At 62.5% G+C, this 111597-nt stretch carries 110 protein-coding genes and 2 tRNA genes; 66 read left to right on the forward strand and 46 right to left on the reverse strand.

The genetic code is table 11. From position 1 onward, the window contains the following. Positions 1–123: 123 nt before the first annotated feature. A tRNA-Leu gene (locus tag KZO25_RS06235) sits at positions 124–210 on the reverse strand. 233 nt (positions 211–443) lie between these two features. Here KZO25_RS06235 and rnr point away from each other — a divergent pair. The 11 genes from rnr (at position 444) to hemH (ending at position 11284) form a co-directional block, all read left to right on the forward strand. Further along, entirely contained in the window at positions 444–2864 is a 2421-nt protein-coding gene (rnr, locus tag KZO25_RS06240) for a ribonuclease R (protein WP_223136298.1), read from the forward strand. Beyond that, positions 2864–3703 carry a 23S rRNA (guanosine(2251)-2'-O)-methyltransferase RlmB gene (gene rlmB / locus KZO25_RS06245; RefSeq protein ID WP_223136299.1) on the forward strand — a complete coding sequence of 280 codons (840 nt, stop codon included), beginning with the start codon at positions 2864–2866 and terminating at the stop codon, positions 3701–3703. Before rnr ends, rlmB begins: the two co-directional genes overlap by 1 nt. Before the next feature lie 162 nt (positions 3704–3865). Then, positions 3866–4249 (forward strand): 30S ribosomal protein S6, encoded by a 384-nt coding sequence (gene rpsF / locus KZO25_RS06250; RefSeq protein WP_066448932.1) that lies wholly within the window; start codon positions 3866–3868, stop codon positions 4247–4249. 26 nt (positions 4250–4275) lie between these two features. Beyond that, the gene (gene rpsR / locus KZO25_RS06255; RefSeq protein ID WP_043512856.1) at positions 4276–4503 is read left to right on the forward strand and encodes a 30S ribosomal protein S18; all 228 of its coding nucleotides are present in this window, start codon (positions 4276–4278) and stop codon (positions 4501–4503) included. 12 nt (positions 4504–4515) lie between these two features. After that, positions 4516–5370, forward strand: coding sequence for a hypothetical protein (locus KZO25_RS06260; RefSeq protein ID WP_223136300.1), 855 nt, complete (start codon positions 4516–4518; stop codon positions 5368–5370). A 15-nt stretch (positions 5371–5385) separates the two neighbouring features. Then, positions 5386–5832: a 50S ribosomal protein L9 gene (gene rplI / locus KZO25_RS06265; protein WP_066448923.1), complete on the forward strand. Its 447-nt coding sequence runs from the start codon at positions 5386–5388 to the stop codon at positions 5830–5832. A gap of 296 nt (positions 5833–6128) precedes the next feature. After that, entirely contained in the window at positions 6129–7622 is a 1494-nt protein-coding gene (locus tag KZO25_RS06270) for a carbohydrate porin (protein WP_223136301.1), read from the forward strand. Between the two features lie 154 nt (positions 7623–7776). After that, positions 7777–9165 carry a replicative DNA helicase gene (gene dnaB / locus KZO25_RS06275; protein WP_066448917.1) on the forward strand — a complete coding sequence of 463 codons (1389 nt, stop codon included), beginning with the start codon at positions 7777–7779 and terminating at the stop codon, positions 9163–9165. Positions 9166–9240: 75 nt separating this feature from the next. After that, positions 9241–9534 (forward strand): hypothetical protein, encoded by a 294-nt coding sequence (locus KZO25_RS06280; RefSeq protein WP_223136302.1) that lies wholly within the window; start codon positions 9241–9243, stop codon positions 9532–9534. Between the two features lie 214 nt (positions 9535–9748). After that, complete coding sequence (locus KZO25_RS06285) at positions 9749–10051, forward strand: DUF6482 family protein (protein WP_066448911.1); 303 nt, start codon at positions 9749–9751, stop codon at positions 10049–10051. Between the two features lie 159 nt (positions 10052–10210). Then, on the forward strand, positions 10211–11284 hold the full coding sequence (hemH, locus tag KZO25_RS06290; RefSeq protein WP_223136303.1) for a ferrochelatase: 1074 nt from the start codon (positions 10211–10213) through the stop codon (positions 11282–11284). A gap of 99 nt (positions 11285–11383) precedes the next feature. Here hemH and KZO25_RS06295 read toward each other — a convergent pair whose 3' ends face one another. From KZO25_RS06295 to KZO25_RS06320, 6 genes are read right to left on the reverse strand one after another with little or no spacing between them, the layout of a single operon-like run. Continuing rightward, a complete protein-coding gene (locus KZO25_RS06295) occupies positions 11384–11818 on the reverse strand; it encodes a Na+/H+ antiporter subunit G (RefSeq protein ID WP_066448900.1) in 435 nt (144 codons plus the stop codon). 10 nt (positions 11819–11828) lie between these two features. Next, positions 11829–12098: a K+/H+ antiporter subunit F gene (locus tag KZO25_RS06300; RefSeq protein WP_066448897.1), complete on the reverse strand. Its 270-nt coding sequence runs from the start codon at positions 12096–12098 to the stop codon at positions 11829–11831. Then, positions 12092–12589 carry a Na+/H+ antiporter subunit E gene (locus KZO25_RS06305; RefSeq protein WP_066448894.1) on the reverse strand — a complete coding sequence of 166 codons (498 nt, stop codon included), beginning with the start codon at positions 12587–12589 and terminating at the stop codon, positions 12092–12094. Before KZO25_RS06305 ends, KZO25_RS06300 begins: the two co-directional genes overlap by 7 nt. Next, on the reverse strand, positions 12586–14124 hold the full coding sequence (locus KZO25_RS06310; protein ID WP_223136304.1) for a monovalent cation/H+ antiporter subunit D: 1539 nt from the start codon (positions 14122–14124) through the stop codon (positions 12586–12588). Before KZO25_RS06310 ends, KZO25_RS06305 begins: the two co-directional genes overlap by 4 nt. After that, a complete protein-coding gene (locus KZO25_RS06315) occupies positions 14121–14465 on the reverse strand; it encodes a Na+/H+ antiporter subunit C (protein WP_066448891.1) in 345 nt (114 codons plus the stop codon). Before KZO25_RS06315 ends, KZO25_RS06310 begins: the two co-directional genes overlap by 4 nt. Then, positions 14465–17275, reverse strand: coding sequence for a monovalent cation/H+ antiporter subunit A (locus KZO25_RS06320; protein ID WP_223136305.1), 2811 nt, complete (start codon positions 17273–17275; stop codon positions 14465–14467). Before KZO25_RS06320 ends, KZO25_RS06315 begins: the two co-directional genes overlap by 1 nt. A 505-nt stretch (positions 17276–17780) precedes the next feature. Between KZO25_RS06320 and KZO25_RS06325 the strand changes: the two genes are divergently transcribed. The 8 genes from KZO25_RS06325 to KZO25_RS06360 all read left to right on the forward strand — a co-directional run bounded on the left by KZO25_RS06325 (position 17781) and on the right by KZO25_RS06360 (position 25092). Continuing rightward, positions 17781–20111, forward strand: a complete 2331-nt coding sequence (locus KZO25_RS06325) for a putative monovalent cation/H+ antiporter subunit A (RefSeq protein ID WP_066452325.1) — start codon at positions 17781–17783, stop codon at positions 20109–20111. Continuing rightward, positions 20104–20535, forward strand: coding sequence for a Na+/H+ antiporter subunit B (locus tag KZO25_RS06330; protein ID WP_043512876.1), 432 nt, complete (start codon positions 20104–20106; stop codon positions 20533–20535). The genes KZO25_RS06325 and KZO25_RS06330 overlap by 8 nt, the downstream gene beginning before the upstream one ends. A 51-nt stretch (positions 20536–20586) precedes the next feature. Then, complete coding sequence (locus KZO25_RS06335; protein ID WP_066448887.1) at positions 20587–20934, forward strand: Na+/H+ antiporter subunit C; 348 nt, start codon at positions 20587–20589, stop codon at positions 20932–20934. Next, positions 20931–22505 (forward strand): Na+/H+ antiporter subunit D, encoded by a 1575-nt coding sequence (locus tag KZO25_RS06340; RefSeq protein WP_223136306.1) that lies wholly within the window; start codon positions 20931–20933, stop codon positions 22503–22505. The genes KZO25_RS06335 and KZO25_RS06340 overlap by 4 nt, the downstream gene beginning before the upstream one ends. Then, complete coding sequence (locus tag KZO25_RS06345) at positions 22502–22975, forward strand: Na+/H+ antiporter subunit E (RefSeq protein ID WP_066448881.1); 474 nt, start codon at positions 22502–22504, stop codon at positions 22973–22975. Before KZO25_RS06340 ends, KZO25_RS06345 begins: the two co-directional genes overlap by 4 nt. 24 nt (positions 22976–22999) lie before the next feature. Continuing rightward, the gene (locus KZO25_RS06350; RefSeq protein WP_066448879.1) at positions 23000–23269 is read left to right on the forward strand and encodes a monovalent cation/H+ antiporter complex subunit F; all 270 of its coding nucleotides are present in this window, start codon (positions 23000–23002) and stop codon (positions 23267–23269) included. After that, a complete protein-coding gene (mnhG, locus tag KZO25_RS06355; RefSeq protein ID WP_066448877.1) occupies positions 23262–23666 on the forward strand; it encodes a monovalent cation/H(+) antiporter subunit G in 405 nt (134 codons plus the stop codon). The genes KZO25_RS06350 and mnhG overlap by 8 nt, the downstream gene beginning before the upstream one ends. 118 nt (positions 23667–23784) lie before the next feature. Next, positions 23785–25092 carry a lytic murein transglycosylase gene (locus tag KZO25_RS06360; protein ID WP_223136307.1) on the forward strand — a complete coding sequence of 436 codons (1308 nt, stop codon included), beginning with the start codon at positions 23785–23787 and terminating at the stop codon, positions 25090–25092. Positions 25093–25236: 144 nt separating this feature from the next. Here the strand turns inward: KZO25_RS06360 and KZO25_RS06365 are convergent, their stop codons facing one another. Then, on the reverse strand, positions 25237–25827 hold the full coding sequence (locus tag KZO25_RS06365) for a hypothetical protein (protein ID WP_066448875.1): 591 nt from the start codon (positions 25825–25827) through the stop codon (positions 25237–25239). Positions 25828–26083: 256 nt separating this feature from the next. Here KZO25_RS06365 and KZO25_RS06370 point away from each other — a divergent pair, with 256 nt between their 5' ends. Continuing rightward, positions 26084–26587 (forward strand): ATP-dependent zinc protease, encoded by a 504-nt coding sequence (locus KZO25_RS06370; RefSeq protein ID WP_262488886.1) that lies wholly within the window; start codon positions 26084–26086, stop codon positions 26585–26587. Between the two features lie 4 nt (positions 26588–26591). On the opposite strand, the gene KZO25_RS06375 is transcribed toward KZO25_RS06370, so the two are convergent. After that, positions 26592–27305: a 16S rRNA (uracil(1498)-N(3))-methyltransferase gene (locus KZO25_RS06375; RefSeq protein WP_223136309.1), complete on the reverse strand. Its 714-nt coding sequence runs from the start codon at positions 27303–27305 to the stop codon at positions 26592–26594. Between the two features lie 97 nt (positions 27306–27402). Here KZO25_RS06375 and phaR point away from each other — a divergent pair, with 97 nt between their 5' ends. The 6 genes from phaR (at position 27403) to coq7 (ending at position 31880) form a co-directional block, all read left to right on the forward strand. Next, positions 27403–27882 (forward strand): polyhydroxyalkanoate synthesis repressor PhaR, encoded by a 480-nt coding sequence (gene phaR, locus KZO25_RS06380; protein ID WP_066448871.1) that lies wholly within the window; start codon positions 27403–27405, stop codon positions 27880–27882. Positions 27883–28022: 140 nt separating this feature from the next. Next, entirely contained in the window at positions 28023–29318 is a 1296-nt protein-coding gene (gene purD, locus KZO25_RS06385) for a phosphoribosylamine--glycine ligase (RefSeq protein WP_223136310.1), read from the forward strand. Between the two features lie 47 nt (positions 29319–29365). After that, complete coding sequence (locus KZO25_RS06390; RefSeq protein ID WP_223136311.1) at positions 29366–29806, forward strand: acyl-CoA thioesterase; 441 nt, start codon at positions 29366–29368, stop codon at positions 29804–29806. After that, complete coding sequence (locus tag KZO25_RS06395; RefSeq protein ID WP_066448865.1) at positions 29806–30678, forward strand: phosphoribulokinase; 873 nt, start codon at positions 29806–29808, stop codon at positions 30676–30678. The genes KZO25_RS06390 and KZO25_RS06395 overlap by 1 nt, the downstream gene beginning before the upstream one ends. A 45-nt stretch (positions 30679–30723) precedes the next feature. Further along, positions 30724–31065 (forward strand): histidine triad nucleotide-binding protein, encoded by a 342-nt coding sequence (locus KZO25_RS06400; RefSeq protein WP_066448862.1) that lies wholly within the window; start codon positions 30724–30726, stop codon positions 31063–31065. A 170-nt stretch (positions 31066–31235) separates the two neighbouring features. After that, positions 31236–31880, forward strand: a complete 645-nt coding sequence (gene coq7, locus KZO25_RS06405; RefSeq protein WP_066448859.1) for a 2-polyprenyl-3-methyl-6-methoxy-1,4-benzoquinone monooxygenase — start codon at positions 31236–31238, stop codon at positions 31878–31880. 53 nt (positions 31881–31933) lie between these two features. On the opposite strand, the gene KZO25_RS06410 is transcribed toward coq7, so the two are convergent. The 3 genes from KZO25_RS06410 to KZO25_RS06420 form a co-directional block, all read right to left on the reverse strand. Then, positions 31934–32353: an OsmC family protein gene (locus tag KZO25_RS06410; protein ID WP_066448857.1), complete on the reverse strand. Its 420-nt coding sequence runs from the start codon at positions 32351–32353 to the stop codon at positions 31934–31936. 199 nt (positions 32354–32552) lie between these two features. Continuing rightward, a complete protein-coding gene (gene murU, locus KZO25_RS06415) occupies positions 32553–33218 on the reverse strand; it encodes an N-acetylmuramate alpha-1-phosphate uridylyltransferase MurU (protein ID WP_223136312.1) in 666 nt (221 codons plus the stop codon). Further along, complete coding sequence (locus KZO25_RS06420; RefSeq protein WP_223136313.1) at positions 33215–34264, reverse strand: aminoglycoside phosphotransferase family protein; 1050 nt, start codon at positions 34262–34264, stop codon at positions 33215–33217. Before KZO25_RS06420 ends, murU begins: the two co-directional genes overlap by 4 nt. A 134-nt stretch (positions 34265–34398) precedes the next feature. Here KZO25_RS06420 and KZO25_RS06425 point away from each other — a divergent pair, with 134 nt between their 5' ends. The 8 genes from KZO25_RS06425 to KZO25_RS06460 are packed head-to-tail and all read left to right on the forward strand — an operon-like array spanning position 34399 to position 42209. Further along, on the forward strand, positions 34399–36834 hold the full coding sequence (locus KZO25_RS06425) for an LPS-assembly protein LptD (protein ID WP_223136314.1): 2436 nt from the start codon (positions 34399–34401) through the stop codon (positions 36832–36834). Positions 36835–36885: 51 nt separating this feature from the next. Further along, positions 36886–37551: a SurA N-terminal domain-containing protein gene (locus KZO25_RS06430; protein ID WP_223136315.1), complete on the forward strand. Its 666-nt coding sequence runs from the start codon at positions 36886–36888 to the stop codon at positions 37549–37551. Further along, positions 37551–38612, forward strand: a complete 1062-nt coding sequence (gene pdxA / locus KZO25_RS06435) for a 4-hydroxythreonine-4-phosphate dehydrogenase PdxA (protein ID WP_223136316.1) — start codon at positions 37551–37553, stop codon at positions 38610–38612. Before KZO25_RS06430 ends, pdxA begins: the two co-directional genes overlap by 1 nt. Positions 38613–38637: 25 nt before the next feature. Then, positions 38638–39450: a 16S rRNA (adenine(1518)-N(6)/adenine(1519)-N(6))-dimethyltransferase RsmA gene (gene rsmA, locus KZO25_RS06440; protein WP_066448840.1), complete on the forward strand. Its 813-nt coding sequence runs from the start codon at positions 38638–38640 to the stop codon at positions 39448–39450. Next, positions 39447–39845, forward strand: coding sequence for a Co2+/Mg2+ efflux protein ApaG (gene apaG, locus KZO25_RS06445; protein ID WP_066448838.1), 399 nt, complete (start codon positions 39447–39449; stop codon positions 39843–39845). The genes rsmA and apaG overlap by 4 nt, the downstream gene beginning before the upstream one ends. Positions 39846–39872: 27 nt before the next feature. Then, the gene (locus KZO25_RS06450; RefSeq protein WP_066448835.1) at positions 39873–40700 is read left to right on the forward strand and encodes a symmetrical bis(5'-nucleosyl)-tetraphosphatase; all 828 of its coding nucleotides are present in this window, start codon (positions 39873–39875) and stop codon (positions 40698–40700) included. A gap of 27 nt (positions 40701–40727) precedes the next feature. Continuing rightward, positions 40728–41057, forward strand: a complete 330-nt coding sequence (glpE, locus tag KZO25_RS06455; protein WP_066448832.1) for a thiosulfate sulfurtransferase GlpE — start codon at positions 40728–40730, stop codon at positions 41055–41057. Between the two features lie 3 nt (positions 41058–41060). After that, on the forward strand, positions 41061–42209 hold the full coding sequence (locus KZO25_RS06460) for a polynucleotide adenylyltransferase (RefSeq protein WP_223136317.1): 1149 nt from the start codon (positions 41061–41063) through the stop codon (positions 42207–42209). 13 nt (positions 42210–42222) lie between these two features. On the opposite strand, the gene KZO25_RS06465 is transcribed toward KZO25_RS06460, so the two are convergent. The 3 genes from KZO25_RS06465 to folB are packed head-to-tail and all read right to left on the reverse strand — an operon-like array spanning position 42223 to position 44081. After that, complete coding sequence (locus KZO25_RS06465) at positions 42223–43155, reverse strand: exopolyphosphatase (protein ID WP_223136318.1); 933 nt, start codon at positions 43153–43155, stop codon at positions 42223–42225. A gap of 51 nt (positions 43156–43206) precedes the next feature. Next, positions 43207–43716: a 2-amino-4-hydroxy-6-hydroxymethyldihydropteridine diphosphokinase gene (gene folK / locus KZO25_RS06470; RefSeq protein WP_223136319.1), complete on the reverse strand. Its 510-nt coding sequence runs from the start codon at positions 43714–43716 to the stop codon at positions 43207–43209. Then, positions 43716–44081 carry a dihydroneopterin aldolase gene (gene folB, locus KZO25_RS06475; RefSeq protein WP_066448819.1) on the reverse strand — a complete coding sequence of 122 codons (366 nt, stop codon included), beginning with the start codon at positions 44079–44081 and terminating at the stop codon, positions 43716–43718. Before folB ends, folK begins: the two co-directional genes overlap by 1 nt. 151 nt (positions 44082–44232) lie before the next feature. Here folB and plsY point away from each other — a divergent pair, with 151 nt between their 5' ends. Then, positions 44233–44817 carry a glycerol-3-phosphate 1-O-acyltransferase PlsY gene (gene plsY, locus KZO25_RS06480; protein ID WP_201025314.1) on the forward strand — a complete coding sequence of 195 codons (585 nt, stop codon included), beginning with the start codon at positions 44233–44235 and terminating at the stop codon, positions 44815–44817. A 46-nt stretch (positions 44818–44863) separates the two neighbouring features. Here the strand turns inward: plsY and tsaD are convergent, their stop codons facing one another. Both tsaD and KZO25_RS06490 read right to left on the reverse strand, forming a co-directional pair. Continuing rightward, positions 44864–45901 (reverse strand): tRNA (adenosine(37)-N6)-threonylcarbamoyltransferase complex transferase subunit TsaD, encoded by a 1038-nt coding sequence (tsaD, locus tag KZO25_RS06485; protein ID WP_223136320.1) that lies wholly within the window; start codon positions 45899–45901, stop codon positions 44864–44866. Positions 45902–46095: 194 nt separating this feature from the next. After that, positions 46096–49791, reverse strand: a complete 3696-nt coding sequence (locus KZO25_RS06490) for an EAL domain-containing protein (protein ID WP_223136321.1) — start codon at positions 49789–49791, stop codon at positions 46096–46098. Between the two features lie 386 nt (positions 49792–50177). Between KZO25_RS06490 and rpsU the strand changes: the two genes are divergently transcribed. The 3 genes from rpsU to rpoD all read left to right on the forward strand — a co-directional run bounded on the left by rpsU (position 50178) and on the right by rpoD (position 54509). Beyond that, the gene (gene rpsU, locus KZO25_RS06495; RefSeq protein WP_010629611.1) at positions 50178–50393 is read left to right on the forward strand and encodes a 30S ribosomal protein S21; all 216 of its coding nucleotides are present in this window, start codon (positions 50178–50180) and stop codon (positions 50391–50393) included. A gap of 144 nt (positions 50394–50537) precedes the next feature. Next, the gene (gene dnaG, locus KZO25_RS06500) at positions 50538–52364 is read left to right on the forward strand and encodes a DNA primase (protein WP_223136322.1); all 1827 of its coding nucleotides are present in this window, start codon (positions 50538–50540) and stop codon (positions 52362–52364) included. 303 nt (positions 52365–52667) lie between these two features. Beyond that, entirely contained in the window at positions 52668–54509 is a 1842-nt protein-coding gene (gene rpoD / locus KZO25_RS06505; RefSeq protein ID WP_223136323.1) for an RNA polymerase sigma factor RpoD, read from the forward strand. A gap of 94 nt (positions 54510–54603) precedes the next feature. On the opposite strand, the gene KZO25_RS06510 is transcribed toward rpoD, so the two are convergent. Then, entirely contained in the window at positions 54604–55530 is a 927-nt protein-coding gene (locus KZO25_RS06510) for a LysR substrate-binding domain-containing protein (protein ID WP_223136324.1), read from the reverse strand. A gap of 174 nt (positions 55531–55704) precedes the next feature. Between KZO25_RS06510 and KZO25_RS06515 the strand changes: the two genes are divergently transcribed. The 6 genes from KZO25_RS06515 to KZO25_RS06540 all read left to right on the forward strand — a co-directional run bounded on the left by KZO25_RS06515 (position 55705) and on the right by KZO25_RS06540 (position 62175). Next, positions 55705–57084: an L-serine ammonia-lyase gene (locus KZO25_RS06515; RefSeq protein ID WP_223136325.1), complete on the forward strand. Its 1380-nt coding sequence runs from the start codon at positions 55705–55707 to the stop codon at positions 57082–57084. 273 nt (positions 57085–57357) lie between these two features. Further along, positions 57358–58131: an ABC transporter ATP-binding protein gene (locus KZO25_RS06520; protein ID WP_066448788.1), complete on the forward strand. Its 774-nt coding sequence runs from the start codon at positions 57358–57360 to the stop codon at positions 58129–58131. Beyond that, entirely contained in the window at positions 58128–58880 is a 753-nt protein-coding gene (locus KZO25_RS06525) for an ABC transporter ATP-binding protein (RefSeq protein WP_066448786.1), read from the forward strand. Before KZO25_RS06520 ends, KZO25_RS06525 begins: the two co-directional genes overlap by 4 nt. A gap of 133 nt (positions 58881–59013) precedes the next feature. Further along, the gene (locus KZO25_RS06530) at positions 59014–60237 is read left to right on the forward strand and encodes an ABC transporter substrate-binding protein (protein WP_223136326.1); all 1224 of its coding nucleotides are present in this window, start codon (positions 59014–59016) and stop codon (positions 60235–60237) included. 62 nt (positions 60238–60299) lie between these two features. Next, positions 60300–61187 (forward strand): branched-chain amino acid ABC transporter permease, encoded by an 888-nt coding sequence (locus tag KZO25_RS06535; protein ID WP_223136327.1) that lies wholly within the window; start codon positions 60300–60302, stop codon positions 61185–61187. Between the two features lie 4 nt (positions 61188–61191). Beyond that, positions 61192–62175, forward strand: a complete 984-nt coding sequence (locus KZO25_RS06540; protein ID WP_066448772.1) for a branched-chain amino acid ABC transporter permease — start codon at positions 61192–61194, stop codon at positions 62173–62175. Between the two features lie 82 nt (positions 62176–62257). Here KZO25_RS06540 and gfa read toward each other — a convergent pair whose 3' ends face one another. From gfa to pqqA, 8 genes are all read right to left on the reverse strand, one after another. Then, the gene (gene gfa / locus KZO25_RS06545; protein WP_223136328.1) at positions 62258–62824 is read right to left on the reverse strand and encodes an S-(hydroxymethyl)glutathione synthase; all 567 of its coding nucleotides are present in this window, start codon (positions 62822–62824) and stop codon (positions 62258–62260) included. Positions 62825–63115: 291 nt separating this feature from the next. Then, the gene (locus KZO25_RS06550; RefSeq protein WP_223136329.1) at positions 63116–64225 is read right to left on the reverse strand and encodes an S-(hydroxymethyl)glutathione dehydrogenase/class III alcohol dehydrogenase; all 1110 of its coding nucleotides are present in this window, start codon (positions 64223–64225) and stop codon (positions 63116–63118) included. Positions 64226–64397: 172 nt separating this feature from the next. Then, a complete protein-coding gene (locus tag KZO25_RS06555) occupies positions 64398–66977 on the reverse strand; it encodes an insulinase family protein (protein WP_223136330.1) in 2580 nt (859 codons plus the stop codon). After that, entirely contained in the window at positions 66974–68137 is a 1164-nt protein-coding gene (pqqE, locus tag KZO25_RS06560; RefSeq protein WP_223136331.1) for a pyrroloquinoline quinone biosynthesis protein PqqE, read from the reverse strand. The genes KZO25_RS06555 and pqqE overlap by 4 nt, the downstream gene beginning before the upstream one ends. Next, entirely contained in the window at positions 68130–68438 is a 309-nt protein-coding gene (pqqD, locus tag KZO25_RS06565) for a pyrroloquinoline quinone biosynthesis peptide chaperone PqqD (RefSeq protein WP_262488869.1), read from the reverse strand. Before pqqD ends, pqqE begins: the two co-directional genes overlap by 8 nt. Then, complete coding sequence (gene pqqC, locus KZO25_RS06570) at positions 68435–69226, reverse strand: pyrroloquinoline-quinone synthase PqqC (protein ID WP_223136332.1); 792 nt, start codon at positions 69224–69226, stop codon at positions 68435–68437. Before pqqC ends, pqqD begins: the two co-directional genes overlap by 4 nt. 67 nt (positions 69227–69293) lie before the next feature. Continuing rightward, positions 69294–70223: a pyrroloquinoline quinone biosynthesis protein PqqB gene (gene pqqB, locus KZO25_RS06575; protein ID WP_223136333.1), complete on the reverse strand. Its 930-nt coding sequence runs from the start codon at positions 70221–70223 to the stop codon at positions 69294–69296. Positions 70224–70351: 128 nt separating this feature from the next. Then, complete coding sequence (gene pqqA, locus KZO25_RS06580) at positions 70352–70423, reverse strand: pyrroloquinoline quinone precursor peptide PqqA (protein ID WP_140162547.1); 72 nt, start codon at positions 70421–70423, stop codon at positions 70352–70354. Between the two features lie 359 nt (positions 70424–70782). On the opposite strand from pqqA, the gene KZO25_RS06585 reads away from it, so the two are divergent. The 8 genes from KZO25_RS06585 (at position 70783) to KZO25_RS06620 (ending at position 78627) form a co-directional block, all read left to right on the forward strand. Next, positions 70783–72606, forward strand: coding sequence for a methanol/ethanol family PQQ-dependent dehydrogenase (locus tag KZO25_RS06585; RefSeq protein WP_223136334.1), 1824 nt, complete (start codon positions 70783–70785; stop codon positions 72604–72606). Between the two features lie 121 nt (positions 72607–72727). Continuing rightward, positions 72728–73291, forward strand: a complete 564-nt coding sequence (locus KZO25_RS06590) for a c-type cytochrome (RefSeq protein ID WP_223136335.1) — start codon at positions 72728–72730, stop codon at positions 73289–73291. Between the two features lie 34 nt (positions 73292–73325). Further along, positions 73326–74159, forward strand: a complete 834-nt coding sequence (locus tag KZO25_RS06595) for a quinoprotein dehydrogenase-associated putative ABC transporter substrate-binding protein (protein WP_223136336.1) — start codon at positions 73326–73328, stop codon at positions 74157–74159. Beyond that, positions 74156–74809 carry a hypothetical protein gene (locus tag KZO25_RS06600; protein WP_223136337.1) on the forward strand — a complete coding sequence of 218 codons (654 nt, stop codon included), beginning with the start codon at positions 74156–74158 and terminating at the stop codon, positions 74807–74809. Before KZO25_RS06595 ends, KZO25_RS06600 begins: the two co-directional genes overlap by 4 nt. Before the next feature lie 65 nt (positions 74810–74874). Next, on the forward strand, positions 74875–76086 hold the full coding sequence (locus tag KZO25_RS06605; protein WP_223136338.1) for an ABC transporter substrate-binding protein: 1212 nt from the start codon (positions 74875–74877) through the stop codon (positions 76084–76086). After that, positions 76074–77066 carry a PQQ-dependent catabolism-associated beta-propeller protein gene (locus KZO25_RS06610; protein WP_223136339.1) on the forward strand — a complete coding sequence of 331 codons (993 nt, stop codon included), beginning with the start codon at positions 76074–76076 and terminating at the stop codon, positions 77064–77066. The genes KZO25_RS06605 and KZO25_RS06610 overlap by 13 nt, the downstream gene beginning before the upstream one ends. After that, a complete protein-coding gene (locus KZO25_RS06615) occupies positions 77063–77836 on the forward strand; it encodes an ABC transporter ATP-binding protein (protein ID WP_223136340.1) in 774 nt (257 codons plus the stop codon). The genes KZO25_RS06610 and KZO25_RS06615 overlap by 4 nt, the downstream gene beginning before the upstream one ends. Beyond that, positions 77827–78627 carry an ABC transporter permease gene (locus KZO25_RS06620; protein ID WP_410505375.1) on the forward strand — a complete coding sequence of 267 codons (801 nt, stop codon included), beginning with the start codon at positions 77827–77829 and terminating at the stop codon, positions 78625–78627. The genes KZO25_RS06615 and KZO25_RS06620 overlap by 10 nt, the downstream gene beginning before the upstream one ends. Before the next feature lie 30 nt (positions 78628–78657). On the opposite strand, the gene KZO25_RS06625 is transcribed toward KZO25_RS06620, so the two are convergent. The 3 genes from KZO25_RS06625 to KZO25_RS06635 all read right to left on the reverse strand — a co-directional run bounded on the left by KZO25_RS06625 (position 78658) and on the right by KZO25_RS06635 (position 80524). Then, entirely contained in the window at positions 78658–79077 is a 420-nt protein-coding gene (locus tag KZO25_RS06625) for a c-type cytochrome (RefSeq protein ID WP_223136341.1), read from the reverse strand. After that, a complete protein-coding gene (locus tag KZO25_RS06630; RefSeq protein ID WP_223136342.1) occupies positions 79077–79397 on the reverse strand; it encodes a hypothetical protein in 321 nt (106 codons plus the stop codon). Before KZO25_RS06630 ends, KZO25_RS06625 begins: the two co-directional genes overlap by 1 nt. 224 nt (positions 79398–79621) lie before the next feature. Next, positions 79622–80524, reverse strand: coding sequence for a LysR family transcriptional regulator (locus tag KZO25_RS06635; protein ID WP_223136343.1), 903 nt, complete (start codon positions 80522–80524; stop codon positions 79622–79624). 122 nt (positions 80525–80646) lie between these two features. On the opposite strand from KZO25_RS06635, the gene KZO25_RS06640 reads away from it, so the two are divergent. The 3 genes from KZO25_RS06640 (at position 80647) to mtgA (ending at position 83468) form a co-directional block, all read left to right on the forward strand. Further along, positions 80647–81756 carry an S-(hydroxymethyl)glutathione dehydrogenase/class III alcohol dehydrogenase gene (locus KZO25_RS06640; RefSeq protein ID WP_223136344.1) on the forward strand — a complete coding sequence of 370 codons (1110 nt, stop codon included), beginning with the start codon at positions 80647–80649 and terminating at the stop codon, positions 81754–81756. A 119-nt stretch (positions 81757–81875) separates the two neighbouring features. Further along, a complete protein-coding gene (fghA, locus tag KZO25_RS06645) occupies positions 81876–82730 on the forward strand; it encodes an S-formylglutathione hydrolase (RefSeq protein ID WP_066449615.1) in 855 nt (284 codons plus the stop codon). Positions 82731–82754: 24 nt separating this feature from the next. Continuing rightward, positions 82755–83468 carry a monofunctional biosynthetic peptidoglycan transglycosylase gene (gene mtgA / locus KZO25_RS06650; RefSeq protein WP_066449613.1) on the forward strand — a complete coding sequence of 238 codons (714 nt, stop codon included), beginning with the start codon at positions 82755–82757 and terminating at the stop codon, positions 83466–83468. 13 nt (positions 83469–83481) lie between these two features. Here mtgA and KZO25_RS06655 read toward each other — a convergent pair whose 3' ends face one another. Beyond that, positions 83482–84402 (reverse strand): DMT family transporter, encoded by a 921-nt coding sequence (locus KZO25_RS06655; protein WP_223136345.1) that lies wholly within the window; start codon positions 84400–84402, stop codon positions 83482–83484. Positions 84403–84610: 208 nt separating this feature from the next. Here KZO25_RS06655 and KZO25_RS06660 point away from each other — a divergent pair, with 208 nt between their 5' ends. The 3 genes from KZO25_RS06660 to KZO25_RS06670 all read left to right on the forward strand — a co-directional run bounded on the left by KZO25_RS06660 (position 84611) and on the right by KZO25_RS06670 (position 87801). Next, a complete protein-coding gene (locus KZO25_RS06660) occupies positions 84611–85009 on the forward strand; it encodes a DUF4168 domain-containing protein (RefSeq protein ID WP_223136346.1) in 399 nt (132 codons plus the stop codon). A 149-nt stretch (positions 85010–85158) separates the two neighbouring features. Continuing rightward, positions 85159–87072 carry a DUF294 nucleotidyltransferase-like domain-containing protein gene (locus tag KZO25_RS06665; RefSeq protein WP_066449603.1) on the forward strand — a complete coding sequence of 638 codons (1914 nt, stop codon included), beginning with the start codon at positions 85159–85161 and terminating at the stop codon, positions 87070–87072. Between the two features lie 3 nt (positions 87073–87075). Next, complete coding sequence (locus tag KZO25_RS06670) at positions 87076–87801, forward strand: 3'-5' exonuclease (protein WP_223136347.1); 726 nt, start codon at positions 87076–87078, stop codon at positions 87799–87801. A gap of 25 nt (positions 87802–87826) precedes the next feature. Here the strand turns inward: KZO25_RS06670 and KZO25_RS06675 are convergent, their stop codons facing one another. From KZO25_RS06675 to KZO25_RS06690, 4 genes are all read right to left on the reverse strand, one after another. Beyond that, a complete protein-coding gene (locus KZO25_RS06675; protein WP_223136348.1) occupies positions 87827–89611 on the reverse strand; it encodes a sensor domain-containing phosphodiesterase in 1785 nt (594 codons plus the stop codon). Between the two features lie 309 nt (positions 89612–89920). Continuing rightward, positions 89921–91573: a BCCT family transporter gene (locus KZO25_RS06680; protein ID WP_223136349.1), complete on the reverse strand. Its 1653-nt coding sequence runs from the start codon at positions 91571–91573 to the stop codon at positions 89921–89923. 57 nt (positions 91574–91630) lie between these two features. Further along, positions 91631–92056, reverse strand: coding sequence for a universal stress protein (locus tag KZO25_RS06685; RefSeq protein ID WP_223136350.1), 426 nt, complete (start codon positions 92054–92056; stop codon positions 91631–91633). Positions 92057–92271: 215 nt separating this feature from the next. Continuing rightward, the gene (locus tag KZO25_RS06690; RefSeq protein ID WP_223136351.1) at positions 92272–93537 is read right to left on the reverse strand and encodes an NAD(P)/FAD-dependent oxidoreductase; all 1266 of its coding nucleotides are present in this window, start codon (positions 93535–93537) and stop codon (positions 92272–92274) included. Between the two features lie 252 nt (positions 93538–93789). Here KZO25_RS06690 and KZO25_RS06695 point away from each other — a divergent pair, with 252 nt between their 5' ends. The 6 genes from KZO25_RS06695 to KZO25_RS06720 all read left to right on the forward strand — a co-directional run bounded on the left by KZO25_RS06695 (position 93790) and on the right by KZO25_RS06720 (position 99681). Continuing rightward, positions 93790–94923: an ABC transporter ATP-binding protein gene (locus KZO25_RS06695; protein WP_223136352.1), complete on the forward strand. Its 1134-nt coding sequence runs from the start codon at positions 93790–93792 to the stop codon at positions 94921–94923. A gap of 122 nt (positions 94924–95045) precedes the next feature. Continuing rightward, positions 95046–96164: an extracellular solute-binding protein gene (locus KZO25_RS06700; RefSeq protein ID WP_223136353.1), complete on the forward strand. Its 1119-nt coding sequence runs from the start codon at positions 95046–95048 to the stop codon at positions 96162–96164. 88 nt (positions 96165–96252) lie between these two features. Further along, positions 96253–97506, forward strand: coding sequence for an ABC transporter permease (locus tag KZO25_RS06705; RefSeq protein ID WP_316935535.1), 1254 nt, complete (start codon positions 96253–96255; stop codon positions 97504–97506). A gap of 4 nt (positions 97507–97510) precedes the next feature. Beyond that, entirely contained in the window at positions 97511–98362 is an 852-nt protein-coding gene (locus KZO25_RS06710; RefSeq protein WP_066449569.1) for an ABC transporter permease, read from the forward strand. Between the two features lie 262 nt (positions 98363–98624). Beyond that, complete coding sequence (locus KZO25_RS06715) at positions 98625–99017, forward strand: hypothetical protein (protein ID WP_223136354.1); 393 nt, start codon at positions 98625–98627, stop codon at positions 99015–99017. A 133-nt stretch (positions 99018–99150) separates the two neighbouring features. After that, on the forward strand, positions 99151–99681 hold the full coding sequence (locus tag KZO25_RS06720) for a hypothetical protein (RefSeq protein ID WP_223136355.1): 531 nt from the start codon (positions 99151–99153) through the stop codon (positions 99679–99681). 216 nt (positions 99682–99897) lie between these two features. On the opposite strand, the gene KZO25_RS06725 is transcribed toward KZO25_RS06720, so the two are convergent. The 5 genes from KZO25_RS06725 to KZO25_RS06745 form a co-directional block, all read right to left on the reverse strand. Beyond that, positions 99898–101289: a sigma-54-dependent transcriptional regulator gene (locus tag KZO25_RS06725; RefSeq protein WP_223136356.1), complete on the reverse strand. Its 1392-nt coding sequence runs from the start codon at positions 101287–101289 to the stop codon at positions 99898–99900. After that, the gene (locus KZO25_RS06730) at positions 101286–102749 is read right to left on the reverse strand and encodes a sensor histidine kinase (protein ID WP_223136357.1); all 1464 of its coding nucleotides are present in this window, start codon (positions 102747–102749) and stop codon (positions 101286–101288) included. Before KZO25_RS06730 ends, KZO25_RS06725 begins: the two co-directional genes overlap by 4 nt. 72 nt (positions 102750–102821) lie before the next feature. Continuing rightward, entirely contained in the window at positions 102822–103961 is a 1140-nt protein-coding gene (locus KZO25_RS06735) for a PQQ-dependent sugar dehydrogenase (protein ID WP_223136358.1), read from the reverse strand. A gap of 102 nt (positions 103962–104063) precedes the next feature. Then, positions 104064–104591, reverse strand: coding sequence for a gamma carbonic anhydrase family protein (locus tag KZO25_RS06740; protein ID WP_223136359.1), 528 nt, complete (start codon positions 104589–104591; stop codon positions 104064–104066). 152 nt (positions 104592–104743) lie between these two features. Further along, entirely contained in the window at positions 104744–105619 is an 876-nt protein-coding gene (locus KZO25_RS06745; protein WP_223136360.1) for an AEC family transporter, read from the reverse strand. Positions 105620–105768: 149 nt separating this feature from the next. Between KZO25_RS06745 and KZO25_RS06750 the strand changes: the two genes are divergently transcribed. Further along, entirely contained in the window at positions 105769–107568 is a 1800-nt protein-coding gene (locus KZO25_RS06750) for an ABC transporter ATP-binding protein (protein ID WP_223136361.1), read from the forward strand. A 20-nt stretch (positions 107569–107588) separates the two neighbouring features. Here KZO25_RS06750 and KZO25_RS06755 read toward each other — a convergent pair whose 3' ends face one another. Continuing rightward, complete coding sequence (locus KZO25_RS06755; RefSeq protein ID WP_223136362.1) at positions 107589–108209, reverse strand: hypothetical protein; 621 nt, start codon at positions 108207–108209, stop codon at positions 107589–107591. Between the two features lie 288 nt (positions 108210–108497). Here KZO25_RS06755 and KZO25_RS06760 point away from each other — a divergent pair. Continuing rightward, positions 108498–108574, forward strand: a tRNA-Ile gene (locus KZO25_RS06760). An 89-nt stretch (positions 108575–108663) separates the two neighbouring features. On the opposite strand, the gene KZO25_RS06765 is transcribed toward KZO25_RS06760, so the two are convergent. From KZO25_RS06765 to KZO25_RS06790, 6 genes are all read right to left on the reverse strand, one after another. Continuing rightward, on the reverse strand, positions 108664–109062 hold the full coding sequence (locus KZO25_RS06765; protein ID WP_223136363.1) for a hypothetical protein: 399 nt from the start codon (positions 109060–109062) through the stop codon (positions 108664–108666). A gap of 262 nt (positions 109063–109324) precedes the next feature. Beyond that, complete coding sequence (locus KZO25_RS06770) at positions 109325–109588, reverse strand: hypothetical protein (RefSeq protein WP_223136364.1); 264 nt, start codon at positions 109586–109588, stop codon at positions 109325–109327. 4 nt (positions 109589–109592) lie between these two features. Continuing rightward, entirely contained in the window at positions 109593–109919 is a 327-nt protein-coding gene (locus KZO25_RS06775) for a hypothetical protein (RefSeq protein ID WP_223136365.1), read from the reverse strand. Then, positions 109919–110311 carry a hypothetical protein gene (locus tag KZO25_RS06780; RefSeq protein ID WP_223136366.1) on the reverse strand — a complete coding sequence of 131 codons (393 nt, stop codon included), beginning with the start codon at positions 110309–110311 and terminating at the stop codon, positions 109919–109921. Before KZO25_RS06780 ends, KZO25_RS06775 begins: the two co-directional genes overlap by 1 nt. After that, entirely contained in the window at positions 110308–110760 is a 453-nt protein-coding gene (locus KZO25_RS06785; RefSeq protein WP_223136367.1) for a DUF5681 domain-containing protein, read from the reverse strand. Before KZO25_RS06785 ends, KZO25_RS06780 begins: the two co-directional genes overlap by 4 nt. A gap of 28 nt (positions 110761–110788) precedes the next feature. Further along, positions 110789–111505 (reverse strand): hypothetical protein, encoded by a 717-nt coding sequence (locus KZO25_RS06790; protein ID WP_223136368.1) that lies wholly within the window; start codon positions 111503–111505, stop codon positions 110789–110791. Positions 111506–111597: the final 92 nt, after the last annotated feature.

Here is a 111597-nt window from a genome sequence, read left to right on the forward strand (position 1 = left end):
GATACTAGCACCTGAAGCTAGCGCGTCTACCAATTCCGCCACCTGGGCGAACACGAACGACTGAACTGATAAAGAGCAGGGGAGCGAACTCCCTGATAGCCGGCCTTTTACGGCAGGTATCGATGGTGCCCAGAAGAGGACTTGAACCTCCACGTCCTTACGGACACTAGCACCTGAAGCTAGCGCGTCTACCAATTCCGCCATCTGGGCAGGCGACGCGTATCTTACCCAATTTCGGGCTCATTGCAAGGCCGGGAAGAGGGCGGCAGGATAATTTTGTCATGCCAAGGGGGCATGTAACCGGCGATGGTTGGGTAGTTTCCCCGCCGGCGCTATACTGCGCCCATGACAATAGAGCCTAATAGCAAGAACCTACGCCCGCGGCGCACTGCCTGCGCCCTCCCGAGAACGCTGTCCCCGACGTTGCCAAGGATGCCCTACGCATGACCCACTGGACGCTCAGCGACGACCCGCACGCCAGCCGCGAGGCCCATAAGTACGACAAGCCCGCCCCCAGCCGCGAATACCTGCTGTCTAGAATGGAAGAGCACGGCAAGCCGGTTTCCCATGAGAACATGAGCCGTATGCTGGGCCTCGACGACGAGGAGCTCCAGGAGGCGGTGCGCCGTCGGCTTGCGGCCATGGAGCGTGACGGCCAGGTGCTGCGCAACCGCGCCGGTGCCTACGCGTTGATCGACAAGCTGGACCTGATCAAGGGCAAGGTGCTTGGCCATCGCGATGGATTCGGCTTCCTGCTTCGTGACGATGGCAAGAAGCCTGACCTGGTCCTGCCGCCACGCCAGATGCGCCGTGTCTTCCATGGCGATGCCGTGCTGGCCAGGGTCAGCGGTCGCGACCGGCGAGGACGCGACGAGGCGACGATAGCCGAGGTGCTGTCCCGTAATACGCAGACCATCGTCGGCGTCTACCGCGCCAATACTTCTGAGTTCGGCGTGCTGATTCCGGAGAATCCGCGCATTACCCAGGAAGTGATCATTCCCCACAGTGCCTGTGGCGGCGCCAAGGATGGTCAGGTGATTTCGGCGAAGATCGTCCAGCAGCCGGAGACCCGGGTGCAGCCGGTCGGTGAGGTGGTCGAGGTGCTCGGCGAGCGCATGGATCCGGGGATGGAGATCGATATCGCCATCCGTAGCTACGAGATCCCCTCGGAGTTCCCGCCGGATGTACAGGATGAGATCGCCGGAATGTCGGCCGAGGTGGTGGATGCCGACAAGCAGCATCGCATCGAACTGCGCGATGTTCCCTTCGTCACCATCGACGATGAGTCGGCCAAGGATTTCGACGATGCCGTCTGTGCCTGGAAGACGAAGTCGGGTAGTTGGAAGCTGCTGGTGGCCATTGCCGACGTCTCTCACTATGTGAGACCCGGCAGCGCCCTCGACGAGGAGGCGATCACCCGCGGCAATTCGGTCTATTTCCCCGGCCAGGTCGTGCCCATGCTGCCGGAGCTGCTCTCCAACGGGCTCTGCTCGCTGAACCCCAGCGTCGACCGACTGGCGCTGGTCTGCGAGATGAATATCTCCCAGTCCGGTGCCATCAGTCGCTATCGCTTCTACGAGGCGGTATTCCAGTCGCATGCGCGGCTGACCTATAACAAGGTCGCCGCCATCCTCGACGAGGAGAGCGCGGAGGGGGATGCGCTGCGCGAGGAGTATCGCGCCCTGGTGCCTTCGCTGCAGAACCTGCATTCGCTCTATCGGCTGCTGCGCGAGGCCCGCGTGGCCCGTGGCGCCATCGATTTCGAGACCACCGAGACGGCGATTCTCTTCAACGAGGAGCGCAAGATCGAGAAGATCGTGCCGCGCTCGCGCAACGATGCCCACAAGATCATCGAGGAGTGCATGCTGGCGGCCAACGTGGCCACCGCCCGCTTCCTCGACAAGCACGATCTGCCGGCGTTGTATCGTATCCACGAGAAGCCCTCGCCGGAGCGCCTGGACAAGCTGCGCCTGTTCCTCAACGAGCTGGGGCTGTCGCTGGGCGGTGGTGACGACCCGAGCCCGGAGGATTATCGTGACCTGGCCGAGGTGATCAAGGATCGTCCCGATTCCGACGTGATCCAGACCGTGATGCTGCGCTCCATGAGCCGGGCGGTCTATTCGCCGCACAATGAAGGCCACTTTGGCCTGGCCTATCCGGCCTATGCCCACTTCACTTCGCCGATCCGCCGCTATCCCGACCTGCTGGTACACCGGGCCATCCGCTCGGTCATTCGTGGGCCGCGCCAGACCGCCACGGTGCTGCGCGCTGAAGGCGGCAAGGTGGAGCCGCCCAGCAAGTGGTGTCCCTATACCTTCGAGCAGATGCTCGAGCTGGGGGAACACTGCTCCATGACCGAGCGTCGCGCCGATGACGCCACCCGGGACGTCGAGGACTGGCTGAAGTGCGAATTCATGTCCGACAAGCTCGGCGAGGTCTACGAGGGCACCATCGCCTCGGTGACCCAGTTCGGCATCTTCGTACGCCTCGATGAGGTCTATGTGGAAGGGCTGGTGCATGTTACCTCGCTGCCCTCGGACTATTACCACTACGAACCGGAAAAGCACCGCCTCAAGGGCGAGCGTACCGGCATGAGCTACCGTCTGGGCGACGGTGTCACCGTTCAGGTGGCGCGTGTCGACCTTGATGACCGCAAGATCGATTTTGCCCTGGAGGACGAGAAGCCACGCCCCAAGCGACAGCCTCGCAAACGCCGAGGTGCCGGCGAGTCGAGCAACGCCACGCCGCCGGCGGCCGGCAGTGGTAAAGGTGATGCCAAGGTCGGCAAGGATGATGCCAAGGGCGGCAAGGGCAAGGGCGGCAAGCGTCGTCGCGGCCCGCGCAAGCCCAAGGCACGCAGCTGATGGGAGCCGGACGCAGGGAGCGCCCCGATACCCGGGAGCGGCAGCGGGGTGGCAAGCGCCGCGCCCAGAGTACGGGCGGAGTGCCGGGTGGCCTCGATGCCGTCTTTGGCGTACATGCCGTGCGCGCGCTGCTCGATCGCGGTGAGACGCCCAGAGAACTCTGGATTCAAGAGGGTGACGCCGAGCAGCGTCTGGCCGAGCTGATCGGAGTGGCTCGTCGCGGTGGTGTTCGTGTACTGGTGCGCTCTCGCGACGACCTCGAACGCCTGGCCTCGGGCGCCTCGCACCAAGGGGTCGTGGCGTTCTGTCCTCCGCTGAGCGCCGAGAGCGAGGCTTCGCTCTGGTTCAAGCTGGAAGCCTGGCCGCTCGATGTGCCGCCGCTACTGTTGGTGCTGGATGGGGTAACCGATGTACACAACTTCGGCGCCTGTCTGCGCAGCGCCGATGCCGCCGGCGCCCATGGCGTGATCGTGCCCAAGGACAAGTCGGCGCCGCTCAATGCCATGGTGCGCAAGGTGGCCAGCGGGGCGGCGGAGAACGTTCCGGTCTACCAGGTCACCAACCTGGCCCGCGCCCTGGCTCGGCTCAAGACGCTTGGCGTCTGGGTGCTGGGCACGGCCGGAGAGGCCGATACGGCGCTGTTCGATGCCGATTTCACCGGCCCGGTCGCGCTGGTCATGGGCGCTGAGGGCAAGGGCATGCGCCGGCTGACCCGTGAGGCCTGCGACACCTTGATCAAGCTGCCCATGGTCGGCAGCGTTTCGAGCCTGAATGTCTCCGTGGCGGCGGGTATCGGCCTGTTCGAAGCCGTGCGCCAGCGGCGTGGCGTCCAGCACTGAGCGCATACCGCGAGCACTGTCCTTGCAAGTGGCGCTCCAGCTCTCTAGAATGCATGCGCCCGTTCCTGTGTGAGCGGGCGCTTCCATTTGACTATCACTCCTTGCTTCCCCTGATGGCCCGAGCGGCCTCACGCGGAAGCTGACAACCCGCAAGGAGACCCCATGCGTCATTACGAAATCGTATTTATGGTCCATCCGGACCAGAGCGAGCAAGTACCGTCCATGGTCGAGCGTTACTCCAGCATCGTCACCGAAAGTGGTGGCACCGTGCATCGTCTGGAGGACTGGGGCCGTCGTCACCTGGCCTACCCGATCAACAAGATTCACAAGGCTCACTACGTGCTGATGAACGTCGAGTGCAGCGGCGAGACTCTCGATGAGATCGAGAACATCTTCCGTTTCAACGACGCCATCATTCGCAGCCTGGTGGTGCGCTGCAAGGAAGCCATCACTGAAGCTTCGCCAATGATGAAGCCGGCAGACGAAAAGCGTGTGCGTCGTGACGACAGGTCACGTGACACCGAAGAAACTGCCGAAGCCAACTGATCCGCACCGCCTGAAGGAGTCTTTCCATGGCACGTTTTTTCCGCCGTCGCAAGTTTTGCCGTTTCACCGCCGAAGGTGTGAAGCAGATCGATTACAAGGATCTGGACACGCTCAAGGCCTATGTCACCGAGACCGGCAAGATCGTTCCCAGCCGGATCACGGGAACCAAGGCCCGCTATCAGCGCCAGTTGGCGACTGCCATCAAGCGCTCGCGCTTCCTGGCACTGCTGCCCTACACCGATAGCCACCAGTAAGCCACGTAACCGATGTTACCCATTGCCCGCTGGTTGATGCGCGGCACGCCCTATGCCGCTGGCGGGGCTGCCTTGGCCGCCATCATTCCCTGGCTGTTCTGGTTCAGTGCTGCCATCGTGGCGCTGGCGACCCTGCGGCGGGGGCTCGCTCCGGCGCTGCCCGTGCTCGTGGCGGCTGCCGTCCCTGCCGGGTGGTGGTGGACTCAGGGTGATGCCATACCGCTTGCCAGCGTATTGCTGGTTACGCTGATGGCGGTGGTGCTGCGAGAGCGCATGCGATGGGGCGAGGCGCTGATCGTCGGAACCCTTGCCGGGGCGATGATGATCCAGTTGGGAATCTTCGTTCCACCGGGTGGCACCGAGCAACTGCTTGAGCAGCTACGGCAGGGTTCTGCCGAGATCGACCGTATGCTCACCGAGCTGGCCCGCCATGGGTACGACACCCAGCAGCTGGCTACCTTGCTGATCGGTGGTATCACCGGTCTGGTGGTGCTGGTGGCCGCTATCGGCTGTTTGGCACTGGCGCGGGCCTGGCAGGCAGGACTCTACAACCCCGGTGGTTTCCGGGAGGAGTTCCACGCCCTGCGGCTCACGCTGCGAGAGCTGGTCGTGCTGGTCGTGCTGGGCGTGGTGGGCATGGTGCTGGGCATTCCATCACTGAGCATGCTGGCCTGGGTGCCACTGCTTGTGGCCGGTATTGCGCTGGTACATGGTTTCATCGGTATTAAAGGCATGAACGGGCTGTGGTTGATCGCTTTCTATCTGCTGCTGATCACCACCTGGCCCATGATTCTGATCGTGCTGCTGGCGGCCTTTATCGATGTGTTCGCGGATTTCCGCGGCCGTCTGGCCCCACGTAGCGACTGACAAGAGGTTGACGAGATGGAAGTCATTCTGCTCGATAATATTGGCAAGCTGGGTGGCCTGGGCGACAAGGTCGCCGTCAAGCCTGGCTATGGCCGCAACTACCTGGTTCCCTATGGACTGGCCGTGCCGGCTACCAAGGACAATGTGGAAGCCTTCAATGCGCAGCGCGCCGAGCTCGAGGCCCAGGCCGCCGAGCGCAAGGCCGAAGCCGAAGCCCGTGCCGCCCAGCTCAACGAGATCGAGCTGTCGCTGGTGTCCAAGGCCGGTGACGAGGGCAAGCTGTTCGGTTCCATCGGGCCGCGTGACCTGGCTGAAGCGCTGGGTCAGGCTGGCATCGACGTCGCCAAGAGCGAAGTTCGCATGCCGCAGGGTCCGATCCGCCAGACCGGCGAGTACGACATCGAGCTGCACCTGCACGCCGAGGTCGATGCGACCGTGCGTGTCGTGGTGGTAGCCGAGTAAGGCCCACCTCGTCACGTCGTACGCCAAGGGGCGCGGGGAAAATATCCCCGCGCCCCTTGTTTTTGGTGACATCGAAGGGGCGCCCTTTTCGACTTTGGTAGCAAGTTGGCTTTTTTTCTTTGCGTCGGACGGCTTAAACGATTAAGTTTTTCGCGACATATCCGACGTCATGCGACACGTCGGGCCTGTATGGCGAGGTTGGTCGGTGTTTTTTTGCCCAAAGACTTAAACGATTAAGATGCTTGGGGATGGCCTTGCCTGCTTTCTTGTAAAACAACCATAAAAGGACTCATTGCATGAAGACTGCCATGCTCAGAACGCCTCTCGCTGCCGCCGTGGCTGTGGCCAGTATCGCTATCAGTGGCCTTGCCAGCGCCGATAGCCTGGAGCAGCGCCTGCTCGATCTGGAGAATCGTATCGCAGCGGCGGAGCAGCGTGCCTCAGCCGCCGAGCAGCGAGCCGAGCTTGCCGAAGCCCAGGCCGAGGGTCGGCTCTCCACGGCAGAGGTCGAGGAGCGGCTCGCCAAGGTAGAGCGGCAGGCCAGCGGCGAGGAGGGTTTTTCTTTCAACGTCTACGCCCGCTCGGGTCTGCTGCTGGGCGAGGATCGCAAGAGCATCGAGGGTGGCCCCTACGTGACCCCGGCCGGCGGGTTGGGCGGCGCCGTAGGGCGACTAGGCAACGAGCCGGATACCTACGCCGAGGCCATTCTCAATTACCGCATGCAGTTCGACAACGGTGCCCGGGCGCACTACCGCACCATGCTGGCCAGCGGTACAACCACCAGCAATGACTGGGACGGCGATTCCAACCTCAACGTGCGCCAGGTCTACGCCGAGTTCAGCGACCTGCCGAGCTTCACCGGGGCCTTCGAAAACGCCTCGATCTGGGCCGGCAAGCGCTTCGACCGCGACAACTTCGATATCCACTGGCTCGACAGCGACTTCGTGTTTCTGGCCGGTACCGGTGCCGGTATCTACGACATGCAGCTGGCCGACAACTGGCGCTCCAACTTCTCGCTCTATGGGCGCAGCTTCAGCGACTACCCGGTGCGTCCCGAGTTCCCGGGGAACGATGGCAGTACGGACAGCCTGATCCTGACCGCGAACAACTACTTCGGCAACTGGCAGTGGATGGTCAATGCCCTGTCGGCGGCCGATAACGACGAGCGGGATATCGGCCAAGGCCAGACCGCCGCCGACAGCGGTTTCCATACCATGGTGGCCTACCACGGAGACAGCTTCTTCGGCCTGGGTGATGGCAACTTCAAGGTTGCCTTGCTGCATGGCCAGGGCCTGGGGGCCGAGGTCAAGGGGCTCGGCAGCGACGGTGACCTGACCGATGATGCCCAGGCCACCCGCCTCGGCATCTACGGCACCACCTATGTGGCGCCCAACTGGCGCTTTGCACCGGTGCTGTTCGGCGAGATGAGCAAGGACCGCTACGCCGATGGCGACGACTACAAGTGGCTGACCCTCAATGCGCGCCTGGTCAACGAGATCACCCAGAACTTCGAGATGCAGTACGAGGCCAGCTACCAGTACATGGACCTCGACCCCAATGGTCGCGGTGACCTCAATTCGGTGAGCGGCGACTTCGGCAAGTTCACCATCGCACCGACCTTCAAGCCCCAGGTGGGCGGCTTCTGGCAGCGGCCCGAAATTCGCCTGTTCGCTTCCTACACCGACTGGGATAGTGAGCTCAACGATTACGATACGACGTCCGCCTTCGGCAGTGACGGTTTCACCGGCGGGCAGTGGAGCTTCGGCGTGCAGACCGAAGTGTGGTTCTGAGCAAGGCTCGGCAAAGCCGGGCGATAGGCTAGCGTGCTGTTTCGATCCTTGCCGCGACCGGAAACGGTCGCGGTTTTTGTCGTTTCGAGAGGTAGGGCGGGCCACGCCCATCGGGTAGAATGGCAGGGTCCGTTTCCCTGCAGGTTGCCATGCCATGAATGAAACCCTCGAGTTGGATCAGGAAACCGCTGCCCTGAAGATGCCGCCTCACTCGCTTGAGGCGGAACAGTCGGTGCTGGGCGGACTGATGCTCGATAATCAGGCATGGGATACCGTGGCCGAGCGGCTGGTGGCGGACGATTTCTATCGCTACGAGCATCGCCTGATTTTCAATGCGATGACCGGTCTGGCAGAAGCCAGCCAGCCGCTGGATGTGGTGACGCTCTCCGAGGCGCTGGAAGGGCGTGACCAGCTCGGTACCATCGGTGGTCTCGCCTACCTGGCCGAACTGGCGCGCAATACGCCGTCGGCCAGCAATATTCGTGCCTATGCCGATATCGTTCGCGAGCGAGCCACCTTGCGCAAGCTTATCCGGGCGGCCAGCCAGATCGCCGATGGCGCTTTCAGCCCGCAGGGCCGGCCGGCCGATGAGCTGCTCGACGAGGCCGAACGATTGGTTTTCCAGATCAGCGAAGAACGTCCCAAGTCGGGCGGCCCCATCGGCATGAGCGAGCTGTTGGCCAAGGCGGTGGATCGCATCGACGAGCTGTTCAACATGCAGGGTGAGATGACGGGCCTGTCCACCGGCTTTCGTGATCTCGACGAAATGACAACTGGCTTGCAGCCATCCGACCTGGTGATCATTGCCGGACGCCCCTCCATGGGCAAGACCACCTTCGCCATGAATCTGGTCGAGCATGCGGTGATCGCCAGTGACAAGCCGGTCATGGTCTTCTCCATGGAGATGCCTGCCGAATCGTTGATGCTGCGCATGCTGTCATCGCTGGGTCGCATTGACCAGACACGCGTGCGTACCGGACAGTTGGAGGACGAGGATTGGCCACGGCTGACCTCGGCGGTGAACCTGCTCAAGGACAAGCAGCTGTTCATCGACGACACGGCAGCGCTGTCACCCAACGAGATGCGCTCGCGTATTCGCCGGTTGGTCCGTGAGCACGGCAATATGGCGCTGGTCATGATCGACTACCTTCAGTTGATGCAGATCCCGGGCTTCTCTGAAAACCGGACCGGCGAGATATCGGAAATCTCCCGCTCCCTGAAAGGCCTGGCGAAAGAGTTCGGCTGCCCGGTAGTGGCTTTGTCGCAGCTCAACCGCTCGCTTGAACAGCGCCCCAACAAGCGGCCGGTGATGTCGGATCTGCGTGAATCCGGCGCCATCGAGCAGGATGCGGATGTCATTGCCTTCGTCTACCGCGACGAAGTCTATAATCCGGATAATCCCGATAATCAGGGGCTAGCAGAACTGATCATCGGCAAGCAGCGTAACGGCCCCATCGGTACGGTGCATATGGCCTTTATCGGGCGCTATACCCGCTTCGAGGATCTGGCACCTGACACCTATGGCGAGTCGTTTGGAAGTTGATCCGCTTTCGGGGCCTTGAGCCTGCGAGTGGGCACCGTATAATGCCGACCCCCCGATAGATCACCAGGAGGTAGCATGGCAAGCGGATTCAGACGCGGCAAACAGCAGCGCGCTCCGAAGCTGGAGGCGCGTGGCGAACTGCAATCGCTGGAGCGGGAAGGCCCTTTCAAGGAGTGGCTGGGGATGCCTGACCTCTACCGTTTTCAGCTGGTTGTGGAGGGCGAGGCATACAGCTATCAGACCGAAGATGCCGAACTCTCGGTGGCCGTTGGTGATCGCGTGGTGTTTCGCTACAAGGAGACCAAGGCGGGTAAGTGGGTGGATCGCCGTTCGCTGGCCAAGGCTATCGATCCCTCAGATTATCAGTAGCCCTTCCGCTGTCGGTCTGACGCAAGATTAACTGCCTCTTGGCGATTCTAGCGTAATACCGGCTGCCTGAGTCCCATATCACGGAACCCTTCCGCTGTCCGGTAGTCTCACTTTCAATATGCTACTGTCATGCTAATGCCATCGGGCGCAGTCATGCTGTGCCCGAGCTGCATCTGATATTGCGCCATTCAATGTCCGTTACATGGAGGGAACCATGGACTTCAATGATCTCAAGGCCTTTGCGGCCAATCACGATAACTACGAAATTCGCGTCATTACTCACGCGGGCAGTCACTGCTATCAGGTTGAACTGGAGGATATGGAAGGCGCCCGGCACCTGCTGACAAGGCGCACCAAGCCAGTCGTGTTTCGCTCGTTGGAGGATGTGTATCTGGAACTCCAGCGGGCCGGAATCCATCGTGCCTTCCTGGTACAGCATGTGCCTCATGATGAAGTCGTCGGTCGTGAGGCTCACTATCAGGATCCCTTGACCTCACGCATGCCTCTGGTTTTCTGATTGACCTGGTTGCCAGCCTGGCAACAGCGCTCTTCGCAAGCTGTACAGTTTTTTGATCGAGTACAGCTTTTTACCCCTTCCGGGCGCCTGGCCTGATAAACTGTCCGCTGTCGTGAGTCACCGACCATTATCCGTCATTGACCAGAAGGAGCAGCGTGCATGACCTCAGCGGGAGTGGAACAGGATCAGCCCGGCAAGGGGCGGCTGGCCCATGCGGCAGCGGACCATCCGCCCGTGGCGAAGCGGAAGGTCGGGGTTCTAGTGGCGAACCTGGGCACGCCGGATGCCACCGACTACTGGTCGATGCGTCGCTACCTCAATGAGTTCCTCTCCGACAAGCGGGTGGTGGACTATCCGGACTGGAAGTGGCAGCCACTGCTGCAACTGATTATCCTCTCCAAGCGACCTTTCAGCTCCGGCCGGGCCTATCGCGGTATCTGGAACACCGAGAGGGATGAAAGTCCGTTACTGACCATCACCAGGGAACAGACCCGCAAGGTCGCCGAAGAGCTCGAGGCACTGTATGGCGATCAGGTAGTGGTCGATTTCTGCATGCGCTACGGCAACCCCTCCACCGACAGCGTGCTGCGGCGGATGCAGGCGCAGGGCTGCGATCGTATCCTGTTCTTTCCGCTCTATCCCCAGTACGCCTCGCCGACCACCGCCACGGCCAACGACCAGGCATTTCGTACGCTGATGAAGCTCAAATGGCAGCCGGCGTTTCGTACCGTGCCGGCCTATTTCGATGAGCCGGCTTATGTCGATGCCCTGGCAGCCTCGGTGGAGGAGGGCTACGCTGCCGCCGAAACGCCGCCGGAGGTACTGGTGGCATCCTATCATGGTGTTCCGAAACGCTATCTGATGGAAGGTGACCCCTACCATTGCCAGTGCCAGAAGACGACGCGACTGCTCAAGGAGCGCCTGGGCTGGCCCGACGATGCCATCGTCACCGCATTCCAGTCGAAGTTCGGTCCGGAGGAGTGGGTGGGGCCGGCCACGGTAGAGCATGTGGCCGAACTGGCCCGCCGCGGCCACAAGCATATCGCGGTGGTATCGCCTGCCTTCTCAGCCGACTGCGTCGAGACCCTCGAGGAGATCGAAGAGGAGATCAAGGAGAGCTTCCTTGCCGCCGGTGGCGAACGCTTCACCTATATTCCTTGCCTTAACGACCGCGATGATCATATCGCCGCACTGGTCGCTGTCATACGACGCGAACTGTCTGGATGGTGCTGAGGGCGGCTATCGCCTGTCCCGTCATCGGATAGCGAAACGGGCTGCCTGTTGGCAGCCCGTTTCGTGGAGACTAACGCGGTTGTCTTGGGTAGCAAAGGCTCAGCGACGCATGCGCGTTCGTTTGGCCTTGCGATATTTCCACGGGTGCTTGGCTCGCGCGGGGCGTGCCACTCGGCTCTGGCCAACGTCCTCGTCGCGGAATTCGGGCACCGAGCCGCGGGTGCCGGTGATGAACCGAAGGTGCATATGCAGGCCGGTCTTGGCCAGCATGTGACCGGTCACCGGGGCGGTGATAAAGAGGAACAGGGTGATCAGCAGTTCCTGTACGTGAAGCTCGCGCTGGGTGATGGTGAAGTAGAGCATCGAAGCGATCAGGATGCAGCCGATCCCCAGGGTCGTACCCTTGGTGGGGCCATGCAGGCGCATGAAGAAGTCCTTGAACTGCAGCATGCCCAGCGAGCCGGTAAAGGCGAAGACACCACCGGCAACCAGCAGGAAGGCGATCACGCCTTCGGCGATGACGTAGAAGGTCATGGCATCTTCCTCATTCGATGATATCGCCGCGCAGCAGGTAGCGACAGATAGCCATGGTGCTGACGAAGCCGAGCATGGCGATCAGTATCGCCGCCTCGAAGTAGGTCTTGGTATTGAGCCAAAGCCCCAGCATGACGATCAATGCGATGGAATTCACATAAAGGGTATCCAGCGCCAGCAGGCGATCCGGGATGTCCGGGCCGATGGCCAGCCGGTAGACATTCATTCCCATGGCCAGCACGATCAGTGCCAGGCCTATCATCAGGGCAGTATCTAGCATTCGAAGATCTCCTTGAGCGGCCGCTCATAGCGTTCGCGGATCTCGCGTACCAGCTCCTGCTCCTCATCCATGTCGAGTACATGAATCAGCAGGGACGAGCCATCCAGGCGGATATTGGTGGATACGGTGCCTGGCGTCATGGTGATGGTATTGGCCAGTAGCATGATGACCAGCCGGTCCTTGACCTCGAGCGGGTATTCGACGAAGCCTGGGTGTGGCTCCCGCCGTGGCAGGAGTATCAGCAGGCTGACGTGGACGTTGGCCTTGACGATATCCCACATGACGACGATGACAAACCAGGCCAGCTTGATCGGGTGCTTCACCCGGGGCAGGGGCTCCCAGAAGCCCTTTGTCAGCAATGGAATTCCCACGGCCAGGAAGGTGCCCAGCAGAAGCTGGCCTGGCTGGATGCTGCGTACCATCAGCAGCCATACCACCAGCAAAACCAGTGAGAGGGTGGGGGTGGGCAGGAAGCGTCCCATTGCTCTCATGGCGTTTCTCCGATGTCTTGAATCAGCACGATCTGTTGTGTGGGGTCGTCTCCCAGCAACTGGCGAATCGGCTCCTGGGGATTGGCCAACTGTTCGGCCGTCGCCTGCGTGTAAGCGCTCACTGGCCCGCCGAAGATGACCAGCAGCGGGGCACTGGCCAGTAGCCACAGCACTCCGATCAGCTGGGGCCGGCTGATCTTGCCAGCGGTGACCTCGCCCTTGTAGCTGGCCCAGAAGAAGACCGACCCCGCTCGGGACATGGCGATAAGCGCGCACAGGCCGGCGAGCAGCAGCAGCGGCCAGAGCCAGAGTCGCTCACTGCCTTCCGCGGCCTGCATCAGTAGCAGCTTGCCCAGTGCGCCGGCAAGAGGCGGAAGGCCGGCAACCGCCACGGCCGCCACCAGGAACAGGCCGCCAAGCAGGTGGCGCTGATGCAGGCGACGGGCACGAACCAGGCGCGTACCTGCCTTACCGCGCTGCTGCCCGATCATTTCGGCGATCAGGAACAGGGCACCGCAGATCAGGGTAGTGTGGGGCAGGTAGTAGAGCAGGGCGGTGGTCGCCGCTGTCGTGCCAAGCGCAGCCCCGGCCAGCAGTGTGCCCACCGAGACGAGTACCAGATAGGCGATCAGGGGGCGCATGTCGCGAGCCGCCAGCACGCCGACCGCCGCCAGCACGATGGTGGCCAGGCCCGACCACCACAGCCAGGCGGTGATGCCGCCAGCTGCCGGGCTGTCGACGAAAATCATCGTCTGGACGCGGAGGATTGCGTATAGCCCTACCTTGGTCATGATGGCAAACAGTGCGGCAACCGGGGCTGGCGCCGCCGAGTAGGTGCGCGGCAACCAGAAGTAGAGCGGCAGCAGCGCCGCCTTGAGGCTGAACACAACCACCAGCATCAGGGCACCGGCAGTGACCAGGGCTGCCTGGTCGCCTGACATGGTGGCTACGCGGCGCGCCATGTCAGCCATGTTCAAGGTCCCCGTGGCGCCGTAGAGCACTCCCAGCGCAATGAGGAACAGCGCCGAGCCGGCCACATTGAGAATGACATAGTGAAGGCCGGCACCGACGCGGGCCTTGCCGCCGCCATGCATCAGCAGCGCGTAGGAGGCCAGCAGCAGGATCTCGAAGAAGACGAAGAGGTTGAATAGATCGCCGGTGAGAAAGGCGCCGTTCAGGCCTACCAACTGGAGCTGGAAGAGTCCGTGAAAGTTGCTGCCCTTGGTATCGTCACCGGCGCTGGCGAAGAGAATGCAGCCCAGGGCCAGCACGGCGGTGAGCGTCAACATCAGGGCCGAGAGCCGGTCCAGCATCAGCACGATGCCGAAGGGCGCCTGCCAGTTGCCCAGGCTGTAGAAGGTCAACTCGCCGCTGGCGGCGTGGCTGAGCAGCAGCAAACTGACCGCGACCAGGGCTGCGGTGAGCGATACGCTGATGCGGCGATGGGTGGCAAAGCTCGCCTTGCCCATCAGCAGGAGAGCCAGGGCGCCCACCATCGGCAGCAGAATGGGCAGAATGATGAGGTGCTGATTCATCGGCCGACATCTCCCTCTTCACCCTGCTGGCCATCCACATGGTCACTGCCCAGCTCACTGCGGGCGCGAATGGCCAGGATCACCACGAAGGCAGTCATGGCAAAGCCGATGACAATGGCGGTCAATACCAGGGCCTGGGGCAGGGGATCGGTAGGTGAGATCGACTCGCCGATGACGGCTGCTGCATGGGTGTTGAGTCCACCCATCGAGAACAGGAAGAGGTTGACGGCGTAGCCGAGTAGGGCCAGGCCGACGATGACCGGGAAGGTCCGGCCGCGAAGTAGCAGGTAGAGGCCGCTGGCAGAGAGCACGCCGACTACCAGCGAGAACAGGGCTTCCATCAGCGTTCCTCCAGCGTCGGGCGGTGCATGGTGGTCACTCGGCCCAGATTGATCAGGATCATCAGGGTGGCGCCGACCACCGCCAGATAGACCCCGAGATCGAAGAGCATGGCCGAGGCCAGCTCGATCTCGCCGATCAGCGGAATATGGAAATGGCCGAACGCCGAGGTCAGGAACGGGTAGCCGAATAGCCAGCTGGCAAGGCCTGTGGCCACGGCGATGGCCAGGCCGGATACCGCCACCACCGGATAGGAGATCGGCAGGCGCTGCCGTGTCCAGTCATGTCCGCGGGCCATGTACTGCAGGATCAGGGCCACGGAAGTGATCAGCCCAGCAATGAAGCCGCCGCCGGGCTGGTTGTGGCCGCGCAGGAAGATGTACACCGACACCAGCAGCGCCAGTGGCAGCAGTATCTGCGCCACTACCGCAAGGATCATGGGATGGCGATGCCTCGACCAGCGGATACCCTCCAGGTTGCCCGAGGGCATGAACAGCCGCATGCGGTTGAGCAGCTTGAAGGTGGCAAGGCCGGCCAGGGTCAGCACGGTGATCTCGCCCAGGGTATCGAAGCCCCGGAAATCCACCAGGATGACGTTGACCACATTGGTACCGCCACCGCCAGGCAGGCTCTCGCGCAGGAAGTAGTCGGCGATGGTCAGCGTCTCGCGGGTGAGAAGGGCATAGTTGAGCATTGCCACGACCACGCCCAGGGAGGCGGCCAGGATCAGGTCACGCAGGATCCGTCTTCCCGAGACGAGCAGGGGCGGGCGCTGGGGCAGGAAGAACAGTGCCAGAATCATCAGGATCATCGAGGCAACTTCCACCGACAGCTGGGTCAGCGCCAGGTCCGGGGCGGAGAAGCGCACGAAGGTGAGCGAGACGGCGAGGCCCACCACCGAAAGCATGAGCAGTGAGACCAGCCGCCAGCGATGGCTCAGGGCACTGCCGATGGCGCCAAAGATCATCAGGCTGGCTCCCACGATCATCATGCCATCCAGCGGCTGCAGCCCCAGTTCGCCGGTGAGGGTCTCTAGCCGGGTCAGGCCGATCGCGGTCATGACCAGGGCGCAGAGAATCAGAAGAGCCTGGTAGCGTTGCAGCGAGCCGTTCTCCAGCCTCAGGGTCAGCCAAAGGGTGATCTTGATCGTGCGCTGTACGGCGGCCTCGAAAATGAGCCCGGCATCACGGGAGGGAAAGAGTGCTGCAAGGCTGGCAAAGTAGCGCTGGTGGCGCAGTACCAGGATACCGCCCGCCACTGCAGCAAGACTCATCAGCAGGGGAGCGTTGATGCCATGCCACAGCGCCAGGGTGAACAGCGGTGTGGTCTCGCCCTGGACCGCCAGGCTTGCTGCATTGACCAGCGGGGCGGCCAGCGTCATGGGGAACAGGCCTACCAGCAGGCTCATGGCGGCCAGGAAAAGTCCTGGGGCCAGCATGCCGCGCGACGGGTCGTGGGCCTGTATCGGCGGCTGGGCTTTCTGCTCTCGGGTCAGCTTGGGCTCGGCGAAGAAGAGGCTATAAATCAGTCGTACTGAATAGGCGACCGAGAGCATGGCAGCAACCACCACCAATAGCGGGATAACCACGCTGAGTGCGCCGAGCAGGCTATTTATCAGGCTCTGTTCGAACAGCATCTCCTTGGAGAGGAAGCCGTTGAACGGGGGGAAGCCGGCCATGGCGGAGCCCGCGAGGATCGTCATGGTGCCGGTCAGCGGCATCATCGACCACAATGCGCCCAGGCGATCGATATCCCGGGTGCCGGTTTCATGATCGATGATGCCCACCATCATGAACAGCGCCGCCTTGAAGGTGGCATGATTGAGGATATGGAACACGGCGGCCACGATGGCCAGCGGGCTGCCCAGCCCCAGCAGCAGGGTGATCAGGCCCAGGTGACTGACCGTGGAGAAGGCCAGGATGCCTTTGAGGTCGCGCTCAAGCAGGGCGAACCAGGCGGCATAGAGCATGGTGGCGAGGCCGACCAGAGAGAGTGCAATGGCCCAGAGCGCCGTATCACCCAGCGCCGGGTTTAGTCGCGCCAACAGGAATACGCCGGCCTTGACCATGGTGGCCGAATGCAGGAAGGCCGATACCGGAGTCGGTGCCGCCATGGCATGGGGCAGCCAGAAATGGAACGGGAACTGGGCCGACTTGGTGAAGGCGCCGAAGAGCACCAGCACCAGGATCAGCGGGTAGTGGGCCGAGGCGCGTATCGCATCGCCAGCGGCCAGGACGTCACTTAGGGCAAAGCTGCCAACGACCTGGCCGATCAGCAGGATGCCCGCCAGCAGCGCCAGCCCCCCGGCGCCAGTCACGGTGAGCGCCATCCGCGCACCACGCCGGGCGTCGCTGCGATGGCCCCAGAAGCCGATCAAAAGGAACGACGAGATACTGGTCAGTTCCCAGAACAGCCACAGCAGCAGCAGGTTGTCGGCCATGGCAATACCCAGCATGGCGGTCATGAACAGCATCATGTAGGCGAGAAAGCGACCGTCATCCTCTGCAGCGCTCAGGTAATATCCGGCATAGAGCAGGATCAGGCTGCCGATGCCCAGGATCAGCATGGCAAACAGCAGCGTCAGGCCGTCGATTCGCAGCGCCAGGTCGAGCCCCAGCAGGGGCATCCAGGATATCTGTAGACTTACCACCTCACCGGCGAAGACAGCCGGGGCATGCATCAGCACCAGGCCCAGCGCCAGCAAGGGGGCGATCAGGGTGGCGGCGACGCAGGCCTTGCGCCCATGACGGGAGGTCATTACCGGCACCAGGGTGCCAACAATGGTGAGAAGAGGAATCCACAGCAATGACATTGGTGGTTCATCCATTCTGGCGGTGGATCGGGTGAGACTGCGCCACGTTCGGGAGAGCGGGCGTGGCGTGGAATGCGCCTGCTCACCACGAGGCTCATCGGAGCGATCGAGGATCGCCTGACTGGCGCGTTGGGAGTCACGAATGAAGAAACGGAGGGAAATCGCTATACTACCAAGCCGTTTCGCCGAGCGGTCTGTACCATTTGCTGCCAGCTGCGGCGCAGAGTTTAAAGCTTTTGCGGTGCAATATACAGTCTGTAGAGGTCGTAGGGAGCTTATCAATTGGGCGTAAAACCGCACTCGGAGATGGCGACGGAAAACCTTTTCAGACGGTGTTCATTTGCACGTTCGAAGCGCGCTTGTCAAAGTGGCAGCGGCGCGCCACACACCTGTCGTGCGCGGCACGCCAGCGAGTTCGCCTGCCGTCTATCGAGATAGGCGCCAACAAGGTCTCAAAGACGCCGGTACCCCCTGATGGAAGATCGACCATGAAGAGAGCTGCATGATGCAACTAGCCGTGCTTTCGGGTTTCGTGCTCGCCGCCTTTTCCCCGCTGCTGCATCGCTGGTTCGGGGAGCGTACGAGCTTCGTGCTGGCCGCATTCCCGGCTGCCCTGTCCCTGGGGTTCCTGTCCCTCATGCCTGCGGTGATGAGTGGGGAGACGCTGACTTTCGGCGTAGAGTGGGTGCCTTCATTGGGCATGAGCCTGACTTTCGTTGTCGATGGGCTTTCGCTGCTGTTTTCCCTGTTGATCACGGTGATCGGTACTTTCGTGCTGATCTATGCCGGCGGCTATCTCAAGGGCCATCCCGATCTGGTGCGTTTCCATATCGCCCTTGTGGCTTTCATGGTGTCGATGCTTGGCCTGGTCCTGGCCGATGGCCTGATCACGCTGTTCGTCTTCTGGGAGCTGACCAGTATCACCTCCTACCTGCTGATCGGCTTCAATCACGCTGACCTGGAGGCGCGCAAGTCGGCCCGTCAGGGGTTGTTCGTCACCTTCGGCGGTGGGCTGGCGCTGATGGCGGGGCTGGTGATGCTGGGTATTGCCGGCGGCAGCTGGTCGTTCGCCGAGCTGGGCACCATGGGTGACGTGCTGCGTGAGCATGACCTCTATGCACCGCTGCTGATCTGTCTGCTGCTGGGCGCCTTCACCAAATCGGCCCAGTTTCCGTTTCACTTCTGGTTGCCCAATGCCATGGCGGCACCCACTCCGGTGTCGGCCTACCTCCACTCGGCGACCATGGTCAAGGCTGGGATCTACCTCATGGCGCGACTGCAGCCGAGCCTGGGTGGCACCGAGATGTGGGTCGGCATCCTCTCGGTGGTGGGAGCCATCACCATGTTCACCGGCGCCTTCCTGGCCATTCGCCATACCAATATCAAGAAGTTGCTGGCCTACTCAACGATCATGGCACTGGGAACCCTGACCATGCTGCTGGGTATCGGCACAGAGGGTGCGCTCATCGCCTTCGTCACCTTCCTGCTGGCCCACTCCCTCTACAAGGGCGCCTTGTTCATGGTGGCTGGCATTCTCGACCATGAGACCGGTACCAAGGACGTAAGCGCCATGGGGGGGCTGCGTTCGCTGATGCCGGTCACGGCGCTGGTAGCCATGATTGCCGCCCTGTCGCTGGCTGGTGCGCCACCGCTGTTTGGCTTCATTGCCAAGGAACTGATGTTCGAGTCGGTTCTCGAAGCCGGTGCCTTTCGCTGGTTGATCCTGCTGCTGGCCTTCTCGGCGGCGTTCCTGACCATTGCCGTGGCCGCCATCGTGGCATTACGGCCCTTCTTCGGCGAGCGTCGCTCAACCCCGCGGGTGGCTCACGAGGCGCCGGTCTCTATGCTGCTTGGTCCTGCCGTGCTGGCGGTGCTCTCGCTGCTGCTCGGCCTGGTCCCGGTGCTGGCCGGCATGGGGCTGCTCACTGCCGCCGCCTCGGCGGTGATGGGCGAGCCGGTCACCGTCTCGCTGGCGCTGTGGCATGGCATCAACCTGCCCCTGATCATGTCGTTGGTCAGCCTGGTCCTGGGCTACGTGGTGTTTCGCCACTGGGATCGGGTGCGTGCGCGTCTGGCAAGGCTCGACCCGCTTATCGCGCGGGGGCCCGAGGCTGGCTATGAGGCCTTCATGCACTGGATCACCGTGGTCTCCGACTGGCAGACCCGAATCCTGCAGAACGGCTATATGCGCAACTACCTCATGGTGATGGTGCTGACGCTGATCGCGTTGATCGGTAACTCCTTGCTGCTGCGCCACTCCCCGGAGATTGCCTTCCACCTCGACGTCCGTTTCCACGAAGTGGTCGTGGCGGCGATGATGGTGATGGGGGCGCTGTTTGCCGCCATCACCCGATCGCGGCTAAGCGCGGTGGTATCGGTGGGCATCATGGGCTTCTCAATCGCCCTGATCTTCATCCTGTTCAGTGCGCCCGACCTGGGCATTACCCAACTGCTGGTGGAAACCCTGACCGTGATCCTGCTGGTGCTGGTGCTCTTCCGCCTGCCACGCTTCGCCAGCCTGTCGACTCCCCTGGAGCGGGTGCGCGATCTTCTGGTGGCGGGCACTGTCGGTGTGCTGATCACCCTGCTGGTGTTGACGGCCTGGGGAATCGATCAGTTCGTGCCCATCTCGGGCTACATGATCGAAAACAGCGTACCGCTGGCCCATGGGCGCAATATCGTCAACGTGATCCTGGTGGACTACCGGGCGCTGGATACTCTGGGTGAGATCTTCGTGCTGGCTCTGGCGGCGATCGGTGTCATTGCCATGCTCAAGCTGCGTGCGGCAGAGAAACCCAAGCCCGCGACGAAGGAGAAGGAGTCCGCCGATGGTTAAGTCAGGCACCTTGATACTGCACACCGCCGCTCGGATACTGATGCCGCTGCAGCTGCTGTTCTCGGTGTTCCTGCTGTTGCGGGGACACGATGAGCCGGGCGGGGGGTTCATTGCCGGGCTGGTGGCTGCCGGCGCTTTCACCCTCTACTTGTTCGCCTTCGGCGTGAGTGCCACCCGGGAGGTGCTTCGCATGGTCGATGCCCGTGACCTGATCGGCATGGGCCTGTTGTTGGGCATGATCTCGGTGTTTCCAGCCTGGTTCATGGATCAACCCTTCTTGACCGCCCAGTGGTGGGAGATTCCCGGCATCGACTTCAAGGCATCGAGTCCATTGATTTTCGATGTGGGGGTATACCTGGCGGTGCTGGGCTCGGTGCTGGCCATGGTCATGACACTGATGGAGGTGGACAAGGATGAACCTTGATCGTAACGGCGTTGCCGACGTCGCCCCGTCAATTCGAGCTGGAGGTGCGTTATGGAGCCGGTGATGGCCGTGGCCATTGGCCTGCTGTATGCGTCAGCGATCTTCTTGATGCTGCGTCGCTCGATCGTCAAGCTGGTGATCGGACTGATGCTGCTCTCCAATGCCGCCAACCTGTTGATCTTCACTTCGGCGGGCATGACCCGTGGGGCGCCACCCCTGATCCCCGAGGGGCTGACAGCGCCCCTCGGCCCGGTGGCAGATCCCTTGCCCCAAGCGGTGGTGCTCACCGCTATCGTGATCGCCTTCGGCGTGCTGGCCTTTGCCGTGGTATTGATCCGTCGTGCCTACGAGATCGTCAAAGCCGATGACCTGGACAAGATGAAGGAAACCGATACGTGAGGCCTGAAGTTGCACTGCCCGTTCTCCTGCCCTTGCTGTCGGGTGCCCTGTCGCTGCTGTTCTGGCGCTCGCGACCCACGCAGCGCTTCATCGCCGTGGCCGGCAATGTCGCGCTGCTGGGCGTGGCGCTCTGGCTGCTGGTTTCAGTAAGCCTTGATGACTATGTGGTGATCCAGATGGGCGGCTGGGAGGCCCCCATCGGCATCACCCTGGTCGCGGATATGCTCAGCGCGGTGATGATCGTGCTGACCGGTATCATTGGCCTGGCGCTGGCGGTCTATTCGCTGGCCTCCACTGGCCCCGGCCACGAGAAGTTTGGCTACTATCCCCTGATGCATCTGCTGCTGGCCGGCGTCGCCGGTGCCTTTCTCACCGGTGATATCTTCAACCTCTATGTCTGGTTCGAGGTGATGCTGGTGGCCTCCTTTGCGCTGCTGATTCTTGGCGGCGAAAAGGCGCAGATGGAAGGGGCGATCAAGTACGTGACCCTCAACCTGCTGGCGTCGGTGATCTTTCTTACTGCCATCGGCCTGACCTACGGGATGGTCGGTACGCTCAACATGGCCGATATCGCCCAGCGCCTGGCGGCGGCCGAGAACCAGGGCATGGTTGAGGTGCTGGCGGTCATGTTCATGATCGCCTTCGGCATCAAGGCGGCGGCCTTCCCGCTGTTCTTCTGGTTGCCGGCCTCCTATCACACGCCTCCGGTGGCGGTCTCGGCCCTGTTTGCAGGTTTGCTCACCAAGGTGGGCGTCTACTCCTTGTATCGCGTCTTCACGCTGATGTTCGACCAGACCCTGGGCTACACCCAGGATCTGCTGCTGTGGGGTGCGGCGCTGACCATGGTGACCGGCGTGCTCGGGGCCGCGGCGCAGTTCGAGTTCCGGCGCATTCTCTCTTTCCATATCGTCAGCCAGATCGGCTACATGATTCTCGGGCTTGCGCTGTTCACGCCACTCGCCATTGCCGGCGGGATCTTCGCGGTGATGCACAACATCGTGGTCAAGACCAACCTGTTCCTGATCAGCGGCATCACCCGTCGACTCCAGGGTACCTATGAGCTGAAGAAGATGGGCGGGCTCTATCGTGAGCGCCCCTGGCTGGCCGTGGCCTTCTTCCTGTCGGCCTTTTCCCTGGCCGGCATCCCGCCGCTTTCCGGCTTCTTCGCCAAGTTCGTCCTCATACGCGCCGGTATCGAGGCTGGCGCCTACGTGGTCACTGGCGTTGCCCTGGCGGTCGGTCTGATGACGCTTTACTCCATGGTCAAGATATGGAACGAGGTGTTCTGGAAGACCCTGCCCGAGGATAACCTGGTGCCGGTGGAGCAGGTCGTGGTGGGGGACGATAGCCGGATGGTGCCGGCAAGCCTCTGGCTCATGTACCTTCCGGTGGCGGTGCTGGCGCTCTTTGCCCTGTTGATTGGTCTGTTCGCTGAACCGCTGATGGTTGCCATGAACCAGATCGGCGATCAGTTGATGAACCCTCAGGGCTATATCGAGGCAGTGCTGGGGGGGGATGCCGGTATCGACGATGTGCTTGTCGAGACGCCTGACGAGGAGATGATGCCATGACGGGGGCGATATGGAATCTGCTGCTGGCCCTGGCCTGGGTCATTCTCAGCGGTGACTTCTCGGGCACGAACCTGGTCATCGGTCTGGTGTTCGGCTATGTCACGCTGGTGCTCATCGAGCCCCAGGTGCCGGCTCTCAAGGGCTATCCGGTCCGCATTCCACGTATCCTGCGTTTCCTTGGCTTCTTCATCAAAGAGCTGGTCCAGGCCAACCTGCGTGTCGGTTTCGACATACTGACGCCACCCTGGCACATGAAGCCGGGGGTGATTGCCATGCCGCTGGAGGCGCGTACCGAGCTCGAGATCACCATGGTCGCCAACCTGATATCCCTGACGCCGGGTACCCTGAGCCTGGATGTCTCCGACGATCGCAAGGTGCTCTACATTCATGCCATGTTCCTCGACGATGAGGAGGAGCTGCGCCGTAACCTCAAGGAAATGGAATGTCGTGCCCTGGAGCTGTTCCGCTAAGTTCGATGATGGTGAGGTGGTGATGTGGATACCGTAATCCTGATCAGCCAAGTGCTCATGAGCCTTGCCCTGATCCTGGCCTTCGTGAGGGTGGTTCGCGGCCCCAGCCTGCCCGATCGGGTGGTGGCGCTGGAGCTGTTCGCCAGCATCGTGGTGGGCCTCGTGGGTGTCTATGCCATAAAGGTGGACGTATCAAGCTTTCTGGATGCCGCCATCGTAATCGCGCTGATGGGCTTCCTGGCTGCCATCGGCTTCGCCCGTTTCCTGGAGCGAGGAGGGCCGAGGGATGATTGAGATGATCAAGGGTTTCCTGATCCTCACCGGGGCGGTGTTCATGCTGCTGGCAGCGCTGGGCATTCTGCGCCTTCCCGACCTGCTGACTCGCATGCATGCCACGACCAAGGCGGCCGCCCTGGGAGTGATCCTGATCATGCTCGCCGTTGCCTTGCATTTCGGCGAGGTGGCGGTAGTGGCCCGTGCCTTCGCCATTATCGTATTCGTGATCATGACGGCGCCGGTGGCGGCACACGTCATCGGCCGGGCCGGCTATTTCGTGGGCTCGAAGCTCTGGTCAGGTACCGTGAAGGATGAGCTGCGGCCCAACTACGACCCGCTGACCCACGAGTTGAAGAGTGGTCTCGAGACCGAGGCCAATGCGGTGCATCAGCCCCGGGACAGAGACCCCACGTGAGCGTGCAGTGATCAGTGGCAGGGGCCAGAAATCGACGATCCAATGGCTGATGAGGCTGGTTTCGCCAGCACTTCTGGGCCATCATCATGGACGTTCAATGCCAAGGAATGCCGACATCATGATGCGCCAGATCTTACCCGCAACCTTCCTGGTTGCGCTTCTCGCAGGATGCCAGAGCGGCCCGGTTCAGGAGGCGTCAGCCGCCGACCGCTCACCTGAGGTTGCCAACGGACAGGCTGCCAGCGAGCAGGACGTCGAGACCTCACCGGAGTCCTCGGCCGACGACCGCTCCAATTCCGAAGCGGCGCCTGCCGACTTCAATGCTTGGCTGGCAAACTTTCGCCGCGAGGCCCGCTCTGAAGGCATCAGCGAGAGAACCCTGGCTCGGGCGCTGGATGGAGTCCGTTACCGGCCAAGGGTGATCGAGCTGGATCGTTCCCAGCCAGAGTTCGTGCGCCCCATTTGGCAGTATCTGGACAGCGCCGTCTCTTCAGCTCGTATCCAGCAGGGGCGTGCCAAGCTTGCCGAGCATCGCGATACCGCCCGTCGCATGGAGGAGCGCTATGGCGTGCCGGCGGAGATCATCGTCGCGATCTGGGGTATCGAGAGCAACTACGGCGGTAACTTCGGTGACTTCTCGACCCTGGAGGCGCTGGCGACGCTAGCTTTCGATGGACGTCGGAGCGATTTTGCCCGCGGTGAGCTGATGGCGGCACTGCGTATCATCGAGACCGGGGATATCCCCCCTGAGCGCATGGTCGGTTCCTGGGCCGGGGCCATGGGCCACACCCAGTTCATTCCCTCCAGCTTCGAAGCCTATGCGGTGGATGGCGATGGTGACGGCCGTCGTGACATCTGGGGCAGCATTCCCGATGTCATGGCATCGACTGCCAACTATCTCGCCCGCGCCGGCTGGCAGACGGGTCAGCCCTGGGGTGTGGAGGTCCGGCTGCCGGATGACTTCGACTATGCCCAGACCGAGCTGACCACCCGGCGTGCCAGTCGTGAATGGGCTGCCCAGGGGGTGCGTGGCGTCTCTGACGGTGCGCTGCCCGAGTTCGCCGAGGCCTCGGTCATTGCACCGGCGGGTGCCGACGGGCCTGCCTTCCTGGTGGGTCCCAACTTCCGGGCCATCCTGCGCTATAACAATGCGACCAGCTATGCCTTGGCGGTGGGCACCCTGGCCAACGAGATCGCCGGCCGGAACGGTATCCACGGGAGCTGGCCGCGGGGGGAGGAGCCACTGTCGCGCAGCCAGGTGCGCGAGATGCAGCAGGCGCTCAATGCCCGTGGCTTCGATGTCGGGACGCCGGATGGCATCATGGGGCCCAACACTCGGCGTGGCCTGCGCAGCTACCAGCGATCGATCGGTGTCACTCCCGATGGCTTCGCCACGGTCAGCCTGTTGCAACGCCTACAGCGCTGATTCGGCCGACAATTAAAGCGCAAAGCCCCACCCGAGAGGGGTGGGGCCCAGCAATCAGCTTTCCTGTTGCGCTTTGCATGTGTGGCATTTCATTGTGGTACCCGAGAACAGGCCGCAGCGGCCCTGGCGTCCGGTGGGGGCAGGTCAGTCGTTGTTGGTCCAGTTGTTGAGCAGGTCGCTGACGGCGCGGCCGGCTCTCTCGGCCCCCTCCTGGGTGCGTTCCCAGGCGCTTTCGGCTCCCTCGCCGATGCGGTCGGCGCCTTCACGTGTCTGGTGCCAGGCGCTTTCGGCACCTTCGCCGGCAGTGTGCCAGGCATCTCGCGCACGTTGGCGAGCCATATCCCACCAGTCCTGATCGTAGCGTGGCATCGCACCCAAGGCGTCTTCGTTGGCATCGACCAGCACGTCATGGGTGGTGTCACCATCTTCTTCATGGTTTACCAGCCGGTAGTGGTCATTGGTGATCACAAGGTAGTCGCCATCCTGCCCCACATCCTCATGGGTGCGTATGATCAGAGCATGGACCTGCATGTCGTCACCGAGGAGAATATCGACGATCTCACTTGGCTGGCTGTCCGGGGCGGCTTCGAAATATACCTCGGCATCGAGAATCGCCCTGTTGGAATACAGCCCCTGAGGATCGAACTGGGCGTGAGCCCCGGCAACGGTCAGCCCGCCGACCAGCAGACCAATCGAGGTGGCAAGTACCGTCCTTGCAAAGCTGCGGTGTGTCATACAGTGTCCTCCTTTTCCATGATGACGCCTTCAGTGTAGTAGATGTCCCTAAAGTGTGTTGTACGGTAACGGCATGCAGGGAAATGAAGCAGCTTGTTCTTATGCTGGCATTCCGGGGAAGCAGCGCTATTCTTGTGGGTTTCGACAGGGAGATGTCATGAAAGGATATGTATTGTCGTACCGGACGGCGTGGCTCCGGAGGCGATTCGTACAGGCGTTTGGGGGTTGGCTGCTGTTTGTCCTTGCCCCCGCCGCAATGGGGGAGGAGGTCTTCGGCTGGGTCGAGAAGGCGACCCTGGAACCTTGGGGGGTCGAGGTGAAGGCCAAGCTCGACAGCGGCGCGCTTACCTCGTCGCTCGATGCCCGTGATATCGAACGCTTCGAAAAGGAGGGCGAGGAGTGGGTGCGTTTTCGCCTGGAGCTCGTGGACGAGGCCAGCGGGGAGACGTTCTCCGAAACGCTGGAGCGGCCGCTTTACCGCGACATTCGCGTGCGTGGTGCGGGCGGCCGCGACGAACGGCTGGTGGTACTGATGAAAATCTGCCTGGGGCGAGCCGTCTATGAGGAGCAGGTCGGGCTGCGCAACCGGGAGGAGATGCACTATCCGCTGCTGCTGGGGCGGCGCACCATTGGTCATCTGGGGCTGCTCGACGTGACCCGTACCTTCCTCAATGCGCCCGAGTGTGACGAAGATACCGAGGTGAAGCGCTACGACAGCAATGGCGAAGAGAGAGAAGGGGGCGGCGACGAGACGGAATGACGCGCTAGAAAAGCCGGGCCAGCAGCGCGGTCACTGCGGTCTCAACCCGCAGGATACGCGGCCCCAGGTGTATGCCCTCGCAGCCGGCCTCGAGGAGTCGCTCCACCTCGAAGGGAATGAACCCTCCTTCGGGGCCGACCACTAGCACGACCGGTTCGTCGATGCCCCGAGGGCAGGCCTGCGGCATCCCCGGGTGTGCCAGCAGGCCACGCCGGGTCTCGAGAAGCCCCGGCAGCACATCCTCGACGAAGGGACGAAACCCCTTGGCGAGATTCACCTTGGGCATTACTGTGTCCCGGGCCTGCTCCAGTCCCAGCACGAGATGGCCGTTTATCTTGTCAGGGGCGAGTTCCGGCGACTGCCAGTAGCTCTTTTCCACTCTTTTCGAGTGCAGCAGCGTGATCGTCTTCACCCCAAGCGCCGTGACGTGCTCGAGGCTCCTGGCCAGCATCCGTGGACGCGGCAGCGCGAGAACGAGGTGTACCGGCAGCGGCGGCGGAGGTGGCGTGTCCAGCGTGGAGAGGGCAAAGCGTGCTTCCTCTTCGTCAAGTGCCAGCAGCTCGCCACGGCCGATTCCCCCGCCTGCCATACCCAGGGTCATGGAATCTCCGATTCGGGCGCGATGCACTTCCTTGAGATGGCGCAGGCGGCGAGGGTCTCGAATGCACGCCTGTTGGCCATGTTCAATGTCACCGGGGGCTAGCAGGATCAGATTCATCGGGTCTCGTTAATTCGGTTCGATTTGCAAGGACGGTGGCGCGATGCACAATAGCAGCAAAGGGCAAGCCTGCCTTTCAAGAACAAGGAGTGCCATCGTGCGCGTGATTCGCAAGTATGCCAACCGTAGGCTCTATGATACGCAACAGAGTCGCTATGTGACGCTTGAAGATCTGCGTCGTCTGATCCTCGACGAAGAGCCATTCCGAGTCGAGGACGCCAAAAGCGGCGAGGACCTTACCCGCACCATCCTGCTGTCGATCATCATCGAGCAGGAGCAGGCGGATGGAGATTCCGAAGTCTTCTCCAACGACTTGCTGGCCCAGTTCATCCGTGTCTACGACATGGCTCAACCGCTTCCCCTGGCGCGTTATCTTGAGCAGGGGACACAGTTGATGCTCGAGCAGCAGCAGCGCATGCAGGATCAATGGCAGCAGGCCATGCGGCATTCGCCCATGGACCTGATGCGCGAGATGGCAGAGGAGAATATGCGTTTCTGGCAGAAGACCATCGGCCAAGGGCAGGCCAACCATGATGACAAGCCCGATCAGAAGGACGAGGATCCCAAGAAGTCCTGAGCGGCGCGCGTCGACGGTGGCTTTCTGACATAATGCCGCTTTGTTTCCCACGCCCGTTTTTTCACGAGGTCCGGCCTGCCCTCCCGGCCAGGCCTCGTCTGAGCCCGGTTTCACCCAGTCAGCGATAGGTAGTGTAGCGGATGAAGGTATTGATCATCGGCGGCGGTGGCCGCGAACATGCCCTGGCCTGGAAGGTCGCCCAGTCGCCTCGCGTCGAAGATGTTTTCGTGGCCCCCGGCAATGCCGGTACCGCCGGAGAAGCGGGCGTGGCCAATATCTCCATCGATGCGGTCGACCTGGATGGCTTGGTGACGTTCGCAAGGGAAGAAGCCATCGACCTGACCATCGTTGGCCCGGAGGCGCCGCTGGTCGCGGGCATCGTGGATCGCTTTCGCGAGGCGGGCCTGGTCATTTTCGGTCCCACCGCCGGGGCGGCCCAGCTCGAAGGATCGAAGTCCTTCACCAAGGATTTCCTGGCGCGCCATGCCATTCCTACCGCTGCCTACCGCACCTTTACCGAGGTCGAGCCGGCACTGGCCTATCTGGCTGAGCAGGGCGCACCCATCGTGATCAAGGCAGATGGCCTGGCGGCGGGCAAGGGTGTCATCGTTGCCATGTCCCTGGGCGAGGCGGAGGCAGCCGTACGTGACATGCTGGAGGCCAATGCCTTTGGCGACGCCGGGGCCCGGGTGGTGATCGAGGAGTTCCTCGAGGGTGAGGAGGCAAGCTTCATCGTCATGGTCGATGGCAAGAGCGTGCTCCCCATGGCGACCAGCCAGGACCACAAGCGGGCGCTTGATGGCGACGAAGGGCCCAATACCGGTGGCATGGGCGCCTACTCGCCGGCACCGGTGGTGACCGAAGCGGTCCACGAGCGGATCATGCAGGATGTGATCATGCCCACGGTTCACGGCATGGCGGCGGAGGGGCATCCATACAGCGGTTTTCTCTATGCGGGTTTGATGATCGACGTCGAGGGCAACCCCAGGGTCATCGAATACAACTGTCGCTTTGGCGACCCGGAAACCCAGCCGATCATGCTGCGCCTGCGGTCAGACCTGGCCGAGCTCTGCCTGGCCGGGGCGAACGGGGAGCTGGCGGGACAGACCTGCGACTGGGACAGTCGAGTCGCGGTGGGGGTGGTGCTGGCGGCCGGAGGCTATCCGAGTGAGTACCACAAGGGTGACATCATCGAGGGGCTCGAGGCGGCGGAAAACACGGGTTGCAAGGTATTCCATGCCGGTACGGCCGAAGACGACGGGGGCAATGTGGTCACCGCGGGCGGGCGAGTGCTCTGTGTCACGGCCCTGGGTGATGGCGTATCCCGGGCGCGCGACCTGGCCTATGAAGGGGTTGACGCCATTCGCTGGCCGGATATCCACTATCGCCGCGATATCGCACATCGGGCAATTTCCCGTGAAAAGCAGGCAGGCTGATCATCGCCTGCCTGTACTGACCGACAACAAGAAAACAGGGAGTGAGGATGGACCGCATCAAGCTGGTATTTCCCGAAGCGGCTATCGTACACCGTCAACCATTGTCGGTGCGCATTACCGACATGAACTACGGCCGCCACCTTGGACACGACACCCTGGTGTCGCTGCTCCACGAAGCGCGCATTCAAGCATTTGGTGCTCTCGGGCTCACCGAATGGGACATGGGCGGCTATCCCAGCGTGGTGGCCGACCTTGCCGTGCAATATCAGTCCGAGGCGCGCTGGCCCGATGCCCTGGTGGTAGAGACGGCGATCCCGGCACCGTCCGGCAAGGCAATCGTCGTCTATCATCGCGTGTGTCATGCCGAAGGCGGTCGGCCGGTGGCTACCGCGCGTCTTAACGTCGTGCTGGTCGATCCTGCCCAGGGGCGCAGCGTCGCGATACCCGATGCCGTGTACCAGGCTATCACCGGGGCGGAGAGCGCCTGATGTCGCGCGAGTATCCAATCATTGCCGTGACCGGCTCCTCCGGGGCCGGCACCACGACGGTGAAGCGAACCTTCGAGCGGATGTTTGCCAGGGAGGACGTGCATGCCGCCATCGTCGATGGCGATGCCTTCCATCGTTACACGCGGGATGAGCTGGCGCGCATCTTCCGCGAAGAGCCCGAGCGCAAGGACGAGCTGTCCCACTTCGCCGTGGAGGCCAACCTGCTGGACCGGCTCGAGACACTGTTCCTGGAGTATGGCGAGCACGGCACCGGTACCTTTCGTCACTACATCCACGCCGAAGACAAGCAGATGATCGAGGCCGGCTATCGGGTCGGCACCTTCACCGAGTGGCAGCCGCTGCCCTGTGGTACCGATCTGCTCTTCTACGAAGGGCTGCACGGTGGTCTGGTCACCGCCGAGCACGATATTGCCCGGCATGTGGACCTGCTGGTGGGTGTGGCGCCGACCATGAACTTGGAGTGGATCCAGAAGATCGATCGCGACATCAAGATGCGCGGCTACTCCCAGGAAGCGGTCATCGATACGATCCTGGGGCGCATGGGTGACTACGTGCGCTACATCCAGCCGCAGTTCTCCCGCACCCATATCAACTTCCAGCGCGTGCCTACGGTGGACACATCCAATCCCTTCGAGGTGCAGGACATCCCCAATGACGCCGAGTCCTTCGTGGTGATCCGCTTTCGTGACCCCTCCACCGTGGATTTTCCGTGGCTGCTGGCGATGATCCAGGACTCTTTCATGAGTCGCCCGCACACATTGGTTGTACCTGGTGCAAGGATGTCATTGGCCATCGAGCTGATACTGGCGCCGCTGGTGCGTCATCTGCTGGCACAGCGGCGCTTTCGCTGAGCGCCGTTTGGCTCTTATCTTAACGACAACAGGAGCATGAGATCGATGGATTGCCTGTTCTGCAAGATCATCAAACGAGAGATTCCCGCTGATATCGTTTACGAGGACGAGCATGTCCTCGCGTTCAACGACATCAATCCCCAGGCGCCCACCCACATCCTGATCATACCCAAGCAGCACATCGCTACCTTGAACGACATCGAAGAGGCTGACCTTGCCCTGATCGGCCGGCTCCAGTACACCGCGGCCCGGTTGGCGAAGGAGCGTGGCTTCGCGGAAGAAGGGTATCGCGTGGTAATGAACTGCAATGACCAGGGTGGACAAACGGTCTATCATATTCATATGCACCTGATGGGCGGTCGACGCTTTACTTGGCCGGCTGGCTAGCCGGCGCTTTGCGATGAGAGTCGCGCGCGTCGAGGCGTGCGACGCATCAGGTGCATACCGCAAACGCCACCCGTCAGGGTGGCGTTTGCGTAGCCGACAGCCGGCGCTACCGGGATGAGAGTCTCGGCCGGGCCAATTTTGTGATTCGTCTGTGCTGAAACGAGGGTGTCATGAGCCGCAAGCTGACCCATGCCGATACGCTGATTCATCAGTTCGATACCGTACTGCGCACCCTGGTGCCCCACGCTGCTCGCTCGTCGCGACCGTCACCGGTCACAGCGGACATCGACGATGACCCTATGACCTTGGACGAGCGCCGCCACGCCGCTGGGCTGATGCGCGTCAACCATACCGGCGAGGTGTGTGCCCAGGCGCTCTACCAGGGGCAGGGATGCACCGCCAAGCTACCCGAGGTGCGGGAGCAGATGGAGCACTCGGCCCAGGAGGAGATCGATCACCTGGCCTGGTGCGATGAGCGACTACAGGAGCTGGGTGGCCGTACCAGCCTGCTCAATCCGCTGTTCTATGCGGCTTCCTTCGGGCTAGGCGCCGTGGCCGGCGCGGTGGGCGATCGTGTCAGTCTCGGTTTTGTCGCGGCGACCGAAGAGCAGGTGGGCAAGCATCTGAACGAGCATCTGGAGACTCTGCCGCCGGGCGACCACCGCTCCCGGGCCGTGCTGCGCCAGATGGCCATTGACGAGGCACACCATGCCCAGCTCGCGCTGGAAGCCGGCGGTGCCCGTTTTCCGGCGCCGGTCAAGTTCGGCATGTCATTGATGTCCAAGGTGATGACCAAGAGCGTCTACCGGATCTGAACGTCATTCCTCGACTGGCCCAGAGGCCAATGAGCCTAGGCCAGTCGGCGCCTTCAGGCATCCACGATGGTATAGGAGTGGCTGATGTCAACGCCGCCCTTGGCCAGCATGATGGAGGCGCTGCAGTATTTCTCGGCGGAGAGTTCCACGGCGCGCTTCACCTGGCTCTCCTTCAGGCTGTGGCCTGCCACGGTGAAGTGAATGTGGATCTTGGTGAAGACCGCCGGCACGGCATCGGCGCGCTCGGCCTCCACCTGTGCCACGCAGTCGGTCACCGCGGCACGCGACTTGTCGAGTATCTCCAGTACGTCGAAGGAGGCGCAGGCCCCCATCCCCATCAGCAGCATCTCCATGGGGCGAGGGCCGGTGTTGCGGCCGCCATGGTCGGGGGGGCCATCGATGACCACGCTGTGGCCGCTGCCGGATTCGGTCACGAACTGACGACCATCGGTCCATTTGACGCTGGCTTTCATGATGCGGGATTCCTTCTCGGATGTTGGGAAATGGCGGCAGCATAGCAGCCGGCGTCAAGCCCTGCAGCTTCGCTCGAGGCTTCTCCGGCAACAGGCCTGCGAGGGGGCGCTGTAAACCCTTCCCTGGGCGCTACCGACGCCATCCATGGCGTAGGACCCCCTCTCCGACCTATTCCCGGGGCTACTCGCTCTGGATGACCTATCTTGAGCGGAGTTGTTGGTCTAGCCAGGCGAGCCGCTCCGGGGTGCCTACATCGACCCAGGCGCCGCAATGATGGCTGCCTCCTACGCGATTGTTGGCCATCGCCTGGCGCAGCAGCGGGGCCAGGGCAAAGGCGCCGGGCCCATGGTCGGCCACAAGGGCCGGGTCGAGCAGACTGATCCCGGCGAAGGTCAGCCGGGGTTCACCCTGGTCGTGGACGCGCCCTTGGGGCGTCAGGTGAAAATCGCCTCGCGGATGATGATCCGGGTTGTCGACCAACACCAGGTGTGCGAGGTCGTCATTCAGGGCGGGCAGGCTGGCCGGGTCCAGGTCGCACCAGATGTCGCCGTTGACCAGCAGGAAGGGCGAGTCGCCCAGCAGTGGCAGCGCGCGCTGAATGCCGCCGCCGGTCTCGAGCGGGGTCTCCTCCCGGCTCCAGGAGATGGCGACGCCGAAGGCCGAGCCATCGCCCAGGGCCTCGATGATCTGCCCGGCCCGGTAGCTGACGTTGATCACCACCTCGTGGATGCCGGCCACCGCCAAGCGTTCCAGATGGTGAACGATGAGCGGCTTGCCGGCCACCGGCAGCAGCGGCTTGGGGCAGCGGTCGGTGAGGGGGCGCATGCGCGTACCGAGCCCGGCAGCGAGTATCATCGCCTTCATGGGCGGGCTCCGGGGTCGACGCCATCGGCCATGAGCCGCGCTTCCAGCGCGGGGCGGAAATGGGTAGTGAGCCAATCGCGAAACGCCTGGTGTTCGGGCAGGCCGGCCAGGCTTTCCTCCAGGTGGCCGAGGAAGTGGGGCAGGCGTTGCAGGTAGCCTTCACGCCCGTCGCGCAGCGTCAGGCGGCAGAAGATGCCCAACACCTTGAGCGCCCGCTGGGCCGCCATGGCCTGTGCCTGGTGCAGGAATGTCTCGGTCGTGGTGGCGCTGGAAAGGCGTCCGTCGGCGATGGCCCGTCGGCGGAAGGCCTCGATCCAGGCCTCGAAGCGCTCCGGCGGGAAACGGCAGTAGCGGCCGCGCAGCAGCGAGATCGGGTCATAGCTGATGGGGCCGGCCACTGCGTCCTGGAAGTCGATCAGATAGAGCCGCTCGTCTTGCACCATCAAGTTCATGGCGTCGAAATCCCGATGCACCGTGACCACCGGCTGGGCCAACGCCGAGTCGACCAGCGACTCGCGCAGCGTGTCCCAGCCCGGCGGAAACTCCGGCATGCCGAGCCATTCTCTCAGGCACCACTCAGGGAAAAGCGCCAGCTCCCGCCCCAGCAGGGCGGAATCATAGGGCGGAAGGTCATGGGGTCCGGCGCGGTTTTGCAGCTCGTGGATCAGGTCGAGGGCGTGGTTATGCCAGGCCAGGGTGTCCGAGGCATCGTCGCCATGGAAACGAACCTGAAGCGGCTCATCTCCCAGGTCATCAAGTTCGATGAAGCCCTCGTCCAAGTCTAGCGCATGCAGGTTCGGTACCGGCAGGCCAGCGGCTTGCCAGCGTCGGGCGATGGCGGCGAAGGGGCGGCTGTCTTCCTGTGGCGTGGGAGCATCCATCAGCATCCGCGTGGTACCGTCGGGCAGGCGCAGCCGGAAGTAGCGTCGAAAACTGGCGTCGCCTGCGGCCAGCTGCAAATCGCAGGCATCGATGGGAAGATTGTGTTGCTTTGCCGCCCAGCGGCGCAGGGCATCGAATCGCTTCGCGGTGTCGGCCTGGGGCATGCGGGCTCCTTGCTGATGTCGGGCGGTGCCGGTTGACGCCCGTTGGGCACCGCCGCATGCTCGCTCAATCACATACGACAGGCCGGGTAGGGTCTGTATAATACCGATTCTCTCCCGCAAGGACATCGTGGAACATGGGCAAGGGACAAGCAGGGGCAGCGCTCGCTGGCCTGATCACATACGGCCTGACCTATGGCGCGCTGTCGGCGGTGGCACTGGAGCCCCTGCCGGGCGTTCAGCTTGACTGGCACCCATGGGGCGAGACTCGCCCGGCGGGGGCGCTCTGTCGTGGCACCTATGTGATGCCCGAGTACCGCCTGCCGGCAACAGATGATCCCCAACAGGTGCGTACCGAATCCGATAGCGCCTTCTATGGCGAGGAAGGCGAGACGATTCTGGGCGGTGAAGTCATCCTGCGGCGAGGCGACAGTCAGCTGGAATCGCCCCAGGTCAGTGTGCCGGCTTCGCGGGAGCAGGCGTTTGCCGAGGGGCCGCTGGCGTTACGCGACCAGAATCTGCTGGTACGTGGGCAGTCCGCCGAGGTTTCTCTGGTCAGCGATGCCGCCCATATCGACTCGGCGCACTACGTCATCCACGACCAGCGCCTGAGGGGCAATGCGTTGCAGCTTGCGCGCCAGGAGGATGGCCGCTATCGGTTGACCGCGGCGAACTTCACCACCTGCGACCCGGGCGACGAGATGTGGCGCCTGGTGACCGGCGACCTGGTGCTCGACCGCGAGACGGGCTTCGGCACCGCTCGGCATGCCCGCCTGGAGATGGGGCAGGTGCCGGTCTTCTACTGGCCCTGGGTCCGTTTCCCCATCGACGATCGTCGCCATACCGGCTTCCTGTGGCCGGAGATTGGCGCCTCGGGCGGCGCCCTGGACTATGCCCAGCCGTTCTACTGGAATATCGCGCCCAATCACGATGCCACCTTGACCCCGCGTCTGATCACCGACCGGGGCCTGCTCTTGGGGGGCGAGTATCGCTACCTCTTCCCCACCGATGCCGGCCAGGTCGAAGGTGCCTTTCTTTCCAGCGATGGCGGCGGCTCCAGCGACGACCCCAATGCCGCCTCGCGCCGCTTCGAGGGCGAGGATCGCTGGTATATCGACTATCGGCACTCCGGATACTTCGACCGGCGCAATCGCTATGACCTGCGCTACGGTGGTGCCAGCGACGGCCGCTACTTCGACGACTATGGCAGCATCTTCGGCGATGACCCCTCCAACATGCACCGCCTGGCCCGTTTGCAGCACCTTGGCGATGTCTGGCAATTCGATGCCCGGGCCGAAGGGTTTCAGCGGCTGGACGATCCGCTGCGGGAACGAGACAAGCCGTTCTATCGGCTTCCCAGCCTGACGGCGAACGCGCGCTTCACCCAGGAGGGAGGGTTCTATCAGCAGTGGCGCTCCAACCTCACCTATTTCTGGCGTGATGTGGACGAAGTGGCCATTCCGCGGGAGCGGGAGGCAGCAGTGGGCAGCCGACTTCATCTATCTCCGGCAACGGGCTGGCGCTTCGATGAGAGCTGGGGCTATCTCGAGCCCAGGGTCGAGTGGCTCTATACCGCCTATGCCCTCGACTATGGACAGCGCGATATCGATCGGGATACCTCGCTGCAGCGGGCTGTGCCGGTATCGTCAATCGACGGCGGGCTGGTCTTCGAGCGGGAACTGGATCTCGGCGGTCGCGACTACCGTCATACCCTGGAGCCACGGCTCAACTATGCCTACGTACCCGTTCAGGACCAGCGTGACTTCCCCGTCTTCGATACCAGCGAGCGCGCTTTCTCCTGGAATCAGCTCTGGTCGCCTCATCGTTTCTCCGGCTCGGACCGGGTGGGGGACCTCAATCGGCTGTCCGTTGGCCTCGAGTCACGCCTGCTGGAGGACGCAGGAGGGCGTGAACGTCTTTCGTTCGGGGTGGGCCAGGCGTTCTACTTCGATGACCGCAACATCGATCTCGATGGCGACCCCGATACATTGCCACCGGAGTCGGATTTCGAGCGTTTCTATAATGCCACGCGGGATCGTTCATCGCTGATCTCGCGGCTCGACTGGCAGATCGACGATCATTGGCGAAGCCGCCTGGAGTGGATCTACGATGACCGGCAGCAGCGCACCGAACGCAGCTCGGCCTATCTGCAGTATCGTGCCGATGCCGGACACGTATTGAACCTTGGCTATCGCTGGGAACTCCAAGGGTTCGATCCTTCAGTGGAGCCCGACGATGACGAGTTTCGTGACTTCGATCGTGAAGAGTTCGACCTGTCGTTTGCCTGGAACGCATCGCCGCGGGTGGACCTGATCGGTCGGGCGCTGTACGACTACACCAATGACCGCTTTCTGGACCAGTTGGCGGGTGTGCAGTGGAACGACTGCTGCTATGGTCTGCAGCTCGTCTGGCGCCGCTGGATCGATGACAGTGGTACCGCACGGATCGATAATGACGTCACCGAGCACGGCATTTTCCTGCGCTTCGTGCTGAAGGGGCTGGGTGGCGTCGGCGGCGACGCCGGCGACTATTTCGAACAGGCCGTTCCGGGTTACCGTGCCACCGCGTTTTGAGGTGGCCCAAGCAGGTTTTCTATCAGAGACACCATGAGAGGAAAGAACGTTATGCGCATCCCGCGAATTGCCACCCTGGGCGTGACCCTGGCGCTGGCCCTATGCCTCGGTGCCGTGTCGCTTACCGCCCAGGCACAGAGTTTCCAGCCGGTGGAGCGTCAGTCGCTGGACCGCATCGTGGCAGTGGTCAATCAACACGCCATCATGGAGAGCGAGCTTGCCGAGCGCGTGGAGCTGGTGCGCAGCCAGGTGGCGGGCCAGGACCAGGGGCTGCCCCCTGAATCGATGCTGCGCGAGCAGGTGCTTGAGAACATCATCGTCGAGGAGATCCAGCTGCAGATGGCGCGCCGCGCCGGGCTTAGCGTCGACGACACCGAACTCAACCGCCAGATGCGGGCGATCGCCGAAAGCAATGGCATGACGTTGGAGCAGTTCGCCGATGCCCTGGAAGCCGACGGCCTGACGATGGCTGCAGTGCGGGAGGAGATCCGCCGTGAGATGCTGATGCGCGAACTTCACCAGCGCCAGGTGGGTTCGCGCGTCAATGTCAGCGAGCGTGAAGTGGAGCGTTTTATCGAGCAGCGGGGCGGTGGTGTAGGCCGTGACCAGGCGCGCCAGATGGTATTCCAGCAGAAGGCTGAAGAGACTCTGGATGCCTGGATCCAGGAGATTCGCGCCGAGGCGTTCGTCGACAATCGCCTCTCCAACTCCCGCTGATGGCAGTGGCGGTTCAGGCGCCTGTCCTGGCACTGACTACCGGCGAGCCCGCCGGAATCGGGCCCGAACTGGCTCTGCAACTGGCGGCCGGTCCGGGGTTGCCGGCGCGGGTTGTGGCGGTGGGCGATCCGCAGCTGCTGGCCGAGCGTGCCGCCATGGTAGACGCTCGGGTCGAGCTGGTGACGCTGGCACCAGATGAACCGGTGCCGGCGCCGAAGGCCGGTGTGCTGCCGGTCTGGCCGGTGGCGCTGCGGGAGCCGAGCCTGCCGGGTCGGCTGGCGGTCGCCAATTCCGACTATGTGCTGGAAACCCTGGACCTGGCGGTACGGGCGTGTCTTGCCGGTGACGCTGCCGGCATGGTCACCGCCCCCCTGCACAAGGGGGTGATACTCGATGCCGGCCATGCGGGGTTCAGCGGCCATACCGAATACCTTCGCGATGCCTGTGGCGTCGATGAGGTGGTGATGATGCTGGCCACTGACCAGGCGCTGCATGCCAGCGAAGCGAGCTGGCAGGGTGGGGCTGCCCTGAGGGTGGCGCTGGCCACCACTCATCTGCCGCTGAAGGACGTGGCTGGGGCCATTACCGACGCGCGCCTGGCGCGAATCCTGCGTATCCTGCAGGCCGACCTCAAGCGCTGGTTCGGCGTTGAGAACCCGCGCATCGCCGTCTGTGGCCTCAACCCCCATGCCGGAGAAGGGGGTCACCTGGGTCGCGAGGAGATCGAGGTCATCGTGCCCTGCCTCGAGCGGCTGCGCGGCGAGGGCCTATGCCTCGATGGGCCGCTGCCGGCCGACACCCTGTTCACGCCGCGACATCTGGCAGGCGTGGATGCCGTATTGGCGATGTATCATGACCAGGGCCTGCCGGTGCTCAAGTATGCCGGCTTCGGCCGTGCCGCCAATATCACCCTGGGGCTGCCGCTGGTACGGACCTCGGTGGACCATGGCACGGCGCTGGACCTGGCAGGCCGCGGTGTTGCCGACCCGGGCAGCCTGCGCGTGGCCATCGCGCTAGCCGCCGACATGGCCCGCCGAGGCGCGGCCGCTTCACTATCCTGACGAACGACAAGACAAGGACTTTTTCATGGCATCGCGCCCGCCGGTCCACCGCGCTCGCAAGCGCTTCGGCCAGAATTTCCTGCGTGACCCCGGCATCATCTCGCGCATTGTGCGGGCCATAGCCCCTCGCCCCGGTGATCGCCTGGTGGAGATCGGCCCCGGTCAGGGCGCCCTGACCGAACCACTGGTAGAGGCAGCCGATGGACGGCTCGAGGTGATCGAGCTGGACCGTGACCTGATACCCGGGCTGCGGGTGCAGTTCTTCAACGTTCCCGATTTCATCATCCACGAGGGCGATGCGCTCAAGTTCGACTTTCGCGCCCTGCGTGGCGAGGGCGAGCCGCTGCGGGTGGTCGGTAACCTGCCCTATAACATCTCCACGCCTCTCATCAGTCACCTGCTCGAGGCGGGAGACGCGATAGCCGACATGCACTTCATGCTGCAGAAGGAAGTGGTCGAACGCCTGGCCGCCGAACCGGGCGGCCCCGACTGGGGGCGGCTGTCGGTCATGGCGCAATACCGCTGTCGGGTCGATGCGCTGTTCACCGTGCCACCGGAAGCCTTCGTCCCACGCCCAAAGGTCGAGTCGGCCATCGTCAGGCTGACGCCCCACTCGCGACTGCCGCATCCGGCAAATGACGAGACGCTGCTATTCCATGTGGTGCGTCAGGCCTTCGGCCAGCGGCGCAAGACGCTGCGCAACAATCTCAAGGGTCGCATCGAAGCCGATGCCCTCGCGGCCTTGGGCATCGAGCCGTCTCGCCGGCCTCAGACACTGACGATCGAAGAGTTCGTCCGCATCGCCAACCATCTGTCCGCTTTGGAGGCGACGTCATGAATCGGGGAACGAATACGCCACAGACAAGTGAAGTGCTGGTTGACGTCGAGCCCGCCTTCCGCGGAGATGAATCCTCCAGCGATGAAGCACGCTATGTCTTCAGCTATACGGTGACTATCCACAATCATTCAGCACGCAGCATGCAACTGCTGGCTCGTCACTGGAAGATCACCCAGGGCAGTGGCAAGGTGCAGGAGGTGCGTGGCAAGGGAGTGGTCGGTCAACAGCCGATGATTGGCCCAGGGCAGACCTTTCGCTATACCAGTCGCGCTATCCTGGATGGGCCGGTAGGCGTCATGGAGGGGGCCTATACCTGTGTCGATACTGCCAGCCAGCGGCCCTTCGAGGTGGAAATCCCCCCCTTCCGACTGGCCACTCCCAACCAGATACACTGAAGCGACGAGAACGGCAGGGGGGAGCATATGACGACCTACGCCATCGGAGACTTGCAGGGCTGTCACGCCGAATTCGTCGAACTGCTCGAACGGCTCGCTTTCGATCCCCGGCATGATCGCCTTTGGCTTGCCGGTGACCTGGTCAATCGTGGGCCGGGGTCGCTGGATTGCCTGCGCGAAGTGCGGGCACTCGGCGAGGCTGCCGTGACGGTACTGGGCAACCACGACCTCCATTTGTTGGCGGTGGCGCGTGGCGGGGCATCGCTTAACCGCAAGGATACCCTCGAGAGCATTCTTGAGGCACCGGATCGTGAGGCGCTGCTCGACTGGCTGCAGTCTCGCCCGTTGCTGGTGCGACAGGCGGTGGCAGGGCAGGGCGATACGGTGATGAGTCATGCGGGAGTGCTGCCGCAGTGGTCACCGGCGCTGGCCGAGGTGCTGGCCGGCGAAGTGGTCGGCGAGCTGCGCAGCGAGCGCAGCGGTGCCTTTCTCGAGCAGATGTACGGCAATGAGCCCGCCTGCTGGCATGATTCGCTCGAAGGAGTCGACCGGCTGCGCGCCATCGTCAATGTGCTGACCCGGATGCGCTTCATCGACGCCGAGGGCTGTCTCGATTTCTCTGCCAAGGAGGGCCTGGACAGCGCGCCAGCCGGCTTTGCCCCCTGGTTCTGCTATCCTCGCCAGGATGAGGCCCGGCTGGTGTTCGGTCACTGGGCGGCCCTGGAGGGGAAGGCCCCCGGTGCGCGCGCCCGGGTCGAGGCGCTTGATACCGGCTGTGTCTGGGGCGGCAGGCTGACGGCATTGAATCTCTCCACCGGCGAGCGTACTGGCGTGCCCAGTCATCAGCGCCGCTGATCTTTTCCTCCGACCCGGGAGCCAGCCATGACGCCCCCTTCGTACCAGCACCTGACGCCCGAGACCCTCGATGCATGGCTGACTGCGGATGATCCCCTTACGCTGGTGGATATTCGTGACCCGGCGAGCTTCGCCAATGGCCGCATACCCGGCAGCCTGCATCTGGACAACGACAGCTTGCCGGCGTTGCTCGAGGCCGCGCCCCGTGGGCAGCCAATGGTGGTCATCTGCTATCACGGTCACTCCAGTCAGCAGGCGGCAGACTGGCTGGCGGGCGTGGGTTTTGCCGAGGTCTATAGCCTCGATGGCGGGTTCACCGAATGGCAGCACCGGCATCCGGGCAGGGTGGAGCGCTGAGGTATGAGAAGAGGGCGAGACCGTTACCTTGAGGGACTCGAGGCCTATCGGGTGGGCGGGGCGGTCCGTGACTCTCGGCTGGGCTGGCCGGTCAAGGACACCGACTGGGTGGTGGTGGGGGCCACGCCGGAGGAGATGCAGCGGCGGGGCTTTCGTCCGGTAGGTCGGGATTTCCCGGTTTTCCTGCACCCCGAAACCCACGAGGAGTATGCCCTGGCCCGTACCGAGCGAAAGTCCGGCCATGGCTATACCGGTTTCGTCGTGCATGCCAGCCCCGAGGTGACGCTGGAGGAGGACCTGGCTCGTCGCGACCTGACAATCAATGCCATGGCCGAGACGCCGGACGGGAGGCTCGTCGACCCCTACGGCGGTCTTGAGGACCTCGAGGCCCGAGTGCTGCGCCACGTGTCGCCGGCCTTCGTCGAGGATCCGCTGCGGGTGCTGCGTACCGCCCGGTTTCTGGCCCGCTATGCCGGGCTTGGCTTCACCATCGCCGATGAAACCCTGGCACTGATGCGGGAACTGGCCGAGAGCGGAGAGTTGACCCACCTGGTGGCCGAGCGGGTCTGGACCGAGACCGAGAAGGCGCTGGGCGAACCTGGCCCGGCGGTCTACTTTCGGGTATTGGACGACTGCGGCGCCCTTGCCGTGTTGCTGCCCGAGCTGGCGCGGGATGCCGAAATGCTGGAAGCGGCGCTGGCGCGACTGGACTGCCTGCCGGAGGGGCTGGCAGGCGATGAACGCTGGCGCTGGGCACGGCTGGTCGAGCATCTGGATCACGAAGCCCGTGATGCCATGGCAGATCGTTTGCGTTTGCCTCGCGCCTATCGCGACCTGGCGCGACAAGCGGCGCTGACGCGATGGCTTCGTGATCAGCCTGGGCCTGGTCCGGCGGCGGTGCATGAGTGGCTGGATGGCATCGATGCCTGGCGACGTGGCGAGCGGGTCGCACCGCTACTGGCGCTGGTCGAACTCGAAGTGCCTAGGCTCGCCGAAACGCTCGGGCGCGCCTGGCGAGCCGTCGCTCAGCTGTCGCCCAGAATCCTGGTCGAAGAGGGCTTCAAGGGGGGCGCGCTGGGCACAGAGCTGGCCCGACGCCGCCGGGCCATTATCGTGCAGGTGCTGGATCAGGATGCCCGCTCGGATGCCTGATGGTTCGCTCGTCTCAGCCGTCGGAACGGATGCGGGCGATGATCTCGTGCAACCGTTCCTCTGCCTCGTCATTGGCGACCTGGCAGGTGCCGGCATTGAAGTGGCCGCCACCACCGTAGGCCAGGCAGAGTTCGCCAACGTTGGTGCGGCTGGAGCGGTCGAGGATTGACTTGCCGATGGCAAACACGGTGTTTTGCTTTCTCAGCCCCCACATCACGTGAATGGAGATATTGCAGTCCGGGTAGAGGGCATAGATGACGAAGCGGTTGGTGGCATAGATGGTCTCTTCGTCGCGCAGGTCGAGAACCACCAGATTGCCGTGAACCGCTGCGCAGCGCTGGATCTGATCCCGGGCCTTGTCGCTGTGTTCCCGATACAGCTCGATGCGCTCCTGCACGTCAGGCAGGTCGAGGATCTCCTCGATACTGTGCTCCCGGCAGTAGTCGATGAGCTTCATCATCAACTGGTAGTTCGAGATGCGGAAGTCGCGGAAGCGCCCGAGCCCGGTGCGCGCATCCATGATGAAGTTGAGCAGCACCCAGCCTTGCGGATTCAGCACCTCTTCGCGGTCGAACTGGGCCGAATCACCCTTGTCCACGGCGTCCATCATGTCGTCCCAGCGAGCGGGGAAGGCGTCATGACCGCCATAGTGGCGCCACACTACTCTCGCTGCCGAAGGGGCGTCGGGATCGATGACATGATTGTCCGCCCGCTGCTCGTTGCGCAGCGTTTCGCTGAGGTGGTGGTCGAAGGCGAGGTGGCAGCCGGGCACATAGGGCAGGTTGGTGGTAATGTCCCGATCGCTGATCTCGATCTTGCCATCCTGCATATCCTTGGGATGCACGAAGAGGATGTCATCGATCAGGTCGAGGTGCTTGAGCAGGGCACCGCATACCAGACCATCGAAGTCGCTGCGTGTCACAAGGCGGAATTTGGCAGGCATCATGATTCCTTTTCTTGTTCATTTTGGGGCTCCTTTACGAAGCATTACCCAAGTTTACCTAACTGCGTGCGGTTGCCAACTAAATCCGACGGGCCACAGTCGCTGGTCGGGGGCATTGAAATTTTCCCAGAGCTCGCCATAGGTGCGTCCATCGCGAGGATGGCGCGCTTCGGGCAACAGTTCGGCCAAGGGCTGTAGCACGAAGGCGTGCTGAAGAATCTCTCCCCGCGGCAGTTCGACCCCATCATGTTCTCCGATCAGGTCGCCCACCGTCAGCAGGTCGATGTCCAGGGTGCGCGGGCTGAACTTGGGACTCTCCTTGCGCCGGCCATTGGCGAACTCCAGGCGCTTGCACCAGGCCTGAAGCTCGCCAACCGTCCAGTCGCTCTCGAAGGCGACGACGAGATTGAAGAAGTTGCGACCATCCTCGAACCCTACCGGCTCGCTTTCGAAGACACGCGAGACTGCCAGGCTACCGAAGGTGCTCGCCAAGGCATCCAGGCAGGTGCGAACGTGATGCTCTCGGTCGATGTTGCTGCCAATGCTGGCGCTGATCAGGGCCATCACGTCTCCTCTGGCCGGGTGCCCCGCTCGATGCGAACGCCGACTGCGGCGGCGGCGGGCACGGCACCGGGTTTACGCACGGTGAGGCGCAGCCATGGAATGGCGAACTCATCACGCAGTGTCTCCGCGAGTCGCTCACTGAAGGTTTCCACCAGGGCGAAATCGTGATCGCTTGCAAAGCGGGTGACCCGCTCGCTGATGGCGGCATAGTCGAGGGTGAGGGAAATATCATCGCCGGTTGCAGCGGGGCGAATGTCGGTGGCCAGCTCCAGGTCGAGCAGCAACCGCTGGGTGATGGTTCGCTCCCAGTCATAGACGCCGATCACGGTCTCCACTGCGAGCGACTCGATCAGTACACGATCCATGGTGCCTCCCCGTAGGCGGAGGATGCGTTGGCATCCAATTTGGCGCCCGATTGTACGTGAGCCGCCGGGGGGATGACAGGACAATGCCCTGTCTTAACGCCGTCCGGGGTGGCAGAATCCGGAGCATGGGTATGGCAGGAGACAAGAACAGGTGACATCGGTCGAGTGGCTGCCACTGCTGCTGGGGGTGGGCTATCTCAGCGGTTCCTGGCTGGGTGCGCTGAGCGTGTGCCGAATGGCAGGCGTGGAGGACCCGCGGCTGGGCGGGTCCCATAACCCGGGGTTCTCCAATGTGCTGCGGCTGCATGGCCGCCGGCTGGCACTGGCGACCCTGCTGCTGGATGCCTTCAAGGGCATGCCTGTGCTCTGGTTGTCCCTGTGGCTTGGGCTGCCGCCCTGGGCCCAGGGGATGGTCGGCCTGGCGGTGCTGCTGGGCCACAGCTACCCTATCTGGCACCGCTTTCGCGGTGGCAAGGCCGTCGCCAGTGCTTTCGGCGTGATGCTTGTCCTGACGCCCTGGGTGGCGTTGTGTTGTGCCCTGCTCTGGGCAATCCTGGCCTGGCGCGTGCGCACTGCCGCGGTGGCCTCTCTGGCCAGTGGCGGGCTGGCGCCGTTGGTCAGCGTCTGGCTGGCGCCGGACTATGTCATCGTGGTGATGGCCTTTACCGCGCTGGTGCTGGCACGGCATATGCTGAATATCCGGCGCCTCAGGCGCGGCGACGAGCAGGGATTCTAACAGGCTGGTGCCGGGGCAAGCGGCGCGGAGGTGGGCGTCGCCGCCATCAGTTGCCGTTTGGTGCTCGCAGGGTATCCATCGGCCAGCGTGGTACGGCCTTCATGATGCCGATCTCGTCGCGCTCACCCGCCGACAGCCGCTGAGCGCCCACATAGGCGATCATCGCGCCGTTATCGGTGCAGAAGCGGCCACGGGGATAATAGGTGCGGGCGCTGCGCTTGTCGGTCTCCCGTTCCAGCCGTTCCCGCAGGCGCGCATTGGCACTGACGCCGCCCGCCATCACCAGCCGCTTGAGCCCGGTGGCGTCCAGCGCACGGCGACACTTGATCACCAGCGTATCTACCACCGCCTCCTCGAAGGCCCGGGCCACGTCGGCCCGAGCCTGGTCGTCGAGCGCGCCATCCTGCTCCAGCCGTTTCAGGGTGGTCAGGGTATGGGTCTTGAGCCCCGAGAAGCTGAAGTCGAGCCCCGGGCGGTCGGTCATGGGGCGTGGAAAGCGAAAGCGACCGGGGTCGCCCAGTTCGGCGAGTTTCGCTACCTGTGGGCCGCCGGGGTAGGAGAGCCCCAGCATCTTGGCCGCCTTGTCGAAGGCCTCTCCGGCGGCGTCATCCACCGACTCGCCCAGCAGCCGATAGTCGCCCAGTCCCTGGACCTCGACCAGCTGGGTGTGACCACCCGATACCAGCAGCGCCACGAAGGGAAAGGCCGGCGGTGATGTCTCCAGCATCGGTGCCAGCAGGTGCCCCTCCATGTGATGCACCCCCAGCACCGGAATGGCCAGTGCTCGCGCCATGCCATGAGCGGTACTGGCTCCCACCATCAAGGCACCGACCAGCCCCGGGCCAGCGGTATAGGCAATGGCATCCAGCTCGGTGCGGGAGGCACCGGCCTGGTCGAGCACCTGCTGGATCAGTGGCAACAGTCGACGGGTGTGGTCCCGCGAGGCAAGCTCTGGTACCACGCCACCGTATTCGGCGTGCATGGCGACCTGGCTGTAGAGCGCGTCGGCCACCAGGCCGCGTTCGGTGTCATAGAGCGCGACGCCGGTTTCATCGCAGGAGGTTTCGATGCCGAGTACTAGCATGGGGTGGGCTCGTGAGAAGTGATAACCGGGATTCTACCAAACTGACCCCAGCTGGACTGCGGTTTAATGGTCGCTCGAAGGCAAGGACGACATCTTGGGTGGCAAAAGCCCCGAATCAGCCCCGCAGGTCGATGTGTTGGCCTTGACCTCCACGGCCGATGCGGCGCGCGGTGCGACTTTTCGGTGGCATTGTTTCAGGGGTTGATATCGAGAGCAGCGTCTTGGCTCGCTGCGGGGAGGGCGGTGAGTGAGAAGGCCTCCTGTACCTGGGCGAGCAGTGCCTTGCCCTGGCAGTCGCTTGCCAGCCAGCCTTGGACCAGGCCGCTCTTGACGAGCTCGGTGACCCGGGTGGTGTCTTCCGTAGCGGCAAGGGCGAGACAGGTGACTTCGGGATAGAGGGCCCGAATGCGCTTGAAGAACTCCAGGCCCGGCATCTCCGGCAGGTGCAAGCCGCCGACTACCACGCGAATGCGGTTCAGGGCGAGCAGGTCGAAGGCTTCATTGATGTGCGTGGTGGCCAAGGGGCGGTAGCCAGCCTTCTGCAACGGAGTACACAGCGCGGCAAGTGCATCTGCATCGGTATCCATCAGCAGCAGCGTGCTGTCGTCGTCGGCCGAATTGCTCTCGGGCAACGTCATCCGTCGCCGTTCCCTCAACAGGGTTTCCAGCTCCCTCGCCGGCAGCGGGCGACTGAACAGATAGCCCTGCAGTTGGTCGCAGCAATGGCGGCGCAGGGTGGCGGCCTGGGCTTGGGTTTCCACTCCTTCGGCCACGACCTGAAGGCGTAGCCCGCGTCCCATCGCGATGATGGTCTGGGCGATGGAGGCCTCATCCGGTGAGGTGGTGATGTTGGTAATGAAGCTGCGGTCGATCTTCAGCGTATCGAAGGGGAAGCGGCGCAGGTAGGCCAGGCTGGAATAGCCGGTGCCGAAGTCGTCCACGGCCAGTCGCACGCCGAGGGACTTGAGTTCGTTCAGGACTCTGATGGTCTCCTCGGGGCGCTCCATGACCGCACTTTCGGTCAGCTCCAGCTCCAGCAGTTCGGGGGGGAAGCCTGTTTCGGCCAGGATCCTGCCGACCGAGGCGGCCAGGTCTACCTGCTGTAGCTGGCGGGCCGAAAGGTTGACCGCCATATTCAGCGGGCCAAGTCCCTGGAGCTGCCATGCCTGGCCCTGCAGGCAGGCCTGGCGCAGGGCCCACTCACCCAAGGGCTGGATCAGGCCGGTATCCTCAGCGATCGGGATGAAGGTCATGGGCGAAACGTTGCCTTCGCTGGGGTGGTGCCAGCGGGCCAGTGCCTCCATGCCGACTACCTCGCCAGTGGCCAGCTCCACCTTGGGCTGGTAGTGCAGCTCGAGGGCATTGTCCTCGAGCGCACGGCGCAGGTCCTGCTCGAGTGCCAGGCGCTGCTGGGCCGCTGCATTAAGGTCTTCGGTGAAGAAGCGATAGGTGTTCTTCCCTTCCCGCGCTGCCAGACGCTGGGCCGTGGTGGCGTTGCCAAGCAGGGATTCGAGATCCTGGCCGTCCTGCGGTAGCACGCTGATGCCGGCATGCATGCTGATGCGCAGATCATGGCCTTCGATGGTCAGCGGGCGAAAGACCGTGTCGATCATTCGCTGGGCAACGGCGGCGATGCCCTGGGCATCGGGCGCGTCGGAGAGGATGACGACGAATTCGTCTCCCGCATAGCGAGCCACCATATCCTGCTGGCGAGCGCACTCCGACAACCGCTGCCCGACAGCCTGCAGCACCTTGTCGCCAACGCGATGGCCCAGGCTATCGTTAAGCAGGTGAAAGCGGCTGATATCGAGCGACAGCAGGGCGACCTGCTTGCCTCGCTGCAGGGCTTGGCTTGCCAGCTTGTCGAAGCGCTGGGCCAGCAGAGTGCGATTGGGCAGGTTCGTCAGACTGTCATAAAAGGCCAGATGGTTTATCTGCTCCTCCATCCGCTTGCGTTCGCTGATGTCGTACTGGATGCCGACGAAGTGGGTGATAATGCCGTGCCGGTTGCGAACCGGACTGATGGAGGTCAACTCCCAATAGGGTTCTCCATCCTTGCGCCGGTTCAGCACCTCCCCTTCCCACACCTTGCCTTGCTGAAGCGTCCTGCGCAGGTTGCGGTACTGGCTGCGTGGCAGCCGCCCGGGTTCAAGCAGGGGGATGCGCCTGCCTTTGATCTCTTCGGGTGCGTAGCCGGTGGTGCGTGTGAACTGGGGGTTTACATATTCGGTGATACCATTGGCATCGGTGATGACGATGGAGCTGACGCTTTGATCGATGGCCTGGTTGAGCTTCAGGAGTTCCTGCTCCGCATGAATGCGCTCGGTCACGTCTCGGCCATTGGCAACATAGTGGGTAATTTCGCCAGACGGGTCGAACAGCGGTGAAACGGCAAGCTCCTCATAGTACGAGTCGCCGCTGGCACCCAGGTTGATCAGTGTGGCACGGAAGGTGTCGCCATTTTTCAGGGCGCTGCGGAAGTCCTGGTACAGCTCGGGCGGGTTGCGTTCATGACTTTTGAAGATGCGTACATTCATGCCGAGAATGTCTTCTCGCTGGTATCCGCGCATCTGCTCGAACGCCCTGTTGACGTATTCGATTTCCCGGCGGCGATTGGTGATGATGACTGAATCGGCGCTTTGCTCGACGGCGTGAGAGAATTTTCGCAGCTCTGCCTCGGTCGCTTCTCGTTGTTCGATATCTTTGACAAGACTGCTGCGTAGGGACTCGAAGGCCTGCGCGAGGCTGCCGATCTCGTCACTGGAAAACGCCGGTAACGGTTGTTTCAAGTCATTGGCGACATGATTCACCGCTGTTTCGAGGCGCAACAGGGGATGAAGAATGCGCCGCCTGATAGACCAGACGGCAAAAACGAAGATGCTCACAGCAGTGAGAATGGAGAAGGCCACCATGGCCACGGAGAGCATGACGCCGTCACGCAGCCTGTCGAGGCTGGTTTCGAAATGATCACTTACGGCTTCCGAAAGAGTCAGCACGGAGCCGATGCCTGCCGTGGCTTGCTGGTACCACTCGGCAGCACTGACCGGGTAGGCGGCTCGATCACTGTCGGCTTCATAGACTGCGAGTCGAAGAGCCTGGTACTCATCGAGAAAGTGGGCGTCCAGCTCGGCTCTCGCCCTTGTCAGGGCAGGGATGTCAGGCAGTTGCTGGATCAGGGTCTCGACTCGGGCAAGCGAGGCTTCGACGATGTCGCGATAGCGCTGTAGTCTCGCTCGTTCATTTTCGCTCAGGGTGCGCTGCTGGGCGATGGCCGAGCCGATGATGGCCCGTTCCCGCCCGGCATACTCGCTGACATTGAACAGGGCATCCTTGATCAGCGGATTGGTGGTGTAAGAGTAGATGTTGTCCGGCATGGGGTGAGCGGTGGCATCGCGTAGCTTCGACAGGGCATCGATATAGCGTGTTGCCAGACTGATCCATTGGCTTTCATCGATCTCTGCGGCCTCGCTGGCGATACGCTGGTCTACCTTCTGGCGCGCGGTTGCCATTGTGTCGTGGTGCTGGGTGAGTTGCTGCAGGCCGCGGCGAAGGGGGTGAGTGTCGTCGATTCGAGCAAGGCTCGGCAGCTCTGAGGCAGAGGCCTGGATGGCATGATAGAGCGCATTGCCATCGTGTCGTTGGCGGGCCATCTCGTACATCATGTCCGGGCTGGCCTCGGCCGGGTGAGACAGGATGGCAGCGGTGATTCCGCGCTCCATGGCCATGACACCGCTCGCGCGAAGGGACAGGTCTGCCACCCGATTGCTCTGGTGGACCCACTGCGCGGCGTTCAGCTTGGCCCGGATCTCACGAATTTCCCAACTCGAACCCAGCAGAATCAGTAGCCCCATCAGCGTCAGCAGAAAAATCAAGAGATTGCGAATGGTCATCTGTGGCACCACGCAATGGCCCTGCCCCGCGCTCTGTTACACGCCATTGGCCAGCACTCGCGTCAAGAGTGTTAAAATACTTTACGCATCCGTAATGGAACGCTAACCCGGCGGATGGTAGAGGGCAAGCCAAAAAGCCAGCGCAATGGGTGGGGTCAATCTTTCCTTGCCTTTCGCCGCCACGTGTTTGCAAAGACTCGTTCCGGCGACTAGAATACTGTGCGCTGTAGGACTGGGTCGTGCATCCAGCAGGAGATCTTCCGCTTCTTCATGCAGTCCGGGCTTTGGTGGCTTGCTACCGGCCTGGGTTGGTGATGGCGGGAGTCATCCAGAGAGGGTGTGCGTACAAACCGAACTCTAGAAATATTAAGGTAGGTGAGTGCTTAATGCCTTCTGTAAAAGTACGTGATAATGAGCCGTTTGACGTAGCGCTGCGTCGTTTCAAGCGTTCCTGCGAAAAAGCCGGCATTCTGTCCGAGGTTCGCCGTCGCGAGCACTACGAGAAGCCGACTGCAGAGCGCAAGCGCAAGGCAGCCGCTGCGGTGAAGCGTCACGCCAAGAAGCTCCAGCGTGAGCGGAAGCGTTTCGAAAGGCTCTATTGATCCGTACGATGGGGTAGTCGACGCGCTCTGCATCGGCTGTCCGGAAGGATGACCAAGCGGCCGCCGGCGGGTGGCCGTTTGTTTTTCCGCTGAGCCCGCCAAGCCCCTCATCCGCCTGTCCAGTCTGGAGGAGGCGATACCTGCATGGCCGGTCAGATACCGCAGCGTTTCATTGATGACCTGTTGGCTCGCGTCGACGTTGTCGAGCTGGTGGGCGAGCGGGTGCAGTTGAAGAAGGCCGGGCGCAATCATGCCGGGCTCTGCCCGTTTCATCAGGAAAAGACACCGTCGTTTACCGTCAGTGCCGACAAGCAGTTCTACCACTGCTTCGGCTGTGGCGCGCACGGCAACGCCCTGCGTTTTCTGATGGAGTATGACAACCTGCCCTTCCCCGAGGCGGTCGAGCAGTTGGCTTCGCGGCTCGGCCTGGAAGTCCCGCGTGAAGGGGCTGACGACCCTCGTGCCCAGGCGCGTGAGCGCAAGCGCAAGGAAGGGGTCAACCTGCTTGAGCTTTCGGCAAGCTTTTTTCGGGAGCGCTTGAAGATGCCGGAGGGGCAGGCGGCTCGCCATTATCTGGCCGAGCGCGGCCTTTCGCCCGAGATCCAGGCGGCGTTCGGAATCGGCTATGCGCCGGACGAGTGGGAGTCGCTCAAGCGACACTTGTCGGTGCGGGAGATTCCCGAGACCGTTCAGGTCGAGTATGGACTGCTGGTTCACCGCGAGGAGAGTGGACGTACCTACGACCGCTTCCGTGATCGGGTGATGTTCCCGATTCGCGACGTTCGGGGGAGAACCATCGCCTTTGGCGGGCGTGTGCTGGGCGATGCCAAGCCCAAGTATCTCAACTCGCCCGAAACGCCGGTTTTTCACAAGGGGCGGGAGCTCTACGGGCTATTCGAGGCGCGTCAGGCCAATACCCGCCTGGAGCGGTTGGTGATCGTCGAAGGCTACATGGATGTGGTGGCCCTGGCACAGTTCGGGATTCGCAATGCCGTGGCCACGCTGGGTACTTCCACTAGCGAGGATCACCTGTCGCGGCTGTTTCGCATGGTCGACGAGGTGGTGTTCTGCTTCGACGGCGACCGGGCTGGCCGGCAGGCGGCCAGCAGGGCGCTGGAAGTCGTTCTGCCGCTGATGATCGACGGTCGGCAGGCCCGGTTTCTGTTCCTGCCCGAAGGGGACGATCCGGATACCCTGGTGCGACGAGAAGGTGCCGAGGCCTTCGTTGATCGAATCACCTGCGCCAGCCCGCTGTCGGAATTTCTCTTCGATCTGGCGGCCAGGGGGCGTGACCTGGCGCGTATCGAAGACCGCGAGCGCTATGCCAGTCAGGTACTGGCGGCCACGGGAAAACTGCCCGATGGGTTGTTGAAATCTATGATGCTCAATGAGCTTTCGCGACGCACCGGTGTCGAACGATCACGCTTCGAAGCACTTATGTCGCGATCCGACATTGGTGTGGGGGCGCCCGTTGAGGTCGAAGCGACTTCTGCGCCGCTCCAGCCTTCGTCAGTCACGGGAGCCGGGGCCGGGCCACAGCACGACCGCATGCCCCTGGGACTGGTGGCGCGAATACTTCAGTTGTTGCTGCATGAGCCGATATTGGTAGAGCGGCTGCCCGAGACGGAGGACTGGTATCCCGAGGGGGATCCGGATGTCCCGCTCTGCCGGGAGGTGGTGCGCCTCTTGCGGGCCGGGCGCTATCGCAGCGGACAGGTGCTGCTCGCGCATTTTCATGGCAGCGATCAGGGCCAGCGTCTCGCGGTGCTGGTGAGGCGTGAAATGCTTATCCCGCGTGCCGCCAGGGCGCAGGAACTCGATGGCCTGGTCGAGCATTTTCGTCGGCATCAGAGGCGCCCTTCGTGCCAGGAGCGAGTCGATGCACTGCTGGCAAAGCAGCGCTCGGGCGAACGGCTTTCGCCCGAGGAGCGACAGCGACTCATGACGCTGCTAGCCGAGCTGGGAAGCTGACAGCCAGCCTGGGGTCGAGCAGTGGCGCGCGGTGATGAAAAGCATGGGAAGAGGCAGGGGTAGGCGTCACGGATGACGAATGATATTGGCGGTGGGGTTGAATTCTTTTCTACCATCACCACATAGGGTGCATGGATTCGCCCCCGCCACAGCACAACCGGACAAATTAACACACCTGAGTGAACGAGCAAATGGGTCGAACTGGCGGTAAGGGGTGATTAGCCGCTATACTGTTCGGCTTCATGAGTTTTCTCCACCCAGCGCTTCAGGTGCTTCATTCTTCTTCGTCGAGATAGGGTTTCTATGGCTGGAAATGCGCAGCAGCAGTCACGTCTGAAGGAGTTGATCGCGCGCGGCAAGGAACAGGGCTACCTGACCTATGCCGAGGTCAACGACCACCTTCCCGAAGATATCGCCGACCCGGATCAGGTGGAAGATATCATCGGTATGATCAATGACATGGGCATCAGTGTCGTCGAGGAAGCCCCCGATGAAGATACCCTGATGATGTCTGATCACTCCACCGACGAGTCGGCCGCCGAAGAGGCAGTGGCAGCGCTGGCCGCGGTGGAAAGCGACGTAGGGCGGACCACCGACCCGGTGCGCATGTACATGCGCGAAATGGGGACCGTGGAACTGCTGACCCGTGAAGGCGAGATCGAGATCGCCAAGCGCATCGAGGAGGGCACTCGGGAGGTCATGTCGGCCCTGGCATGGTTGCCCGGTGCCGTGGAGTCGATTCTCGACGCCTACGATGCGACCCAGGACGAAGAGGCGCCCGGTCGGCTTTCGGATCTGTTCTCCGGCTTCATTGACCCCGACGAGGGTATCCCAGGCGTTGCCGAGGCCGAGGTGCCCGAGGAGGAGCCGCGGGACGAAGAGGCGAGTGAGGACGACGACGAGGATGAGGAGGCCGAGGAAGAGACCACCGGTGGCCCCGATCCCGAGGAAGCCAAGGCGCGTTTCGAGCAGATTCGCCAGCAGAACGAGCTGGTGCGTGCCGCCATCGAGGCGCACGGCCGCCACTCTCCTGAAGCCCGGGTCGAAATGAATCGGCTGGCCGAGCTGTTTTCACCGATCAAGCTGGTGCCGAAGCACTTCGAGCGCCTGGTCAATCAGGTGCGGATCAGCGTCGAGCAGGTGAGGGCCCAGGAAAAGGCGGTCATGCAGCTGTTCGTCAAGAAGGCGAGGATACCACGCAAGACGTTCATCAAGGCCTTTCCGGGCAACGAGTCGCGCCAGAGCTGGCTCGATGACTTCATCGGTAACCATGGCAAGTATGCCGACCGCCTCGAGGCCATGCGCGGCGACATTCAGCGCTCGCAGCGCCGAATCGCCTTCGAGGAGGACATGGTCCAGCTTGCGGTGCCCGAGCTAAAGGAGATCAATCGCCGGCTCTCCATCGGCGAGGCCAAGGCGCGCCGGGCGAAGAAGGAGATGGTCGAGGCCAACCTGCGCCTGGTCATCTCGATCGCCAAGAAGTACACCAACCGCGGGCTGCAGTTCCTGGACCTGATCCAGGAGGGCAACATCGGCCTGATGAAGGCGGTGGACAAGTTCGAATACCGTCGCGGCTACAAGTTTTCCACCTACGCCACCTGGTGGATTCGCCAGGCGATCACTCGCTCCATCGCCGATCAGGCGCGCACCATCCGTATCCCGGTGCACATGATCGAGACCATCAACAAGCTCAACCGTGTGTCGCGGCAGATGCTTCAGGAGATGGGGCGCGAGCCCACCCCCGAGGAGCTCGGCGAGCGTCTCGAGATGCCCGAGGACAAGGTGCGCAAGGTGCTCAAGATCGCCAAGGAGCCTATCTCCATGGAGACGCCCATCGGTGACGACGACGACTCGCACCTCGGCGACTTCATCGAGGACGGCACCATGCTGCTGCCGGTCGACCTGGCCACCGGCGAGGGGTTGATCGAAGCCACTCGCAACGTCCTGGGTGGTCTCACCGCCCGCGAGGCCAAGGTGCTGCGCATGCGTTTCGGTATCGACATGAACACCGACCATACCCTCGAGGAAGTCGGCAAACAGTTCGATGTCACCCGTGAGCGGATCCGCCAGATCGAGGCCAAGGCATTGCGCAAGCTGCGTCACCCGAGCCGCTCGGAGCCCCTGCGTTCGTTCCTCGACGAGTAGCGCTACCGCGGTTCATTAAGGAAAACGCCTGCAGGCTGATCAAGCTGCAGGCGTTTTTTGTTGGTGTATGCCCGCGCTGATCGGGTGCAGTCGCTCATGCCGGCGGCTTGTCGCGCCCCGCTTCCTCAACGATCCAGTCGTGTACCGCCGCCACGCGGCGATCGTCCAGGGCACCGCTGGTGTGCACGATACCGTAGCGCTTGCCGGTAGGGATGCGCTGGGGGAAAGGCGCGATCAGTGCCCCTGTGCTGAGTTCGTTGGTGAGCAGTGCCTGGCGGGCGATGGCGACACCCATGCCGGCAACCGCCGCCTCCATGGTCAGGCGGTGCCGATTGAAGGTATAGCCGCGGCGGGCATTGAGCGGTGGCGCTTCCACCGCCTCAAGGTAGTGCTCCCATTCGGCGTAGGGGTGCCCGCCACGCCAGGCGGTGACGTCGTGCAGCAGCGGGTACCAGGCCAGTTCCTCGGGGCGCGACAGGGATGGCCGGTGGCGCAACAGGGCCGGGGCGCAGACCGGAAAGATCACTTCCTCCATCAGCGGCGTGATGGCCAGGCCAGGGTAGTGGCCATCATTGAGGTCGATGGCCAGGTCGAACTCGCCCTCTCGAAGCGACAGGCTGCTGTCCTCGGCAATGATCTGCAGCTCGATATCGGGAAAGCGCGCCTGCAGGCGGGGCAGGCGTGGCATCAGCCATTTGCTGAGGAAGGCGGGTACGCTGCGTACCCGGATGATGCCGCTCATCACCCCGCTACGCAGGCGTTTCACTTCGAGGCCGACCGACTGGTAGGCCTCTTCCACCACATCGGCCAGGCGGCGTCCCTCCTCGGTCAGCTCCAGGCGACGCGGCAGGCGGCGGAACAGCTTGAAGCCCAGGCGCTCTTCCAGCTGCTTGATCTGCTGGCTGACGGCCCCGGTGGTCACGTGCAGCTCTTCTGCCGCACGTGTGAAGGAGAGGTGGCGCGCGCTGATGGCAAACACCTTGAGCCAGGCGTGAGTCTGGGCGTGGAGTAGGCGGCTCATGCTTTAGTCATTCTATACTCAGTAGGGAGATATTCTCGTTTGCCCGAGGGCGTTTTCAGCACCACCATAGAATTCAACACGGGTGGATAGCAATAGTGTTTAGTCAGGCTTATCCATACTTGGCCACACGGCAACAGATACGATCGGCCACCGCCGACCAGAAAAGGTGATCACATGGCAATCAGCGTCTTCGACCTGTTCAAGATCGGTATCGGTCCCTCCAGCTCCCATACCGTTGGTCCGATGCGCGCTGCCTACGACTTCGTTCAGGCGCTGCGCGAGCAGGATATGCTGGAGCGTGTCGCTCGCATCGAGGTGCGGCTGTTCGGTTCGCTATGCGCCACCGGCAAGGGGCATGGCACCGACAGGGCGATCATCATGGGCCTGATGGGAGAGCGGCCCGACAGGATCGATCCCGCCATCGTTGCCCCCTGTCTCGAGGAGCTCTTCGAATCCAGCACGCTACATCTCGATGGTCGCTTGTCGATTCCCTTCCTCTGGGCTCGCGACATGCAGTGGCATGAGGAGTGCTTGCGCTACCACCCCAATGCCATGACCCTGATCGCCCACGGTCATAGCGATGAGCTGTGGAGCAACACCTACTACTCGGTGGGCGGTGGCTTCGTAGTCGATGAGGCCCAGGCTGCCCAGGGTGAACTGGATACCGACAACACGACGCTCCCCTACGACTTCAATTCCGCCGCCGAGCTCATGGCGCTGTGTCGCATGCATGACCTGCGCATCAGTGAGCTGATGTTGGAAAACGAAAAGGCCTGGCGCAGCGAGGCGGAAGTGCGCGCCGAACTCTGGAGCGTGTGGGAGGCGATGCAGGCCTGCGTCGAGACCGGCCTGAAGAACGAGGGGGTGCTGCCAGGCGGGCTGAACGTACGCCGTCGCGCAGCGACGCTGCATCGCCACCTGCTGGCGGCGGAAGATGACGACTGCGTAATCGCCTCGACATTCTCGGCCATGGACTGGGTCAATGTCTTTGCCCTGGCGGTCAACGAGGAGAATGCCGCCGGTGGGCGCATGGTGACCGCTCCCACCAACGGTGCGGCGGGCATCATTCCCGCGGTGCTTCACTACTATATGAAGTTCAAGGCCGGTGCCAGCGAGCGGGACGTGGTGGATTTTCTGCTCGCCGCCGGCGCCGTGGGTATGCTGTGCAAGAAGAACGCTTCAATCTCCGGTGCCGAGGTCGGCTGTCAGGGTGAGGTGGGTTCGGCCTGTGCCATGGCCGCTGCCGGTCTTGCCGAGGTCATGGGGGGGAGCGTGGCGCAGGTGGAAAACGCTGCCGAGATCGGTCTGGAGCACAACCTGGGGCTGACCTGCGATCCTGTCGGCGGCCTGGTGCAGGTACCCTGTATCGAGCGCAACGCCATCGCCTCGGTCAAGGCAATCAATGCTGCCCAGATGGCGCTGCGGGGGGATGGGGAGCACTTCATCTCGCTGGACAAGGTGATTCGAACCATGCGCGATACCGGCCGGGACATGCAGGAAAAGTACAAGGAGACGTCCCGCGGTGGGCTGGCAGTCAACGCCATTGAGTGCTGAACGGCAAAGACGCTTTTGTATCAACCGACTATGCTGAATCCACGCGATGCCCTTGCCGGCATCGCGTTTTTGTTCGCAAGCTATTGAAGTCTTGGATCTCTACGCCATTGGTCGAGTTCGACGTTTCAGGAGTTGCCCTGCGGGAGTCTCTCCTCTAGCTTACGTTAACGTAAAGGTTAGAAAGTCCCCGGCTGATACATCACAGCCACTGCTTTCATGACAAAGACAACAAATCAGCACGTATCGCCAGCGGCGATCCAGAGAGGACGTCACATGACCCAGGAGTTCATACTTGAGACTCGCGGGTTGACCAAGCAGTTTCGCGGTTTCACCGCCGTGGACGATGTCAACCTGCAGGTTCGGGAAGGACACATCCATGCCTTGATCGGGCCCAATGGCGCCGGCAAGACGACCGTCTTCAACCTCCTCACCAAATTCCTGCCGCCAACCCACGGTGAGATTCTCTATCGCGACAAGTCGATCACGAAGATGAAGGCCAACGAGATTGCCCGGTTGGGCCTCGTCCGCTCCTTCCAGATATCGGCCGTGTTCGCGCATATGACCGCGCTGGAGAACGTTCGAGTTGCCCTGCAGCGGCCGATCGGTACCTCCTTCCACTTCTGGAAGTCCGAACGCACCCTCGACCATCTCAATGATCGTGCCATGGACTTGCTTGACCAGGTGGGCCTTGCTGAATATGCCGATGTGCTCACTGTGGAGATGCCCTATGGGCGCAAGCGGGCGCTTGAAGTGGCGACCACGCTGGCCATGGAGCCGACTCTGATGCTGCTCGACGAGCCCACCCAGGGCATGGGGGCAGAGGATGTCGACCGCATTGTCGAACTGATTCGACAGGTGGCGAAGGGCCGAACCGTTCTGATGGTGGAACACAATCTCAGTGTGGTGAGCCGGCTCTGTGATCGGATCACCGTTCTGGCCCGCGGGGCGGTCCTGGCCGAAGGTGACTATAAGACGGTCTCAGCCAATCCGCTGGTCAAGGAAGCCTATATGGGCACCGAAGTAGAGGAAGAGGAGGCCAGCGCATGAACCAGCTAGCCGAGCAGCCCGCCGCCACCAAGCACCGGGAACATGCCGATGCAGAGATGCTGCGGGTCAGTGACCTGCATGCCTTCTACGGTGAATCTCACATTCTTCATGGCGTCAATTTCGACGTGAAGCGCGGTGAGCTGGTGACCCTTCTCGGGCGCAACGGTGCCGGGCGCAGTACCACGCTCAAGGCCATCATGAACATGGTCGGTCGGCGCACCGGCTCGATCATGATCAACGGTAACGAGACCCTCGACATGAAGCCGCACCGCATACCTCGGCTGGGGGTGGGCTACTGTCCGGAAGAGCGTGGCATCTTTGCCAGTCTCGACGTCGAGGAGAACCTGCTGTTGCCGCCCACGGTTCGCTCCGGAGGCATGAGTCTCGATGAGATCTACGAGATGTTTCCCAACCTCTACGAGCGCCGCCGCAGCCAGGGCACCCGCCTTTCCGGCGGTGAGCAGCAGATGCTGGCCATGGCGCGTATCTTGCGCACCGGCGCCCGCATGCTGCTTCTCGATGAAATCACTGAAGGCCTGGCGCCAGTCATCGTGCAGACGCTGGGTGAGGTGTTGGTCAAGCTCAGGGACAGGGGCATGACCATTGTGCTGGTGGAGCAGAATTTCCGCTTCGCTGCACCGCTTGCCGATCGCCACTACGTGATGGAGCACGGGCGCATCATCGAGGAGATCTCGGCGGCCGAACTGCCTTCGAAGCGTGATCACCTCCACTCCCTGCTGGGGGTCTGAGCTCCGCGCTCAACCAACAGCTGGCTAAAACTATAATTTGCAACTTGCGTAACCTAAAACCGAAGAAGCGACGCCTGCATCTGCAGCGTTCGCTACAACAACAAGCAGTCCCCATGGGACTACGGAGACGTAAATGACCTTCATCAAGAAGACCCTCGCCAGCAGCATCGCCATTGCCGCCGCCGCCGCACTGGCAGCAACCACCGCCCAGGCGGAAATCAGCGATGGTGAAGTCCGCATCGGTTACCTGGCCGACATGTCCGGCACCTATCGCGACCTGGCCGGGCCGGGCGGCCTGGAAGCCCTGCGCATGGCTATTGAGGATTTCGGTGGCAGCGTCAACGGCGCCCCGATTCAGGTCTTCAGCGCCGATGACCGCAACAGTGCCGACGTCGGTGCCAATACCGTTCGCGAATGGGTCGATACCCGTAACGTCGACATGGTAGCCGGGATGGTCGCCTCATCGGTCACCATTGCGGTAACCAATGTGCTCAAGGAGAACGACAAGCTCGGCATCATTTCGGGATCGGCAGCGTCCAGCATCACTAACGAGCACTGTTCTCCCAACCATATCCACTGGGTCTATGACACCTATCCGCTGGCCAACGGTACTGCCAAGGCCATCGTCGATCAGGGTGGTGACACATGGTTCATGCTGACCGCCGACTATGCCTTCGGCCACGCCCTGGAAGGCGATGTGACCCGCGTCGTCGAAGAGAGCGGCGGTGAAGTGGTTGGTGGCGTGCGTCATCCCTTCCCGACCGATGACTTCTCCTCCTATATCCTTCAGGCCCAGGGTTCCGGCGCCAAGATCATCGGCCTGGCCAACGCCGGGGCAGACACCGTCAACGCCATCAGTACTGCCTCCCAGTTCGGTGTCGTGGAAGCAGGTCAACAGCTCGCCGGCCTGCTGGTCTTCCTGAATGACGTCCATGCCATGGGCCTCGAGACCACCCAGGGACTGCTGCTGACCACCGGCTGGTACTGGGACATGGATGAGGAGGCGCGTGAGTGGTCCGAGCGCTACTACGAGCGCATGAACCGCATGCCGACCATGGTCCAGGCGGGCATCTACTCCAGCACCATGCACTACCTGCAGGCGGTTGAGGCAACCGGAACCGACGATACCGCTACCGTACGCGAGTACATGATGGAGCAGCCGATCAACGACTTCTTCGCCCGCAACGGCCGGCTGCGTGAGGATGGCCGTATGATCCACGACATGTATCTGGCAGAGGTGAAGTCGCCGGAGGCCTCTACCGGTGAGTGGGACCTCTACGAGATCCTTGCCACCATTCCTGCCGAAGAAGCCTACCGTCCGCTGTCCGAAAGCCAGTGTGATCTGGTCCAGAACTGAACGTTGCAAGACATGGCGGCGGCCCCAGGCCGCCGCCCCTCTGACGGCGAGGAGAACCTAACATGACGATGATATTCGGGGTGCCGTTGGCGGTGTTCATGGGCCAGCTGCTGCTGGGCCTGATCAACGGTGCCTTCTATGCCCTGCTGAGCCTGGGCCTGGCGGTGATCTTCGGCCTGCTGAAGATCGTCAATTTCGCCCACGGGGCGATGTACATGCTGGGTGCCTTCGCCACCCTGCTGGGCATGCGCTACCTGGGCATCAATTACTGGGCGGCGCTGCTGCTGGCACCGCTGGTGGTAGGGCTGCTCGGGATGGTGATCGAGCGTCTGCTGCTGCGGCGAATCGGCCATCTGGACCATCTCTATGGCCTGCTGCTCACCTTCGGCCTGGCTCTGATCTTCGAGGGTACGCTGGTCAATTTCTTCGGCGTATCGGGCGCACGCTATCCTACCCCGGAAGCCTTGCAGGGTGGCTATCAGCTGGGCTTCATGTTCCTGCCCGTCTACCGTGCCTGGGTGCTGCTGGCGGCACTGGTCGTCTGCCTGGGTACCTGGTTCATCATCGAACGCACGCGGCTCGGTGCCTACCTGCGGGCCGGAACCGAAAATCCGGCGCTGATGCAGTCGTTTGGCGTCAACGTACCGCTGCTGATCACTCTCACCTATGGTTTCGGCGTGGCACTGGCCGCCTTTGCCGGCGTGCTGGCGGCACCGCTCTATCCAGTGTCTCCCACCATGGGCTCCAATTTGCTGATCGTGGTCTTTGCCGTGGTGGTCATCGGCGGCATGGGCTCGATACTGGGTGCCATACTGACGGGCCTGGGCATGGGCCTGATCGAGGGCCTGACCAAGGTGTACTATCCCGAGGCAGCCAACACCGTGATCTTCCTGGTCATGATCCTGGTGTTGATGCTCAGACCCGCCGGACTCTTCGGCAAGGAGGCATGACATCATGGCCACGACTCAAACCCTGACTCCCGTCATGGAGCGTCAGCGTCGAGCCAACATGCGACGCAATGCCTTCTACCTGTTGTTGATCGTGGTGGGGCTGCTGGCACCCTTCGTTGCCTATCCGGTCTTCCTCATGAAGGTGCTGACCTTCGCGCTGTTCGCCTGCGCCTTCAACCTGCTGCTCGGCTACGCCGGCCTGCTTTCCTTCGGCCATGCCGCTTTCCTGGCTACCGGCGGGTATGTCACCGGCTACCTGCTCTCGAGCTATCCCGGGCTGACACCGGAGCTGGGCATTCTTGTCGGCACCGGGGCTGCGGTACTGCTGGGCATCGCCTTTGGTGCGCTGGCTATCCGTCGCCAGGGCATCTACTTCGCCATGGTGACACTGGCGCTGGCGCAGCTGATGTTCTTCTTCTACATCCAGGCGCCGTTCACCGGCGGCGAGGATGGCCTGCACGGCGTGCCGCGGGGTAACCTTTTCGGCTTGATCAGCCTGCGCAGCAACCTGGCGATGTACTATTTCGTCTTCGCGATCTTCCTGATTGGCTTCGCCATCGTGCAACGTGCCGTGCATTCGCCCTTCGGGCAGGTGCTCAAGGCGATTCGCGAGAACGAGCCGCGTGCGGTGTCGCTGGGTTACAACGTCGATGCCTACAAGCTGCTGGCGTTCGTCATCTCCGCAGGCCTTGCCGGTCTGGCCGGTTCCACCAAGACCATCGTCTTTCAGTTGGCCTCGCTGACCGATGCCCACTGGCATATGTCGGGAGAAGTCATCCTGATGACGCTGCTCGGCGGCGTGGGCACACTGTTCGGGCCGGTGGTCGGTGCCGGCCTGGTGGTAAGCCTGCAGCACATGCTGGCGCAGTCGCCGCTGGGTAACTGGATCAACGTTATCCTGGGTCTGATCTTCGTCATCTGCGTGCTCAGCTTCCGTAGCGGTATCGTCGGTGAGATTACCAAGCTGTATCGCAAGAACTTCAAGTAGTGCAGCGAGATGGGACTTGTCATGCCATCGGGCGCCTCAAGGGGCGCCCGATGGCATTTTAGAGCGCAATATGCACCGTCCGTCAGAGGACACCTTTGGCCTTGGCTGTATGAATGGCAATGGCATCCATGAGGGGCGGTGAGAGGCAGTCGTAGGGTGGCAGGCCCAGGTCTGCGAGACGGGCGCGCACGTCGCTCATCTTCTCCGGGTCGGCGCCCGACTCGATGATGGACGAGACGAAGGCCGCAAACTCCGGGGCCGCCCAGCCCGAGTCATCGGAGAGTTCGGTGTGAATGAAGTCCAGTCCGTGGAAGGGGTGGCCGGTGTTCTCGATGCGGCCGTACATGTGTACGCCACAGCCCCTGCAGGCATGGCGCTGGATAGCGGCGGAGGAATCGACCACGTCGAGCTTTTCCTCATGGGCGGTGACACTGACGCTGTCGCGGGGTACCACGGCCACCATCGAGAAGGTGGCGCCGGTAGGTTTCCAGCACTTGGTACAGCCGCAGACGTGGTTGTGGGCGCACTGCGCCTTGACGGCGACTTCGACCCTGTCGCTGTCGCAGTGACAGTGCAAGGTGCCGCCGGCGAAGGCGTCACTGCCGGCTCTGACGCCGTTGTCCACGGCGGGATGGATGGTCGGGTTCATGGTCGTTGTTTCCTGGGTAGCGGCTGCTGAGGTGGAGGCCGGTGCGGCGTTCGCTGACCGGCCGTGGCTTGGTTGCTGTGCCGTGGAGGCGTGAAGTCTTGCGGGGGGTGCCGCTCCCTGCCCTCCAAACCAGCGCTTCAGAGTGTCCATCAGGCTCATTGGCATGCACTCCCTTCCTGTTCTTGTCGTCATGGCATTGGTCCGGGCGCGTGTTGCATGCGTGGCCCCGGGCGTCTGATATTTGCGTGGCCGGCCCCAGACGCGTGTTATTCGCGTGGCTCTGGACGCGTGTTAATAGCGAAGCACCGTACGAATGCTCTTGCCCGCATGCAGCAGATCGAAGGCCTCGTTGATCTGCTCGAACGGCAAGTCGTGGGTGATGAACTCGTCGATCTTGATCTCGCCGTCCATGTAGCGCTGCACGTAGCCCGGCAGTTCGCTGCGCCCCTTCACCCCACCGAAGGCCGAACCGCGCCATACCCGTCCCGTCACCAGCTGGAACGGCCGCGTCGAGATCTCCTCGCCGGCCCCGGCCACGCCGATGATCACCGACTCGCCCCAGCCCTTGTGACAGCACTCCAGCGCCTGGCGCATCACGTTGACGTTGCCGATGCACTCGAAGGAGTAATCGACTCCGCCGTCGGTCAGGTCGACGATCACCTGCTGGATCGGATCGCTGTGCTCCTTGGGATTGACGAAGTCGGTGGCACCGAACTGGCGCGCCAGCTCGAACTTGTCCGGGTTGACGTCGATGGCGATGATGCGGCTGGCCTTGGCCATCTGCGCCCCCTGGATCACCGCCAGACCGATGGCACCGAGGCCGAACACGGCAACGGTGGAGCCCGGCTCCACCTTGGCGGTGTTGAGCACCGCGCCGATGCCGGTGGTCACGCCGCAGCCGAGCAGGCAGATCTTGTCCAGCGGCGCCTCCTGGGACACCTTGGCCAGCGACACCTCGGGCAGCACGGTGTACTCGCTGAAGGTGGAGCAGCCCATGTAGTGGTGCAGCATCTTGCCATCCAGCGAGAAGCGCGAGGTGCCGTCGGGCATCAGCCCCTGGCCCTGGGTGGCGCGCACCGCCTGGCACAGGTTGGTCTTGCCGGAAAGGCAGAACTTGCACTTGCCGCACTCGGCGGTATAGAGGGGAATGACATGATCGCCGGGCTTGAGGCTGGTGACGCCGGGGCCGACTTCCTCGACGACCCCGGCACCCTCATGGCCCAGCACCGAGGGGAAGAGGCCTTCGGGGTCGGCGCCGGAGAGGGTGAAGGCGTCGGTATGGCAGACGCTGGTGGCAGCGATACGCACCAGTACCTCGCCGGCCTTGGGTCCCTCGACGTCGATCTCGACCAGCTCCAGCGGCTTGCCGGCGGCTATGGCGATGGCAGCGCGTGATTTCATAAGGATTCCTCCCGCCTTGTTGTTCTTGTCGGGTTGTCATTGCATGCCGAGCGTATGGGCAGGGTCAGACGGTGCTGATGACAGTCTAGGTGAGCCCCGGTGACATGATTGTGTTGCAGAGGCATAAGTGCGTTGCACACCGGCAACATTGCATGGCAGGGGCCGGGGGACCCTACCGGGGGGAGTGAAGCCACCAGCGGCGCGGGAGGCCGGCCAGGACCAGCGCGTCGGCGAGGGCGGCGAGATCGCTGGCTGCGAGCGAAGCCAGCACCGACTGTTCCTCCTCCCAGGGTGGCGGTCGCCAGAAAGCGTTTCCCGAATCAATGCCTTCCGCCGCCCGCTGGCGAAGCGCGTGCCAGGTACGCTGGATGCCTTCAAGGCGGCTTTCGGGCCTTCTCTGACTGGCGGCCAGACGGACGAGCCGCTGACGGAACTCGGTGGTTTCCAGGCAAGCGAGCGATACCCCCTGTTCCTGGAGGAAGTCCTCAATGGCCAGGCGAACGGTTTCCACCGAAGCGTGGGGAGACTGCACCACGTAGCCGAGCCGCGGCCCGCCGGCGGCCTCGCGGTAGCGTACCGCGGCCACATAGCCGAATCCGTGACGCTGTCTCATCGCATGCTGGAAGGCGGCGTCATGGCACTGCGCCATCAACTGCAGCAGGAAACGGCTGCGTGGGGTGTCGTCATGGCCGGCGACTTCCAGCATCGCTGCCTGGTCCGCGCCCTGGGGCGTGAGCCAGACGGTTTTCCATTCGCCTGTCTCGGGCGGGGTGGCGTGCGGTGGTGGCGTATTCGGCAGCAGGTCGGCGAAACGGTGGGCGTGCTGTCTTGCCGTTTCGGCATCGAGGCTCCCCCCGGCCCAGCACAGCAGGGTAGGCACAGGTTCGGCGATACCGGTGCGAGGCGCAGGGCGGGGAATGCGGGGGGCGGGGCATGATTCCAGTTCGCACAGCAGACGCTGGGCGATCAGCCCCTCCGCTGGCTGGACCGCTCCCGGTGGGGCGTCTCGCCGGGCCGCCAGCCAGTACTTCGCGGCCTGCTCCACGAGGGAGGGGAGCCGGCCGGGTTCGCCCGAAGCCAGCAGCCAGTCTCCCCGAAGGTCGCTGCCGGTCAGCAGGGTCAGGCCATGCGCCTCGGCGGCCTGGCGCAGTGGCAGGCAGTGGCGTTGCCATTGGGCGAGTCGGGCCCGGTGCCCTGTGGACTCCGTGGGCCAGCCCAGGCACCAGCTTGCTTCGGGCTCCTCACTGTCCGGCCATGGCAGCGGGCCCCACCAGAGAGCGAGACGCTTGTCATGGTGCAAACGTCCCGCCACGTCGGTATCCGAGCCAGCCTCAGGCGGGGGCTCGAACGCGATCCGGGGCGCGGGGGACGGGGGTAGGGCGGATACCTGGGTAGTATCTGGCGAAGACAGCATCCGATAGTGCGTGCCCGTCTCCTCGAGGATTTCCCAGGCAGGGTCCGAAAGGCTTTCCTGCGACGGGCAGTGCCAGAGCCATCGGCACTGTCCGGGCGTCAACCAGGCGGCGAGGGCGGTGCGGGAGGCCATGGCATCAACCGCCTCGTGGTGCCTTGCTTGCGAGACAACTCGCTGTGCCTGGCGCCTGGGCCAGGCGTCGAGATCGCCCGTGGCCCGGGGAGGGGGTGGCATGGGCTGTTGCAGTGCACGCTCCAGGCTCACATGGCAGGTGGCAAGCAGGGTCGAGAGAGGGGGGCTATCGCCGTGGCGAGGCTGCAACTCAGAGAAGCCGAGTCGAATGCCGAGGGCGTGCCCGGTTCCCGGTGTCGATAGCGAAACATCGAGTGTTTCGAGACCGAACGCCGATCGCAGGGTGGCGGCCAAGGCGCCATCGGCCAGTCGTGCCACCAGGGCGTCGAGCCACTCGGCATGCGCCCTGGCCAGGTTGCCGGGCAGCGGCCAGAACAGCTCCAGGGTCGCGGCGGGGGAGCCGACGATGGTTTCCGGCGGGCACCAGGCGATGCCACCCGGCTCACCCCAGCGACTGACCTGGGCCTCGCTCGCACCGGGGCTTGGCGAGGCGGCGGATGCACCCAGCTCATGGCCATGGTGCGTCAGCAGTTCAAGCTGGGCCTCGAGCGGCAGGGGGCCGAGCATTACCAGGGCCATGCGTGCGGGACGGTAGTGCCGCCGGTGGAAGTCCTGCAAGTGACTCACCAGTCGCTCGGGATCCTGTCCCAGCGTGTCGCGGTTGCCGGCATGGCAGGCCCGGGCCGGATGCCCGGGTCGACAGAGCCGCCCCAGGGCGGCCAGGCGATGCAGTGCAGGGTCGGCCAGCCGGGCGCGGTATTCGGCATCGAGCACGCCGACTTCGTGGGCGATACGTTCGGGCAGCAGCAGGGGACGACCCAGGAGGTCGACCAGGCGGGCAAGCCCTTCTTCGGCGGCCTCCGGTGGCAGGTGCAGGTGAATGTCGGTGGTGGCCTCGCCGGTAGAGGCGTTATAGCGACCGCCCAGGTGGCCGACCCACCGGCTGAGCTCGCTTACGCCGGGAAAGCCGCCAGACCCGAGAAAGAGCGCATGTTCGAGCAGGTGGGCCAGGCCACGATAGGCCATTGGCTCGTCCAGGTAGCCGGCGCCCACAGCGCCGACAAGCCGTAGTCGTCGGGCGTCGGGTACTTCCGCTGCCAGCACGTGCAGGCCGTTGGCCAGGCGCACGCTCTGCAGTCGGCTACCCGATGGCAACCCCTCGCGCCGTGCCGCATCGATTGTCTCGGTGGACGTCGATGCGCTCATGCCCGGCAGAAGATCCGCGACTCATGGACGTTGCGCAGCGTCAGCTCCTCCAGTGTGCGGCTGTCGTCGGCCGCTTCACGACGTGCCGCTTCGACCAGGTGATGATCCGGCGAGAGGTCGCAGACCGGATCGGTGGCCGCCGGGTCCCCGGTGAGCAGGTAGGCCTGGCAGCGGCAGCCGCCCACGTCCCGGTGACGCTCGTCGCAGCTGCGGCAGGGCTCCTTCATCCAGCCATCGCCGCGGTAGCGATTGAACGGTTCGCTGTCGTACCAGATCTCCTTCAGCGGCCGCTCGCGGACCGTAGGAAAGCGCATCGGCAGCATGCGGGCGCTGTGGCAGGGCAGCACCGCGCCGTCCGGCGCCACGGTCATGAAGATCGACCCCCACCCCCCCATGCAGGCCTTGGGGCGTTCGGCGTAATAGTCGGGTACCACGAACAGCAGGCGCATGTCGCGGCCCTGATTCGCCAGTTTCTCTCGCCAGCGTTGGGTGGTGGCCTCGGCGGCCTCAAGCTGGGCGAGGCTTGGCAGCAGCCCCGCACGGTTGAGGTGCGCCCAGCCGTAAAGCTGGCAGTTGGCGAGCTCCACGGCATCGGCCCCCAGGTCGTCGCACAGGGCAATGATGTCGTCGAGCTGGTCGATATTGTGGCGGTGGAGCACCACGTTGAGCACCATCGGGTAGCCGGCAGCCTTGACCGCCCGGGCCATGGCCAGCTTCTTCTCATGGGCCTTGCGCGACCCGGCCACCGCAGCGGCGACATCGGGGTCGGAGGCCTGCAGGCTGATCTGGATATGATCGAGACCGGCCTCGCGCAGGGCCAGGATGCGTGCTTCGTCGAGCCCCAGTGCAGAGGTGATCAGGTTGGTGTAGAAGCCGAGTCGACGGGCCTCGGCCACCAGTATCTCGAGATCCTGTCGCACCAGTGGCTCACCGCCGGAGAACCCCATCTGCACCGAACCCATGGCCCGGGCCTGGGTCAGTACATCGACCCATTCATCGGTGGTGAGTTCTTCCTTGGCGTTGGCGAAGTCCAGCGGGTTGGAGCAGTAGGCGCACTGCAGCGGGCAGCGATAGGTCAGCTCGGCGAGTAGCCACAGCGGAGCCCCGGTGTGACCGTTCAGCGGCTGGTTCGCGGCAGCGGTGTCGGTATGGTCAGTCATGGTGGATCCAGCCTTGTCGAGCTGCATCGAGCAGGAACTCATGCACGTCCTGCTCGACCTCCGTGGCGGGGGCATCGGGAAATGTCGCCTGCAGGGTTGCCACCACGGTATCCACGTCGCGCTGGCCGTCCAGCGTGGCGAGTATGGCACCGGCGCTGTCGTTGAGCTGCACCATGCCCTCGGGATAGAGCAGCACATGGCGACCCTGGGCTTCCTCCCACTGCAGGCGCCAGCCGGGACGCAGGCGATAAACGGAGCTTCCTTTCATGCCGGTGTCAGCGGTAGTGGTGGTCATGGTCATGTCAGCCCCCGGTGATAGACGCGTTTGTCGGTAACACTATGGTAGGGCGGCCTTCCTAGCTGGTAGGCCATGCTCATGGCATCGAGCATCGACCACAGCACGTCAAGCTTGAATTGCAGTATCTCCAGGGCGCGTTCCTGTGTCTGCCGGGTGGTGCAGACCGCCAGCGCCACCTCCAGGCCATGCTCCACGTCCCGCCGTGCCTCCGTCAGCCGCTTGCGGAAATAGCCGTAGCCCGCCTCGTCGATCCAGGGGTAGTGGGCCGGCCAGGTGGCCAGGCGGCTGCGGTGGGCTTCCGGGGCGAACAGCTCCGTCAGCGAGGAGATCGCCGCCTCGCGCCAGTCGGCCCGGCGCACGAAGTTGACGTAGGCATCCACGGCGAAGCGTACGCCTGGCAGCACGTGCTCCTGGGACCAGAGTTCGTCCCGGCTCAGGCCCACTGCTTCGCCCAGCGTCAGCCAGGCCTCGATGCCACCGCCATCTGCGTCATATCCATCATGGTCGAGCAGGCGCTGTATCCAGCGACGCCGGGTGGCGGCATCGGGGCAATTGGCCAGCAGGGCGGCATCTTTCTGAGGGATGTTGACCTGATAATAGAACCGGTTGGCTACCCAGCCGCGAATCTGCTCCGGCGTGGCGCGTCCTGCGGCCATGTCGACCTGATAGGGGTGGTGAATATGATAGTAGGCGCCCTTTTCCAGCAGGGCCTCGCGGAAAGCCTCCGACGACAGGGCGGGAGCATCGGTCTCGGCCGCCGAATCGGTGAAGGGCGAAGCGATCGATGTCATGGCGTTGCGTCCTTGTGTCGAATACGTTCTTGACCGTTATCTTGTGACGTCCGTCGTTCTTGCGGGTTCATATCTCCAGACGCATACCGTCGAAGGCGACCTCGATTCCGGCCTCGTCCAGCGAGGCTCGCTCGGGCGAACGCTCGTCGAGAATGGGGTTGGTATTGTTGATATGGATCAGCACCCGGCGGGTGGTTTGCGGCAGGGTGGACAGCTCGGACAACAGCCCCTGCTTCCCATCCAGCGCCAGGTGGCCCATGTCACGGCCGGTTGCCTGGCCGACCTCGGCGCGAATGAGCTCATCATCCTGCCACAGGGTGCCGTCGACCAGCACGCAGTCGGCACGCCCGAGAAAACCACGCACCCGGTCGTCCAGCTCACCGAGTCCTGGCGCGTAGAAGAGCTGCGTGCCGCGGCGTCGGTCCGTTATCAGCAGGCCGATATTGTCGCCCGGGGTCGGCGCGCCGCGGCGCGGCGAGTAGGGCGGGGCGTTACTGGTCAGGGCCACGGCCGTGAAGGTCAGCCCAGGGCAGTCGGGCACTTCGAACTCAGCTTCCAGGCGGTCGTCATCGATGCCGATGGGCCGCCAGTTCAGTCCTCCCTGCCAGTGTTCCAGCATGCGGAACAGGGGGAAGCCTTCGCTCAGGTCCTGATGCACGTTGGGCGTGCACCAGACATCGAAGGGACAGCCTTCGCGCAGCGACAGCAGGCCGGTGGCATGATCGATCTGTCCGTCCACCAGCAGGACGCCGGTGATGCCGGAGTCGCGAGGGACCTTCCTCGGGTGCAGCTCGGGGTTGTTGGAGAGCTGGGCACGAATATCCGGCGAGGCGTTGCACAGCAGCCAGCGTTCGCCATCGCTGCTGAGAGCGATCGACGACTGAGTGCGCGGCGTGGCCTCGACACTGCCATCTCGAACGCCACGGCACAGCCGACAGTTGCAGTTCCATTGGGGGAAGCCTCCGCCTGCTGCGGCGCCCAGTATCAGTACATGCATCTCGATCTCCTGCATCGCGCGACAATCATCGTGCAACAACCATGGCGCTACAACAAAAGGCCGATGCCCCACCGGGGAGCATCAGCCAGACAGGTCCTGCATCAATGGGGAATTCAACAATAGGGAGTTCAGCGGTTGGAGATATACAGCGTGACCTCGAAGCCCAGACGCAGGTCGGTATAAGTTGGCTTGGTCCACATAAACGATTCTCCATGGATTGGTGGGTGTCAGACGTACATTACTAGTTAAGCAGCTGTTGGGCGTTCTACCTTTCGACCAAGGTCTAGCCTCCTTGAAAAACCCCGTCATGGACGCCTGCGATTTCCCGTTTCGGTTGAAGAAACCAGGCTACAGCAGGGGTGACAGCCGATTGTTGCCTGAAGGAAATAGTCTTTTGACTGTGGGCAGCGTGTAATTCACAACGGAACTGGTCGGCGTTACTGGAAGTTGTGCTAGACCTTTTTAGTGTCAATGACTGAAACGAGACAAGCGTCAAAACAACCACAACGAGATGTGCTGTTTCCCCAGGCACACTTTTCAGGATGACGGAGATAACGCCATGCTTCGGGAGATCGGTTATGCAATGACGGCCACCGGGTTGATGGCCGCTTCGATGGCTTACGCCAACGAAAATCAGCTCGAACTCCAGCAGAATCCGGAATATTGGGCCACTCAGCTGGGTAACTATCAAGGCAACCGATTCAGTGAACTGGATCAAATCAACCGTGACAATGTCAATGAACTGCGCTCGGTCTGGCAGTTCTCCACCGGCGTGCTGCGCGGGCACGAAGGTGGCCCACTCTATGTCGGCGACGGGCGCCTCTATATCCACACTCCCTTCCCAAACAAGGTATTCGCGCTAGATCTGGAAGACGAAGGACGCGTGGTCTGGAGCTACGAGCCGGATCAGGACTCACGGGTAATCCCGGTCATGTGCTGCGATACCGTCAACCGCGGGCTGGCCTATGCCGATGGGCGCCTGTTCCTCGGCCAGGCCGACAATACGCTGATCGCCTTGGACGCCGAGAGCGGCGATCTGCTGTGGGATGTGAGCAACGGTGACCACACCATTGGTGAATCCAATACCATGTCGCCGCTGGTGGTACATGACAAGGTGATCGTAGGTATCAGTGGTGGCGAATACGGTATCCGCGGTCACATGACCGCCTACAACGTTGAGACCGGCGAGCAGGTGTGGCGCGGCTACTCAACGGGGCCGGATGACGAGGTGCTGATCGACCCCGAGACCACCCTAATGATGGGCGAGCCTGTCGGGGAAGCCGATTTGGGCGTCTCCACCTGGCCCGAGGGCGAGTGGGAGCGCGGTGGCGGTGCACCCTGGGGCTGGGTCACCTACGACCCCGATCTCGACCTGATCTACTACGGCACCGGCAACCCCGGTACCTGGAACCCTGAGCAGCGCGCCGTGGATGGTGAGCCGGCGGACAACAAGTGGGCCATCACAGTGTTCGCTCGTGATCCCAACAATGGTGAGGTCAAGTGGGTCTACCAGAAGGTGCCCTTCGACGAGTGGGACTACGATGGCGTCAACGAGAATCAACTGATCGACGTCGAATTCGAGGGCGAACAGCGCAAGGGGCTGGCGATCATCGATCGCACCGGCTTCGGGATGTTGCTGGATCGTGAAAATGGCGAGTTACTGGTTGCGGAAAAATTTGCCCCCGAAACCAACTGGGCCGATAGCTACGACATGGAAACCGGGCGACCCAACGTCAACGAGGAGTACAGCACCTTCCGCCAGGGGGTGGACGTCAATACCACTGACATCTGCCCCACCGCCATGGGCGCGAAGAACATGCAGCCGAGTGCCTATTCGCCGCGTACTGGTCTGATTTATGCGGGCATCAACCGGATCTGCATGAACTACGAACCCTATGAAACCGAATATGTAGCCGGCCAACCCTACGTGGGCGCCACCCTGACCATGATGCCCGCCCCTTCCGAAAACGGTGGCATGGAAGGTCGCATGGGCAGCTTCATCGCCTGGGATCCGGTTGCCGGCGAAACCGTATGGGAAGTCGACGAGCGCTTCGCCGTATGGAGTGGAGCGCTGGCAACAGCTGGTGACCTGGCCTTCTACGGCACGCTGGAGGGCCACGTGAAGGCGGTCGATATCGAGAATGGTGAAGAGCTGTGGCGCTTCAAGACCCCCTCGGGAATCATCGGCAACGTCAATACCTTCCAGCATGAGGGCAAGCAGTACGTGGCCGTGCTCTCAGGGGTCGGGGGCTGGGCGGGTATCGGCCTGGCGGCAGGTCTCGAGGACCCCGAAGAGGGTCTGGGTGCAGTGGGCGTATTCTCCGCGCTGGGTGACTACACCAAGCTCGGCGGTGTGCTGACGGTCTTTGCTCTGCCGGACTGAGTCCTTCATCAGTATAAAAGGTGGGCACGGGTTTCACACCCGTGCCCTATACCAGCTCACTGCAGGAGCGAGCCGTGCGCCAAGGCGAGGAACTCCTGTGGCACCCAGAAGGAAACGCTGCATGCCGCTATTGGTACGTACCCGTTTTACTTTTTCCATATTCGCCGCCCTGGTGCTTGGGCTGTCCCAACCTGCCCTGGCCGATGAGCATCGCGTCGAGGGTGAGGGAATGGGTGCCTTCGTCGTCGAAGATGGCAATGTGGACCCCGACACCTACGAAGGTTATCTCGTCTACACTCGAGCCTGTATGGCCTGTCACGGTCCCGATGGCCTGGGCTCCTCCTTCGCCCCCAACCTCGTTCGTGCCGTAGAGCGCCGCGGCTGGGAGAACTTCGCCGGTACCATTGCTTCTGGACGTGAGGTTCAGCCGGGCCAGGTAATGCCTTCCTTTGCCGATGACCCCTATGTGATGGGGAATATTCCCAACCTTTTCAGCTACCTGCGTGCGCGTGGTGAGGGAGGGTTGGGGCGCGGTCGGCCGCAGATCATTGAATCGATGCTGGAGGAGGACGAGCCGGAGGAGGTTGAGCAGGAGAACCTGGACGACGAGCCAGGAGACCCAAAGCAGGAAAAGCCCGAGATGGATACCGGCGAAGAGAAGAACAGTGACGAGGTCAAGGAGTGACCCAGTGGCCCATCACGCTTGAGAGGGAGGGCAAATGAGAAGCGCCATTGGATTCCTGTTGCTATCGGTTTCGCTGGCCTTGGGTGTCGGGTCCGCAGTGGCGGATCTGCCGGAACGTCAGGACCGCGAGGCTTTGAGGGTATGCATGGACGGCAACAATATGCCGTTCAGTAACGAAGCCGGGGATGGTTTCGAGAACCGTATCGCCGAGCTGATGGCCGAGGACATGGGCGTGCCACTCGCCTATGTCTGGGCGCCTCAGGTCATGGGCTTCGTGCGCAATACCCTTGAATTGCGCGTCTGCGATGTGATCATCGGCGCCGTTGCCGGCTACGAATTCGTGCAGAACACCAACGAATATTACCGTTCCGTCTATACCCTGGTGGTGCCGGCAGCGTCAGGGATTGAAGCGACCAGCCTGGAGGACCCCTCGCTGCAGGGCCTGCGTATCGGTGTGGTGGCTGAAACCCCACCGATGGTGGCACTGCGTGGTACCGGGGCCGTAGTGGTGGGATATCCGCTGATGGTGGATACCCGGGTCCGTGCACCAGTGCGTGATGCCGTCGAGGATGTGGCCGCCGGCAACACCGACGGGGCCGTGCTGTGGGGTCCGTTGGCCGGCCACTACGCCTCTCTCCAGAATCCGCCACTGCGTGTCCTGCCCCTGGTCGACGATACTTCGGGTGCTCGACTGGATTATCGCATCACCATGGGCATCCGCCGCGGCGAGCCTCACTGGAAGGATTGGATCAACGACTTCATCGACCGTCATCAGGAGGAGATCCACGCCATTCTGAGAGAATATCGGGTGCCGCTGCTCGATCGCCGTGGCCAGTTGATCGTGCCGGACAATGAGGGGACCTCATGAGGCGCCTGGCCGCGATGCCGTTTTGCTCTACTCTCCTGGTTCTGGGCTTTGGCGCGGTCATGGCATTGGGCAGTGTGGCCCATGTCCAGGCACAGCGGGCGGCAGCAGGACCCCCCGACTGGCCCTGTGTCCAGCGGCTTATCCCCGACATGGCCTGGGGTACCATCTGGGCCGGCCCTCCGCTGGACGAGCTGGAACGGCAGTGGTGGGACGATGAGGAAATCGGCCGTGTGGTGCGTTTCGCCACTGCGCGGGCAACCCCCGAAGGCGAAGCTCTGGATCGAGTTCGCGACTTCGTCGCCGCGGTGGACGAGGACGAGGCCGAAGAGCGTCTCACGCTGCTGTTCTCCGGCCTCTTCGAACTCACCAACCGCGAGCGGCGGCGCACCATCGACAGCATACGGCGCGCCTCCCGCGCCCAGGTGGCCCGTCTCGATGTCATTTCCGGCATGGTCGACGAGCTGGAGAAGAAACGCAGCGGGGAGGGTACAGACGAGGCGGAAATCGAACGCCTTGCAGAAGGCCTGTTCTGGGAGCAGCGCACCTTCCAGATGCGGCAGCAGGCGCTGCCGGCCATGTGCGAACAACCCTACCTGCTGGAGGAAAAGCTCAGCCGTATGACGCGGGTGATCATGGAGCGCCTGCCCTGAGCACGATGAAACATTGTCAGCAAGATGATAACAACAGTGGCAGCGTGACTGCCTGAGGAGCATTCATGAGAACCTTACCCCGGTGCCTTCGCTGGCTGGCGATGGGGGGCATCGCCGCTGGCCTGGGCTGGTCGCCCCTGGTGTTGGCCGAGACGCCGGCAACCATCGTCGTGGGGTATCTGGGCATGGAGCGTCCCGACGATCAGGAGCCGCTCTCGGTACTCGACCCGGTACTCGATGACGAAGGGCTTCAGGGCGCTCGACTGGGTCTCAACGACAACAACGCCACGGCGCAGTTTCTGGGGCAGGAGTTCGTCTTGCACGAGGCGGTGGTGGCCCAGGGGGGCGACGTAGGCGAAGCGCTCGAGAGCCTGGTCGAGCAGGGCGCCGAATGGATCGTCAGCGGACTGCCCGCCGCGGCGCTCAATGAGCTGATGGCGCATCCCGCCCGCGGTGACCGGGTGGTGTTCAACGCCTGGGCGCCGGACGACGAGCTGCGCGGCGAGGCGTGCCATCCGGAGCTCTACCACTCCACGCCGAGCCGGCGCATGCTGGCCGATGCGCTGGCTCAGTTCCTCGGCTTCAAGCAGTGGGACCGCTGGGCGCTGGTCTACGGCAATACCGACGAGGATCGCATCCTGGCCGACGTGCTGCGCGCCTCGGCCGAGCGCTACGGGCATCGCATCGTGGGAGACAGAATGTGGCCCCACGATCCCATGGCGCGTCGCGCCGAGGGGGGCTTTCACGCCATTCAGCGCGAGATTCCCGTTTTCATGCAGGATCTGCCCGAACACGACGTACTGGTGATCGCCGACGAAACCGACTATTTCGGCGAGTACTTTCCCTTCCAGACCTGGGCCCCGCGCCCGGTGGTCGGCACCCAGGGGTTGATGGCCACGCCCTGGCATCGGGCTCACGAGTCGTGGGGCGCGGTGCAGCTGCAGCGGCGCTTCGAAAAGCTTGCCGACCGCTGGATGACGCCGCGGGACTTCGGCGCCTGGCTGGCGCTGCGCTCGCTGGGCGAGGCGGCGGCACGTACCGGCTCCGTGGAGCGCGAGACGGTCCTCGACTACATGCTCAGCGACGAGTTCGAACTCGCCGGCTACCTGGGCTTCCCGGTCAGCTATCGCACCTGGAACCATCAGCTGCGCCAACCCATCCTGATCACCGGGCCGCGCATGGTGGCATCGGTGTCGCCGCAGGAGGGCTATCTGCATCCACGCACGCCGCTCGATGCACTCGGCGCCGACGAGGGGGAATCACAATGTCGCTTCTGAACCGCATCTACTCACCCGGGCTGCTCGGGCTGGCGCTGGGGGCACTGGCGCTGCTGCCATTGAGCGCGCAGGCGGAGCGTATCTTCGTCTCCAACGAGAAGGACAACACCATCTCGGTCATCGACGGGGCGAGCCTCGAGGTGGTGGAAACCATCAGCGTCGGGCGGCGGCCACGGTCGATGGCCTTCAGCAGCGACGGCAGCGAGCTGTTCGTGGCGGTGGGCGACGACGAGGCCATCGACATGATCGATCTGGAGACGCTGCAGGTGGTCCGCAGCCAGGCGTCGGGCGACGATCCGGAGGTGATCCGCGTCGACCCCAACCGGCCCTACATCTACGTTTCCAACGAGGACGACAACATCGTCTCGGTGCTCGACTACGAGCGGCGTACGCTGGTCACCGAGATCCCGGTGGGGGTCGAGCCGGAAGGGCTGGGCATCAGCCCTGACGGCCGCTGGCTGGTCTCCACTACCGAGACATCCAACATGGCGCACATCATCGATACCGAGACCATGGAAACGGTCCATCACCGCTTGGTAGGTGCCCGGCCTCGCCACGCCGAGTTCACTCACGACGGTCGTGAAGCCTGGGTCTCGGCGGAGATCGCCGGCACCGTGTCGATTCTCGACATGCAGGAGACTTTCGACATCGAGCACGTGATCCGCTTCGACGTGCCGGGCGTGCCCCGGGAAACCGTGCAGGCGGTGGGGGTGGCGCTGACCTCCGACGGTCGCTATGGCTTCGTCGCCCTGGGGCCCTCCAACCGGGTGGCGGTGGTCGACCAGCAGACCTACGAGGTACTCGACTACATCCTGGTCGGGCAGCGGGTGTGGCATCTGGCGCTCAACGGTGACGAGAGCCGGCTCTACACCACCAACGGGGTCAGCGGCGACGTCACCATGATCGAGGTGGATAGCCTGCGGGCGGTGCGTTCGATCCCGGTGGGGCGCTTCCCCTGGGGTGTGATCGTCGAACCGTGAGTGAGGCCAACGACGCGGCCGGGGCGGAGGCCCTCGCCCTGGAAATCCTCGAGCTGAGCTTCACCTACACTGGCAGGCCGGCGCTCGACGACGTCTCCCTGGCCATCAAGGCCGGGGAGTTCGTCGTGCTGCTCGGACCCAACGGCGCCGGCAAGACCACGCTGTTCTCGCTGATCACCCGGCTGCACGACCGCCGCCGGGGCGAGATTCGCATCGGCGGCTTCGACGTGCGCCGCCAGGCGGTGCAGGCCCACGCCCGCATCGGCGCGGTGTTTCAGCAGCCGACCCTGGATCTCGACCTCAGCGTGATGCAGAACCTGGCCTACCACGGTGCCCTGCATGGCATGTCGCCACGCGCGGCGAAGGCACGCGCGCTGACTCAGCTCCAGCGGGTGGGACTGGCCGACCAGCGGCGCACCCGCGTGCGCAGCCTCTCCGGCGGCCAGCGGCGGCGGGTGGAGATCGCCCGGGGGTTGATGCACGAACCGCGCTTGCTGCTGCTCGACGAGCCCACCGTGGGGCTCGACATCGCCTCACGACGCGATCTCGTCACCCACGCTCACCGGCTGTGCGCCGAGGCCGGCGTGGCGGTGCTGTGGGCCACCCACCTGATCGACGAGGTACGCCCCGGCGACCGGGTCGCGGTACTGCACCACGGGCGGCTGCTGGCCGACGAGCACAGCGAGACGCTGACCGCCCGCCTCGGTGTCGAGACGCTGGGTGAGGCCTTCGACCGCCTCGTCGGGGATGAGGAGACCGCATGCGAGTGATGCCCTGGCTGCACTGTCTGCGCGGCGTGGTGGGCCGCGAGCTGCTGCGCTTTCTGCACCAGCGCAGCCGCTTTCTCGCCGCGCTGGTGCGGCCGCTGGTATGGCTGTTCGTGTTCGCCGCCGGCTTTCGCATGGCGCTGGGTGTGGCCATGACCGAGCCCTACCAGACCTACATCCTCTACGAGGTGTACATCGTCCCCGGGCTGGTGGGCATGATCCAGCTGTTCAACGGCATGCAGAGCTCGCTCTCCATGGTCTACGACCGCGAGATGGGCAGCATGCGGGTGCTGCTGGTCAGCCCCTTTCCGCGCTGGTATCTGCTGGTGTGCAAGCTGCTGGCCAGCACCCTGGTGTCGGTGGTGCAGGTCTATGTCTTTCTGGCCATCGCCTGGGTCTACGGCATCCAGGCCCCGGCGATGGGCTATCTCTACCTGCTGCCGGCGCTGCTGGTGACCGGTTTCATGGTCGGCGCGCTGGGGCTGCTGCTCTCGTCATTCATCCGCCAGTTGGAGAACTTCGCCGGGGTGATGAACTTCGTCATCTTCCCGATGTTCTTTCTCTCCTCGGCGCTCTATCCGCTGTGGCGCATCCGCGAGGGCAGCTATCTGGTCTATCAGATCGCTGCGCTCAACCCCTTCACCCACGCCGTGGAGATGATCCGCTTCGCCATGTACGAGCGCTTCAACGCCGATGCGGTGCTGATCAGCGTGGCGGTGGCGGTGGTGCTGCTGGTGCTGGCGATTGTGGGGTATAACCCGTCCCGCGGCATGATGGCGCGCAAGGGCGGCTGAAGCCCACGCCACGCGGCCTGTCGCGTCGAGTCAGGGAGTGTCCTGGCTCTCCTGGTTCTGGCTTTCCAGGCTGCGGTACTCCAGGTAGTCGATGATGCGCCGGCGGGTGCGTTCGTCGAGCTCCCACAGCACCATGCGATTGCCGGGCAGGAGGGCCTCGGGCCCGGCAAGGAAGGCGTCGAGGGTGTCGCGGTTCCAAACCAGATCGGCCTGCTCGAGCGCCGGCGAGTAGTCGAACTCCTCGATGCTGCCCGCCGGGCGCCCGATCAGGTCGTGCAGGCTGGGACCGGCCAGGTGGCGGCCGGGTTCGATGCTGTGACAACCGACACACTGAGCGCGGAACAGCCGCTCGCCCTCGGCGTGTTCGGTGGCGTTGGCCGCAAGCGGGGCGAGCAGCAGCGTAGCGAGGGCCAGACCGAGACGGCCGCTTCGAGCACGGGGCCTGTGCATCAGAAGCAGCGCAGGTTGGCGTCGGCCTGAGCCTGGTTGAGTGCCTGCACCTGATCCTGCATGCCGCGCTCGGTGCGGAACAGCACGCCGAGTTCGCCACGCTGGTCTTGCATGCTCATGACCGTGTCGACCTGCTCGTAGGTTTCGTAGGGCAGATGCTCGGCGATCACGTCGATGCTGCATGAGCATTTCTGCATGGTCAGGTAGCTGTTGCCGTTGGCGGCCATGCAGCCCAGCACATAGTCGACACGCGCCTCGGTGGGGTAATCGTTGGCCAGGACATCGACGGCAACGAGCAGTGTCAGAGCGAGTGTCGCCATGGTGGCAGCCAACATAGGGCGACGGGGGACAGTGTTGTTATTCATCGATGACCTCAAATATGACCTCAAGCTCAAAGACCTCGAACGGGAAAGCCGCGAAAGGGGAGGTCGGCCACTAGAAGCTGACTACCTAAAGCTATGGCACTTTTCCCCTTTTTGCCAACTCGATGGGGCGCTTGTGCCGTAAATGTCAGCCCTGCAATGGCAGCCCCCGAGGACGATGTTCAATGAGAGCGAGATCGGCGTACCGGCAGCTGCTCTTCGATATGCGCGACGAGATAGTCGATGAACAGTCGTACCTTGGGGGAACGGTGACGATGACGTGGATAGACGGCCCAGACCGCCGTATCGTCGTGCTGGTAGGGCTCCAGTACCGAGATCAGTTCGCCGCTGGCCAGGTAGGAGTCGACGTAGTAATCGGGCAGTTGGGCTAGCCCCAGCCCCTTCAGGGCAGCATCGAGCAGGGCTGGCCCCGAATTGGCTTCCCAGGCGCCTTCGACACGCACCTCTCGACGCACACCATCGACATCGAAGCGCCAATGATCGCGTGAGCCGACCAGACAGCTGTGGCTGGCGAGCTCCGACAGGGTATGGGGCTGGGGAATGCGGGTGAAGTAATCCGGCGAACCGACTACATATTCGTGCCGTTCGCAGAGTCGCCTGGCGATCAAGGTCGAGTCCTTGAGCGTGCCCATGCGAATGGCAATGTCATAGCCTTCATCGATGATATCGACTTGGCGATTCGTAAAGTGCATGCGTACATGAAGCTGGGGGTGAAGTTTCAGGAAATCGTTGACCAGCGGTGCGATGAAGCGTTCGCCGAAGGTGGTCGCTGAGGTCAGCTTGAGCACGCCCCGGGGAAGTGCTTCCAGGTCGTTGATGGCCGCCTCAGCCTCGCGGAAGCCGTCGAACAAGTGACGACAATGCTCATAATAGAGAGAACCTGCGTCGGTAAGGCGAATCTGGCGAGTGGTGCGATAGAGCAGGGTGGTACCCAGTTGACTCTCCAGTTGGCTGACGAGGCGACTGACGTGAGAGTTGGAGACCTTGAGATGCTGGGCTGCGGCGGCAAAGGTTCCCAGCCGAACCACCTCGATGAAGGCTTCGATTCTATCCCAGCGTTGCATTGGGGACCTCCAGGGATTGTTGTTCATCAACAATAATGTTCTGAGTTTGATGCACTTTATCCCAAGATGCCTTGCTGCCTAGACTAATTGATGGACTTACCGCTAACGAAAGAGGTCATCTAATGAAATCACGCGCTGCCATCGCCACAGCCGCCGGCAAGCCGCTGGAGCTGGTCGAGATCGACGTCGAGGGGCCCAAGGCCGGCGAGGTACTGGTGCGTATCGCTGCCACCAGCGTCTGCCATACCGACGCCTTCACCCTCTCCGGCGCCGACCCCGAAGGCCTCTTCCCCTCGGTGCTGGGCCATGAGGGTGCCGGGGTCGTCGAGGAAGTCGGCCCCGGCGTCACCAGCCTCAAGCCCGGCGACCATGTCATTCCCCTCTATACCGCCGAGTGCGGCAAGTGCAAGTTCTGCCTTTCCGGCAAGACCAACCTGTGCCAAGCGGTGCGCGCCACCCAGGGCCAGGGGCTGATGCCCGACGGCACCTCGCGCTTCTCGCTGGATGGCAAGATGCTGCACCACTACATGGGCTGCTCCACCTTCAGCGAGTACACCGTTCTGCCCGAGGTGTCGCTGGCCAAGGTGTCCCAGGAGGCGCCGCTGGACAAGATCTGCCTGCTCGGCTGCGGCGTGACTACCGGCATCGGCGCGGTGCTCAACACCGCCAAGGTGGAGCCGGGCTCCACCGTTGCCGTGTTCGGCCTCGGTGCCATCGGCCTGGCGGTGATCCAGGGGGCGCAGATGGCCAAGGCCAGCCGCATCATCGCCATCGACGTCAACCCGGACAAGTTCGAGCTGGCGCGCCAGTTCGGCGCCACCGACTTCGTCAACCCCAAGGAACACTCGGACCCCATCCAGCAGGTGATCGTCGACCTGACCGACGGCGGAGTCGACTACTCCTTCGAGTGCATCGGCAACGTCAACGTGATGCGCCAGGCGCTGGAGTGCTGTCACAAGGGCTGGGGCGAGTCGGTGATCATCGGCGTGGCCGGGGCCGGCGAGGAGATCTCGACGCGGCCGTTCCAACTGGTGACGGGACGGGTATGGCGCGGTTCGGCCTTCGGTGGGGTGAAGGGGCGCAGCGAACTGCCGGGCTACGTGCAGCGCTACATGGACGGCGAGATCAAGATCGACGAGTTCATCACCCACGACTTGCCGTTCGAGCAGATCAACGAGGCCTTCGATCTGCTGCATGCGGGCAAGAGCATCCGTACGGTGCTTCGCTTTTGATAGACGCCCGGAGGCGCGAGGCTGTTACGATATCCCAGAAGACGCATGAGAGATTCGCGCCCGACTGTTATGCCGTTCCAGGCGCTGTCTATTGAGAAGTGGGGTAAGGAGACCGAACGATGACCATGACCGAACAGATTGAGCTGGTATCCGCCAACAAGAGCTTCGGCGGCTGGCACAAGCGCTATCGGCACCGCTCGCGGGCGCTGGACTGCGAGATGGTATTCGCCATTTACCTGCCACCCCAGGCCGAGACCGAGCGGGTGCCGCTGTTCTGGTGGTTGTCGGGGCTGACCTGTACCGACGAGAATTTCATGCAGAAGGCTGGGGCTCAGCGTTTGGCAGCAGAGCTGGGAATCGCCATCGTCTGCCCGGACACCAGCCCCCGCGGAACCGACCTGCCGGGCGAGCATGATAGCTACGACCTTGGCTCCGGTGCCGGATTCTACGTCAATGCCTCCCGGGAGCCCTGGAAGAAGCATTACCGGATGTATGACTACGTCACCGAGGAGCTACCCTCGGTGGTTCGACAACACTTTCCGGTCAACGGTCGTGAAGCCATCAGTGGTCACTCCATGGGCGGCCACGGCGCCTTGATCATGGCGCTGCGCAGGCCCGGTCACTACTGCTCGGTCTCGGCGTTTGCGCCGATCGTCAATCCCAGCCAGTGCCCCTGGGGGCGCAAGGCCTTCCACGAGTACCTGGGCGACGACCCCGGCAGCTGGACCCAGTATGATGCCTGCGAGCTGGTGGCCAAGGGGGCGTCCAGTCAGCCCCTGTTCATCGACCAGGGCGAGGAGGACGATTTTCTTGTGGAGCAGCTCAAGCCCGAGCGACTCGAGGCGGTGTGCAATACACACGATCACCCACTGACGCTGCGGCGTCAGCCGGGGTATGATCACAGCTATTATTTCATCGCCAGCTTCATCGAGGACCACCTGCGCTATCATGCCGAGTATCTATTCAAACGCTGATCAACGAACGCTGTCAGGCGTGGCATGATTCGCGCCCTTCTCTTTCGTGTACTGCGCTGGGCGGCCCTGGTCGGGGCCGCCTTTGTCGTGTTGTCGCTCGTGCTGGTGCTGATGATGCGCTATGTGCCGGCCTACGGTTCGATGGTGATGCTGGAGCGCAAGGCCGAAGCCTGGCTCTCCGGTGAATCGCTGACCATCAGGCATCAGTGGCGCCCGTGGGAGGAACTCTCCGACCACGCCAAGCTGGCGGTGATTGCCGCCGAGGATCAACGCTTTCCCGATCACCGGGGTTTCGATGTCGCCGAGATGCGACGTGCCTGGGAGGCGAGCCGCTCCGGCGCGCGTCTGCGCGGAGCCAGCACCATCAGCCAGCAGACTGCCAAGAACCTGTTCCTCTGGACGGGGCGCAGCTGGACCCGCAAGGGGCTCGAGGCCTGGTTTACCCTGCTGATCGAAACGCTTTGGCCCAAGGAGCGAATCCTCGAGGTCTATCTCAATATTGCCGAGTGGGACAATGGCGTGTTCGGCCTTGAGGCAGCCTCACAGCACTATTTCGGCGTATCGGCCAGCCAACTCAATGAAGTGCAGGCGAGCCGGCTTGCCGCCATACTGCCCAATCCCCGGGCTTGGGACGCCGCGCGACCGGGGCCTCAGACGGAGCGCCGCAGTCAGTGGATACGCCAGCAGATGCGCAACCTCGGCGGTCCGAGTTACCTGCAACGACTGGCCGCCGACTGAGTCGATGATGGCGTCATGCCTGGCCTGCTGGCTTGTAGCGGACGGCTAGCACGACACCGATGATGGTAACCACCATGCCGACCAGCCCTATCAGCGGCAGTCGTTCATCGAACAGCCACCAGGCCTGCAGCGCCGTGACCGGTGGTACCAGGTAGAACAGGCTTGCCACCCGCGAGGCCTCGCCGCGACGGATCAGCGCCATCAACAGCAGGATCGCACTGATCGAGAGAACCAGCACCAGCCAGGCCATGGTCAGCACGAAGGTGGGACTCCAGTCGATGCTGCGCTCCTCGAACAGCAAGGCGCCGAGGCCGAGCAGGCAGCCTGCGGCCAGGTACTGCACCACGGTGCCGGAGAGCAAGGGCATGCCGGTGCAGAAGCGCTTCTGGTAGAGGGTGCCCAGGGTAATCCCCGCCAGTGCGGCCAGGATGCTGGCCAGTGCGCCCAGGCCGAAGCCTTGAAACAGGGCAGCCCCGGGGTCGAGTTTGCTGCCCAGCACCATCACGATCCCAGCGAGCCCGAGTAATAGCCCGATCCACTGTATTGCAGTGATTCTTTCGCCAAGCAAGGGGCTGGCCAGGGTGGCCGTCAGCAGTGGCTGCAGGCCCACGAGCAGCGCGGCCAGACCTGCTGGCATGCCCAGGTAGATCCCATAGAAGACGCCTCCAAGGTAGGCGCCATGCACCAACATTCCGGAAACGCCGATGTGCCCCCATAGTCGCATTCCCTGTGGCCAGCCGCCCTTGAATAGCCTGACCAGCGGCACCAGCAGCATAAGGGTCAGCACGAAGCGTACGAAGAGGAAGGTGAAGGGTTCGGCGTGGGGCAGGCCGAACTTGGCGCCGATGAAGCCGGTACTCCAGAGGGCGACGAACAGTACCGGCATGCCTGCCAGTAGCACGGTGTCGAACCGGGAGTGGTTGAGGGTACTCATTGACAGACAGCATCCTTATTCGAATAAAGCAGCAGCGACAGTAGCGACGATACTGTGTCCCGGTGTCAGGGAGAAGCTAGCAGGGTAAGTATTTCTTCCATGAGAAGTGTTACACTCCGTTACATGAAAGTTTTGAACCCAAGGTTCCCTGCCTAGTCACAATTCCACGTAACGCAACACACCCACGCAATACGTTTGGAGGTATTTCATGCAACGGATGACTGCACTGTTCTCGGCCGCCCTGCTCACCGCCGGCCTCATGGCCGTTCAGGCACACGCCCAGGACCCAGCGCAAGATCCGGCGACCGATCCGCAGCAGCAGCCGCAAGCCGCCGCCCCAGCCCAGGATTTCTCTGATGACCAGCTGCAGCAGTTCGCCGATGCGTCTCAGGATATCGCTGTAATCTCCCAGGAGTACACCGAGCGCCTGCACGCTGCTGAGGATGAGCAGACTCAGCAGGAAGTGCGTATGGAAGCCAACGACAAGATGGTGGAAGTGGTCGAGGATAGCGGTCTCGATGTGGATACCTTCAATGCTATTGGTCACGCCATTCAGCAAGATCCCGAGCTGATGCAGCGCGTGCAACAGATGGCCGAGCAGTCATGATGTGATGCCGCCACCGGTAGCGTGAAGACGAAAGGCCACCTTCGGGTGGCCTTTCTGCTATTTGCGATTCGCATGAGGCGCTTTACAGCCGGACAGTGCCCTTACACACTGGGCTGCAATTCAATCGTGTGCTGACAGTGGGGTGACGCATGGAAGTGGAGCTGCTGGAAATTCGTCAGCACATGAGCCGCTTTCCTCCCTTCGAGAGCCTCTCCGACGACCTGCTCGACGCATTGGCAGGGCAGGTGGAGGTGAGCTATTTCAAGGCGGGTAGCGATATCCTGGTACTCGATCAGGAATTGCATGACCTGTGCTATATCCGCAGCGGTGCGGTGGAGGTCTATCGTCGCAACGGCGATCTCTACAATCGCCTGGGTGAGGGGGACATCTTCGGCCACTTCAGCCTGCTGCGAAATCATCGGGTGCGTTTCCCGGCGCGGGCACTGGAAGACACCCTGATCTATTTCATTCCCGAGCCACTGTTTCATAAGCTCTGTGAGGCCGACGTGCATTTCGCCGACTTCGTGGAGCTTGGCCGACCACGCATGGAAGCGGCTGTGGAACAGCACAAGCAAGCTAACGACATGATGATCACCCGAGTGCGGAAGCTGCTCACGCGCTATCCCGTCATGATCGAGGCAGGCACGACGGTACAGGAGGCGGCACGCCAGATAGGCGAGGCCCAGGCTTCGGCGGCCCTGGTGCTGGATTCACCGGATGACAATCCACGCTTCACCTTCACCGATAGCGAAGACCGGCCCTGGAGGGTGTGTGGCATCCTGACCGACAGCGACTTTCGCACGCGGGTTGTGGCCGAGGGGCTTTCGCCCGAGACTCCCGTTGGCGAGCTGCTCGGCGAACGACTGATCACCATCCAGTCCGATGAATCGGTGCATGAGGCGATGCTGAGCATGTTGCGCAACAACATTCATCATCTGCCGGTGCTGCACCGTCGCCGGCCGGTGGGTATCGTGCATCTCTCGGACATCATCCGCTACGAAACCCATAGCAGTCTTTACCTTGTCAGTAATATCTTCAACCAGTCCAGCGCCGAGGGCTTGGCCAAGCTGGCCCCCGACGTGCGTGCTGCCTTCGTACGCATGGTGGAAGAGGGCGCCAACTCGCAGATGGTAGGTAGTGCCTTGTCGACCATCGGTCGCAGCTTCACCCGTCGCTTGCTGGAGCTGGCCGAAGAGGAGCTGGGCCCGCCGCCGGTTCCCTATTGCTTCATGGTCAACGGCTCCATGGCACGCAACGAGCAGTCCATCGTCACCGACCAGGACCATGCCCTGGTGCTCTCCGACGATTTTGATGCCAAACGACACGATGCCTACTTCCTGGCCTTGGCAGAGCGTGTCAGCGATGGTCTCAATGCCTGCGGTTATACCTACTGCAAGGGGGCGGTAATGGCGACCAATGCCAAGTGGCGCCAACCCTTATCGGTATGGAAACACTACTTCAGCGACTGGATTGACAATCCCACCCCGGAACGGCTGCTGCACAGCTCGATCTTCTTCGACCTGGACAGCAGTTACGGTGAAGAGGCGTATGTCGAGCAGCTTCAGGACCTGATAGCGGAGAAAGCGCCTGGCAGCCGGTTATTCCTGGCGGCCATGGCACGAAATGCCTTGAACCGCACGCCGCCACTGGGTTTTTTCCGCACCTTCGTGATGGAAAAGGATGGCAAGCACAACAACTCCATCAACCTAAAGCGACGCGGAACGGCACCCATGGTAGACCTGATTCGGTTGCATGCGCTGGCCTGCGGTACTCAGGCGCAGAACAGCTTTGAGCGGCTTGACGCCATCGGCAACACCCAGCTGCTGGCACCGGGGGCTGGCGAGAAGCTGCGATATGCACTGGAGCTCATTGCCATGGCGCGAATACGCCATCAGGTCATCGACATTCAGCAGGACCGAATGCCCGATAACAATATCGAACCGGAGAACGTCGAGGATAGCGAACGGCACAACCTCAAGGACGCCTTTCAGGTACTGAGCAATGCACAGAAGTTCCTGAAGTATCGTTATCCGATGCCTGCCCGCAGCGGCCGGTCTCGCTAGGCCATGCTCTCTCATCGCCTGTCTCTGCAGCGCTCCCCCCCTGGCTGGCCGGAGTTTCTTGCCGCACGTACCGGCGAGGCCGCTCAGCCAGATCTGGCACGCTACTTCGCCGCCGGTTGCCCGGCCCCGGACACGCCCATCGGCGAGGCGCCGCTAGTGGCGCTGGACCTGGAGACCACCGGGCTTGATGCGCGTCGCCACGATATTGTCAGCATTGGCCTGGTGCCTTTCACCCTCGGACGCATTCACTGGGCCGAGCGCCGCTATTGGGTGGTGCGGCCTACCCGTCCCCTGTCCAGCGAGTCGATTACCTTCCATCGCATCACTCATTCGGAAATCGCCGAGGCGCCCGATCTCGCAGCGGTACTGCCTGAGCTGCTCGAAGCCATGGCCGGTCGCCTCGCGGTGGTACATTTCCGCCATATCGAGCGGCCGTTTCTGGATGAGGCAGCCAGGTCACGGCTGGGTGAGGGGCTTCGCTTTCCGGTCATCGATACCATGTCCCTGGAAGCGCGACGACACCGGCTCTCGCTGTGGGCACGCTTTCGGCGCTGGATGCGCCGTCCTCCCGTATCCATACGGCTGGGCGATAGTCGGGCGCGCTATGGTCTCCCGTCGTATCAGGGTCATCATGCGCTGCTCGATGCCCTGGCCACCGCCGAGTTGTTCCAGGCCCAGATCGCCACCCACTACCGGCCCCAGGTGCCGGTTGGTGAGCTGTGGAGCTAGCCGGTTCGCTTCCGACTCGAGCGGGCTAGAGCCAGAGATCGGCAAAGGTCTTGCCGTCCACCGGCCTGCCGTAATAGAAGCCCTGAACGCCAGTGCAGCCGAGCTCACGCAGTGCCTCGGCCTGCTCCGCTTCTTCGACGCCCTCGGCCACGGTCCGCATCCCAAGGGTTTCAGCCATGGCGATGATGGTGGCTACGATGGCGTGGTCGTGGCTGCTCTTGAGCATGTCCTGTACGAATGACATGTCGATCTTCAGCGTATCGGCGGCAAAGCGTTTGAGATAGGTCAGCGATGAATAGCCGGTACCGAAGTCGTCGATGGCAAGGCCGAAGCCTGCGTCATGCAGGGCGCGAGTGATGCGCACCGTCTGCTCGGGGTTGCGCATCAGCCCGCTTTCGGTGAGCTCGAGGCCGAGGCGCCCGGGAGCTACGCGGGTTGCGAGGCGCTGAACATGCTCGGCCAGGCGTGGGTCATCCATCTGCTGCGCCGAGACATTGACGCACAATCGCCCGGGAAAAGGCTTGTCCAGGGCATCCCAGGCATGCAGTTGATTGCACGCCTCGTCCAGCACCCAATCGCCCAGTTGCCGGATCAGACCCTGCTCCTCGGCCAGGGGGATGAATGTCCCGGGGCTGACATGCCCGAGGATGTCGTCGTACCAGCGGCACAGGGCTTCGGCCCCGCTCAACTTGCCACTCTTGAGGCAGAACTGGGGCTGATAATGCAGTGTGAGGCGGCCCTGGTTCAGGGCCTCGATGAAGCGTAGCTGCAAGAACTCACGCTGATGCAGTTCATCGGCCATGTTGGTATTGAAAAAGCGAGTCCGGCTGTCGTCCCGCTTGGCATGATTGAGCGCGATACTGGCGTGCTGAAACAGTGACTGGGCATTATTGGCATCCCGCGGGAAAAGTGCCGCACCGACACTGGCCGAGATCGAGAAGCTGCGGTCGGCGATCTGGATCGGTGGTGAGAGGCTATTACGGTAACGTTCAATCGCATGTGCCATGGCAGCGGGGCGCGTATTGGTCAGTAATACCATAAATTCGTCGCCCCCCAGGCGAGCGACGAATTCACCGGACTCGGCCTGGGCTCCGAAACGTCCGGCTATCTCGGCCAGCAGCAGGTCGCCTCGTTCGTGGCCCTGGGTATCGTTGATCTGGCGAAAGCGCTGAAGGTCGAGATAGAGCAGCCCCAGGGACTTGCCTTGAAGCTGGGCCTGATCACACGCCTCTTGAAGCCGCTCCATGAAGTGCCGGCGGTTGGGCAAACCCGTTACGCTATCCCAGTAGATCAACTGTTCGATGTGCCGGTCGCTGCTGCGCCGGGTCTCCTCCGCTATGCGGCGCGCCATCTCGGCGCCAGCCTGGGTGGCGGCGATACGCAGCACCTCCGCTGCATAGGCGGGAAGAGAAAGCGGACGATTGCATAGCAGTGCCATCAGGCCAAGCAATTCTCCACTTGGCGCTCGTAGGGGGACACCGATGTAGCTTTGCGCGCCGAGTTCCCGGAGCAGTGCCCTATCGGGGAAGCGTTCCTGAAGACGATCGGGAAACTGGCAGATTTCGTTGCTCAAGACGTGTTCGCAAGGGGAGCCGGCCAGTTCATAGGTTGCGGCTGGTTGTAGACTTCCCTTTGACCAGAAGGCAACGGTAAGGATGGTCTCACCATTGGGCATCAGCTTGCCGATCAGGACATGATCCCCATCGAAAATCGACGCTATGCGTTCGACCAGGTGGTCGAATGCCTGTGGAGTGCCGGCTTTGCCCAAGCCATCGGCGAGCAGACGGAAGGCGTCTTCGGGTGCCATCATGGGCGTAGAACGGCTCCTTTATCGTAATTGTAGTGCGGGCTTACTGAAATATGCCCGATACGTTCACGGGTTACCAGTGGCCTAAGGCCTTATTGCGTTGAGCCTGACGGATCACTCCTCTTGTGCAGCAGCATGCATCGTAGGGAATCGCTCGGGTCCGCCTCTGGGGGGGCCATCATATCAGGGTCCTGCGTCTTGAGGGATGCCGGGCGGGGAGGTAGCACGCCAAAGGCGGCCCCAAGGCCGCCTTTGGCTCGTCATCTGCAGGTCGGTTTCTGTAACCCTCGACACTGAAGGACAGTGTTTTGCTCAGCCCCGTGGCTCGCTCATCAGGCCCTTGATGATGGCGTAGCAGGCGGCCAGCAGGACCAGCGTGAAGGGAAGCCCGGTGGTGATCACGGCGGCCTGCAGCGCGGCGAGCCCTCCCCCCAGCAGCAGGGCGATAGCAATGGCGCCTTCGATGATTGCCCAGAAGATGCGCTGTGGGCGGGGGGCATCGATCTTGCCACCGGCGGTTATGGAGTCGATCACCAGCGAACCGGAATCTGAAGAGGTAATAAAGAACACCACGACCAGAACGATGGCGATGAAGGAGGTGATCTCCGTCAGCGGCAGGCCACCCAGCATGATGAAGAGGGCATCGGTCTCACCCTCGAAGGTGCCCCGGATGAACTGGTCGATGCCCGTGCCGCCGAAGGAGGTCATCCAGAGTACTGAAACGAGAGATGGTACCAGCAGCACGGCGATCAGGAATTCCCGTACCGTGCGCCCGCGACTGACTCGTGCGATGAACATTCCGACGAACGGTGACCAGGATATCCACCAGGCCCAGTAGAAGGCGGTCCAGCCCTGGGTGAAGTTGGCATCTTCACGACCGAAGGGATTGGAGAGCCCCGGCAGGTTAGTCACGTAGGACATCAGGTTCTGGAAGAAGCCGGTGGCGATAAGCAGCGTTGGGCCGACGACGATCACGAACAGCAGTAACAGCAGCGCCAGTACCATGTTGAGCTGTGAGAGCCGCTGAACGCCCTTGTCGACGCCAAGCATGATCGAACCCATGGCGACCACGGTAATGCCCATGATCAGGATCACCATGGTGGCATTGCCGTCAGGAATGCCGAAAAGATCGTTCAGGCCGCTGGTGGCCTGCTGTGCCCCGAGCCCCAGCGACGTGGCAAGACCAAACAGGGTGGCAAAAACCGCCAGGATGTCGATCACGTGGCCCGGCCAGCCCCAGACGCGCTCACCCAGGATGGGGTAGAAAACCGAGCGCATGGTCAGGGGCAGGCCCTTGTTGTAGGAAAAAATCGCCAGTGCCAGAGCCACTACGGCATAGATCGCCCAGGGGTGTAGCCCCCAGTGGAAGATCGTAGCGGCCATGCCCAGAGCAATCGCTCCCTGTTCGTTACCCTCTGCAGCGCCTAGCGGGGCCCAGTCCGTTCTGGCACCGTTCTCCGTGGCAATACCTCCCATGGCCGACTGGAAGTGATCCATGGGCTCGGAGACGCCGAAATACATCAGGCCGATGCCCATCCCCGCTGCGAACAGCATGGAGAACCAGCCGGCATAGCTGAAGTCAGGCGTGGCGTTGACCCCGCCTATTCGCACTTTTCCCAAGGGTGTAAAGATCAGGATGACCGCGAGAAGGACGAAAACATTTGCCGCCAGCAGAAAGAACCAGGCCAGATTGCCGGTTAGAAAGGCGAAGGCACCATCGAAGATGGGAGCAACCTGCTCCTGAAGCGCCAGGGTCACAATCACGAAGAACAGAATCACGATGGCGGAGACCGTGAAGACCTTGCCATGTAGGTCGATATCAACGCCCAGCGTGGTTGTGGTGATGTTGTCCTGTCCGATGACGTAATCGGTATCGATGAGGTTCGCTGGCCCCTCCGGTGCAGGAATTCCTTCTGAGCCGCCGTTGGGCTCCTTGTCGCTTTTGTCTGTGTGTGGGTCGGCCACGAGACATCTCCCTTGCTTGCAATTGGTGTCGTCAGGTTTTTAGTGTCATGAACAACGTCAGGTAGTCTTCGGCCTGACGAGAAATACGGATGCTTTGGTGTGGGTAGCCACCTTGCCGCCATGGGACGGCATGATGACATCCAGGTGCTTGGGTGGATGGGTGGGCATGATCACCAGGTCGGCTCCCACATCGTCGATGGCCTGTATCAGGCGATCATCGAGATCGGCGATCGGGTCGGGGCTGACGATAGTGTGGGTGCTGACCGGTTGACCATGCACCCTGGATCGCTCCTGGGCGAACGCCTCCAGCTTGCGGGTGAACTCCTCCGGCGTTCTCGCGACGCTGCCTGGGGCAGAGGAGGTGACCCCGACATAGCACACCTCGGCATCGTAATGGCGGGCCAGGTCGGCGACCGCTTGCAGGGAGGGTTCAAGCACTTCGAGGTGTGCCAAGTCGATTGGCACCATGATCTTGTTGTACATGCCGATTCTCCTGGTACTCCGGGCGATCGAGCGGGACTCGATACGGCTGACTGCACTTTAGAGTGTGGCGGCTTTGGCCCACGATACCAGTCCTGTGACAAAGGCATTCCGGCGAAGCCCCCCAGGACACGGGTCTTTATCGTGAGCAAGCATTCTACAGATCGGCTGGGTGACTTTCGAATCGGTTGAAAAGGCTGTTCTCTTGCTTGCCGCCATCAAGGCGAGTAGCGCCCAAAGCGGCTGGCGTGGCAGTGGCGCAGCCAGTCGGGCGCCTTGCCGGCCAGGCTGGCTGCAACTAGGCGACCCGTAGTGGGGGCGAGGGTTAGCCCCAGGTGACCATGGCCGAAGGCATAGGTGACGTTCGGCATCGCGGCGGGCCCGATCACCGGCAGGGAGTCGGGAAGCGAGGGGCGAAGCCCCAGCCATTCGTGGCTAGCCGGCCCAAGGGGGCCAAACATGGCTTCAGCGTGCCGGCGCAAGTAGGCGAGGCGGGCGGGATTGGCGGGATCGGCCGGGTGGCCAAGCTCCACGGTCCCGGCGATACGCAATCTTCCTGCCAGCGGTGTCATGTAGAACGCGTTCTCGGCAGGGCAGCAGGGGCGGCTGAGCAGGGCCTCGGCGCCGGAAAATTCCAGATGATAGCCCCGCTCGACCTCCAATGGGATGCGGTCGCCGGCCGACCTGGCCAATGGCTGCGACCAGGCGCCGGCTGCGACGACGACCTGTTCGGCAAGCCAGCTGCCGGCATCGGTGTGGATGCAGGCCCCGCGAGAGTGACGCTCGAGTGAGGCTGCTCGTGCCGGGATGAAAGTGGCGCCACGGCGCTTGAGCTTCCTTGCCAGGCAAGCGGCCAACTGCGAGGGATCACCAAGGTGGCAGGCGTCGGGAAACAGGATGGCACCCTTGGCAACGCCCTCAAGGGCGGGTTCCAGTGAGGCGACTTCCTGCGCATCCAGGTACGCCTGGGCCACGCCCAGCCGCTGGCGATGCTCGAAGTCGCTGCGGGCCGCCTTCCAGTTGCGGGATTGGCGGAAGAAATAAAGGGCGCCTCGCTGATGCAGAGCGGCTGCCACGCTGTCGTCGGACTGAATGGATGCATGCAGGGCTAGCCAGTCATGACGTGAAGGCGCAAGGAGATGACACAGCACACGGCTGGCATGCTCGGCCTGGGTGCGCCTGGCGGCCCCAACGAAGCGCAGCAGCCATGGTGTCAGGCGAAGCAGGTGTCGCCAGCGCAGGTGAAACGGGGAGTCCGGCGAGAAAAGCAGAGAGGGTAGAGAGGGCAGTAATGAAGGCCGCGCAAGCGGCTCAACCGCATAGTTGGCCAGTGTAGCGGCATTGCCGGAAGAGGCCTCGCCACCGGGAGAACCCGGATCGATCAGAACCACTTCGCGTCCCTGATCGAGGAGCGCCCAGGCAGTTGCCAGGCCGACAATGCCTGCGCCAATGATCGCGACATCGGCTTGCTGCGGTGGATGCATGTCTTGCTCCTGGCCTGCTCGGTCAAGAAGGAATCGTAAGGCTCTTTACCCAGGCACCCTACTAGCCGATTTTGCTCACAAATGTTCACAATGACTTCAACGCTGATTGGACTCTATGGGGTTGCGGCACCTGTCATTATCGGACTAGTGTCGACCCATTCCAATGAGAACAATACCACTTGGCCAGGCGGCTAGCGGAAGACCTCGACACCAAGCGAACCGCTGGTTGCTGGCTATTAGCGGGAACCATGCATGAACGATAGTCTTGAAGTAGAAGCAGATGTCAGTGAAACGATTGACCCGGGGGAGTGTTTTGCCCGTTTCCTGAATGTTCAGAAGAGCTACGACGGCGTCGAGCTGGTGGTCAAAGGGTTCAATCTGGACATCCAGCAGGGTGAATTCGTCACACTTCTGGGTCCTTCCGGCTCGGGCAAAACGACTTGCCTGATGATGATGGCGGGTTTCGAGACCCCGACTCATGGCGAAATTCTTCTCAAGGGCGAGCCAATCAGCGGCCTTCCGCCTCACAAGCGTGGTATCGGCATGGTGTTTCAGAACTATGCCCTCTTTCCCCATATGACCGTTGCCGAAAACCTCGCCTTTCCGCTGGAAGTGCGGCATCTCTCCAAGGCTGAAACCAAGAAAAAGGTCGACCGAGCGCTGGCAATGGTTCGCCTGGAAGAGTTCGGCGATCGTCGCCCGGCACAACTCTCAGGTGGGCAGCAGCAGCGTGTCGCATTGGCACGCGCGCTGGTGTTCGAGCCTGAACTGGTACTGATGGACGAGCCTCTGGGTGCGCTGGACAAGAATCTGCGTGAAGAAATGCAGTACGAGATCAAGCGTATCCACGCCAGCCTGGGCGTGACCATGATCTACGTGACCCACGACCAGACCGAAGCCTTGACCATGTCGGACCGGATTGCCGTTTTCAATGATGGCATCGTCCAACAACTGGCGACGCCCGAAATGCTATACGAAGAGCCCGAGAACGCCTTCGTGGCCTATTTCATTGGTGAGAACAATCGCCTCCAGGGCGAGGTGGTCGAGCATATCGGTGACGAGTGCCAGGTTCGGCTCGACAGCGGGGAGGTCGTGCTGGCCAAGGCGGTGGCAGCAGGTGGTGTAGGGGCGCGTACGACCCTTTCGCTGCGGCCAGAGCGGGTCAGCATCCTCCTTGATGACTCCCACTCCTTTGACAATTGTTTCGAGGGAGAGGTAAAGGAGGTGATCTATCTTGGAGATCACCTGCGTACCCGGCTAGCCGTTTGCGGCAACGATGAGTTCATTCTCAAGACCCCCAATGCCAAGGGGCATCCCTCCCTCAGACCCGGGCAAACCATCAAGGTTGGCTGGTCGAGCAAGGATTGCCGGGCGCTGGATGCCTGAGTCTTCGGGCAATGGGTCGACCGGGAAATCCGCAAATCGACCCGTGTTAGCGGTAGAGCAGCTTGATACAAGGCTGGCAGTGCAAATAGCGAGTGAGCAACAACAACAAGTGGAGAAGTGACATGAAACAACAGGGAAATCACAAGCGCGCGGTACGCCGCACCTTGACGCTGGCAGTGGCGAGCGCCTCAGTCGTCGGTCTGGCAAGCGTGGCGCAGGCCCAGCAGACGCTCAATATCGTCTCCTGGGGCGGTGCCTACAGCATGAGTCAGGACAGGGCCTACCATCAGCCATGGACAGAGAAGACCGGTGACGAGATCGTCAACATCGATCGTAGTGCCAATGCCTTGGCCGGGCTGCGTGCCCAGAGCCAGGCCGGCAACGTGACCTGGGACCTGGTCGACATGCTGCCGGCGGATGCCATGATCGCCTGCGCCGAAGGCCTGATCGAGCCGCTGGATCATGATGAGTTGCTGGCAGACGCCCCTGACGGTACGCCGCCCAGTGAAGACTTCGTCGATGGCGCCCTTGGGGAGTGCTTCGTGGCCTCGATCGTCTACTCGAACATCGTGGCGTTCAACAGCGAAATGTTCCCGGAAGACAACCAGCCCAGCACCATTGAGGATGTCTTCGACCTGGAGAACTATCCCGGCCAGCGCGCGCTGATGCGTCGTCCCATCAATAACCTGGAGTGGGCGCTGATCGCCGACGGTGTTGACCGCGACGACGTCTACGACATGCTCGAAACCGAAGAAGGTATCCAGCGCGCCTTTGACAAGCTCGATACCATCAAGGACAACGTGATCTGGTGGGAGGAGGGAGCCCAGCCGCCGCAGCTGCTGGCGGATAAGGAAGTGGCATTCGCTTCTGCCTACAACGGCCGTATCTTCGATGCCATGGTCAGCGAAGATCAGCCGTTCGAGATCATCTGGGACGCTCAGGTATTCGAACTGGATGGCTGGGTAGTGCCGACCGGCAAGCTGGACAAGGTGCGCGACTACCTCTACTTCGCCACTGACACCCAGCGGCTCGCCGATCAGGCACAGTACATCTCCTACGGCCCGGCGCGCCTCTCTTCCTCGGAGTACGTCTCGACCCATGCTGAAACCGGCATCGAGATGGAGCCGCACATGCCCACCTATGGCCCCAACTTCGAGACCGCCATCCAGAAGGATGATGAATTCTGGGCGGATTACAGCGACGAGCTGAGTCAGCGTTTCGACGCCTGGCTGGCCCAGTAAGACCTGGCCGCCACCCGCTATGCGGGTGGCGGCAACCACCTGAACGACTTTCTCTTGCATCGTCCTGCCGTTTACTGGAGAGGCCTGCGTGTCTGAATCTCCCGCTTCCCCCTTGACGACCGCCGATGGGGTGCCGCTCAAGGTCAGCCTGCGCCGTGCCGTTCGGCGGTCCAAGATCAAGGCGTTTCTGCTGGTATCGCCTTTGTTGCTGTTTCTGGTTGTTGCGTTTGTCATGCCGATCTTCGACATGCTGTGGCGTAGCGTGGACAACCCCGAAGTCTCGACCCATCTGACGCGGACCGTCGAGGCGCTGGAGGGCTGGGATCGCCAGTCGCTTCCCGATGAGCCTGCCTTCGCCGCCTTGGCTGCGGACCTGCTGGAAGGACAGGAGGCGCGAAACCTGGGGCTATTGTCGAGCCGGCTGAACTACGAGCAGTCGGGAATGCGCTCGGCAATCACCAGAACAGCACGGGGCCTGCGCACTATGGAGCCCCCCTACAAGGAGGCACTGATCGATGCGCATGCTCGATGGGGGGAGGTGGATACCTGGAAGCTGATCGAGCGTGAAGCCTCGCCTCTGACGCTCTCCTATTACCTGATGGCGTTGGACCGACGGCTCACCCCTGATGGCGAAATTGTTCGAGCACCGGAAAACCAGCGAATCCATGTCAACCTGTTCTGGCGTACCTTCTGGATGAGTGCTGTGATCACCGGTTTGACCTTGGTGCTTGGTTACCCCATCGCGTTCCTGCTGTCGAATCTACCGCTGCGTCATTCCAACTTGTTGATGATTCTAGTGCTGTTGCCGTTCTGGACGTCGCTGCTGGTGCGTACTACCACCTGGATCGCCATTTTGCAGTCCCAAGGGGTGCTCAACGATGTGATGGTGGCGGTTGGCGTCATTGCCGATGAGGCGCGATGGCAGATGATTCATAACAAGACCGGCACTATCGTGGCAATGACCCATATACTGCTGCCGTTCATGATTCTACCGCTCTATTCGGTGATGAAGACCATTCCCCCCAGTTACATGAGGGCGGCTCGCTCGCTTGGTGGTCGGCCTTTCCTCTGTTTCCGGCGAGTCTACTTTCCGCTGACCATTCCCGGTATCGCGGCGGGAGGCATCCTGGTTTTCATTCTCTCCATCGGCTACTACATCACACCGGCACTGGTTGGCGGACAGTCGGGACGATTCATCACCAACTATATCGCTTACCATATGCAGACCTCGCTCAACTGGGGGCTGGCAGCGGCAATTGCCTCGATCCTGCTGTTTGTAGTGATCATCTTCTATCTCGTGTTCAACCGCCTGATCGGCGTCGACAAGGTCAAGCTGGGGTAATCCGATGGCCATACCTTCCTATGCCACCCGTGGCGAGCGCATCTGGCACTATGTCTTTCTTGGCATCTGTGCCCTTATCTTCCTGTTCCTGGTGGGACCGCTGCTGATCATCATCCCGCTCTCCTTCAACGCCCAGCCCTATTTTACCTTTTCGCAAAAGATGCTGACTCTGGATCCGGAAGGCTTTTCGTTGCGCTGGTACCAGGACTTCTTTACGTCGCGAGCGTGGCTCAATGCGATCAAGAACAGCTTTATCATCGGCATTGCCTCGACGATCCTGGCGACCGTATTGGGCACCATAGCGGCGTTGGGCCTGTCGAGCCGCAATATGCCGGCTCGCGGAGCAATCATGGCGCTGCTCATCTCCCCGATGATCGTGCCGCTGATCATTTCCGCGGCCGCCATGTTCTTTTTCTTCTCCAAGGTCAACCTGGCCCAGACCTACCTGGGCGTGATCCTCGCTCACACCGCGCTGGGCATCCCCTTCGTGGTGATTACCGTCACCGCGACGCTCTCGAGTTTCGATACCACCCTGATCCGTGCCGCCCATAGCCTGGGTGCCAATCCCACCCGCACCTTCTTCAAGGTCGTTTTGCCTCTGGTGACGCCAGGCGTGGTTTCTGGTGCCCTGTTTGCCTTTATTACCTCTTTCGACGAGGTCGTTGTGGTGCTCTTCATTGCAGGCCCCGAGCAACGCACCATGCCGATCCAGATGTGGTCGGGTATTCGTGAGCAGATCAGCCCTACGATCCTGGCCGTTGCCACCATGCTGGTGCTGTTGTCGATGCTGATGCTCACTACCCTCGAGCTTCTGCGTCGTCGAGGAGAGCGAATGCGGGGTCTTTCGCCTGGCTAGGCCCTGTACCCAAGATAACGACAGGGGGAGGTATCGAGAGATACCTCCCCCTGTCGTTTCAGGACACATGCAGAAGAGCCAAGGCGGGGATATCTGGCCCATGTGCCATATTTAACCAGTCTAAGGGATGCTCACAGCTAGCATTTTGTTTAATGCATTTATTTTAATTGGCTGATATTGATAGATTTTTTTATACAAAGGGTTTTGTGGCATGCCCTGTGCAGCAGTCAGGGTGAATACGGATCAACAGGGAGTGTTTCGCATGAGCCATGAAAAGCATGAAAGCTGGGCCTCTGCCGGACGCTTGACGGCGTTAGCCTCAGCCATTGCGCTGTCGCTGGGCACGTTAAGCTTGGCAGGCTGTGGCAACGATGATGATATGCCGCCGGTAGAGCAAGAGCCGCCTGCTACAGAACAGCAAGGTTCTCCCATGCAGGATACCACTGCTGATCCAGGCATTGATCAGACCGATACAGCAGGTGGTGATGGTGCTGAAGAGCCGATGGGCGCTGCGGAACCAATGCCGGAAGATGAGGATGCGCTTCCCGAAGCCGAGCAGGAGCCTGTTCCGAATGGCGCGCAGGATACGATGGCGCCCGACGATGATGACGACATGTTCATGGACGATGATACGGACGATGACATTGAGCGTTGATCGTTAGATATCAGTCCGGATTTACTCCATGACGAGTTCAAGTGCTTGCCAAACACTCTCATTTCGCATGGCAAGCACGGAGGGTGAGAGTCCCTCGACACTGCGTCGCAAGACGACTATCAGGAGGTGGATTATGATGTCCAAGGAATTCCTCAAGAAGATTGGCGTGTTTGGTGTTGCAATTGGTCTTACTGCCAGCCCCTTTGCGCTGGCCCATGCCGTAGACCACGAAGATGCGCCTGGCCAAGAGGTAGAGGACGTGCCGAGTCCGGATGGTCCGACGGACGATACGTTCGCGGATGATCCCGATACCGGCGCTGCCATTGGTGATCGTGAGGATTGGGAAGAAACCGATGAGCTTGAGCGCGGCACTGAAACGGAGGACGTGCCGGGAACCGAGGTACCAAGCGAAGAGGCCTTCCCAGGCGATGAGCCTGCACCGGACGCGGCTCCGGGTGCTGATCCTGCCGCTCCGGGCACCGAGACGGCTCCGGGTACTGACCCTGCCACACAGGGTACCGAGACGGCTCCGGGTACCACCCCGGCCGCACCGGGCACCGAGACAGCACCCGGCGCTGAGGGTGATGCCGGATTCGGCGAAGGCACCGAACCCATGCCGGGCACGGACGCCGATCAGGATGAGTTGGAAGAAGACACTTACTAAGTCTTAGCTAGATGGCTCCGGTGCTTGGCACCGGAGCCTGCCACGGATGGCACCGCAAGATTTCACGATTTCCAAAAGCGCAGAATCCACTGACGGCCCGCCCCCCCTACGCCGTCAGTCGGATTGCATGGCGCATTTGCCCCCAGCCTCCCAGGGGGTTTTTTTTGTCTTTTGTCTGCCGTCTTGCCCCCCATGGCTGGTCGGTCTCAGCATTGGTCACTCCTCGTCCAGTCGACGATAGAGCGTACGCCTCGCGATACCGAGAATATCGGCGGTACGTCGCTTGTTTCCGCCGGTGGCTTCCAGCACTTTTTGAATATAGCGTTTCTCCACCTCTTCCAGGCTAGGCCAGTTCTGCTGCTTTTCTGCCGCTATCATGGCGTTGCCTGCCTCGATATGCCGTGCATGGCTGCGCTGATCCAGGCCATGTTGACGAATGCGCTCCGGCAGATCGGCATGGCTCAGCAAGCCGCCTTCAGCCAGCGTCACCGCGCGCATGATGGCATTCTCCAGCTCGCGGACATTGCCCGGATACGGGTACTCGAGCAGTGCTTGCAGCGCAGAGGGTTCGACGCTTGCGATCTGCTTGCCTTGGGCGGTGGAGTGCTTCTCGATCAAGGCCGAGATCAGCCGTTCGATGTCGCCGTTCCTCTCTCGTAGAGGCGGGATGCGCAACGAGAATGTTTCCAGGCGATAAAAGAGATCGCTGCGAAAGTTACCGCTCTCGATCTCCTGTTCCAGTTCGCGGTGGGTAGCGGCGATGATGCGCACATCCACCGACTCCTCTTTCTCGGCCCCCACAGCCTTGACTGTTTTCTCCTGCAGGGCTCGCAGTAGCTTGGCTTGAAGCCCGATGGACATCTCCCCGATTTCGTCGAGAAAGAGGCTCCCGCCGTTGGCAGCCTGGAACAGGCCCTGGCGGGAATCGCTGGCGCCAGTAAAGGCTCCCTTTACATGGCCGAAGAATTCACTCTCCATCAGTTCGGAGGGAATGCTGGCGCAGTTGATGGCGATGAAAGGGCCGTCAGCGCGTGGGCTCTCGGCATGGATGGCGCGGGCAAGGAGTTCCTTGCCGGTGCCGCTCTCGCCTTGCACCAGGATTGGTGCGTCGCTGTTGGCGAGCCGTGCGGCGTCATGGAAGAGTGCCTGCATCGTTTCGCTTTCGCCGACGATGCCATGAAAGTGGCCGAGAGGGTGATCCTGATGAAAACGTTCAGCCAGGCGGCGACTTTCCAGCACGCGATAGACCGCCTCGCGAACGCTTTCCAGATCCAGCGGCTTGGTCAGGAAGTCGTCGGCACCAATCTTCAAGGCTTCCACGGCCTGGTCGATGGTGCCGAAGGCAGTAATCACGATAAACCCCAGCTGGCTGCCTCGACTACGCAACTGCTCGAGCATTTCCATGCCGTTGATGCCAGGAAGGCGGACATCGCTGATGACCAGAGCCACATCGCTGTGGCTCATGGTTGCCAACGCTTCTTCGGCACTGGTTACACCCAGTGTGCGATAGCCAGCTTCCTGGAGTTCCTCTTCCAGCAGTTCCAGAATGGCTGCGTCGTCCTCGACGATCAGGATTGGCAAGCCGTTGGATGTGATGTTCCCTGTCACGTGGAAGTTCCTCCTTCGATGGAATCCGTCTGACTGAGGGGCAAACCGACTTCAAAGCCGGCTCCTCCCATTTCACTGTCGAAAACGCCGACAGTACCGCCGTGGTCATTGATGATCCGATGCACCATGGAAAGCCCAAGGCCACTGCCCTGGCCTACGGGTTTGGTGGTAAAGAAGGGGTCGAAGACCTTCGACTGATTGGCTCGGGCGATCCCGGCCCCGTCATCCTCTATCAGGAGGGTCAGCCAGTCATTCTCTTGCCGGGCACTGAGACGAACCCGTTTGACGCCTTCAGCCTGGGCGGCATTTCGTAAAAGATTCGTAAGCACCTGGATGAGCTGCTGAGTGTTGGCCAGAAACCGGGGGGAGGGATCCGGTAGGTCAGTCTCCAACTGGATGGCTCTCCGATCGAGGTCGTCCTCTACCAGCTCCCGGGTGGCGCCGACCAGACTGTCGAGATCGAGAGGTTCCTTCTCGACATTGTGACGTCGGCCGAGCTCCATCAGCTGTCGCACGATCTCAACGATGCGTTCAACCTCGCTGCGGATACGACCCAGTTTCGCTCGTTCGTCGTCGCCAATCCGGTCCCGACGCGCCAGGCGCTGGGCCTGGCCATTGATCACCGTGAGAGGAGCACCGATCTCGTGGGCAACCCCCGCGGCCAATACCCCAAGCTCCGCCAGCTTTTTGGACTTGCGCAGGCGCTTTTCCAGCTCTATCTCCTTTCGTCGGCGCGCTTCGATATCGGCATCCTTCTCGGCCATGGCATCCAGCATGCCATTCAGCCCCACGGCCAGGCGGGCATATTCCTGGGGGCCGTTGGCTATGGCGCGTTGGCTGCGGTCACCCTCCTCGACACGCTGCATGACCGCCAGCAGGCGTTCTAGAGGGCGTTCGATATGACGGCGGAACCCCCACCAGATGCCCAGAACGATGCCCCCGGCACCGATGACGAAGGCGATCAGAGCCAGTTGGCTGAGAACGCCGGTGTAGTTCTCGATGCCGGTGTTGAGGCGGTTGACCTGCAATACGCCACGTATTTCACCGGTGGCGGCGGTCAGCGGCTTCAGCGCCGAGTAGTAGTGCCAGCCGTCATGCTCACGATAGGCAGCGCGCATCTCGCCGCTCTCCGCCACGTCGCGTATGGCTTCGGCGCTGAACAGGGCCTGGCCCAGTCCCAGGCCATAGATTTCCTCGCCGTTGGTGTCGAAGACATAGGCACCGTAGATACGGTGAAAGGAGAAGGCTGAGTAGAGCGACTCCTCCAGTGGCTCCGTGGCATCGCGTGTGAGGGCATGGCTCAAGGTGGTGCCGATGACATGGGTAATTACCTGGACTTCCCGCTCCAGCCGGGAGCGTACGTTGTCCTCCAGCGACTTGATCGCCACCAGGCTGAATATGAGTAGTACCAGGAAGAGGGGGGCGATGACCGTAAGAATGATCAGGTTGCGAAGGCGCATGGGGGCTCACGAGCAGCAATCGGATAGGACAGGCGCCAGCTTACCGCTTTCGCTTGGCGCCTGTCGTGGGATTCAATCGGCTGGCGCCAGCCGGTAGAGGCTGCCCTGCGGATCGTCGTTGAGTAGATAAAACACGTCATCATCGCCCTGGCGTACATCACGGATGCGCCCGATATGGCCGTCGAGGATGATTTCGCTTGCGACAACATCGCTTCCCTCCAGTGTCAGGCGCATCAGCCGTTCACTGCGGAGGCCGCCGGCGAGCAGGTCGCCGTGCCAATCGGGAAAGGCGTCGGAGGTGACCTGGGCCAGGCCGGATGGGGCCAGGGTGCCCTCGAAGACATGGGCCGGATCGCGCATGCCTGGCAGGGAGTCCGCGCCGATGGGCTCGCCAGTAGCGTAGTCCCTCCCCTGGCTCACTTCCGGCCAGCCATAGTTCTCGCCGGCCTCGATGAAATTGATTTCATCCCCACCCCGTGGCCCATGTTCACTGGCCCAGATCTCGCCGCTGTCGGTCACGATCATGCCCTGAATGTTGCGGTTGCCAGCGGTAAAGAGCTCGTCGCGCACCTCGGTATCAGCGACGAATGGGTTGTCATCGGGTACACCGCCGGTATCGGTCAGGCGCAGCACGCTGCCCGCGTGGTCGCCCTTGTCCTGGGCACGTTCCGGATTGGTGCCGCGATCGCCAATACTCATCAGCAGGGTGCCGTCAGGCAGCCAGGCGAGTCGTGACCCGTAGTGGCGCCCCGGCTCGGAATAGCGGTCCTGCACGAACAGTTCCTCGACATCGACCAGGCGTTCGCCTTCCAGCCGGGCTCGACTCAGCGCAGTGGCGGTGTTGCCGTTGTCGGGCTTGCTCCAGGTGAAATAGATCCAGTCCTGCTCGCCGTCCCCCCAGGAGGGGTGCAGGGCGAGATCCAGCAGGCCGCCCTGGCCACGGGAATTGACATCTGGCACGCCATCCACCCGCGTGGTGGTGCCGTCATCCTTGACCAGCGTCAGGTACCCGGATCGTTCACTGACCAGAAAGCGGCCATCGGGTAGTCTGGCCAGGGACCAGGGGTTTTCCAGGCCGGAAGCGAGTCGCTCCAGGCGCAGGTCCAGGTGCTCGGTGGCTATGTGGTCGATTACCTCGGCACTGGTGTAAGGTGTGATCAGCATGCCGAGTGTCAAGAGGGTTGTCGGTAACGCCTTGCCAGGCTTGTCCATGCCGTTCTCCCTTCGTCATTTTTCGCTGTGGTTAGCCTCCCACTACCCTCATTAATGACTCCCTGAAGTACTCGATGTTCCCCCTGGTCTACCAGGGCCCAATCATGGGGTCAGCTGCGTCAGCTCGGTAAGGTAGCGGTTCTTGCGTTCGACATAATACTGGCTGCTCACGGCGAGATCGGCCACTTCCTGCTCGCTCAGTGTACGCACGACCTTGGCGGGCGAGCCCAGAATCAGTGAGTTGTCGGGAAATTCCTTGTTGGAAGTAATAACGGAACCGGCACCGATCAGGCAATTCATCCCAATCCTTGCGCCGTTGAGCACGGTGGAGTGCATGCCGACCAAGGTGCCGTTGCCAATGATGCAGCCGTGAAGCATGACGAGGTGGCCTACGGTGACACCTTCGCCTATCTCCATGGGGAAGCCGGGGTCGGTATGCAGAACGCAATTTTCCTGAACGTTGCTGCCTGCGCCGATGACAATGGGTTCGTTGTCACCACGCAATACGGCGCCGGGCCAGATGCTGACGTCCGGGGCCAGTCGGGCGTCACCGATGACCGCGGCTTCGCGAGCGATAAAGACGGTGTCGTCATGGGTCGGAGCCAGGTCGCCGAGTGCATAGGTAGCCATGGTGCTACTCCGTCGGGGGTAAAAAAGACGCTGGGTGCCACGAGGGCACCCTATCCTACGTTAGGTAGCGCAACATCATGCGTCAATACGCCTTGTGCAAGCCCACCGGTGGCAAGAGGCTCGCAGCGCTGTTGTTCACGTGGCCGCCCGGGCTACATCAAAATCGCCAGCAGCACCGGCAGGTAGATCAGCGACAGCAGCGTGGAGCAGAACACCAGGCTGGCCGTGTAGGCGGCACCGCGGCCGGCACGCAGGGCAAAGAGGTAATTGAAGACGGCGACCGGCATGCTCATCTGCAGGATGAGAATGCTCTGGGCCATGGGGGGCAGGCCAACCAGGACACCGATGCCCCAGGCCACCAGCGCGGCAATGGGAATGCGCAGCAGGCTGAAGCCGATTCCCGATTTCAATCCCTTGACCTGGATGCTGGCCAGGGAGACCCCCAGGGTGATCAGCATCAGCGGTACGGTAAAGCCGGAAATCAGGTCGACGCTGTTGTCCAGCCACAGCGGCAGTTCGGTATCGGTCAGCAGCAGGGCCAGGGCGATCAGAATGGCATAGACGGTAGGCGTCTTGGCCAGGGTGCGCAGCGGATTGCCACGGCTGGCCATCATGGCGCCGATGGTGAACTGGAACAGCGAGACCGTGACCATTATCGTGATGCCGAACACGAAGCCGGCGCTGCCGAAGGCGTAGAGCACCACCGGTAGCCCCATGTTGCCGGTGTTGGGGTACATGGTGGGTGCCAGCAGGACCCGCCAGTCGCGCCGCAGCAGCTTGGCCAGCACGAAGGCCATGCCCGCCATCGTGATGATCACCAGGGCGGCGGCCAGCATGGTGCGCCCGAAGCTGCCGGCATCGATGTCCGCCCCGGAAAGCGAGGCCAGCACCAGCGCGGGCGTGCCGATATTGAAGACCAGGCGCGTGACGAAATCCACGGGGTAGGGGTGGCCCAGTCGAATCCAGGTGTAGCCGAGCCCGGCGCCGGCCAATACCGGCGCCATGACGGCAAAGAGTTCGGCGACCATGCAGGTGTCCTGTTGAGTGACGGTTCGTGAAAGGGGGGCGTCGGGCCTATTGTCACAGGGCTATTGTCGTGGCTCGGGGCGTGCCACGCAAACCGTTAGGCCGCTAAACGCGCTACACTCTGGCCATCCTCACCGTCGGATGGGTACTCATGTCCTCTTCAGCCAACAGCTTCCAGGCCCTGGTGCGCCTGCTGCGCTATGCGCGTGGCTATCGCCGCCGCATCATCGCCGCCACCACCTGCTCGATCATCAACAAGATCTTCGATATCGCTCCCGAGATCCTCATCGGGGTGGCCATCGACGTGGTGGTCAACCAGGAGCGCAGCTTCGTCGCCCGGCTCGGCTTCACCACGCCCCAGGAGCAGATCCTGATGCTGGCCGTGCTCACCTTCTTCATCTGGGCCGGCGAGTCGATCTTCGAGTACCTCTACAAGATCCTGTGGCGCAACCTGGCCCAGCGGCTGCAGGCCGACATGCGCCTGGACACCTACGAGCACGCTCAGCGCCTCGACATGGCCTTCTTCGAGTCGAGAAGTTCCGGCCAGCTGGTGGCGACCATGAACGACGACGTCAACCAGCTGGAGCGCTTCCTCGACGGCGGTGCCAACTCGCTGATCCAGGTTGGCGTCACCGTGGTCGCGGTGGGTGCGGTGTTCTTCGTCATCTCGCCGCTGATCGCCCTGTTGGCCTTCACCCCGATCCCGATGATCATCTGGGGCGCGTTCTTCTTCCAGCGCAAGGCCGGGCCGCTCTATGCCGACGTGCGCGAGAAGGTGGGCGATCTGGCCAGCCGGCTCTCCAACAACCTCTCCGGCATCGCCACCATCAAGAGCTTTACCAGCGAGGACCGCGAGGCGGCGCGGCTGCGTGCCACCAGCGAGGCCTATGTGGAGGCCAACCGGCGTGCGATCCGCGTCAGCTCGGCGTTCATTCCGGTGATACGCATGGCGATCCTGGCCGGCTTCCTGGCCACCTTCACCGTGGGCGGCATGCTGGCGCTGCGGGGTGATCTGAACGTGGGCGCCTACGGCGTGCTGGTGTTTCTCACCCAGCGCCTGCTGTGGCCGTTGACGGGCCTGGCCGAGGTGATCGACCTGTTCGAGCGCGCCATGGCCAGCACCCGGCGCATCCTCGACCTGCTGGCGGTGCCCATCACCGTGAAGGACAACGAGGGCAAGCCGCTGGCGGCACCGGTGCGCGGCGAGGTGAGCTTCGAGGCGGTGAGCTTTCACTATGCCTCGAGTGGTGTGGGCGTCGATGGCGTCAGCCTTCGGGTGCCCGAAGGCAACACCCTGGCGCTGGTCGGTGCCACGGGCTCGGGCAAGTCGACGCTGATCAAGCTGCTGCTGCGCTTCTACGATCCCGAGGCCGGCCGGGTCTGTATCGATGGCCAGCCGATCGGCGAAGTCAGCCTCAACTCGCTGCGCCAGTCCATCGGCCTGGTCAGCCAGGACGTCTACCTCTTCGAAGGCTCGATCCGCGACAACATCGCCTATGGCAAGCCCGATGCCAACGATGCGGAAGTGATCGAGGCGGCCCGCACCGCCGAGGCCTGGGAGTTCATCCAGGCGCTGCCCCAGGGGCTCGATACCCCGGTGGGCGAGCGGGGCATTCGCCTCTCGGGCGGCCAGCGTCAGCGCCTGTCGCTGGCCCGGGCGCTGCTCAAGGACCCGCCCATCCTGGTGCTGGACGAAGCCACCAGCGCGGTGGACAACGAAACCGAGGCGGCCATCCAGCGCTCGCTGCTCAAGATCGGCCATGGCCGCACGGTGATCATGATCGCCCACCGGCTTTCTACCATCGTTCATGCCGACGAGATCGTGGTGATCGATGGCGGCAGGGTGGTCGAGCAGGGCACCCACGGCGCGTTGATCGAGCGTGGCGGCCGTTATGCCGCCCAGTGGAAGGTCCAGACCGGGGCCGCCCAGGACGCCATGGCGCTCTCCTGAGCGGATCCGAGCAGGAAATACTAGCTGGCGGGACGGATCAGCATGGCATCTAGACTCACCGGCACCTCGTCGCCGATCTGCTCATAGCCGAGCAGCAGCATGACCGAGCGCAGGGTGGGGTCGGCCATCAGCGCCTGGCCGTCCAGCGCCACGCGCTCGGCATTGGTGATGCGGATTTCATCGGCGGAAACTCGGGTAAAGCGCACCGCCAGCGGCTCCTGGCGGGTCGCCTGGCCCGTCTGAACCGAAAGCTGCAGGGTTTCCACCAGCGATTCGCCCACCGGCAGTGCATCCAGGCGTTCCGGCGGGAAGCGGGTGGTCAGCGTCGCCATGGGGCGCTCGGTCAGCCCGGAGAGCCAGGGCGGCAGGGGGCCAAGCCGCTCCACCACATCGCTCTGGTTCAAGCGGAGCGGCAGCTCCAGTTCGCCATTGGTATCCGCACTGCCGGCCAGTCGACGTACCTCATGATGGCGGGGCACCGGCCCATCGGGGCCGATCTGCACGATCGTCGCGGACACGCGGGACTGCGCCGGGTCCAGCTCCCACGCCACCAGCATCGGCGACACCGACAGCAGGGCCAGGGCGCATGTCAGCCCAGCCGCTTGACCCCACTTCGTACCCAGGCGATGGAATCGTCTCATCAGCGTCTCTCTCCATGGGCGATATGCCCACCCATCGAGACACGGGAACCGGCTGGAAGTGCCCTGCCCGGCAGCGGAAAAGAAGGAACAAACGCGGAGCTTGCCTCTGGCCTCCTCCAGCCGCTTTCGCTATCATACGGCGGCGCAAGCAAGGGCCTATAGCTCAGTTGGTTAGAGCAGGGGACTCATAATCATTGGCTCCGATGGGTAGAAAGTTAATATATTCAACAGCTTACACGCTGTTAGCGTTGCCCGAGTAAGCGCTTGTGTAAGCCATCACAGTTTTACGGGCCTATAGCTCAGTTGGTTAGAGCACTCGACTCATAATCGATTGGTCGCAGGTTCAAGTCCTGCTGGGCCCACCACTACAAAGCCCCAAGCCATGCAGGTTTGGGGCTTTTTCTTTGCGTGATAGATAGGGTCTTGACCCTGCTTACATGGCCGGGACATCCGCTTACTTGGCCGCCTTGGCTTGTCGTCCGGCGATTCCGTTGAACTTGCGCCACTGGTACAGCTCGATCTGGGCGTTGTTCTCGTTCCATCCTTTCTCAGCAGCCACGGGGCGCAAGTTCTTGGGCATGCAGTTGCCGTTCTCGTCCAGCCACTCCCACACCTCCAAGCACTTGCCGGGGCCGGGACGCTTGACGCCGTTCTGCTCGATGCGCTCGGGCTGCGGCACTGCTTCCTTCTTGGGCTTGCCTGTGGTCACCACAGGCTCCTTCTCAATAATGATCCATTCGTTGGTGCCCAGCTCCACCTCTTGCACCTCGTAGCGCTTGGCGTAGTCCTTGCCATGCTCCTTGCGGGCTGCGGCTTGAGCGGCTTTCTTGCTGGTGTAGGTCTGGTCGGTCATGGTCGTTCTCCTGAGTGGTTGCATTCGGTAGGCGTATTGCAAGACAAGTCTCGGAGAAGGGGCAACGACTTATTCGGGCTTGCCGACAAGTTTATTTTTATCAGGTAGTGGAAGGTCGATAGACGACAACGCCCCGGACTCATGGGCAGCCCGAGGCGTTGAAGGCAGCGTCAGCCGGTTAGGAGAACTGGCCCGCTGCTGCGGAGGTTAGTTTATCGAGGGACTCACCGCTATGCCTCGGCTCCCCGGTGCAACCACATCATCACCAGTCATAGGAGTCAGTCGTACCCTTGCGGCAGTAATCGCACATCCGCAAGCCGCGCACGTCCGCGCTGAAAAAGTCGGTGCGGCACTTGAGGCACTTGCGCCAGCCGACATGGCGCACCACTCGCGGCGGGCTGACACTGTGGTCAAGGACAGGCTCACGGCGCTTACCGTCGTCCCGGCCCCACATCGCCGGTTCCGTTATCTCGTAGGTGATGCCAAGCGGTGCAGTGTGGCGCGGGTCGTCACGGTCAATGCGCACAGTGTCACCTCACCGCCGTTGTTCGTTTGACCCGCTGGCGCTGGTGCTCCAGGTACTCTCGCGCCCCGGCCCGGTAGCGCTCCGCCTGTTCGCGGTTCGCTGCATGGTGCTCCGCTTGCCGCTCTGCTGCTGTCTGCTCTTGTGACGGCTCCGATACCGGGTCGATGTGCTCGCGGGTGAGGAATACCAACTGCTCCTGACTGGCCACAGCCAGCGCTTCCCACTCATCCAGCCCCATGATCGGCGGGAATGCTGCACGGGGACGGGTCACGCTCCGTGCTTGCTCGACACGCTCCAAGCGCTTGAGCAGACCAGCAGGAACCCGGCGCATCAGTGAACCTGCTGACTATTGGCCACACCCAGCAGTCGCAGCGTCTCGGCAACCCTAGGGTAAAGCGCCGGGTCATCGCTGTAGCGCATGGCGTTAGCGCAAGCGTTGATACAGTCCTTGCGGAGCAGTTCACGCTCGTCTGCCGTCATATCCGCTGCGGCCATTTCAGGTGTGAGTCCTGTCAGCGCCAGTAGCTCGTCAGCATTCACCGGCACGACATCGACATGCTGCTGCATGTGGTCAGCATGCGCCTCTGCCTCTTGTACTGCCTGCCGGTACTGTTGAATCGGATACACAGCCTGCGCGGTGCCCATACGGACAATCACGGCAACATCGGTATCCATCGGCTCAAACGCCGCTACGTGATTGCGTTTCGTCTTGATAATGCTCATCGTCTGCCCTCCAGCGCTGCAAGACGCGCTTCTAAGTCGTCAACCTGTTTGATCCCCGCGAATGCGCCAATGGCGTCAATCAGGAGCTTGCCGGTGTCAGGGTCAATGTCACCCGTCGCAACGGCGCTCAATATCTGTTGCGCCTGCGCCGAAAGCGGCTTGTCAGCGTCAAGCTCAAACGTCACTTTCTCTGAGCGTGACCGCAACGGAGGCGACAGACGTTGAAGCACCATATTGGCGGCGGTCATGTCGCCTTCCAGCGCGGCATCAATGACCACACGGGCAATCCTGCTACCTTCCTTCTCGAACTCCTGCACGACCACCGTCTTCCGGTTCTTGGAACCCTTCGGGCGTCCGTTTGGATTGCCGCTCTGACCGGGTAGCCAGCCACGAGGTCCGCCGTTCGGGTTCTCCTCTTTATACTTCTGCAACCAATCGGGATCGGTCATTCTTGATTACCTCTACTTTGCAGATTGATTACAGAGCGTCCTTGAGAATGAACGCGGCTTCGGCTTGGGACTTCGCTTCCCGCAACGCCTTCACCTTGTGTGCGGGCGCTCCCACAGCTTTGGTCATAGCCGTAAACACCAAGCCGCTGCGCTCCTCGATCATTTGCCGCGCCCCCTTCATCGCCTTGAGCTTCTTGGCGACTGCTGGGCTGCTGGCTTCGTGATACAGGCGCGTCCTGACCTGCCGTTCTGTTTCGGATACGCCTGACAGGTAGCCCGGTGCCGCGAGCACTGCCGATAGGGTTGTGTGGTCACCCGCCTTCTGCGCCTCGTCCAAGAACTTGTGCCGGTCTTCCGTGGACAGGGTTTTCACATGCGCCCTGATCTCCGCTGCAATCGCCGAACTCCCGCTGTGCTGAATGGGTGAGGCAAGTTGCTGCTCCATCGCCTCAATGCCTTTGGTCAGGTTCGCCATTGCGCTGTCGAAGTGCTTGGTAATTCGGGTCAACTTCTTCTGCGCAAAGTCGTCGGTATGAATCATTGCCTGCGCTTCGTTCCATGTCGGATTTTTCAGGCTGGCATCCTTCGCTGACCACACGGCCTTAATGCCTTCGTAGGCCTCGCTGAATGCGGTAGCGACCTGACCGAGATACGGCGCGGTGTCATCGTCGTAACCGTCAATCTGTTTGATGTTGTCCGGGTGCAATGCCGGAGTGACCTTTGTTGAAACTTCTGTATCTGACATGGCATTACGCTCCTGATAAACGGCTGCTGAATTACTTGCTGCTTACAGCGTAGGGCAAAAACAAAAACATCTACAAATAAAACAATGGTTTA

This window comes from Halomonas sp. ANAO-440 (assembly GCF_019915905.1).
Taxonomy (GTDB): Bacteria; Pseudomonadota; Gammaproteobacteria; order Pseudomonadales; family Halomonadaceae; genus Halomonas; species Halomonas chromatireducens.

Bases quoted from the DNA above. Each gene is read 5' to 3' on its own strand.
- rnr (WP_223136298.1), top strand. From the start codon at position 444: ATGACCCACTGGACGCTCAGCGACGACCCGCACGCCAGCCGCGAGGCC.
- rlmB (WP_223136299.1), top strand. From the start codon at position 2,864: ATGGGAGCCGGACGCAGGGAGCGCCCCGATACCCGGGAGCGGCAGCGG.
- rpsF (WP_066448932.1), top strand. From the start codon at position 3,866: ATGCGTCATTACGAAATCGTATTTATGGTCCATCCGGACCAGAGCGAG.
- rpsR (WP_043512856.1), top strand. From the start codon at position 4,276: ATGGCACGTTTTTTCCGCCGTCGCAAGTTTTGCCGTTTCACCGCCGAA.
- KZO25_RS06260 (WP_223136300.1), top strand. From the start codon at position 4,516: ATGTTACCCATTGCCCGCTGGTTGATGCGCGGCACGCCCTATGCCGCT.
- rplI (WP_066448923.1), top strand. From the start codon at position 5,386: ATGGAAGTCATTCTGCTCGATAATATTGGCAAGCTGGGTGGCCTGGGC.
- KZO25_RS06270 (WP_223136301.1), top strand. From the start codon at position 6,129: ATGAAGACTGCCATGCTCAGAACGCCTCTCGCTGCCGCCGTGGCTGTG.
- dnaB (WP_066448917.1), top strand. From the start codon at position 7,777: ATGAATGAAACCCTCGAGTTGGATCAGGAAACCGCTGCCCTGAAGATG.
- KZO25_RS06280 (WP_223136302.1), top strand. From the start codon at position 9,241: ATGGCAAGCGGATTCAGACGCGGCAAACAGCAGCGCGCTCCGAAGCTG.
- KZO25_RS06285 (WP_066448911.1), top strand. From the start codon at position 9,749: ATGGACTTCAATGATCTCAAGGCCTTTGCGGCCAATCACGATAACTAC.
- hemH (WP_223136303.1), top strand. From the start codon at position 10,211: ATGACCTCAGCGGGAGTGGAACAGGATCAGCCCGGCAAGGGGCGGCTG.
- KZO25_RS06295 (WP_066448900.1), bottom strand. From the start codon at position 11,818: ATGACCTTCTACGTCATCGCCGAAGGCGTGATCGCCTTCCTGCTGGTT.
- KZO25_RS06300 (WP_066448897.1), bottom strand. From the start codon at position 12,098: ATGCTAGATACTGCCCTGATGATAGGCCTGGCACTGATCGTGCTGGCC.
- KZO25_RS06305 (WP_066448894.1), bottom strand. From the start codon at position 12,589: ATGAGAGCAATGGGACGCTTCCTGCCCACCCCCACCCTCTCACTGGTT.
- KZO25_RS06310 (WP_223136304.1), bottom strand. From the start codon at position 14,124: ATGAATCAGCACCTCATCATTCTGCCCATTCTGCTGCCGATGGTGGGC.
- KZO25_RS06315 (WP_066448891.1), bottom strand. From the start codon at position 14,465: ATGGAAGCCCTGTTCTCGCTGGTAGTCGGCGTGCTCTCTGCCAGCGGC.
- KZO25_RS06320 (WP_223136305.1), bottom strand. From the start codon at position 17,275: ATGTCATTGCTGTGGATTCCTCTTCTCACCATTGTTGGCACCCTGGTG.
- KZO25_RS06325 (WP_066452325.1), top strand. From the start codon at position 17,781: ATGCAACTAGCCGTGCTTTCGGGTTTCGTGCTCGCCGCCTTTTCCCCG.
- KZO25_RS06330 (WP_043512876.1), top strand. From the start codon at position 20,104: ATGGTTAAGTCAGGCACCTTGATACTGCACACCGCCGCTCGGATACTG.
- KZO25_RS06335 (WP_066448887.1), top strand. From the start codon at position 20,587: ATGGAGCCGGTGATGGCCGTGGCCATTGGCCTGCTGTATGCGTCAGCG.
- KZO25_RS06345 (WP_066448881.1), top strand. From the start codon at position 22,502: ATGACGGGGGCGATATGGAATCTGCTGCTGGCCCTGGCCTGGGTCATT.
- mnhG (WP_066448877.1), top strand. From the start codon at position 23,262: ATGATTGAGATGATCAAGGGTTTCCTGATCCTCACCGGGGCGGTGTTC.
- KZO25_RS06360 (WP_223136307.1), top strand. From the start codon at position 23,785: ATGATGCGCCAGATCTTACCCGCAACCTTCCTGGTTGCGCTTCTCGCA.
- KZO25_RS06365 (WP_066448875.1), bottom strand. From the start codon at position 25,827: ATGACACACCGCAGCTTTGCAAGGACGGTACTTGCCACCTCGATTGGT.
- KZO25_RS06370 (WP_262488886.1), top strand. From the start codon at position 26,084: ATGGGGGAGGAGGTCTTCGGCTGGGTCGAGAAGGCGACCCTGGAACCT.
- KZO25_RS06375 (WP_223136309.1), bottom strand. From the start codon at position 27,305: ATGAATCTGATCCTGCTAGCCCCCGGTGACATTGAACATGGCCAACAG.
- purD (WP_223136310.1), top strand. From the start codon at position 28,023: ATGAAGGTATTGATCATCGGCGGCGGTGGCCGCGAACATGCCCTGGCC.
- KZO25_RS06390 (WP_223136311.1), top strand. From the start codon at position 29,366: ATGGACCGCATCAAGCTGGTATTTCCCGAAGCGGCTATCGTACACCGT.
- KZO25_RS06395 (WP_066448865.1), top strand. From the start codon at position 29,806: ATGTCGCGCGAGTATCCAATCATTGCCGTGACCGGCTCCTCCGGGGCC.
- KZO25_RS06400 (WP_066448862.1), top strand. From the start codon at position 30,724: ATGGATTGCCTGTTCTGCAAGATCATCAAACGAGAGATTCCCGCTGAT.
- coq7 (WP_066448859.1), top strand. From the start codon at position 31,236: ATGAGCCGCAAGCTGACCCATGCCGATACGCTGATTCATCAGTTCGAT.
- KZO25_RS06410 (WP_066448857.1), bottom strand. From the start codon at position 32,353: ATGAAAGCCAGCGTCAAATGGACCGATGGTCGTCAGTTCGTGACCGAA.
- murU (WP_223136312.1), bottom strand. From the start codon at position 33,218: ATGAAGGCGATGATACTCGCTGCCGGGCTCGGTACGCGCATGCGCCCC.
- KZO25_RS06420 (WP_223136313.1), bottom strand. From the start codon at position 34,264: ATGCCCCAGGCCGACACCGCGAAGCGATTCGATGCCCTGCGCCGCTGG.
- KZO25_RS06425 (WP_223136314.1), top strand. From the start codon at position 34,399: ATGGGCAAGGGACAAGCAGGGGCAGCGCTCGCTGGCCTGATCACATAC.
- KZO25_RS06430 (WP_223136315.1), top strand. From the start codon at position 36,886: ATGCGCATCCCGCGAATTGCCACCCTGGGCGTGACCCTGGCGCTGGCC.
- pdxA (WP_223136316.1), top strand. From the start codon at position 37,551: ATGGCAGTGGCGGTTCAGGCGCCTGTCCTGGCACTGACTACCGGCGAG.
- rsmA (WP_066448840.1), top strand. From the start codon at position 38,638: ATGGCATCGCGCCCGCCGGTCCACCGCGCTCGCAAGCGCTTCGGCCAG.
- apaG (WP_066448838.1), top strand. From the start codon at position 39,447: ATGAATCGGGGAACGAATACGCCACAGACAAGTGAAGTGCTGGTTGAC.
- KZO25_RS06450 (WP_066448835.1), top strand. From the start codon at position 39,873: ATGACGACCTACGCCATCGGAGACTTGCAGGGCTGTCACGCCGAATTC.
- glpE (WP_066448832.1), top strand. From the start codon at position 40,728: ATGACGCCCCCTTCGTACCAGCACCTGACGCCCGAGACCCTCGATGCA.
- KZO25_RS06460 (WP_223136317.1), top strand. From the start codon at position 41,061: ATGAGAAGAGGGCGAGACCGTTACCTTGAGGGACTCGAGGCCTATCGG.
- KZO25_RS06465 (WP_223136318.1), bottom strand. From the start codon at position 43,155: ATGATGCCTGCCAAATTCCGCCTTGTGACACGCAGCGACTTCGATGGT.
- folK (WP_223136319.1), bottom strand. From the start codon at position 43,716: ATGGCCCTGATCAGCGCCAGCATTGGCAGCAACATCGACCGAGAGCAT.
- folB (WP_066448819.1), bottom strand. From the start codon at position 44,081: ATGGATCGTGTACTGATCGAGTCGCTCGCAGTGGAGACCGTGATCGGC.
- tsaD (WP_223136320.1), bottom strand. From the start codon at position 45,901: ATGCTAGTACTCGGCATCGAAACCTCCTGCGATGAAACCGGCGTCGCG.
- KZO25_RS06490 (WP_223136321.1), bottom strand. From the start codon at position 49,791: ATGACCATTCGCAATCTCTTGATTTTTCTGCTGACGCTGATGGGGCTA.
- rpsU (WP_010629611.1), top strand. From the start codon at position 50,178: ATGCCTTCTGTAAAAGTACGTGATAATGAGCCGTTTGACGTAGCGCTG.
- dnaG (WP_223136322.1), top strand. From the start codon at position 50,538: ATGGCCGGTCAGATACCGCAGCGTTTCATTGATGACCTGTTGGCTCGC.
- rpoD (WP_223136323.1), top strand. From the start codon at position 52,668: ATGGCTGGAAATGCGCAGCAGCAGTCACGTCTGAAGGAGTTGATCGCG.
- KZO25_RS06510 (WP_223136324.1), bottom strand. From the start codon at position 55,530: ATGAGCCGCCTACTCCACGCCCAGACTCACGCCTGGCTCAAGGTGTTT.
- KZO25_RS06515 (WP_223136325.1), top strand. From the start codon at position 55,705: ATGGCAATCAGCGTCTTCGACCTGTTCAAGATCGGTATCGGTCCCTCC.
- KZO25_RS06520 (WP_066448788.1), top strand. From the start codon at position 57,358: ATGACCCAGGAGTTCATACTTGAGACTCGCGGGTTGACCAAGCAGTTT.
- KZO25_RS06525 (WP_066448786.1), top strand. From the start codon at position 58,128: ATGAACCAGCTAGCCGAGCAGCCCGCCGCCACCAAGCACCGGGAACAT.
- KZO25_RS06530 (WP_223136326.1), top strand. From the start codon at position 59,014: ATGACCTTCATCAAGAAGACCCTCGCCAGCAGCATCGCCATTGCCGCC.
- KZO25_RS06535 (WP_223136327.1), top strand. From the start codon at position 60,300: ATGACGATGATATTCGGGGTGCCGTTGGCGGTGTTCATGGGCCAGCTG.
- KZO25_RS06540 (WP_066448772.1), top strand. From the start codon at position 61,192: ATGGCCACGACTCAAACCCTGACTCCCGTCATGGAGCGTCAGCGTCGA.
- gfa (WP_223136328.1), bottom strand. From the start codon at position 62,824: ATGAACCCGACCATCCATCCCGCCGTGGACAACGGCGTCAGAGCCGGC.
- KZO25_RS06550 (WP_223136329.1), bottom strand. From the start codon at position 64,225: ATGAAATCACGCGCTGCCATCGCCATAGCCGCCGGCAAGCCGCTGGAG.
- KZO25_RS06555 (WP_223136330.1), bottom strand. From the start codon at position 66,977: ATGAGCGCATCGACGTCCACCGAGACAATCGATGCGGCACGGCGCGAG.
- pqqE (WP_223136331.1), bottom strand. From the start codon at position 68,137: ATGACTGACCATACCGACACCGCTGCCGCGAACCAGCCGCTGAACGGT.
- pqqD (WP_262488869.1), bottom strand. From the start codon at position 68,438: ATGACCATGACCACCACTACCGCTGACACCGGCATGAAAGGAAGCTCC.
- pqqC (WP_223136332.1), bottom strand. From the start codon at position 69,226: ATGACATCGATCGCTTCGCCCTTCACCGATTCGGCGGCCGAGACCGAT.
- pqqB (WP_223136333.1), bottom strand. From the start codon at position 70,223: ATGCATGTACTGATACTGGGCGCCGCAGCAGGCGGAGGCTTCCCCCAA.
- KZO25_RS06585 (WP_223136334.1), top strand. From the start codon at position 70,783: ATGCTTCGGGAGATCGGTTATGCAATGACGGCCACCGGGTTGATGGCC.
- KZO25_RS06590 (WP_223136335.1), top strand. From the start codon at position 72,728: ATGCCGCTATTGGTACGTACCCGTTTTACTTTTTCCATATTCGCCGCC.
- KZO25_RS06595 (WP_223136336.1), top strand. From the start codon at position 73,326: ATGAGAAGCGCCATTGGATTCCTGTTGCTATCGGTTTCGCTGGCCTTG.
- KZO25_RS06600 (WP_223136337.1), top strand. From the start codon at position 74,156: ATGAGGCGCCTGGCCGCGATGCCGTTTTGCTCTACTCTCCTGGTTCTG.
- KZO25_RS06605 (WP_223136338.1), top strand. From the start codon at position 74,875: ATGAGAACCTTACCCCGGTGCCTTCGCTGGCTGGCGATGGGGGGCATC.
- KZO25_RS06610 (WP_223136339.1), top strand. From the start codon at position 76,074: ATGTCGCTTCTGAACCGCATCTACTCACCCGGGCTGCTCGGGCTGGCG.
- KZO25_RS06620 (WP_410505375.1), top strand. From the start codon at position 77,827: ATGCGAGTGATGCCCTGGCTGCACTGTCTGCGCGGCGTGGTGGGCCGC.
- KZO25_RS06625 (WP_223136341.1), bottom strand. From the start codon at position 79,077: ATGCACAGGCCCCGTGCTCGAAGCGGCCGTCTCGGTCTGGCCCTCGCT.
- KZO25_RS06630 (WP_223136342.1), bottom strand. From the start codon at position 79,397: ATGGCGACACTCGCTCTGACACTGCTCGTTGCCGTCGATGTCCTGGCC.
- KZO25_RS06635 (WP_223136343.1), bottom strand. From the start codon at position 80,524: ATGCAACGCTGGGATAGAATCGAAGCCTTCATCGAGGTGGTTCGGCTG.
- KZO25_RS06640 (WP_223136344.1), top strand. From the start codon at position 80,647: ATGAAATCACGCGCTGCCATCGCCACAGCCGCCGGCAAGCCGCTGGAG.
- fghA (WP_066449615.1), top strand. From the start codon at position 81,876: ATGACCATGACCGAACAGATTGAGCTGGTATCCGCCAACAAGAGCTTC.
- mtgA (WP_066449613.1), top strand. From the start codon at position 82,755: ATGATTCGCGCCCTTCTCTTTCGTGTACTGCGCTGGGCGGCCCTGGTC.
- KZO25_RS06655 (WP_223136345.1), bottom strand. From the start codon at position 84,402: ATGAGTACCCTCAACCACTCCCGGTTCGACACCGTGCTACTGGCAGGC.
- KZO25_RS06660 (WP_223136346.1), top strand. From the start codon at position 84,611: ATGCAACGGATGACTGCACTGTTCTCGGCCGCCCTGCTCACCGCCGGC.
- KZO25_RS06665 (WP_066449603.1), top strand. From the start codon at position 85,159: ATGGAAGTGGAGCTGCTGGAAATTCGTCAGCACATGAGCCGCTTTCCT.
- KZO25_RS06670 (WP_223136347.1), top strand. From the start codon at position 87,076: ATGCTCTCTCATCGCCTGTCTCTGCAGCGCTCCCCCCCTGGCTGGCCG.
- KZO25_RS06675 (WP_223136348.1), bottom strand. From the start codon at position 89,611: ATGATGGCACCCGAAGACGCCTTCCGTCTGCTCGCCGATGGCTTGGGC.
- KZO25_RS06685 (WP_223136350.1), bottom strand. From the start codon at position 92,056: ATGTACAACAAGATCATGGTGCCAATCGACTTGGCACACCTCGAAGTG.
- KZO25_RS06690 (WP_223136351.1), bottom strand. From the start codon at position 93,537: ATGCATCCACCGCAGCAAGCCGATGTCGCGATCATTGGCGCAGGCATT.
- KZO25_RS06695 (WP_223136352.1), top strand. From the start codon at position 93,790: ATGAACGATAGTCTTGAAGTAGAAGCAGATGTCAGTGAAACGATTGAC.
- KZO25_RS06700 (WP_223136353.1), top strand. From the start codon at position 95,046: ATGAAACAACAGGGAAATCACAAGCGCGCGGTACGCCGCACCTTGACG.
- KZO25_RS06710 (WP_066449569.1), top strand. From the start codon at position 97,511: ATGGCCATACCTTCCTATGCCACCCGTGGCGAGCGCATCTGGCACTAT.
- KZO25_RS06715 (WP_223136354.1), top strand. From the start codon at position 98,625: ATGAGCCATGAAAAGCATGAAAGCTGGGCCTCTGCCGGACGCTTGACG.
- KZO25_RS06720 (WP_223136355.1), top strand. From the start codon at position 99,151: ATGATGTCCAAGGAATTCCTCAAGAAGATTGGCGTGTTTGGTGTTGCA.
- KZO25_RS06730 (WP_223136357.1), bottom strand. From the start codon at position 102,749: ATGCGCCTTCGCAACCTGATCATTCTTACGGTCATCGCCCCCCTCTTC.
- KZO25_RS06735 (WP_223136358.1), bottom strand. From the start codon at position 103,961: ATGGACAAGCCTGGCAAGGCGTTACCGACAACCCTCTTGACACTCGGC.
- KZO25_RS06740 (WP_223136359.1), bottom strand. From the start codon at position 104,591: ATGGCTACCTATGCACTCGGCGACCTGGCTCCGACCCATGACGACACC.
- KZO25_RS06745 (WP_223136360.1), bottom strand. From the start codon at position 105,619: ATGGTCGCCGAACTCTTTGCCGTCATGGCGCCGGTATTGGCCGGCGCC.
- KZO25_RS06750 (WP_223136361.1), top strand. From the start codon at position 105,769: ATGTCCTCTTCAGCCAACAGCTTCCAGGCCCTGGTGCGCCTGCTGCGC.
- KZO25_RS06755 (WP_223136362.1), bottom strand. From the start codon at position 108,209: ATGAGACGATTCCATCGCCTGGGTACGAAGTGGGGTCAAGCGGCTGGG.
- KZO25_RS06765 (WP_223136363.1), bottom strand. From the start codon at position 109,062: ATGACCGACCAGACCTACACCAGCAAGAAAGCCGCTCAAGCCGCAGCC.
- KZO25_RS06775 (WP_223136365.1), bottom strand. From the start codon at position 109,919: ATGCGCCGGGTTCCTGCTGGTCTGCTCAAGCGCTTGGAGCGTGTCGAG.
- KZO25_RS06780 (WP_223136366.1), bottom strand. From the start codon at position 110,311: ATGAGCATTATCAAGACGAAACGCAATCACGTAGCGGCGTTTGAGCCG.
- KZO25_RS06785 (WP_223136367.1), bottom strand. From the start codon at position 110,760: ATGACCGATCCCGATTGGTTGCAGAAGTATAAAGAGGAGAACCCGAAC.
- KZO25_RS06790 (WP_223136368.1), bottom strand. From the start codon at position 111,505: ATGTCAGATACAGAAGTTTCAACAAAGGTCACTCCGGCATTGCACCCG.